Source organism: Lysinibacillus sp. KU-BSD001 (assembly GCF_042920265.1).
Classification (GTDB): Bacteria; Bacillota; Bacilli; order Bacillales_A; family Planococcaceae; genus Lysinibacillus_B.
Genome location: NZ_JBDQZI010000013.1, coordinates 1 through 115343, shown reverse-complemented (window position 1 = coordinate 115343; position 115343 = coordinate 1). Strand labels below are relative to the sequence as shown.

120 protein-coding genes, 1 pseudogene, 1 riboswitch and 2 other annotated features (1 of these 124 running past the window's edge) are annotated in these 115343 nt (G+C 39.4%); of the genes and pseudogenes, 104 read left to right on the top strand and 17 right to left on the bottom strand.

All coding sequences use genetic code 11. From position 1 onward, the window contains the following. The 8 genes from walK to AAGS61_RS16860 form a co-directional block, all read left to right on the top strand. Positions 1 to 460: the final stretch of a cell wall metabolism sensor histidine kinase WalK gene (gene walK / locus AAGS61_RS16895; RefSeq protein WP_391374512.1), read on the top strand. 1379 nt of this gene lie to the left of the window's left edge; the window shows 460 of its 1839 coding nt (coding positions 1380-1839); the start codon falls outside the window, past its left edge; its stop codon occupies positions 458 to 460. Further along, a complete protein-coding gene (locus tag AAGS61_RS16890; RefSeq protein ID WP_391374509.1) occupies positions 457 to 1782 on the top strand; it encodes a YycH family regulatory protein in 1326 nt (441 codons plus the stop codon). The genes walK and AAGS61_RS16890 overlap by 4 nt, the downstream gene beginning before the upstream one ends. After that, positions 1769 to 2590: a two-component system regulatory protein YycI gene (locus AAGS61_RS16885; RefSeq protein ID WP_391374506.1), complete on the top strand. Its 822-nt coding sequence runs from the start codon at positions 1769 to 1771 to the stop codon at positions 2588 to 2590. The genes AAGS61_RS16890 and AAGS61_RS16885 overlap by 14 nt, the downstream gene beginning before the upstream one ends. A gap of 13 nt (positions 2591 to 2603) precedes the next feature. Continuing rightward, positions 2604 to 3392 carry an MBL fold metallo-hydrolase gene (locus AAGS61_RS16880; protein ID WP_391374503.1) on the top strand — a complete coding sequence of 263 codons (789 nt, stop codon included), beginning with the start codon at positions 2604 to 2606 and terminating at the stop codon, positions 3390 to 3392. A 124-nt stretch (positions 3393 to 3516) separates the two neighbouring features. After that, positions 3517 to 4806 (top strand): S1C family serine protease, encoded by a 1290-nt coding sequence (locus AAGS61_RS16875; protein WP_391374501.1) that lies wholly within the window; start codon positions 3517 to 3519, stop codon positions 4804 to 4806. Between the two features lie 153 nt (positions 4807 to 4959). Continuing rightward, positions 4960 to 5124 carry a CxxH/CxxC protein gene (locus tag AAGS61_RS16870; protein WP_391374498.1) on the top strand — a complete coding sequence of 55 codons (165 nt, stop codon included), beginning with the start codon at positions 4960 to 4962 and terminating at the stop codon, positions 5122 to 5124. A 90-nt stretch (positions 5125 to 5214) separates the two neighbouring features. After that, positions 5215 to 5694, top strand: coding sequence for a 23S rRNA (pseudouridine(1915)-N(3))-methyltransferase RlmH (gene rlmH, locus AAGS61_RS16865; protein ID WP_391374496.1), 480 nt, complete (start codon positions 5215 to 5217; stop codon positions 5692 to 5694). Between the two features lie 409 nt (positions 5695 to 6103). Next, positions 6104 to 6189: riboswitch (cyclic di-GMP riboswitch) on the top strand. A gap of 92 nt (positions 6190 to 6281) precedes the next feature. After that, entirely contained in the window at positions 6282 to 11957 is a 5676-nt protein-coding gene (locus tag AAGS61_RS16860) for an OmpL47-type beta-barrel domain-containing protein (RefSeq protein WP_391374493.1), read from the top strand. 335 nt (positions 11958 to 12292) lie between these two features. On the opposite strand, the gene AAGS61_RS16855 is transcribed toward AAGS61_RS16860, so the two are convergent. Continuing rightward, a complete protein-coding gene (locus AAGS61_RS16855) occupies positions 12293 to 13957 on the bottom strand; it encodes a methyl-accepting chemotaxis protein (protein ID WP_391374491.1) in 1665 nt (554 codons plus the stop codon). Between the two features lie 855 nt (positions 13958 to 14812). Between AAGS61_RS16855 and AAGS61_RS16850 the strand changes: the two genes are divergently transcribed. Then, on the top strand, positions 14813 to 16501 hold the full coding sequence (locus tag AAGS61_RS16850) for an N-acetylglucosaminidase (RefSeq protein WP_391374488.1): 1689 nt from the start codon (positions 14813 to 14815) through the stop codon (positions 16499 to 16501). Between the two features lie 149 nt (positions 16502 to 16650). Here AAGS61_RS16850 and AAGS61_RS16845 read toward each other — a convergent pair whose 3' ends face one another. Then, positions 16651 to 18762 (bottom strand): methyl-accepting chemotaxis protein, encoded by a 2112-nt coding sequence (locus AAGS61_RS16845; protein WP_391374486.1) that lies wholly within the window; start codon positions 18760 to 18762, stop codon positions 16651 to 16653. A 308-nt stretch (positions 18763 to 19070) separates the two neighbouring features. Here AAGS61_RS16845 and AAGS61_RS16840 point away from each other — a divergent pair, with 308 nt between their 5' ends. Beyond that, positions 19071 to 20249, top strand: coding sequence for an endonuclease Q family protein (locus AAGS61_RS16840; RefSeq protein WP_391374483.1), 1179 nt, complete (start codon positions 19071 to 19073; stop codon positions 20247 to 20249). Between the two features lie 40 nt (positions 20250 to 20289). On the opposite strand, the gene AAGS61_RS16835 is transcribed toward AAGS61_RS16840, so the two are convergent. From AAGS61_RS16835 to pgeF, 4 genes are all read right to left on the bottom strand, one after another. Beyond that, positions 20290 to 21480: a M14 family metallopeptidase gene (locus AAGS61_RS16835; protein ID WP_391374480.1), complete on the bottom strand. Its 1191-nt coding sequence runs from the start codon at positions 21478 to 21480 to the stop codon at positions 20290 to 20292. 372 nt (positions 21481 to 21852) lie between these two features. Beyond that, a complete protein-coding gene (locus AAGS61_RS16830; RefSeq protein WP_391374478.1) occupies positions 21853 to 22044 on the bottom strand; it encodes an H-type small acid-soluble spore protein in 192 nt (63 codons plus the stop codon). 11 nt (positions 22045 to 22055) lie between these two features. Continuing rightward, a complete protein-coding gene (locus AAGS61_RS16825) occupies positions 22056 to 22214 on the bottom strand; it encodes a YfhD family protein (protein WP_391374475.1) in 159 nt (52 codons plus the stop codon). A 125-nt stretch (positions 22215 to 22339) separates the two neighbouring features. Beyond that, positions 22340 to 23092 (bottom strand): peptidoglycan editing factor PgeF, encoded by a 753-nt coding sequence (pgeF, locus tag AAGS61_RS16820; protein ID WP_391374472.1) that lies wholly within the window; start codon positions 23090 to 23092, stop codon positions 22340 to 22342. Between the two features lie 158 nt (positions 23093 to 23250). On the opposite strand from pgeF, the gene AAGS61_RS16815 reads away from it, so the two are divergent. Beyond that, complete coding sequence (locus AAGS61_RS16815) at positions 23251 to 24186, top strand: sensor domain-containing diguanylate cyclase (RefSeq protein ID WP_391374470.1); 936 nt, start codon at positions 23251 to 23253, stop codon at positions 24184 to 24186. Between the two features lie 199 nt (positions 24187 to 24385). Then, complete coding sequence (gene safA, locus AAGS61_RS16810; protein ID WP_391374467.1) at positions 24386 to 24988, top strand: SafA/ExsA family spore coat assembly protein; 603 nt, start codon at positions 24386 to 24388, stop codon at positions 24986 to 24988. A gap of 56 nt (positions 24989 to 25044) precedes the next feature. Here the strand turns inward: safA and AAGS61_RS16805 are convergent, their stop codons facing one another. Beyond that, entirely contained in the window at positions 25045 to 26235 is a 1191-nt protein-coding gene (locus tag AAGS61_RS16805; RefSeq protein ID WP_391374464.1) for a coenzyme F420-0:L-glutamate ligase, read from the bottom strand. A 123-nt stretch (positions 26236 to 26358) separates the two neighbouring features. Between AAGS61_RS16805 and AAGS61_RS16800 the strand changes: the two genes are divergently transcribed. From AAGS61_RS16800 to AAGS61_RS16770, 7 genes are all read left to right on the top strand, one after another. After that, the gene (locus tag AAGS61_RS16800; protein WP_391374461.1) at positions 26359 to 27243 is read left to right on the top strand and encodes a LysR family transcriptional regulator; all 885 of its coding nucleotides are present in this window, start codon (positions 26359 to 26361) and stop codon (positions 27241 to 27243) included. A 53-nt stretch (positions 27244 to 27296) separates the two neighbouring features. After that, positions 27297 to 27899 carry a class I SAM-dependent methyltransferase gene (locus AAGS61_RS16795; RefSeq protein WP_391374458.1) on the top strand — a complete coding sequence of 201 codons (603 nt, stop codon included), beginning with the start codon at positions 27297 to 27299 and terminating at the stop codon, positions 27897 to 27899. A gap of 643 nt (positions 27900 to 28542) precedes the next feature. Further along, positions 28543 to 29760 carry an ABC transporter substrate-binding protein gene (locus tag AAGS61_RS16790; RefSeq protein WP_391374456.1) on the top strand — a complete coding sequence of 406 codons (1218 nt, stop codon included), beginning with the start codon at positions 28543 to 28545 and terminating at the stop codon, positions 29758 to 29760. Positions 29761 to 29980: 220 nt separating this feature from the next. Next, the gene (locus tag AAGS61_RS16785; protein WP_391374453.1) at positions 29981 to 30856 is read left to right on the top strand and encodes a branched-chain amino acid ABC transporter permease; all 876 of its coding nucleotides are present in this window, start codon (positions 29981 to 29983) and stop codon (positions 30854 to 30856) included. 11 nt (positions 30857 to 30867) lie between these two features. Beyond that, positions 30868 to 31806: a branched-chain amino acid ABC transporter permease gene (locus AAGS61_RS16780; RefSeq protein WP_391374450.1), complete on the top strand. Its 939-nt coding sequence runs from the start codon at positions 30868 to 30870 to the stop codon at positions 31804 to 31806. Continuing rightward, complete coding sequence (locus tag AAGS61_RS16775) at positions 31803 to 32579, top strand: ABC transporter ATP-binding protein (RefSeq protein WP_391374448.1); 777 nt, start codon at positions 31803 to 31805, stop codon at positions 32577 to 32579. The genes AAGS61_RS16780 and AAGS61_RS16775 overlap by 4 nt, the downstream gene beginning before the upstream one ends. Next, positions 32579 to 33286: an ABC transporter ATP-binding protein gene (locus AAGS61_RS16770; RefSeq protein WP_391374445.1), complete on the top strand. Its 708-nt coding sequence runs from the start codon at positions 32579 to 32581 to the stop codon at positions 33284 to 33286. Before AAGS61_RS16775 ends, AAGS61_RS16770 begins: the two co-directional genes overlap by 1 nt. A 161-nt stretch (positions 33287 to 33447) precedes the next feature. Here AAGS61_RS16770 and AAGS61_RS16765 read toward each other — a convergent pair whose 3' ends face one another. Next, the gene (locus AAGS61_RS16765) at positions 33448 to 33678 is read right to left on the bottom strand and encodes a hypothetical protein (protein WP_391374443.1); all 231 of its coding nucleotides are present in this window, start codon (positions 33676 to 33678) and stop codon (positions 33448 to 33450) included. A 144-nt stretch (positions 33679 to 33822) separates the two neighbouring features. On the opposite strand from AAGS61_RS16765, the gene AAGS61_RS16760 reads away from it, so the two are divergent. Beyond that, complete coding sequence (locus tag AAGS61_RS16760) at positions 33823 to 34314, top strand: cupin domain-containing protein (protein ID WP_391374440.1); 492 nt, start codon at positions 33823 to 33825, stop codon at positions 34312 to 34314. A gap of 78 nt (positions 34315 to 34392) precedes the next feature. Here the strand turns inward: AAGS61_RS16760 and AAGS61_RS16755 are convergent, their stop codons facing one another. Together AAGS61_RS16755 and rluF are read right to left on the bottom strand one after the other, a co-directional pair. Further along, entirely contained in the window at positions 34393 to 35112 is a 720-nt protein-coding gene (locus AAGS61_RS16755; protein ID WP_391374437.1) for a DUF6904 family protein, read from the bottom strand. 41 nt (positions 35113 to 35153) lie between these two features. Beyond that, a complete protein-coding gene (rluF, locus tag AAGS61_RS16750) occupies positions 35154 to 35852 on the bottom strand; it encodes a 23S rRNA pseudouridine(2604) synthase RluF (protein WP_391374435.1) in 699 nt (232 codons plus the stop codon). 256 nt (positions 35853 to 36108) lie between these two features. Here rluF and adh point away from each other — a divergent pair, with 256 nt between their 5' ends. The 5 genes from adh to AAGS61_RS16725 all read left to right on the top strand — a co-directional run bounded on the left by adh (position 36109) and on the right by AAGS61_RS16725 (position 41134). Continuing rightward, positions 36109 to 37629 (top strand): aldehyde dehydrogenase, encoded by a 1521-nt coding sequence (gene adh, locus AAGS61_RS16745; RefSeq protein ID WP_391374432.1) that lies wholly within the window; start codon positions 36109 to 36111, stop codon positions 37627 to 37629. Positions 37630 to 37647: 18 nt separating this feature from the next. Next, complete coding sequence (locus tag AAGS61_RS16740) at positions 37648 to 38007, top strand: DUF779 domain-containing protein (RefSeq protein ID WP_391374429.1); 360 nt, start codon at positions 37648 to 37650, stop codon at positions 38005 to 38007. Between the two features lie 127 nt (positions 38008 to 38134). Further along, on the top strand, positions 38135 to 39112 hold the full coding sequence (locus AAGS61_RS16735) for a DUF4003 family protein (RefSeq protein ID WP_391374427.1): 978 nt from the start codon (positions 38135 to 38137) through the stop codon (positions 39110 to 39112). Positions 39113 to 39126: 14 nt separating this feature from the next. After that, on the top strand, positions 39127 to 40554 hold the full coding sequence (locus tag AAGS61_RS16730; protein ID WP_391374424.1) for an aldehyde dehydrogenase family protein: 1428 nt from the start codon (positions 39127 to 39129) through the stop codon (positions 40552 to 40554). 100 nt (positions 40555 to 40654) lie between these two features. Beyond that, positions 40655 to 41134 (top strand): acyl-CoA thioesterase, encoded by a 480-nt coding sequence (locus AAGS61_RS16725; RefSeq protein ID WP_391374421.1) that lies wholly within the window; start codon positions 40655 to 40657, stop codon positions 41132 to 41134. 63 nt (positions 41135 to 41197) lie between these two features. Here the strand turns inward: AAGS61_RS16725 and AAGS61_RS16720 are convergent, their stop codons facing one another. Further along, the gene (locus tag AAGS61_RS16720; RefSeq protein WP_391374419.1) at positions 41198 to 42514 is read right to left on the bottom strand and encodes a globin-coupled sensor protein; all 1317 of its coding nucleotides are present in this window, start codon (positions 42512 to 42514) and stop codon (positions 41198 to 41200) included. A gap of 218 nt (positions 42515 to 42732) precedes the next feature. On the opposite strand from AAGS61_RS16720, the gene AAGS61_RS16715 reads away from it, so the two are divergent. From AAGS61_RS16715 to radA, 7 genes are all read left to right on the top strand, one after another. Beyond that, complete coding sequence (locus tag AAGS61_RS16715) at positions 42733 to 42948, top strand: acyltransferase (RefSeq protein ID WP_391374416.1); 216 nt, start codon at positions 42733 to 42735, stop codon at positions 42946 to 42948. 113 nt (positions 42949 to 43061) lie between these two features. Then, positions 43062 to 43367, top strand: coding sequence for a DUF4870 domain-containing protein (locus AAGS61_RS16710; RefSeq protein WP_391374413.1), 306 nt, complete (start codon positions 43062 to 43064; stop codon positions 43365 to 43367). 445 nt (positions 43368 to 43812) lie between these two features. Continuing rightward, positions 43813 to 44289 carry a CtsR family transcriptional regulator gene (locus AAGS61_RS16705; RefSeq protein ID WP_391374410.1) on the top strand — a complete coding sequence of 159 codons (477 nt, stop codon included), beginning with the start codon at positions 43813 to 43815 and terminating at the stop codon, positions 44287 to 44289. After that, positions 44286 to 44831, top strand: coding sequence for a UvrB/UvrC motif-containing protein (locus tag AAGS61_RS16700; RefSeq protein ID WP_391374408.1), 546 nt, complete (start codon positions 44286 to 44288; stop codon positions 44829 to 44831). The genes AAGS61_RS16705 and AAGS61_RS16700 overlap by 4 nt, the downstream gene beginning before the upstream one ends. Then, entirely contained in the window at positions 44828 to 45934 is a 1107-nt protein-coding gene (locus AAGS61_RS16695; protein ID WP_391374405.1) for a protein arginine kinase, read from the top strand. Before AAGS61_RS16700 ends, AAGS61_RS16695 begins: the two co-directional genes overlap by 4 nt. After that, positions 45924 to 48368, top strand: a complete 2445-nt coding sequence (locus AAGS61_RS16690) for an ATP-dependent Clp protease ATP-binding subunit (protein ID WP_391374402.1) — start codon at positions 45924 to 45926, stop codon at positions 48366 to 48368. The genes AAGS61_RS16695 and AAGS61_RS16690 overlap by 11 nt, the downstream gene beginning before the upstream one ends. 132 nt (positions 48369 to 48500) lie before the next feature. Beyond that, positions 48501 to 49877 carry a DNA repair protein RadA gene (gene radA, locus AAGS61_RS16685; RefSeq protein ID WP_391374399.1) on the top strand — a complete coding sequence of 459 codons (1377 nt, stop codon included), beginning with the start codon at positions 48501 to 48503 and terminating at the stop codon, positions 49875 to 49877. Positions 49878 to 50007: 130 nt separating this feature from the next. Here the strand turns inward: radA and AAGS61_RS20920 are convergent. Further along, positions 50008 to 50139 (bottom strand): annotated as a pseudogene (locus AAGS61_RS20920) (acetate uptake transporter); the annotation flags it as partial. A 373-nt stretch (positions 50140 to 50512) separates the two neighbouring features. Between AAGS61_RS20920 and AAGS61_RS16675 the strand changes: the two are divergent. The 26 genes from AAGS61_RS16675 to AAGS61_RS16550 all read left to right on the top strand — a co-directional run bounded on the left by AAGS61_RS16675 (position 50513) and on the right by AAGS61_RS16550 (position 78918). Continuing rightward, positions 50513 to 51583 (top strand): PIN/TRAM domain-containing protein, encoded by a 1071-nt coding sequence (locus AAGS61_RS16675; protein WP_391374396.1) that lies wholly within the window; start codon positions 50513 to 50515, stop codon positions 51581 to 51583. A gap of 16 nt (positions 51584 to 51599) precedes the next feature. Next, positions 51600 to 52286, top strand: coding sequence for a 2-C-methyl-D-erythritol 4-phosphate cytidylyltransferase (gene ispD / locus AAGS61_RS16670; RefSeq protein WP_391374393.1), 687 nt, complete (start codon positions 51600 to 51602; stop codon positions 52284 to 52286). A gap of 14 nt (positions 52287 to 52300) precedes the next feature. Continuing rightward, entirely contained in the window at positions 52301 to 52777 is a 477-nt protein-coding gene (gene ispF, locus AAGS61_RS16665) for a 2-C-methyl-D-erythritol 2,4-cyclodiphosphate synthase (RefSeq protein ID WP_391374391.1), read from the top strand. Between the two features lie 144 nt (positions 52778 to 52921). Beyond that, entirely contained in the window at positions 52922 to 54382 is a 1461-nt protein-coding gene (gltX, locus tag AAGS61_RS16660) for a glutamate--tRNA ligase (protein ID WP_391374388.1), read from the top strand. A gap of 86 nt (positions 54383 to 54468) precedes the next feature. Next, positions 54469 to 54684 (top strand) — a binding site (T-box leader). 169 nt (positions 54685 to 54853) lie between these two features. Further along, positions 54854 to 55507 carry a serine O-acetyltransferase gene (gene cysE, locus AAGS61_RS16655; RefSeq protein ID WP_391374385.1) on the top strand — a complete coding sequence of 218 codons (654 nt, stop codon included), beginning with the start codon at positions 54854 to 54856 and terminating at the stop codon, positions 55505 to 55507. After that, complete coding sequence (gene cysS / locus AAGS61_RS16650) at positions 55504 to 56904, top strand: cysteine--tRNA ligase (RefSeq protein ID WP_391374382.1); 1401 nt, start codon at positions 55504 to 55506, stop codon at positions 56902 to 56904. The genes cysE and cysS overlap by 4 nt, the downstream gene beginning before the upstream one ends. A 4-nt stretch (positions 56905 to 56908) precedes the next feature. Next, positions 56909 to 57322, top strand: a complete 414-nt coding sequence (locus AAGS61_RS16645; protein WP_391374379.1) for a Mini-ribonuclease 3 — start codon at positions 56909 to 56911, stop codon at positions 57320 to 57322. 3 nt (positions 57323 to 57325) lie between these two features. Continuing rightward, on the top strand, positions 57326 to 58078 hold the full coding sequence (gene rlmB / locus AAGS61_RS16640; RefSeq protein ID WP_391374376.1) for a 23S rRNA (guanosine(2251)-2'-O)-methyltransferase RlmB: 753 nt from the start codon (positions 57326 to 57328) through the stop codon (positions 58076 to 58078). A 5-nt stretch (positions 58079 to 58083) separates the two neighbouring features. Continuing rightward, positions 58084 to 58596 carry an NYN domain-containing protein gene (locus AAGS61_RS16635; RefSeq protein WP_391374550.1) on the top strand — a complete coding sequence of 171 codons (513 nt, stop codon included), beginning with the start codon at positions 58084 to 58086 and terminating at the stop codon, positions 58594 to 58596. 69 nt (positions 58597 to 58665) lie between these two features. Continuing rightward, positions 58666 to 59313: an RNA polymerase sporulation sigma factor SigH gene (sigH, locus tag AAGS61_RS16630; protein WP_391374373.1), complete on the top strand. Its 648-nt coding sequence runs from the start codon at positions 58666 to 58668 to the stop codon at positions 59311 to 59313. A gap of 80 nt (positions 59314 to 59393) precedes the next feature. Further along, positions 59394 to 59543, top strand: a complete 150-nt coding sequence (gene rpmG / locus AAGS61_RS16625; protein ID WP_391374370.1) for a 50S ribosomal protein L33 — start codon at positions 59394 to 59396, stop codon at positions 59541 to 59543. 49 nt (positions 59544 to 59592) lie between these two features. Beyond that, positions 59593 to 59778: a preprotein translocase subunit SecE gene (secE, locus tag AAGS61_RS16620; protein WP_391374367.1), complete on the top strand. Its 186-nt coding sequence runs from the start codon at positions 59593 to 59595 to the stop codon at positions 59776 to 59778. A 122-nt stretch (positions 59779 to 59900) separates the two neighbouring features. Continuing rightward, positions 59901 to 60440 carry a transcription termination/antitermination protein NusG gene (gene nusG / locus AAGS61_RS16615; protein WP_391374364.1) on the top strand — a complete coding sequence of 180 codons (540 nt, stop codon included), beginning with the start codon at positions 59901 to 59903 and terminating at the stop codon, positions 60438 to 60440. A 181-nt stretch (positions 60441 to 60621) separates the two neighbouring features. Beyond that, on the top strand, positions 60622 to 61047 hold the full coding sequence (gene rplK, locus AAGS61_RS16610) for a 50S ribosomal protein L11 (RefSeq protein ID WP_042478596.1): 426 nt from the start codon (positions 60622 to 60624) through the stop codon (positions 61045 to 61047). Between the two features lie 123 nt (positions 61048 to 61170). Next, positions 61171 to 61869: a 50S ribosomal protein L1 gene (rplA, locus tag AAGS61_RS16605; RefSeq protein WP_391374361.1), complete on the top strand. Its 699-nt coding sequence runs from the start codon at positions 61171 to 61173 to the stop codon at positions 61867 to 61869. Between the two features lie 55 nt (positions 61870 to 61924). Further along, positions 61925 to 62067 (top strand) — a sequence feature (ribosomal protein L10 leader region). Positions 62068 to 62100: 33 nt separating this feature from the next. After that, positions 62101 to 62601 carry a 50S ribosomal protein L10 gene (rplJ, locus tag AAGS61_RS16600; protein WP_391374358.1) on the top strand — a complete coding sequence of 167 codons (501 nt, stop codon included), beginning with the start codon at positions 62101 to 62103 and terminating at the stop codon, positions 62599 to 62601. Positions 62602 to 62677: 76 nt separating this feature from the next. Further along, the gene (rplL, locus tag AAGS61_RS16595; RefSeq protein WP_391374355.1) at positions 62678 to 63037 is read left to right on the top strand and encodes a 50S ribosomal protein L7/L12; all 360 of its coding nucleotides are present in this window, start codon (positions 62678 to 62680) and stop codon (positions 63035 to 63037) included. 172 nt (positions 63038 to 63209) lie between these two features. Beyond that, entirely contained in the window at positions 63210 to 63809 is a 600-nt protein-coding gene (locus tag AAGS61_RS16590; protein WP_391374352.1) for a class I SAM-dependent methyltransferase, read from the top strand. Positions 63810 to 64052: 243 nt separating this feature from the next. Continuing rightward, positions 64053 to 67613, top strand: coding sequence for a DNA-directed RNA polymerase subunit beta (gene rpoB, locus AAGS61_RS16585; RefSeq protein ID WP_391374350.1), 3561 nt, complete (start codon positions 64053 to 64055; stop codon positions 67611 to 67613). A 187-nt stretch (positions 67614 to 67800) separates the two neighbouring features. Beyond that, positions 67801 to 71490, top strand: coding sequence for a DNA-directed RNA polymerase subunit beta' (gene rpoC, locus AAGS61_RS16580; protein WP_391374348.1), 3690 nt, complete (start codon positions 67801 to 67803; stop codon positions 71488 to 71490). A 126-nt stretch (positions 71491 to 71616) separates the two neighbouring features. Beyond that, positions 71617 to 71868 (top strand): ribosomal L7Ae/L30e/S12e/Gadd45 family protein, encoded by a 252-nt coding sequence (locus tag AAGS61_RS16575; protein WP_391374346.1) that lies wholly within the window; start codon positions 71617 to 71619, stop codon positions 71866 to 71868. Between the two features lie 97 nt (positions 71869 to 71965). Next, entirely contained in the window at positions 71966 to 72385 is a 420-nt protein-coding gene (gene rpsL / locus AAGS61_RS16570) for a 30S ribosomal protein S12 (protein ID WP_391374344.1), read from the top strand. 50 nt (positions 72386 to 72435) lie between these two features. Then, positions 72436 to 72906, top strand: a complete 471-nt coding sequence (rpsG, locus tag AAGS61_RS16565; RefSeq protein ID WP_332649144.1) for a 30S ribosomal protein S7 — start codon at positions 72436 to 72438, stop codon at positions 72904 to 72906. Positions 72907 to 72984: 78 nt separating this feature from the next. Further along, positions 72985 to 75063, top strand: coding sequence for an elongation factor G (fusA, locus tag AAGS61_RS16560; protein ID WP_391374341.1), 2079 nt, complete (start codon positions 72985 to 72987; stop codon positions 75061 to 75063). 129 nt (positions 75064 to 75192) lie between these two features. Next, positions 75193 to 76380: an elongation factor Tu gene (gene tuf, locus AAGS61_RS16555; protein WP_391374339.1), complete on the top strand. Its 1188-nt coding sequence runs from the start codon at positions 75193 to 75195 to the stop codon at positions 76378 to 76380. Between the two features lie 354 nt (positions 76381 to 76734). Next, entirely contained in the window at positions 76735 to 78918 is a 2184-nt protein-coding gene (locus tag AAGS61_RS16550; protein WP_391374336.1) for a malate synthase G, read from the top strand. 52 nt (positions 78919 to 78970) lie between these two features. On the opposite strand, the gene AAGS61_RS16545 is transcribed toward AAGS61_RS16550, so the two are convergent. Then, entirely contained in the window at positions 78971 to 79858 is an 888-nt protein-coding gene (locus AAGS61_RS16545; RefSeq protein ID WP_391374333.1) for a LysR family transcriptional regulator, read from the bottom strand. A 246-nt stretch (positions 79859 to 80104) separates the two neighbouring features. Between AAGS61_RS16545 and AAGS61_RS16540 the strand changes: the two genes are divergently transcribed. From AAGS61_RS16540 to AAGS61_RS16525, 4 genes are all read left to right on the top strand, one after another. Then, positions 80105 to 80782, top strand: coding sequence for a winged helix-turn-helix domain-containing protein (locus AAGS61_RS16540; RefSeq protein WP_391374330.1), 678 nt, complete (start codon positions 80105 to 80107; stop codon positions 80780 to 80782). Continuing rightward, positions 80779 to 81771 carry a sensor histidine kinase gene (locus AAGS61_RS16535; protein ID WP_391374327.1) on the top strand — a complete coding sequence of 331 codons (993 nt, stop codon included), beginning with the start codon at positions 80779 to 80781 and terminating at the stop codon, positions 81769 to 81771. Before AAGS61_RS16540 ends, AAGS61_RS16535 begins: the two co-directional genes overlap by 4 nt. 103 nt (positions 81772 to 81874) lie before the next feature. Further along, entirely contained in the window at positions 81875 to 82636 is a 762-nt protein-coding gene (locus tag AAGS61_RS16530) for an ABC transporter ATP-binding protein (RefSeq protein WP_391374325.1), read from the top strand. After that, a complete protein-coding gene (locus AAGS61_RS16525; RefSeq protein ID WP_391374322.1) occupies positions 82626 to 84605 on the top strand; it encodes an FtsX-like permease family protein in 1980 nt (659 codons plus the stop codon). Before AAGS61_RS16530 ends, AAGS61_RS16525 begins: the two co-directional genes overlap by 11 nt. Before the next feature lie 138 nt (positions 84606 to 84743). Here the strand turns inward: AAGS61_RS16525 and AAGS61_RS16520 are convergent, their stop codons facing one another. Beyond that, on the bottom strand, positions 84744 to 85373 hold the full coding sequence (locus tag AAGS61_RS16520; protein ID WP_391374319.1) for a nitroreductase family protein: 630 nt from the start codon (positions 85371 to 85373) through the stop codon (positions 84744 to 84746). A 132-nt stretch (positions 85374 to 85505) separates the two neighbouring features. Between AAGS61_RS16520 and AAGS61_RS16515 the strand changes: the two genes are divergently transcribed. The 36 genes from AAGS61_RS16515 to rpsI all read left to right on the top strand — a co-directional run bounded on the left by AAGS61_RS16515 (position 85506) and on the right by rpsI (position 105365). Then, the gene (locus AAGS61_RS16515; protein ID WP_391374316.1) at positions 85506 to 85847 is read left to right on the top strand and encodes a winged helix-turn-helix transcriptional regulator; all 342 of its coding nucleotides are present in this window, start codon (positions 85506 to 85508) and stop codon (positions 85845 to 85847) included. 509 nt (positions 85848 to 86356) lie between these two features. Continuing rightward, positions 86357 to 86665 carry a 30S ribosomal protein S10 gene (rpsJ, locus tag AAGS61_RS16510; RefSeq protein WP_004233624.1) on the top strand — a complete coding sequence of 103 codons (309 nt, stop codon included), beginning with the start codon at positions 86357 to 86359 and terminating at the stop codon, positions 86663 to 86665. Between the two features lie 47 nt (positions 86666 to 86712). Then, the gene (gene rplC, locus AAGS61_RS16505) at positions 86713 to 87342 is read left to right on the top strand and encodes a 50S ribosomal protein L3 (protein ID WP_391374313.1); all 630 of its coding nucleotides are present in this window, start codon (positions 86713 to 86715) and stop codon (positions 87340 to 87342) included. Positions 87343 to 87368: 26 nt separating this feature from the next. Beyond that, entirely contained in the window at positions 87369 to 87992 is a 624-nt protein-coding gene (gene rplD / locus AAGS61_RS16500) for a 50S ribosomal protein L4 (protein ID WP_391374310.1), read from the top strand. Beyond that, the gene (gene rplW / locus AAGS61_RS16495; protein ID WP_391374307.1) at positions 87992 to 88276 is read left to right on the top strand and encodes a 50S ribosomal protein L23; all 285 of its coding nucleotides are present in this window, start codon (positions 87992 to 87994) and stop codon (positions 88274 to 88276) included. The genes rplD and rplW overlap by 1 nt, the downstream gene beginning before the upstream one ends. Before the next feature lie 44 nt (positions 88277 to 88320). After that, on the top strand, positions 88321 to 89151 hold the full coding sequence (gene rplB, locus AAGS61_RS16490) for a 50S ribosomal protein L2 (protein ID WP_391374304.1): 831 nt from the start codon (positions 88321 to 88323) through the stop codon (positions 89149 to 89151). Positions 89152 to 89211: 60 nt separating this feature from the next. Beyond that, positions 89212 to 89490 (top strand): 30S ribosomal protein S19, encoded by a 279-nt coding sequence (gene rpsS / locus AAGS61_RS16485; RefSeq protein WP_391374302.1) that lies wholly within the window; start codon positions 89212 to 89214, stop codon positions 89488 to 89490. A gap of 22 nt (positions 89491 to 89512) precedes the next feature. Further along, a complete protein-coding gene (gene rplV / locus AAGS61_RS16480; RefSeq protein WP_391374299.1) occupies positions 89513 to 89857 on the top strand; it encodes a 50S ribosomal protein L22 in 345 nt (114 codons plus the stop codon). Positions 89858 to 89860: 3 nt separating this feature from the next. Then, entirely contained in the window at positions 89861 to 90517 is a 657-nt protein-coding gene (gene rpsC, locus AAGS61_RS16475; RefSeq protein WP_391374298.1) for a 30S ribosomal protein S3, read from the top strand. Positions 90518 to 90519: 2 nt separating this feature from the next. Beyond that, entirely contained in the window at positions 90520 to 90954 is a 435-nt protein-coding gene (rplP, locus tag AAGS61_RS16470; RefSeq protein ID WP_391374294.1) for a 50S ribosomal protein L16, read from the top strand. Beyond that, positions 90944 to 91141 (top strand): 50S ribosomal protein L29, encoded by a 198-nt coding sequence (gene rpmC / locus AAGS61_RS16465; RefSeq protein WP_042478642.1) that lies wholly within the window; start codon positions 90944 to 90946, stop codon positions 91139 to 91141. Before rplP ends, rpmC begins: the two co-directional genes overlap by 11 nt. 24 nt (positions 91142 to 91165) lie before the next feature. Further along, complete coding sequence (gene rpsQ, locus AAGS61_RS16460) at positions 91166 to 91429, top strand: 30S ribosomal protein S17 (protein WP_391374291.1); 264 nt, start codon at positions 91166 to 91168, stop codon at positions 91427 to 91429. Positions 91430 to 91474: 45 nt separating this feature from the next. Continuing rightward, complete coding sequence (gene rplN / locus AAGS61_RS16455) at positions 91475 to 91843, top strand: 50S ribosomal protein L14 (protein WP_042478646.1); 369 nt, start codon at positions 91475 to 91477, stop codon at positions 91841 to 91843. Positions 91844 to 91880: 37 nt separating this feature from the next. Next, entirely contained in the window at positions 91881 to 92189 is a 309-nt protein-coding gene (gene rplX, locus AAGS61_RS16450) for a 50S ribosomal protein L24 (RefSeq protein ID WP_391374287.1), read from the top strand. A gap of 29 nt (positions 92190 to 92218) precedes the next feature. After that, positions 92219 to 92758: a 50S ribosomal protein L5 gene (rplE, locus tag AAGS61_RS16445; RefSeq protein ID WP_391374284.1), complete on the top strand. Its 540-nt coding sequence runs from the start codon at positions 92219 to 92221 to the stop codon at positions 92756 to 92758. A gap of 22 nt (positions 92759 to 92780) precedes the next feature. Then, positions 92781 to 92966, top strand: a complete 186-nt coding sequence (locus AAGS61_RS16440; protein WP_004233656.1) for a type Z 30S ribosomal protein S14 — start codon at positions 92781 to 92783, stop codon at positions 92964 to 92966. 30 nt (positions 92967 to 92996) lie between these two features. Further along, a complete protein-coding gene (rpsH, locus tag AAGS61_RS16435) occupies positions 92997 to 93395 on the top strand; it encodes a 30S ribosomal protein S8 (RefSeq protein WP_391374281.1) in 399 nt (132 codons plus the stop codon). Between the two features lie 31 nt (positions 93396 to 93426). Further along, positions 93427 to 93966 (top strand): 50S ribosomal protein L6, encoded by a 540-nt coding sequence (gene rplF / locus AAGS61_RS16430; RefSeq protein ID WP_391374278.1) that lies wholly within the window; start codon positions 93427 to 93429, stop codon positions 93964 to 93966. A 32-nt stretch (positions 93967 to 93998) separates the two neighbouring features. Continuing rightward, positions 93999 to 94358, top strand: coding sequence for a 50S ribosomal protein L18 (gene rplR / locus AAGS61_RS16425; RefSeq protein WP_391374276.1), 360 nt, complete (start codon positions 93999 to 94001; stop codon positions 94356 to 94358). A 21-nt stretch (positions 94359 to 94379) separates the two neighbouring features. Further along, positions 94380 to 94880 (top strand): 30S ribosomal protein S5, encoded by a 501-nt coding sequence (gene rpsE, locus AAGS61_RS16420; RefSeq protein WP_391374273.1) that lies wholly within the window; start codon positions 94380 to 94382, stop codon positions 94878 to 94880. Positions 94881 to 94890: 10 nt separating this feature from the next. After that, a complete protein-coding gene (rpmD, locus tag AAGS61_RS16415; protein WP_425325067.1) occupies positions 94891 to 95073 on the top strand; it encodes a 50S ribosomal protein L30 in 183 nt (60 codons plus the stop codon). 35 nt (positions 95074 to 95108) lie between these two features. Then, entirely contained in the window at positions 95109 to 95549 is a 441-nt protein-coding gene (rplO, locus tag AAGS61_RS16410) for a 50S ribosomal protein L15 (protein ID WP_036151926.1), read from the top strand. Next, entirely contained in the window at positions 95549 to 96844 is a 1296-nt protein-coding gene (gene secY, locus AAGS61_RS16405) for a preprotein translocase subunit SecY (protein ID WP_391374266.1), read from the top strand. Before rplO ends, secY begins: the two co-directional genes overlap by 1 nt. Before the next feature lie 80 nt (positions 96845 to 96924). Further along, a complete protein-coding gene (locus tag AAGS61_RS16400; protein ID WP_391374264.1) occupies positions 96925 to 97578 on the top strand; it encodes an adenylate kinase in 654 nt (217 codons plus the stop codon). Between the two features lie 424 nt (positions 97579 to 98002). Beyond that, the gene (gene infA, locus AAGS61_RS16395) at positions 98003 to 98221 is read left to right on the top strand and encodes a translation initiation factor IF-1 (RefSeq protein WP_016839390.1); all 219 of its coding nucleotides are present in this window, start codon (positions 98003 to 98005) and stop codon (positions 98219 to 98221) included. A 37-nt stretch (positions 98222 to 98258) separates the two neighbouring features. Then, a complete protein-coding gene (rpmJ, locus tag AAGS61_RS16390) occupies positions 98259 to 98372 on the top strand; it encodes a 50S ribosomal protein L36 (RefSeq protein ID WP_000868344.1) in 114 nt (37 codons plus the stop codon). A gap of 24 nt (positions 98373 to 98396) precedes the next feature. Then, on the top strand, positions 98397 to 98762 hold the full coding sequence (gene rpsM / locus AAGS61_RS16385) for a 30S ribosomal protein S13 (RefSeq protein ID WP_391374258.1): 366 nt from the start codon (positions 98397 to 98399) through the stop codon (positions 98760 to 98762). A 26-nt stretch (positions 98763 to 98788) separates the two neighbouring features. Further along, complete coding sequence (gene rpsK, locus AAGS61_RS16380; protein WP_053997247.1) at positions 98789 to 99178, top strand: 30S ribosomal protein S11; 390 nt, start codon at positions 98789 to 98791, stop codon at positions 99176 to 99178. Between the two features lie 140 nt (positions 99179 to 99318). Next, complete coding sequence (locus tag AAGS61_RS16375; protein WP_391374254.1) at positions 99319 to 100257, top strand: DNA-directed RNA polymerase subunit alpha; 939 nt, start codon at positions 99319 to 99321, stop codon at positions 100255 to 100257. 57 nt (positions 100258 to 100314) lie between these two features. Further along, a complete protein-coding gene (gene rplQ, locus AAGS61_RS16370) occupies positions 100315 to 100695 on the top strand; it encodes a 50S ribosomal protein L17 (protein WP_036151908.1) in 381 nt (126 codons plus the stop codon). 409 nt (positions 100696 to 101104) lie between these two features. Continuing rightward, positions 101105 to 101950 carry an energy-coupling factor ABC transporter ATP-binding protein gene (locus AAGS61_RS16365; RefSeq protein ID WP_391374252.1) on the top strand — a complete coding sequence of 282 codons (846 nt, stop codon included), beginning with the start codon at positions 101105 to 101107 and terminating at the stop codon, positions 101948 to 101950. Continuing rightward, the gene (locus AAGS61_RS16360) at positions 101926 to 102795 is read left to right on the top strand and encodes an energy-coupling factor ABC transporter ATP-binding protein (RefSeq protein WP_391374249.1); all 870 of its coding nucleotides are present in this window, start codon (positions 101926 to 101928) and stop codon (positions 102793 to 102795) included. Before AAGS61_RS16365 ends, AAGS61_RS16360 begins: the two co-directional genes overlap by 25 nt. Further along, positions 102792 to 103589: an energy-coupling factor transporter transmembrane component T family protein gene (locus AAGS61_RS16355; RefSeq protein WP_391374246.1), complete on the top strand. Its 798-nt coding sequence runs from the start codon at positions 102792 to 102794 to the stop codon at positions 103587 to 103589. The genes AAGS61_RS16360 and AAGS61_RS16355 overlap by 4 nt, the downstream gene beginning before the upstream one ends. A 9-nt stretch (positions 103590 to 103598) precedes the next feature. After that, complete coding sequence (gene truA / locus AAGS61_RS16350) at positions 103599 to 104345, top strand: tRNA pseudouridine(38-40) synthase TruA (protein WP_391374243.1); 747 nt, start codon at positions 103599 to 103601, stop codon at positions 104343 to 104345. A gap of 163 nt (positions 104346 to 104508) precedes the next feature. Then, positions 104509 to 104946 carry a 50S ribosomal protein L13 gene (gene rplM, locus AAGS61_RS16345; RefSeq protein ID WP_391374240.1) on the top strand — a complete coding sequence of 146 codons (438 nt, stop codon included), beginning with the start codon at positions 104509 to 104511 and terminating at the stop codon, positions 104944 to 104946. 26 nt (positions 104947 to 104972) lie between these two features. Further along, positions 104973 to 105365, top strand: coding sequence for a 30S ribosomal protein S9 (gene rpsI, locus AAGS61_RS16340; protein ID WP_391374238.1), 393 nt, complete (start codon positions 104973 to 104975; stop codon positions 105363 to 105365). 464 nt (positions 105366 to 105829) lie between these two features. Here rpsI and AAGS61_RS16335 read toward each other — a convergent pair whose 3' ends face one another. Further along, complete coding sequence (locus AAGS61_RS16335; RefSeq protein ID WP_391374235.1) at positions 105830 to 106651, bottom strand: methyl-accepting chemotaxis protein; 822 nt, start codon at positions 106649 to 106651, stop codon at positions 105830 to 105832. A 190-nt stretch (positions 106652 to 106841) separates the two neighbouring features. On the opposite strand from AAGS61_RS16335, the gene AAGS61_RS16330 reads away from it, so the two are divergent. The 5 genes from AAGS61_RS16330 to AAGS61_RS16310 all read left to right on the top strand — a co-directional run bounded on the left by AAGS61_RS16330 (position 106842) and on the right by AAGS61_RS16310 (position 112682). Then, positions 106842 to 107126, top strand: a complete 285-nt coding sequence (locus AAGS61_RS16330; RefSeq protein WP_391374232.1) for a 2-keto-3-deoxygluconate kinase — start codon at positions 106842 to 106844, stop codon at positions 107124 to 107126. A gap of 115 nt (positions 107127 to 107241) precedes the next feature. After that, positions 107242 to 108981, top strand: a complete 1740-nt coding sequence (locus tag AAGS61_RS16325; protein WP_391374230.1) for an ABC transporter ATP-binding protein — start codon at positions 107242 to 107244, stop codon at positions 108979 to 108981. 25 nt (positions 108982 to 109006) lie between these two features. After that, complete coding sequence (locus AAGS61_RS16320) at positions 109007 to 110782, top strand: ABC transporter ATP-binding protein (RefSeq protein WP_391374547.1); 1776 nt, start codon at positions 109007 to 109009, stop codon at positions 110780 to 110782. A gap of 52 nt (positions 110783 to 110834) precedes the next feature. Beyond that, complete coding sequence (locus tag AAGS61_RS16315; RefSeq protein ID WP_391374227.1) at positions 110835 to 111548, top strand: N-acetylmuramoyl-L-alanine amidase; 714 nt, start codon at positions 110835 to 110837, stop codon at positions 111546 to 111548. A gap of 75 nt (positions 111549 to 111623) precedes the next feature. Next, the gene (locus AAGS61_RS16310) at positions 111624 to 112682 is read left to right on the top strand and encodes an Mrp/NBP35 family ATP-binding protein (RefSeq protein WP_391374544.1); all 1059 of its coding nucleotides are present in this window, start codon (positions 111624 to 111626) and stop codon (positions 112680 to 112682) included. A 165-nt stretch (positions 112683 to 112847) separates the two neighbouring features. Here the strand turns inward: AAGS61_RS16310 and gerD are convergent, their stop codons facing one another. Then, entirely contained in the window at positions 112848 to 113444 is a 597-nt protein-coding gene (gerD, locus tag AAGS61_RS16305; protein WP_391374225.1) for a spore germination lipoprotein GerD, read from the bottom strand. Positions 113445 to 113592: 148 nt separating this feature from the next. Here gerD and AAGS61_RS16300 point away from each other — a divergent pair, with 148 nt between their 5' ends. Continuing rightward, positions 113593 to 114267, top strand: a complete 675-nt coding sequence (locus AAGS61_RS16300) for a KinB-signaling pathway activation protein (protein WP_391374222.1) — start codon at positions 113593 to 113595, stop codon at positions 114265 to 114267. Positions 114268 to 114307: 40 nt separating this feature from the next. Here AAGS61_RS16300 and AAGS61_RS16295 read toward each other — a convergent pair whose 3' ends face one another. Next, positions 114308 to 114940 carry a hypothetical protein gene (locus tag AAGS61_RS16295; RefSeq protein WP_391374220.1) on the bottom strand — a complete coding sequence of 211 codons (633 nt, stop codon included), beginning with the start codon at positions 114938 to 114940 and terminating at the stop codon, positions 114308 to 114310. Positions 114941 to 115343 lie beyond the last annotated feature (403 nt).

The window sequence follows — 115343 nt, the reverse complement described above, 5'->3', positions numbered from 1 at the left end:
TAAATTCTTTGAACGCATTATTGAACGGTTTGAAATGTCAAAATCACAAAATGTAGAGTTTATTCGTTTATTGCCAGAGACGAGCTATTTCGTGGAAGTAGATACAGATAAATTAACACAAGTCATCGATAATATTATTTCAAATGCACTAAAATATTCGCCGGACGGTGGGAATATTCGCTTCGGATTTACAGTGCATGACAATATGTTAAAAGTGATGATTTCCGATGATGGTATGGGGATTCCCAAAGAAAATGTTGGCCGTATTTTTGATCGCTTTTACCGAGTAGACCGTGCGCGTGCCCGTTCGATGGGTGGGACAGGTTTAGGTTTAGCGATTGCGCGTGAAATGATTGAAGCGCACGGCGGAAAAATATGGGCAGAAAGTGAAGAGGGTATAGGAACAACGGTTTTCTTCACATTACCGTATGAACTAGACGAAGCGGGGGATTGGGAATGAAATATATAGAACCGATTAAATCGTTTATATTATTCTTTCTTGTTCTCATGAGTCTGATGCTGACATTTATGACGTGGAGCTATAAACCTGAATATCCGTATACGGAAGTCCCGCAGACGGATTATACTTTAATGGGCGATAAAAAGAGCCTATCAGATGTGATGAAGCCATATCGTATGCTTTTCTCAACAGAGGAAGGCTTTTATGGCACAAGTTCAACAGTTGCAATTGATACGATTATGGACCATTTCAACGGGTTGCAAGCTAAAAACTTTACGCTACTGAATGCCAATTTATCGAATGAAAAAACAAATGAAATGATACGTATCCAAAATCGTATGACAATGTTTTTCCAGATTGATATACCAATACAAGCATTTCAAGAAATCATTCCGATAGAGGATACGGAGTTTCACGATGCGACATTTAATCGACTCATGATTGACTGGAATACAGTTGAGGAGAATCGGCAAGTACAAATATTCTTTGTAAGCACAAGCAATGAAACGGTTTATCGTGTAGATATAACGATCACGAATACAGAGGAATTTAAAAAGTTATTCGTTGGGCAACCTAAAAATTACTTACCATACAGAGAATTGACTCGTGAACATCAACTGTCTCTCTATACAGTAGTAGATCCATTAGAAGTGATACAGTATACGTACTTTGTTAATAATTTTTCTTCCGATTTATTAAAAGAAGTATTATTTGAAGACACAAGCATCGTACTAAAAACAGTAGAGGGTTCGCAGGAAAAGTACACAGATATTATGTCCCTGTTAACGCTCGATACAGATACAAAAGTAATGAACTATGTAGACCCGGCAGCAGAAAGCATTGCAGCCATTGAACCTTACGATTTAGTACAAGATACATTTGGTTTTGTCAATGAGCATGGTGGTTTTACTGGGGACTATCGTTTAGCAGCGATGAATTTGCAAAAGCATGTCATAGAATATCAGCTATTTTTACAAGGTTATCCTGTATTTAGTGGGAATGTCTTAACGCGTGTTTCTACCACATGGGGAGAGCAACGGATTTACCGTTACCGTCGTCCATCTTATTCACTGGATATAGACATTACAGCAGTCAAAGCGATTAAGGAACTCGCTTCTGGTCATGATATTGTGGCTCATATTAATCGACATACGGAGCTGGATCTAGCGAAAGTAGATGATTTGGTCATTGGCTATTATTTAAGGCAAGGCGAAAATTCGGATTTATATATTTTAGAACCAAGCTGGTTTGCCATAACAGGTAGTAGTTGGACACGCCTTACGACAGAATGGGCTGGAGGTGATGAATATGGATTGGAATAAAACAAAATCTATATTCATTGGTGTCTTTCTAATTTTAAATATATTTTTGTATTCACAATATTTAAAGGCGTATAGTGAAGCGCAAAAAGTACAACCATTAGGACAAAATGATATTGAAGAACGATTAAAGGAAGAGGGGATTACATATGCAGGGCTACCGAATAATATCGAGAAAGCACAGTATATATCCGCTAAAGTCAAAACCTATTCGTTAGATGAACTTCCTAAGAACAATAATCAACAATATCAACTTAGTAGTGACAGTGAATTAGTCGTCACATTTAAAGAACCCATTAAATTAATTAGTACAAAGCAGCCGACTACGTTAAAGGATTTTGTAAGACAGTATGTATACGAAGGGACTTCATTTGAACTATGGGAGATTAATGAAGAATTACGCACGGCCACATTTTCTCAACGTTTTAATGAATACATCTTATACCACAATAAATACAGTAAAAACGGTTATGTTAAAATTCATTGGAATGCAAATGGCGAAGTGTTTATGTATGAGCAATCGTTGTTTGAGAAAGTAGAAGTAATTGAGCAACAAAAAGGAATTTTATCGCCGCTACAAATACTGCGCGTGTTGTATACAAAAAATTTATTGAAAACCGATTCACATATTGCCTCGATGAGATTAGGCTATTCCACGTTAATGCAGTTAACCCAAACACAAGTATTTACCCCTACATGGGAAGTACGTGTACGAACAGCTGAAGGGGAAGAGGAACAATATTTTGTGAATGCAATTCAAGGGAAAGTAATTGAATTTAAACCAGATATAGAAGAGGTAGTAGAAGAATAAAGGAGTTTCAATGATGCGATTTAGTGTTTTAGCTAGTGGCAGTACAGGTAATGCTGTATATGTAGAAAATGATGAGCATGCCTTTTTAGTGGATGTCGGCTTAAGCGGTAAAAAGATGGAGGAGCTCTTTTCAAAAATTGACCGTGATATGAAAAAGCTAACAGGCTTACTTGTGACGCATGAACATAGCGATCATATAAAAGGACTTGGCGTTGTGGCACGAAAGTATAATATTCCAGTGTTTGCGAATGCTAAAACATGGGAAGCGATGGACGGGCTCATTGGGAACATTCCAACCGATTTACGCTTCCAATTTGATATGGAAACGACAAAATCATTTGGCTCGTTGTCCATTCAATCATTTGCTGTTTCACATGATGCAGCAGATCCTATGTTTTATGTTTTTCATGAAAATGACCGCAAGCTGGCCGTGATGACAGACACAGGCTATGTGAGTGATCGCATGAAAGGCCATATACGTGGTGCAGATGCCTTCGTATTTGAAAGCAATCATGATGTAGGGATGCTACAAATGGGGCGCTATCCGTGGAGCATTAAACGACGTATTTTGTCCGATGTGGGACATGTATCCAATGAGGATGCAGCAGTGGCAATGAGTGAAGTGGTGTTTGAAAAGCCAACGCAAATATATTTATCCCATTTAAGTAAAGATAACAATATGAAAGAGTTGGCACGTATGAGCGTAACCCAAACATTGCAGTCATGCGGTATTATTGAAGGGGAGTTTTTACATCTCCATGATACAGATGCAGACGAGCCGACGAAGCTTGTGACAGTATAAATCCAATGCCTTACGCAATTTTCGCGTAAGGCATTTTTAATGGAGTTTTAAAAAATTTTCATGTGATTTTAATGTTTTTTGTGTAATTTATAAGTACACAATATAAAAAAGGGGGACAACAAGGATGAATGATCATCACGAACAATCTGATACACAATTGACACCTCTACAAGAACGATTAAAGCGGGAAGAAGAGGAACGAAATAAACGGGCAATGAAAAGAAAGAATGGCAGTAAAGCAGGCTATTTTATGAGCGGCTTATCAGGGATTGTCATCGGTGCTTTACTCATGTGGTTACTACTGCCATCGCTGGCAAATCAATTACCAGGAACAACGACTGAAACGAAGGAACAAATAGGAACAGAGCAAACGGCTACTGTTGTCACAACGGATATTACAACGGCCGTTGAGAAAGTATCCGAAGCGGTTGTCGGTATTTCGAACTATCAAATTGTCCAAAATAATGTAGGTGGCTTTTGGTTTGGCCAAGGCGGTATACAACAAAATCAACAAGAAGAAGGCGAACTTCAAGAAGCAGGCACAGGTTCTGGTGTGATTTATAAAATCGAAAATGGTGAAGCCTTTATCGTGACAAACCACCATGTGATTGAAAAGGCAGAAAAGCTAGAAATTACATTAGCAGATGGCTCGAAAAAAGAGGCAACGTTAGTTGGAGGCGACATTTGGACCGATTTAGCGGTCATTAAAGTGAAAGCAGATGGTATTAAAACCGTCGCAAAATTTGGTGATTCCGATGTATTAAAACAAGGGGAAACGGTGATCGCTATCGGGAATCCGCTTGGTTTAGATTTTTATGGTTCGGTAACTGTTGGGGTTATTTCGGGTACAGACCGCGCAGTACCAGTGGACTTAAATGGCGATGGTACAGAAGACTGGCAATCTGAAGTACTGCAGACAGATGCAGCCATTAACGGGGGTAACTCAGGTGGTGCCTTAGTGAATATTAACGGTGATTTAATCGGTATTAACTCCATGAAAATTGCAGCAGAATCGGTTGAAGGTTTAGGATTTGCTATTCCAATTAATACCGTTATCCCAGTCATTCAGCAGCTTGAAACGAACGGTCAGGTAAAACGTCCAGCAATGGGTATTTCATTAATGGATTTAACCGATGTGCCAGCATTTTATCAAGCGCAAACATTACAATTACCTGAAGGGATTACAACAGGTGTAGTTGTCGCTGAAGTGGTAGAAGGCTCTGCAGCCGATCAAGCGGGGATGAAACAATATGATGTCATTTTTGAAATGGACGGTCAACCAATTGAGAACAGCATCGATCTTCGCCAGCACTTATATACAAAAACAAACATTGGCGATACATTAAGTGTCAAAGTATATCGCGCAGGAAAAGTAGTTGAATTAAACTTAGTATTAAAAGAAAGTACGACATAACTGTGGATAACTGAATAAAACTTTTCACAGCAAGTAGTGAAAGAAAGGCTTTTCTTTCCTACTTGTTTTTTGTTTGTTACAATGGTTGTGGATAATTCCGAGAAAATTGTGAATAAGTTTGTGGAAATTTCAAACTATTGGAGGAAGAAAATAATGAAAAAATATAGCTGTGAAACCCATATAGATCATGCGTTAGACATGTTCGTAGCAGAGACCGAAGACTTTCCAATTATGGAAAAAATATTAGATGCGGAAAAGTTATCCACAAAATGTGCTTACTGTGAAGAGCATGCAACATATATTGTATCAAGTAAATAACTTTACACAATATATAGAAAATGTCTGTGGATATGTGGATAACTTTTGTGGATAACGTGTTTGTAAATGAAATGTAAAGGTGGATAAGTTGTGAATATTACCATCATATCAGTTGGAAAATTAAAAGAGAAGTATTTAAAAATGGGAATTGATGAATATGCGAAACGTCTTTCTAGCTATGCGAAACTCGATTTTGTAGAAGTGCCAGACGAGAAGGCACCCGAGCAATTATCAGATGCAGAGATGGAGCAGGTAAAGAAAAAGGAAGGCGAGCGTATTCTAGCAAAAGTCAATGACGGTACATATGTCATCGCACTTGCGTTAGATGGCAAAATGAAAACGAGCGAACAAATGGCAGCCGATCTCGATGCACTTATGACATACGGCAAAAGCAAAGTCGCCTTCATCATCGGTGGCTCACTCGGTCTACATGACGATGTATTAAAACGCGCTGACGAAAAACTATGCTTTGGCAAAATGACCCTCCCCCACCAACTAATGAAGCTTGTGTTGGTCGAACAGATTTATCGGAGTTTTAGGATTATTAAGGGGGAACCTTACCATAAGTAAATGAAGTTTTTACAATATATGAACTGTACCTCGTTATAATTTAAGTGATTATAACAAGGTACAGTTTTTTATTTTAATTAGGTGCTTTATTTGCTAATTGGAGTTGAATTGTTTGAGGATCTTCGGGAATTTTTCCATTTTTCCCTATGAAATTAAATAATTTTTTAGAGTAACTTAAATTACATTATAAAGTTCCGTATTTAAATCATAAAGCGTATCTAAATACTCATTGCAGCTTCAACCAATTGTTGTATTAGGAATTTATCAATATTTATGTATGACCATTAAACTATATTAGAGTAAATTAAAGATAGATAGAGATAGGGAAAAATAGATATAGATAGGTATAAAGGTAGTTTCGTGTATGTGGATTTGGTATTATGATAGCCTTGTAACATATAAAATAACCAAGTGAAAAAGGCAAACCACGAGAAATCGTGAGACGCAAAGCCAAGGGCCTGGACCACGCTATGTGGATGGCAGCCGGTTACCGCAAGGATTCAGAGTCCTTTTATTTGAGCCTTGTTAAGAGGCTTATTTTTATGCGCGTTTTTCCTAATTCACTACTGAAAGGTAGGGTAAAGAACATGGGTAAAAGTGTATCAAGTAAAATTTCGGTATTAATAGCATTTGTGTTAATTTTGCAAATATTCTTGTTTCCAATGAAAAATGTTTTGGGAGCAACAGATAATAGCATTCTGCCGCCAAGTAACCTTGCTTACCAACATATCACAGCAGATGATGTGAAGCTTACTTGGAGTTCGGTAGTCAGTGCCACTGGCTATAAAATATATGAAATTACAGAAGGTCAATTAATATCACATGGTACAGTTACTACGAACAATTACACGATTAATGACCTTCCAGAAGGATCTTACACATATGTTGTTTCAACATTAAGTGCTAATGGAGAGTCTGGTCCTGGTGAACCTATCACAGTGAATGTCGTTTATCCAACGATGGCAGCACCAACACTTACGTACACTTTACAAAACGTAAATGACATTAACTTGAGCTGGACGACTTCTCAGTATGCGGAAGAGTATAAAGTGTACCAAATTGGACTAAATGGTGAGAACACTTTAGTTACTACAGTAAAAGGTAAAACGTATACGATTTCAAATGCTCCAGAAGGAGACTTCACGTACGCGGTTTCGTCATTTAACTCTAAATATGGAGAGTCGCCAATTTCTAATACTGTAAGCGCAACAAGTGTTCATCCAGAAATGGTAGCACCAACGAATTTGACGTATACAATTGCAAATGTCAATGACATAACGTTAAAATGGTCTGCTTCTACAAATGCAACAGGTTATAACGTATATCAAATTGTTGATGGTCAAAAAATATTAAAGAGTACAGTAACAGGATTGAGTGTTACCTATACGAACACTCCAAGTGGGGAATCCGTATATGAAGTTCATTCTGTAAGTAGCCGTTTTGGAGAATCGGCAGAAGGAAGTCAAATAACGGTGACTATAGGATCACTAACAATGCTTCCTCCATCAAACGTAACGCATACAATTGCAAATCTTAATGATGTTACGTTAAAATGGAACGCTGCTGCAAATGCGACAAGCTATAAAGTATATCAAATTATTGATGGTCAAAAAATATTAAAGAGTACAGTAACAGGGACGAGTGTAACTTATATGAATATCCCTGGTGGGGAATCCGTATATGAAGTTTATTCTGTAAGTAGCCGCTTTGGGGAATCAGCAGAAGGAAGTCAAATAACGGTAACTGTAGAATCGGTAACGATGCTTCCCCCATCAAACGTAACATATACAATTGCAAATCTTAATGATGTTACGTTAAAATGGAACGTTGCTGCAAATGCGACAAGCTATAAAGTATATCAAATTATCGATGGTCAAAAAATATTAAAGAGTACAGTAACAGGGACGAGTGTAACTTATACGAATATCCCTGGTGGGGAATCCGTATATGAAGTTTATTCTGTAAGTAGCCGCTTTGGGGAATCAGCAGAAGGAAGTCAAATAACGGTAACTGTAGAATCGGTAACGATGCTTCCCCCATCAAACGTAACATATACAATTGCAAATCTTAATGATGTTACGTTAAAATGGAACGCTGCTGCAAATGCGACAAGCTATAAAGTATATCAAATTATCGATGGTCAAAAAATATTAAAGAGTACAGTAACAGGGACGAGTGCAACTTATACGAATATTCCTAGTGGGGAGTCCGTATATGAAGTTCATTCTGTAAGTAGTCGTTTCGGTGAGTCGATAGAAGGTAGCCGAGTAAATGTAATTATCGAAGAAGTTGTGATGACACCGCCAAGCAATGTTACGTATACAATTGCGAACGGAAATGACATTGTTTTAAAATGGGACGCTGCTACAAATGCGACAAGCTATAAAGTGTATCAAATTATTAATGGACAAAAAGTATTAAAGAGTACAGTAACGACAACAAGTGTTACATATGCAAACTCTTCATCGGGGGACTATGCGTACGAAATTTATTCTGTAAGTAGTCGTTTTGGTGAGTCGGCAGAAGGGATTTCAATTTCTGTAACGCTAGAGCCTGTTGTAATGGCAGCACCAACGAATCCGACATATACAGCAGCTAACATTAATGATATTACATTAAAATGGGATACTGTTACAAATGCAACAAGCTATAAAGTATATCAAATTATTAATGGACAAAAAGTATTAAAAAGTACAGTAACTAATACAAGTGCAACGTACACGTATTTGCCAGCAGGTGATTACAACTATGAAATTTACGCTTTTTCTAGCCGTTTTGGAGAGTCAGCGGAAAGTGCGAAAATTTCTTTCAAAATTGAATTTCCTCAAATGAGTCCGCCGGCAAACTTAACGTATATTATTAAAAATACTTCGGACTTCACTTTAAATTGGGATGCTGTAGAAAACGCGACAAGCTATAAAGTGTATCAAATAATTGATGGAAAAAAGGTTTTGAAAAATACTGTTACTGGAACGACTATTAACTATACAAAGATGGCACCAGGTGAATATACCTATGAAATACATTCTGTAAGTAACCGTTTTGGAGAATCAGTAGAAGGTAGTAAAGCTTCTTTAACATTAAATGAAGTAGATTTACCTGCACCAACAAATTTAGCGTATACAATTCTTAATGGAAATGACATTAAGTTGACGTGGACAGCTGTTACAGGTGCATCGAACTATAAAGTTTACGAAATTGTCGATGGTCAAAGAATTTTAAAGAGCACGTTAACAGGAACGACTGTAACTTATACGAACCAATCAGAAGGGGCTCACAACTATGTTGTAACATCTTTCACGTCACTATTTGGAGAGTCATCAAATACAGCTGAAATTACAGTTCCTTTACAGTTTCCAAATATGGCTGCACCAAGTTCTTTAATATTCAAAATTCAGAATGGAAATGACGTTGTTTTAACTTGGGGAGCAGTGCAATATGCAACAAGTTATAAGGTGTATGAACTTATTGATGGACAAAAAGTATTGAAAAATACAGTAACTACTTTATCAACTACATTGGCTAATGTATCATTCGGGGAGCATGTGTATATTGTTCATTCTGTAAGCCCTCGCTTTGGTGAGTCAACAGAAGGTAATGAAATATCTGTTAATATGAGTGAAGTACAAATGGCTGCACCAGGTAATGCAACGTACAGTTTTGTAAATGGAAATGACATCAAGTTAACTTGGGAGACAGTTTCTTTCGGGACAAACTATAAAGTATATCAAATTATTGATGGACAAAAAGTATTAAAAAGTACATTAACTACTACAAGCGTAACGTATGCTAATCAGCCAGAGGGCGAGTATGTGTTTGAAATTCATTCGTACAATTCTCGTTACGGTGAATCGGCAGAAGGAAGCAAAGTAAAATTTACTTTAACTTTCCCAGAAGTGCAAGCGCCAAGCAATTTAACGAAAACAGCTACAAATGTGAATGACATTGTTTTAAAATGGAACGCTGTAACGTATGCAACGAGCTATAAAGTGTATCAAATCATTGATGGACAAAAAGTATTAAAGAATACAGTAGCAACTACTTCAGCATCATTCCCTAAAATGGAAGAAGGACAATATGAATTTGTAGTTCATGCTGTTAGTCCACGTTTCGGTGAATCAGCAGAAGGAAGTAACATTGAATTCGAAATGATTTGGCCAGAAGTACAAGCGCCTAGCAATTTAACGAAAACGGCAACGAATGTAAATGACATTGTTTTAAAATGGAACGCTGTAACGTATGCAACGAGCTATAAAGTGTATCAAATTGTTAATGGACAAAAGGTATTAAAGAATACAGTAACAACTACTTCAGCGTCATTCCCTAAAATGGAAGAAGGACAATATGAATTTGTAGTTCATGCTGTTAGTCCACGTTTCGGTGAATCAGCAGAAGGAAGTAACATTAACTTTGAAATGATTTGGCCGGAAGTACAAGCCCCAGTCATGGCGAGCACAATTTTTAACGGTAACAACATTACGTTATCATGGCAAGCTGTTAATTGGGCAAATGAATACCTTGTATATAAAGTAACGGGATCAGATCGTCAACTAGTATACAAAGGAACAGCTTTAACTACAAAACTTTTTAATCTTTCAGAGGCAACCCATTATTATGAAATTGTTGCGTTTAGTACTCGTTTCGGTGAATCAGCTCCTTCTAGCCAATTGGCAGTGAATATTATATTTCCAGAAATGGAGCCTCCAGTAGCAAGCATTAAATTACTAAGTGAGACGAGTGCTCGAATTATATGGAACTTTGTAACGTATGCAAATGGTTATAATGTATATGAACTTGTGAATGGGGAACCAGTGCTAATTGCAGAAAAGATTAATAACCTGTCTTACACAATTTCAGATTTAACATATGCAGATCACGAATATTATGTAACATCATATAGTAACTCATTTGGTGAATCAACACCGTCAAATGTGGTGTTAGCGAAATTGATTGTTGATGCAACGGCCCCTATTACGACAGCGAATGTACCAGCTGAGTGGACAAATGTAAGTCCTGTCGAAGTTACATTATCTGCAACAGATGACGAAACAGGTGTAGCCAATACGTATTATTCATTAAACGATGATGCGTTTGTATCTGGAACATCGCTTACGGTGTCAGAGCAGGGAATTCATAAAATTACTTTCTATTCTGTAGATAAAGTAGGTAATAAAGAAACAGAGAAAACTGAACTTGTGAAAATTGATACGGAAGCGCCAACTACAAAAACTAGTGATATTCCAAAGTGGTTTACTGCCAATACAGTTATTAACTTATTTGCAACAGACGCATTAAGTGGAGTATTTAAAACGTATTACTCAATTGATGGAGCAGCATATGTGGAAGGTACAACAATTAAAGTAGATGGAAGTAAACCTTCTTATAAAGTTAGCTTTTATTCAGTAGATGTTGCTGGAAACAAAGAGGAAGTTCAAACGATTGAATTAAAAGCAGATGTAATTGCACCTACTACAACTGCGATAGCTCCAAAAGAATGGACAAACGAAGATGTAGTTGTAAAATTACAAGCACAAGATGCTGAAAGTGGCATTGCAAAAACGTTTTATTCACTTAATGGATCTGCTTTTATAGAAGGAAATACTTTCACAGTCCGAAAAGAAGGAATTCATACAATTCAATTTTATTCTGTTGATTTAGTAGGTAATGTGGAGGATTCAAATACTATTGAAGTGAAAATCGATAAAACAGCACCAAACGTTTCAATGGATGTAAACAAAGAGTACAGTTTGGGTGATTCAGTACAATTAGTATATTCAGCAAATGACAGTCTTTCAGGTGTTGTTTCAGAAGAAATGGTTATTACTTCGCCAAGTTTAAAAACAACAGTTGTAGCAAATGGAGAATCTATAAAATTTGATGAGCATGGCGTGTATAACGTAACTGTTACAGTAACAGACGCTGCTGGAAATAGCATGACTATTACAAAACAATTTACTGTTTATATTCCAGCTACGGTGGAGGTAACGCCAGAAGTTATTAAAGGAAATAAAGGGATATTCACAGTACGTGTTATTCTACCAGAAGGGTTCAGTACAAAAGGCTTCGACTTGAATACTGCAACTGTTAATGGTGTAAAAGCTTTAAATAGCAATAATGGATACTATAATCAAGCAGGACTTGGACAGTTTAAGTTCGAACGTTCTCATTTTACGTGGAATCAATCGCAAGTAACACTTGAGTTTAGAGGTTACGTAAATGGAGTACTAGTTGTTGGACAAAAAACTGTTAAAGTAATTCAATAAAAGCTTATATTTATCAAATTTATGCCCCCCCTCAGTTACTGAGAACCCTATCATAAGTAAATGCATTTTTTTAATCAAAATGAACGGAATACATTAGGCATTTATTTTGATGTTTAAGAAGTGAATTCTATTATGGTGGTAAGAAAGCTATAATGCCAAATTTTTGAATGTATAAACAATAATTAATTATTGTTATAAATTATATTTAACAATAAGAAACTGCCCCACCCATTGATAGATGTATCTAACAATGGTGGGGCAGTTCATTTGTTTTTCGGTGTTAATCATAAAAAATGATTTTATGCATACCTGTTTATTGCTATTTTAGTATGCATTTAAAGTTTAAATTGATGAACTAATCCATTTAGTTTTTCAGCTAATTTTGCAAGTTCGTCTGAATTATTAGCTACTTCTTCCATGGAACTGTTTATTTGCTGAGATGAGGCGGAAGTTTGTTCGACTCCTGCAGCGGATTCTTCCGAAATAGCTGCGATTTCTGAGATAGAACCATTCATGATTTTACTATCTGATGCTATGCTAGCTAAGTTTTCAGCTACTATTTTGATGCTGTTCGTCATATCTGTTACAGATGCGCTTATTCGAGTAAAAGTTTCTTGAGTCGTTTGAATTTGACTTGTTCCTTGTTGAACTTCCGTATAGCCATTTTGTAAGGATGTTGTTACTACACTGGATTCATTTTGTATGCCGGCGATAATGTCAGTAATGTCTACAATAGATGTAGAAACTTGCTCAGCAAGCTTTTTAACTTCATCTGCAACAATGGCAAAACCTCGACCATGTTCACCAGCTCTTGCAGCTTCAATTGCTGCATTTAATGCGAGGAGATTCGTTTGGTCAGCAATGTCCTGAATAACAGAAACCAATTTTGATATTTCTTGAGACTTGCTATCTAACTCCTGCACTTTTTGAACTGCATTATGTACAATTTCATCGATCTTAACCATCTGCTTGTTAGAGGAGTCCATTAAACGGGTACCTTCACTAGTCATTTGTAACACTTCAATGGCGGCTTTTTGAATTTGCTCCCCATTTGTATGAGCATCTTGAACGGTAGTTGAAAATGATCCCATAATGGAGGCCAGTTCGCTTGCATTTTTGGCTTCTGCTTCTGTACCAGCGGCCAATTCGTGCATAGTAGTAGCAATTTGTTGAGAACCAGCGTTCACTTCATTGGCTGATTGGGCTAACTCTTCACTTTGACTTGTGATGGATCCAGAGACGGTATTTATTTCACTTAGTAATGCACGAATATTACTACTCATTTCGTTTGTTGCCATGACAAGCTGACCTACCTCGTCTTGTGATTTTGTTGCTAATGGTTCTTTGCTGATATCCCCACTCGCCATTAACTTCATGCGTTCCATCACTTTTATAATGGGTGTTGCAATGATCGTAGAAGTAATTAGTGCGGCAGCTAAACTAACCACTATCACTGAAATAGTTACGATGGTGGTTATAAGTAGTGTTTTTTGTCCATCTGCTATAATTTGGCGCTCTGCCTCATTAATCGAATCGCGACTTTTACGTGCCAACTCTTCATATCTGGTCATGATTTTACGTGCATCTGCATCTTTTTCTGCTAGGTTTTGTCGGGCTAACTCTTTATTTCCTTTGTCATACTCTTTGAATACTTCTTTTGTTACAAACGTTCGCCACTCAATAGTCTGTTTAATCAGATGGTTAAATTCCTCAGAAGCCCCAATCTCTCTAACAATTGCTTCATTATGTTTACCTTCTTCTGTGTAATCGTTAAATCGCTCTTTATAGTCGCCACCATATAACACATAACCACGGGCTGTTGCTATCCGATTGGCCATTGTTCTAGCGAGTTGCTCGTTAGCAATTAATAATGGCAGCTCTTGCTCTACAATATTTTTAGCTGTTTCATTATTCTTTTGGATTGCAGAATAATTGTACACTCCAAATAAAATGATAATTAAAATAATGAATGAAAACCCAAATAATATTTTCGTTTTCATACTTTTGAAATTAAATTGTTGCTTCAATTCGCACACTCATTTCTTATAATTTATATTTGGTGGTTGTTCAAAATTGTTAATTAACAGTTTGTTGATTTGTTTCTTCTTATAAGTATTAATTAAGAATAGGTTCCTTTTTTGTTATTAAAAATGGTTACAATTATTTACTACAAGTACAACAAATTTTTTATTGTGTGCGTTTGATTATATAGTTCTGCATCCTTAGCTTTGATTATATTTACTTCATTTTGTAACTATAATCATAGGTATTGTAACAAAATTAGTAAAAATATCAATGTGTTATACAAATATTTACAATTTTAACAAACTGACTTTCTTATATATTATTTACTTGAGTTATCAATGCTGTTTTAGTATCTTGAAATTTTTTTGTAACGAAATACAAGTTCAATAGTTATATAAGGGAAGGGGGCAAAGATATGGACTTTGAGGAAATCTATCAAGCGTATTTTCATGATGTGTATTTATATATGAAATCATTAGCAGCAGATGAAAATATTGCGGAGGAAATAACGTAAGAAACGTTTTTCAAAGAGCCATCTGTACAAGTTAAGTATAGTACGTATGTTCTTTTTTCGTGAAAGTTTTGGCTATCGTCAACCGACATTTATCTCCTACTTACTCATTGGGCTCCCCCCTTCTCATTCCTTGAAGTGGAAGTATTCCGTCGGGTAACAATAAATTAAATTATTTTACATTATTTGTATCAACAACGAAGACATGGTAACCTATTATACAGTCATAGAAAGATAAGAGAATCTATTTGGAAATGGGGTTACTAGGATGAATAGTTTGCAAATATGTTTCAAACGATCGATACAAGTAGTGATAGGGATGTTATTTTTTATTTTCGCACCGCTCATGATTGCTCATGCTGCTGATTTCAGCCATGTAGATACGAAGGTGTCGAGTGATAAAACATGGACGATTACATTTAATGAGTCAGTGCTAGAATCTAGTATTTCAAAGGATTCTATTTATGTACTAGATAAAAATAATAGAAAACAAGATACGTCTCTTTCCGTGAAAGGAAATGTTGTACTTGTACAAGCACCTGCACAAGGCTATGTACCTGGGGAAAGCTATACGTTACATATTACGGATTCAGTGAAAAGCCAAAAGTCCAATAAACGGTTAAACAAATCGGTTATCAAACCGTTTACAATTGCTGAAGGCTATGCAGTGGTTGATATTCAAGCAGATGGAACGTATTCACCGATTGCCACTTATGCATCTTTTGAAGAAGCAAATGGTCACTTACAAAAACAGCAAGCCATTGTTTACAATAATAAATACGTCAAAATACCAGCTGGATTTGTTGCGACAAGTCCTAAAAAAGTAACACTGATTTATAAGCAAGCTACATTTACAGCGGGTTTTCAATACGCAGGTGTTGCTGCTGATACGGAGTTACTGTATGTTGATGCTACAGCAGACTATGTGAAAGTCCATGTAGCTGGTCAAGATATGTATGTGAAGCATGAAGATGTCACGCTCATTCCTACAGCTGCAGCAAAAGGACAGTCTTATTATAGTGCAGATGATAAAGGCTTATGGCACCGTATTTATCATCATCATGCTGGTACGTATGATAGCAGTTACTTAATAGGAGACAAGCCTGCATTTTTACAGCGTAATGTAAAGTATTACAGTACAGACGGCGCGAATTTTGTGGATGCGAATGGACAAGTGGTCGGTGAAAGCTATGCTTATTTTCAATATATATCACCACGTGTCCCAACAAGCTATAGCGCAGAGCAATTGAATGCTTTTATTGCTAAAGAATTACAAGCTAGAGAACAGTCAGGGAATAAGCTTTACGCTAATGCGACAACGAAAAGTCCGTTGCAAAACATGGGTGCTTTGTTGAAGGAGATGGAAAAACAGTATCGTATTAATGCGTTACTTATTCTGTCAACTGCTATACATGAGAGTAATTATGGTATGAGCTGTCATGCGCAAAACTATAATAATCTGTTTGGCTTAAAAGTAACTGATACTAATAGTGCTTGCTCAACGAACGTGGATAAGACGTCATCGAAGTATTTTCCATCGATTGAAAAAAATGTTCAGGCACTAGTGGAAAGTTTAAATCAGTACTATTTAGACCCACTTAATATGGGTGACTGGCGTTACAATGGAGTTGCACTTGGCAATAAGATGATTGGCATGAATGTTCGTTATGCCTCAGATCCATATTGGGGATCTAAAATAGCAGGTCATATGTATCGTGCAGATCAAGCACTTGGCGGTAAGGATTACAAGAAATATCGACTTGGCTTTACATCGACAGCGAATGTGAGCGTTCGGACAGCACCGCTTGTTACAACAGGCGCTCAGGACAATCGTGCCTATCAGTATAAGCTGGATTGGACGATCAAACGTTTAGATCATATGCCGATTACTCTTTCAAATACTTCATCCGAAAAAGTGGATTGGTTACGTGTCATTTCAGAACGGGCTACAGATATAACGGATTTATATACAGTGAGTGAGAATGTCCGCCATGTGACCGTCTATTAATAGAGTACAGAGTGAGGAATAAATAAAAAAGCTATGAGGGGGGTGTCCAGAAAGTAAAAACTTTCTGGACACCCCCCTTTACTGTCGTCATTACAACATTAAAAATGCTGAGTATTTAAGAGAATCGTAAAACTGTTAGTGAATAATCCTTACTCTGTTTTGAAATTGCCCATTGTTTCTTTTAATTGGAGTGCTTTATCACTGAGTACTTGAGCCGAAGCAGTTACTTCCTCCATTGAGGCAAGTTGCTGTTCTGTCGCGGCTACAATCATTTGAATATTGTCCTCTGATACAGATGCTTGGTCAGCTTCTAAATGAATCGAATCATCTAATAGCTTCATTTCATTTGCTACCGTTTCAACCGATTGGATAACGGAATGAACTTCATTTGATACGCCTTTTGTTTGTTCAAAAATGCGTGTTAAAGAATCTTTTGTTGTATGAATTAAATTTGTGCCAGCTACTGTTTCATTTGATACATTTTGCATAGCGGTTACAGAATGCATTGTATCTTGCTGAATGCCGTGAACAATGCGACGAATTTGCTCTGTAAAACGAGAAGATTCATCTGCTAATTTGCGCACCTCATCCGCTACAACGGCAAAACCTTTTCCATGTTCACCAGCGCGTGCAGCTTCAATAGCCGCATTTAAGCTTAATAAGTTTGTTTGCTCTGCGATGGCTACGATGGCATCTAGAATGGTACCAATTTCTTTTGAACGCTCGTTTAGTTGGTCGATAACTTCTGAAGTAGCAGTGACGGATTGTGTAATAATATTCATCTGCTTTGTTAAGTTATCGAAGTTTTGATTGCCATCCTCTACTTCGCGTAATGTAGCATCTGAAGCATCTAACACATGAATATGTGCTTTTGCAATCATGTCTAACTGCTGAGCTGCATCATCCATTAATTTTACATTTCTTTTCGCTTGTGTCAGCTGCTCTTCAATAATTTCTGATACTTTTTCCACTGATTGAGAAATATGATTCGTCGCCTTTGTTGTTTCCTCTGTAACGGCAAACAAATCTTTACTTGAAGAATCAACAGAATCAGCGGTTATTTTACTATTTGTAATAACCTCTTTAATGGCTTCAATCATTTCATTTAATGATGTTGAAATCGATGCAAATTCATCTTTCGACGTGATTGTGATACGCTCAGTTAAATTACCAGTAGCTAGTTGTTTAGCAACATGCTGAATAGATTTCACTTGTGTTTGAATACTGAAATAGAATGAAAGCAAAGCGTACAATAAAATGAATACAATGACGATAATCACAACTAATGTGATAGCACGCTTAGATTCATAGGAAGCTAAGTCATTTTCTAAACGGTCTTGTAACTCATTCTTTTGGAAATCGATTAACTCGAAAATCGAATCAATCGCAGCAGTCGTTGCATTGAAATAATCGGCAGGTACGATTGTAATCGTTTGTGCATTCAATAACTCTGTATTAATAACTGCTAAAATATCTTCTGTGCTTTTTAATGATTGTTTTGCTTGTATTTCTAAACGGTTTTTTAAAGATGGATCTGTTTTAAAAATCTTTTCATAATTATTGAAGGATGCGTCTACATAGCTTTGCATCGTTTGCATTAAAAATAATAACTGGTAACGGTTATCGTCTGATAATTCTTTTTTAGTGGCAACACCGACACCTGTTGCACGTGCTTTCCCCATATTTTCCGTAATCGGAGGTAATGTTTCCGTTAATAAACGGTTTAGGTGATGTTTTGTTGGATCTGATTCTAGTGAAAGCTTCGTATCTTCTGCGATTAACTGGATTAAATCTAATATTTCGATAATTAAATTACTATGTAATGAAATGGCCTCTGCTACAGTTCCATTAGCTGAAACAGATTGGACCTGCTTCCAATTGTCATTGATAGTGTTAATGTTTGCTTGAATTTCCGAATAAGACGGATATTGTTTTGCATTTTCTACGAGTGTATCAAATGAGTCGTTGACATTTTTACCTGCAGCTTCTCTTCTAGATGCGGCCGTTGCATCACCACTAATTAAGTTTACAGTCAGGCCGCGGTGTTGTTGTGTGAATTTTAAAACGGGATAAACATCTTCAATTAAATCGACCCCTGATAACTCTTTTTCGATTGTGTCAATTTGCTTATTCGTTTGTTGGACAAGATCTAATAATAAGTAACTAAGCGTTAATACGACTACGGCAAATAGTAGCATAAATTTTTTACTGAAAGATAGTTTGTCTAAGACAAAAATCCCTGGTTTGAAAAGCTTCTTCATTGGCATCCCCCTGTAATTTATTGAATTATAAGCTTTAGTGTAATGTACGTTAAGTCAATCAACAATGTTTTAATTATGTCAGGAAATAGAAAAATACAAGTTTTATCAATATCTGTACGAAATATTTCAATTTTTATGAAGAGATTGTTGGAGAGTCGTATATAATTCAGAATGACTAATGAGAAATGCGTGATATAGAGATAAAAGTAATGTTTGTTTATAGGTTTCTAGTAAGAAAGAGCTTCGTAAAAACACAAGATGTATAAAATAAGCAACAAATCCAATGCTAATGGCAAGGAGTGGTCGGGATGAAGGCTATTTATGCAGATTTACATATTCATATTGGGCGTACGGCAAGCGGAAAACCTGTGAAAATCACGGGTAGCAAAACGCTCACATTACAAAACATTTTAGAAATCGCAAGTAATCGAAAAGGGCTTGATATGATCGGGATTATTGACTGTCATTCTCCAGAAGTGTTGTTGGAAATAGAAGCATTCATACAACGAGGAGACATGATTGAATTAGCTGATGGAGGGCTACGTTTTCAGAACACGACATTAATTATGGGTTCGGAAATGGAAGTATATGATCAATATTGTCATGGACCCATTCATGTCTTAGCATATTTTCCAACAGTGGAGAAGATGAAATCTTTTTCACAGTGGATGGACAAGCATGTCAAAAATAGCACATTAAGCTCCCAGCGTATATATGTAGAAGGGAGAGCACTGCAAAAGCAAGTGTATGAACATGAAGGGTTGTTTGTCCCTGCACATGTATTTACCCCATTTAAAAGTCTTTACGGCAAAGGGGTTCAGCGCAGTTTAACGGAAGTATTCGATCCAACTTACATCGATGCTATTGAGCTTGGACTGAGCTCGGACACATATATGGTAAGCAAAATAAAGGAGCTACAAGCGTATCCGTTTTTAACAAATTCTGATGCACACTCACTTGAGAAAATGGCACGGGAATATCAAAAACTACAGCTTAAAGAAGCAAACTTCGAAGAACTAAAAAAGGCATTGCGACAGGAAGAGGGACGAGCCATTGGTGCGAATTATGGTTTAAATCCGCTACTCGGTAAATATTATCAAACCGTCTGTGCGAAATGTGGTGAGCAGCTAGCAGGGATAGACAAATGCCCTCAATGTGGTAATGAAACAATGATTACGGGTGTCTCCACTCGCATCGAACAGTTGTCTGATCCGTATGTAGATGCCATTTCAAGACCACCCTATATTCATCAAGTGCCGTTAGATTTTATCCCTGGTTTAGGGCCGAAAACATTGGATCGCTTATTGCAGGCTTTCAGTACGGAAATGGCCATTTTACACGATATCACCAAGGCACAATTAGAAGAGGTTGTACCCGAAAAGTTAGCTAGTCTTATTGAGCGAGCGCGAAAAGGGGAGTTATCGATTGTACATGGTGGCGGTGGGAAATATGGGAAAATTATAGACGGGCATACTACGCATAGCTAAAAGCACATCAACATCGTTAGGCTGATGTGCTATTTGGCATTTATAAATAGAGTGCTGCTAGAAAAATACCTAGTGCTTCTTCATAAATCTCATCGAATTGTGCGAGTGGCAGTGGATTGATCCCTCTACCAAGCTCAACTGTAAAGCCAGATCTTCGCCAGTCTTGGATAAACCAATCTTTATACCCTGCATAGCTATCGACTGTCTTAACAGGCGTATACCCGCTTACTCTACCAAATGCATTGGCTAGCACTTTATTTTCTGGTGGTTCGAGGTTTTGGAATCCCCAATAAATCACCTCACCTTGTGTATGGAAAGCGAGTACTCTTGCAAAGTCTCGCTTTTTTGTTAAGTCAGCCATCGCAATCGATTCTGGCTGGGACAAAGGACTTTCTCCGCCATAATCGCGAGGACCTGGTGTTTTCGGATTGCGGTCTCGCTCTTTTTCCCATTCTGCCGGAAACTGATCATTTAAATCGACGCCATTTATATTGGCTTTCCACCCTGAAAAGTCTAGGCTATTATTGTTCCAGTCGAGGACATTACTTCTGTAAGGCTCTTCTTCGGGTGGTCCATTCAGAACGAGATTGACGCCATCTGGATTGACCATCGGAACAATGGATAAGGTCGTTTGCTCATATAAAGAAGAAGTAATGATGCCCCGAATGGTCATTTGATTCGTCAGGGAAAGTACATAATCATTTAGAAAAGTCATGATAGTAGGTGTTGTAATCCATTCGTTTGCATGAAATGAGCCGTTATAATGAACGCGTTTATTCCCAGTACCGATTAAAACTTCAGGTAACTCTCGATCTAACACAGAATTGCCAATGGAATCCACCTGTAGAAATGGGTAAACGGATTGGAGCCGTCTTATATCATTCATCATAGTTTCATAAGTATAATTTTGCTTTCCATTGACCAGTCGCCATGTAATGCGAAGTGGCACTTTAATTGTTTGCCCAATTTGCAGTTGGTTTGGATTAATCGTAGGGTTGACAAGAAAAAGGGTATCAAGAGGAAGATTTCGGCTCATCGCAATAGACCATAAGCTGTCTCCACGCCGTATTTGATAGCTTTGGGCGACATATCCAGGAATTTGAATACGTTGACCGACTGACAGTGATTGAGGGTTAATGTTTCGGTTGGAATCAATAATGAGTTGTAGAGGAATTCGGAATAATTGGGTGTAATGCCAAAGGGAATCCCCAGGTCTTACATATACATCCATGTTGAGCCTCCTCTGTTATTAAAACTTTCATAGTATATGAGGGAATTTTGTATTTTATGAACTTAGGTAATAGGATTAGCCACTGTATGCTTTAAAGAAACTATGCTAACCATGTTGGAAAATGCAAATAAGGTAAAAAAACAGGGAAGGAAAGAAGCAACTTCTGAAGCTAGTAAATGTATGAATACAAAAATGCCACGGATACTAATCCAGTGAGGATATGTAATGATTTAAGGAATGATGAAATTTTTCATAGTGGATAAAAAATAGTGGGAAAGAGCTTTTATGTTTAGGCGAAAGCGCTATCCCCTCGCGACGCTTCAATTCTCTAGCGCGTTTCGGGGATTAGTAGGCGCTTTCATACTTTTGTACTTAATGCACTAAATACTCTTCTTTTAATTCAGCGATAGACACTTCTGAGCGTTCTTCTAATGAACGTCTTAAATGCACAGTAGCTGTTTTTTCGTCGTCATGCAATTGATCAATCCAGACGGAAACGCCGTTATAGCTTACTTCATATTCGGATGGTGACTCAACAATTTTTTTTGCACGTTGGTAGTCCATATGGAACCTCCTTATTTATGCTGTTTGTTCCGTTCAGCAGCTTGTTCAATTTCAGCGATTTCTCGGGAAAATTCTTCCCTAATTTTGTTTGGCGCTATTTTTTGATTTTTAGGTGTTTGAGGAAGCGTTTGTTTTTGATGGCTTCGTCCCTTTTTATCATCTCTTCCCATTGGGCATGCTCCTTTCTGTTTTGTTCTTTCTTAATATGGCATCGAACAAAATTTTTATCACAGAAAAAAATATACAGTGTAGAAAAAGGAAAACACCGCCGTGTTATTTGGCAGTGTCTCGTACGTTATTTCTTCATAATAAAGCTCATATGGCGGCCGGATTTTTTATCTTGGCGATAAGAGAAGCCCTTTTCATGTAAAAAGGTGCATGTATCATCAATAGCAATTTGATTTGCAGGGATGCCCGCAAGTTCGCATTGTTTTTTGACGGTTTGTTGATTGTCGATATGATATTTATTTGTTTTCGCATGATAGTATATAAATTCATCCGCATAACCGAGTGCTTTAAACTGTTCATATACATCACGATCTACTTCAAACTTTTGTTGGCTCAGCGCTGTACCGATATATACCCAAAATCCTTCGGCGGGGTTTTGTTCTATTTCGATTAACTGATGCAATAATTGTGGTGTTACTTCTTTGACAGTTCCTTGCCATCCTGAGTGTATCGCAGCGATCACACCACTTTTTTCGTTGTATAAGAGTACGGGTACACAATCAGCAGAAAAGGATGTCAGTAATATACCGCGTTCATACGTATACAGTGCGTCTGTATTAGCAATCGCATTATCCATTGTAAAGGCACCTTTTCCTCGGTCGTTGCTTGTTACTTTATAGAAGTTTTTACTATGTGTTTGCTCGGCACAAACAAAGTCTTGTACCTCACAACCAATCATTTTTGCGAGTTGCTCGCGATTGTTTATAACTGCTGCGGTATTTTCACAAATATGTAATGCCATGTTATTTTGTTCTGGCACTTCAATGTTTTTCATTGTCGTACCCGCAATCACCTTTTCGTTATTCATATATATATTCATCGTTTCCTCCACTTTGTTACTATATTCCTATGAGAAATAAATAAAAAAAGACCAATAATAAGCAACTTACGACTTATTCTGATAAAATAGTGACTAGTAATATTTACAACAGTTAACAACTGAGAACTAATTCAATTTTCTTACTAGGAAGTGTAAATATGCTTTATGTTATTATTATTACTTTATTTATAATAGGTTATTTATATAGAAGATATTATTTGCTCAAAAAACAATTGGATTCGCTACAAACGGTAGTGCAGGCAGTAGGACATTCCAAAGACATCTTCTATTATTGCGATTTAAAGCCTCAAATGCAATATCGCTATTTAAGCTCAGCCATTAATCAAATGTTAGGTGAGCATGAATGGCAAGCACATATGCAAAACCCTCAGAAGTATTATGATATTCTGCATCCCGATGATATAGACGTAGTGACACAGAAATTAAACGGCGCGTGGGACTATGATGAGCCGTTATTAGTGCGTCTTCAAAATACAGAAGGACAGTATATTTGGTTTGAAGAGTATGCAACGCCAGTATACAAGAATGGTGAAATGGTTGCTATTCATGGTGTGTATCGAAACGTAGGCAATAAGGTGGCTATGCAACAAGAATTGGAGTATAAAGCGATGCATGACCATTTAACAGGAACGAAAAACAGAGCATGCTTTGATGCCCAAATGGCGCTTTATAATAATAAGGAAAGTGTGCCCATTGGGATGATTGTTTGTGATTTGGATAATTTGAAGTGTATCAATGATCAACAAGGACATAAAATGGGCGATGCTTATATTAGGCAGAGTGCGAATATTATCCGAGAAGCAGTGGGGAGTAAAGGCATTGTCGCACGTATTGGTGGCGATGAGTTTTCAATTATGATGCCGCATGTGACGAGTGAAATTGTAGATGATGTGATGGAACAGATTCGATATAAAGTCCATCAATTTAATCATGTAACGGAGCAATTTTCTATTCAAATATCGATGGGTAGTAGTTATAGTCCTTATTCATTTGGACAAATGGAGGAACTTTTTGAAGAGGCAGATCGCTTAATGTATAAAGAAAAGCAAAAAAAGAAGGCGATTTGTCACTAAAAACCGTGTAATATTTTCCTATTTTCAGTGATGTGACAGAAATATTTCAGCATGAATGCTATTATAAGAGCAAATTACTCGGATATTATTACAAATGTAATAGTCTCGTAAAGATCCTTCCATAATTTCAGTAATGAACTATCTAAAAAAAGCAATTATGATAGGTTCATACGAAAGCAGAAAGGATGAACAACATAACATGCTGAAAAAAATCATTATGACAGCAGCACTCTCAATGTCGATCGTATTACCGATGTCCGCATCAGCGGCCACTTCAACATATACAGTAGTAAAAGGCGATACTCTTTGGAAAATCGCGGCTAAAAATCAAGTAGGTCTTTCAGAGTTAATCTCATTAAATCATAATTTAGCAAATCCAGATTTAATTTACCCAGGTCAAAAAATTATTATTGCTGAAAACGAACAAGCAAGTGTAGAAGAAGAAGTCGTACGCCTTGTGAACGTAGAACGTGCGAAAGAAGGGTTAGCGCCACTGTCGATTGATTGGGAATTATCACGTGTCGCGAAATACAAATCACAAGATATGCATGATAAAAATTACTTCAGTCATACAAGCCCAACATACGGCTCACCATTTGATATGATGAAGCAATTTGGTATTTCATACAAATCAGCAGGTGAAAACATTGCAAAAGGACAAACATCCGCAGCGCAAGTCGTGAATGATTGGATGAATAGTCCAGGTCACCGTGCAAATATTATGAACACAAGCTATACGCATATCGGTATTGGCTATGTAGCAGATGGGCACTACTGGACACAAATGTTTATTAAAAAATAATCATACAGAAATAAAAAAGCAGGCAAAGTGGAATTCCGCTTTGCCTGCTTTTGTGCTTATTTTGTGTAGTTATCGAAGTAACCTTGGATATAAATCATTGGTGTACCTTTGTCACCAGAACCAGATGTTAAGTCAGATAAAGAACCGATTAAATCTGTTAATTGGCGAGGTGTTGTGCCTTGTGCTTCCATTGCACCAACAAGGTCCTCGTTTTTGTTTTTGATATGTTCTGAAATAGCCGCTTTTAATTCTTCACCACGTAAGTGTGAGAAGTTATTATCAGCTAAATATTTTAATTTTACTTCGTTTGGTGTACCAGCAAGACCAGCTGTGAATGCAGGTGATACAACTGGGTCAGCAAGTTCCCAAATTTTACCTACAGGATCTTTGAATGCCCCATCACCATATACCATGACTTCTACTTGTTTACCAGTTGCTGCTTTTAATTTTTCTGCGATTCCATCAACAAGCGGTTGGCAAGTATGTGGGAATAATTTCACAGAATCTTCCGTTGCTTTGTTTGAACCAAGCAGACCGTATTGTTCATTGTAACCAGACCCATCAATCGATGAAGATAAAATATTATCTAAGCTGTAAACTGTTGTAGCGCCAGCTGCTGTTACTAAACGTTTTGTACGGAAGCGTGAGTGAATGTCACAAGCAAGGACAGATGTTGTATAGTCTACGATGACTTTTGGATTGTTAGAGAAGATGACTTCTACTTCTGCCCCTTCATTCGTAATAAGCTCTTTGTAGTACTCGATATAGTCCACACCAGTGAATGTATGTTTTTGATAGCCGAAATGTTCACGGAACTGTTTTTCAGTTAATGTATCTGTCCATGGGTTAACGCCTTTTACGTCTAATTCATCGATATCTACTAAGTGGTTGCCAACTTCATCAGATGGGTAACTTAACATAAGTACGATTTTTTTTGCGCCACGAGCGATACCACGTAAGCAGTTCGCAAAACGGTTACGTGAAAGAATAGGGAAAATCACACCGATTGTATCTTCACCGAATTTTGCTTTTACATCTGTTGCGATATGGTCAATTGTTACATAGTTTCCTTGTGCACGTGCCACAATGGACTCAGTAATTGTGATGATATCTTTATCTTGGATTTCATAGCCTTCTACTTTTGCCGCATTTAACACTGTGTCTACGACGATTTGCTCGATATTGTCCCCTTCATTAATGATAGGGCCACGAAGACCACGAACTACTGTACCTACTACACGTTCCATGAGAATCTCTCCTAATCTATAGTAAAAAATTATTTGATTTAGTTAACACAAGTTGTAATATACCTCGCTTACATGGTATAAGTAAAATTAATATTTTTAATATGCCCTATAAGGAGTACTTATATGATAGGTAAATTAGATTTATATCGTATTTTTCATGCGGTTTGTAAAAGTAAAAGCTTTTCACATGCGGCTAAATCACTCTATATGACACAACCCGCCATTAGTCAAGCGATGGCACAATTGGAAAAGGAACTAGGTACCCATTTGTTCTACCGTACGCCTAAAGGGGTTACGCTTACGAATGAAGGAAAATTATTACACGACTATGTAAATTCTGCACTAGGCATGCTTGAGGTAGGAGAGGAAAAAGTACTAGAATTGCAGAATCTCACAACTGGAGAGCTGCGAATTGGTGTTGGCGATACGATTTCTAGATACTACTTGCTTCCTTACCTTGAAACTTTTTATAAAAAATATCCGAGTATTAAATTGAAAGTATTAAATGGGACGACAAGTCAAATTGTGACATATATTAAAGCTGGCGAAGCGGATGTAGGGATTTGCAATTTACCTATTTATGATGAGCAGCTTGAAGTGACACCATGTAAAGATATCCATGATATTTTCGTATGTGGCGATAAATATATGAATATGACGAAGCAACCGACGAGTCTCGATTATTTAGTGAAAATGCCCCTTATTTTTTTAGAGAATAATGCAAATTCCAGACAATATGTTGAAGATTATTTAAAAGGGTGCGGTTTTTCCATTTTACCCGAATTTGAGCTTGGCTCGCACGATTTATTGTTAGAGTTTGCGAAGATTAACTTAGGCATCGCTTGTGTGACGAAAGAGTTTTCAACAGATTATTTAGAACGGGGAATCGTGCACGAAATTGAATTACAGCAGCCGATTCCAAAGCGAAGCATCGGCATTTGCCACTTGAAAACCGTGCCATTATCACGGCCAACGAAGAAATTTATCCAAATCATTCATGAGCAGTAGTTCAAGTGCATCTAACGCTTGATGGATTAATGAGTAGAGAAAGGAATACGTGAATGCGAGAAAAAGATTATGAGCAACTATTAAATATTTCAACAACGGGGTTTCAATATGGTGTACCCAAATTAATCCATTACCATAGCTATGAACCAACACCGTATGAAGCATTAGAACAACTATTCGCAGCATATGAATTACCATCAAATGCCCATGTTGTTGATTTTGGATCAGGAAAAGGGAGGGTACCGATTTTCCTCCATCATAAGTTGCGCATTCCTACGGTAGGCGTTGAAATGGATGGTATTTTCTTTAAAGAAGCACAGCAAAATAAAAATAGATATTTACAAAAGGCAGGGAAAAAGCTTGTGCCGATTACCTTTTTAAATATGCTAGCTGAACAATATGATATACAGAGACAGGATAATGTATTTTTCTTCTTTAACCCATTTTCGGTGCAAATTTTCCGCAAAGTTGTCATGAATATTTACCGATCTGTTGAACAATATCCTCGAGAAATTCACATATTGTTATATTATCCATCACCAGAATACTTGTACTATTTACAGTTTGAAACGAATTTGGATTTACTAAAAGAAGTAAAGCTACAAGGTTTTAAAAATCCAAATGAAAGAATTTGTGTATTTACATTTAATGTATAAAAATGATTCATTAATGTAGTTGCAATGAAAGTGAGACGCTCATTTCTCGTAAGGTTAAAAGAGATAGAGAGACATAAACTCGATTCATTTTGTTCGAGTTTATGTCTTTTTTATAATCCTTCTCATAAAGAGTAAATTCAGAAACATATATTACCACTTGGGAAACCATTGCTTTCCGCTCCGGCACTCGCTTTCCACGGGCGAGATCAAGCCTCCTCGTCGCTCATCCTTCGCTGCTCCTGTCGCAAATAAATTTCCTGTGTAGGCTGTGGCAAAGGGAGGAGACTATGATACATACCTTTTACTATTTAGCTGTTATTTTTAGAATGCATTTTTGCTCATTGCGAGTTCTCCGTTTAAATTCATGTTTAATCAAAAAATGAATAGTCAAGGCGCATTGTTTTTATAGTATATTTTTAGCTAGTAGTAGGTATAGTATCCTTCCTTTTTTAAAAAACTGAAAAGTCACACTAGACTAAATAGAAAGAATGTTTTAAAATACAAAAGGCTAATTAATAGAAATATTAGTATTTACTATAATTTCAGAATATTATTATAACTCATTGTCTGAGAGTAGGTATTCGTGTATAATTATCAGAAATATCTAATATTTGAAAATAGTTATTTGGGGGGAGTTTTGAATATGAAGCAGTCAAAAATGAAGAAGTTTGGATCAATCTTTTTAGCTTCAACACTAGTTGCGGGTGTACTAGCAGGATGTGGGGCAAAGGATGATAGTTCATCTTCATCTTCAAGTTCAAGCGGTGGAGATAGCGGTTCATCAGAAACAATTAAAATTGGTGGTAACCTAGAGCTTTCAGGTGCAGTAGCATCTTACGGTTCATCTATTAACGATGGTGCTAAATTAGCAATCGACGAGATTAATGCAGCGGGCGGTATTAACGGTAAACAAATCGATTATATTCCGGTAGACAATAAATCTGAAAACGCAGAAGCGGTAACAGCAGCGATTCGTTTAGCAGAGCAAGAGAAAGTTGTTGCGATGATTGCACCCGCAACATCAGGTAATACGGTAGCGACAGTGCAAACAGCTAATCAATTTAAAGTGCCAGTCGTAACAGCTTCTGGTACAGCGGAAACAGTAACGGTAAACGAAGATGGTTCTATTAATGATTATGCATTCCGTACATGCTTTATCGATCCATTCCAAGGCATTGTAGCAGCAAACTTTGCATCCAATGACCTTAGTTCGAAAAATGTAGCGATTTATATGGACTCTACATCTGACTATGCAAAAGGCTTAGCCGCATCATTTAAAGAACAAATTGAAAAAAATGGTGGGAAAGTGGTAGCAGAAGAAGCGTATGTAACGGATGACGTAGACTTCAAATCAACATTAACACGTATTAAGTCAGCGAATCCTGATTTCGTATTTATTCCAGGGTATTACGAGGAAGTTGGGTTAATTGTTAAGCAAGCACGTGAATTAGGTATTGATGTGCCATTAATGGGTGCTGATGGCTGGGATTCGCCAACATTAGTCGAGCTTGCGGGTGCAGATGCACTAAATAATACATTTATTACAAATCACTATTCTTCTGGTGATCCAGATCAAACAATTCAAGACTTCGTAAAAGCATTCGAAGCGGAATATAGCAAACAGCCAAATGCCTTCCATGCACTTGGATATGACACAGTGTACTTCTTAAAAGATGCAATTGAACGTGTTGAAGGTGACATTACAGGCGAAGCTATTCAAAAAGCGTTGGCAGAAACAAAAGATTTAAGCTTAATTACAGGTACATTCACAGTAGATGAAAAACACAACCCAGTTAAATCAGCAACAGTTTTAGAGTTTGTAGACGGCAATCAAGAATTCAAATCAAAAGTAAATCCTTAAGTAAAAATTTAAGGGGATAGGAGACTGCTTTATACGAGAGCGGCTCGATATCTTACTGAATGGAACGCTACTTCGTCAGTATTGTTCCGATGGTTACTCGTCGCAAAGGAGTCGTCCGAAAAAAATTTTTTCGGATAGCTCCTTTTTCAACGTTTAGAAGTAAAACTTTGTTGCGCTAGTAAAATAAAGTGACATATGAAAAGTAAAGGAGTGAATCGTTATGGAATGGATACAACAGCTCGTGAATGGGATTTCACTCGGTAGTATCTACGCGCTAATCGCCCTTGGTTATACGATGGTATACGGGATTATTAAGCTGATTAACTTTGCGCATGGTGATGTTTTCATGTTAGGCGCATTTATCGGTTTTTATGCGATTGCACGCTGGGATATGCACTTTATTCCAGCCTTGATTTTAGCGATGGCTTTATGCGCTGTTATCGGGGTAATTATTGAACGTGTTGCGTATAAACGGTTACGTAATGCAACACGTATTGCCGCTTTAATTACAGCGATTGGGGTATCTTTATTAATTGAATATACGGTTATTTTCTTCCGTGGTCCATCACCGGAAGCTTATCCGAAAGTGATTGAAAATAAAACAATTGAGATTTTAGGGGCACAAATTGGGGTGCAGTCGATTTTAATTTTAGTCATTTCATTTGTACTGATGATGTTACTACAATTTATCGTACATCAAACGAAAATTGGGAAGGCGATGCGTGCCGTATCCCATGATGCAGATGCAGCGCGTTTAATGGGGATTAACGTAGATAATACCATCTCAGCAACATTTGCGATTGGTTCAGCATTAGCAGGGGCGGCAGGCGTTATTTTCGGTATTTATTACACACGGATTGACCCGTTAATGGGTGTATTACCAGGCTTAAAAGCATTCGTCGCAGCCGTACTCGGTGGGATTGGGATTATTCCTGGGGCCATGGTTGGTGGTCTCGTACTTGGTGTAGTAGAGACGATTGTAAGTGCACTTGGCTATTCTTTATGGCGCGATGCAGCGGCATTCGTTATTTTAATTCTTATTTTAATTATACGACCATCGGGTATTTTTGGTAAAAATACTCGAGAGAAAGTGTAGGTGGACAGCGTATGAAAAAATCAAAAATTTTCTGGGGCTACATCGCTCTAGCGCTAGTAGTCTATGCAGTCGTACAAGTGTTGATCAACACAGAAGCTATTAGCTATACACACCAAAATATGTTAATTACGATGTGTATCAATATTATGCTGGCAGTTAGTTTGCATATTATTATCGGTATTACAGGTCAATTCTCCATTGGCCATGCTGGTTTTATGGCAGTTGGTGCCTATGTATCAGCGATTTGTACAATGAAGCTCGGTCTGCCGTTTGTGACAGGTATTTTACTTGGTGCCCTTGTAGCGGCCATTGCAGGTCTACTTGTTGGAATTCCAACACTCCGCTTAAAAGGTGACTATTTAGCCATTGCAACACTTGGGTTTGCAGAAATTATCCGGATCGTATTTTTAAATATTGACTATGTAGGTGGAGCAGCTGGGATGCAAGTCACACACCAATCCACTTGGACATACGCATTCTTCGCTGTCGTTATTACGATTTTAATCATTTCCAACTTTACACGTTCTCGTCATGGACGTGCATGTATTTCCATTCGTGAGGACGAAATTGCTGCCGATGCAATGGGAATTAATACGACGTACTATAAAGTTGTGGCGTTTGCGATTGGGTCGTTTTTTGCTGGGGTTGCAGGCGCGATTTATGCACATAATTTTTATATCATTCAGCCAACGACATTTGGTTTCTTAAAGTCATTTGATATTTTAATTTTTGTCGTATTAGGTGGTTTAGGTAGTTTATCGGGCTCTGTGTTAGCCGCTATTTTCTTAACAGCGGTGACAACGTACTTACAAGGTTTCCCTGAAACACGTATGATTATTTATTCGCTTGTATTAATCTTAGTCATGCTGTACCGTCCAACCGGTTTACTTGGTACAAAAGAGATTACGGACTTATTCAAGTTTGGTAAAAAGGGAGGGTCTAAAGCATGAGCGAAACTCTTCTAAAAGTTGATAATTTAGGAATTACATTTGGTGGATTAAAAGCGGTTCAAAAAGTGGATATGTATATGAACCGAGGAGAATTAATTGGTTTAATCGGCCCAAATGGTGCCGGGAAAACGACAACATTTAATATGTTAACAGGTGTATATGCACCGACAGAAGGCACGATTACCTTTGCTGATAAATCCATTGCTGGTTTAGATCCGTATAAAGTCACACGTCAAGGCATTAGCCGCACATTCCAAAATATTCGTTTATTTAAAGAGTTATCGGTTTTAGATAATGTAAAGGTAGCGAATCATGGTTTAGCGAAACATACGTTATTATCAAGTATTTTCCGTCTACCGACTCACTTTAAAGGAGAGGCCAAGATGGAAGCGGAATCGCTTGCCTTCTTAAAAATTTTTGGACTCGATGTGTACAAGGATGAACTAGCGAAAAACTTGCCATATGGGATGCAACGTCGCCTTGAAATTGCTCGTGCATTAGCGGCAGGTCCTAAACTATTGCTATTAGATGAACCGGCAGCAGGGATGAACCCCCAAGAAACACATGAATTAATGGAGTTAATTGCGTTCATTCGAAAAGAATTTAACTTAACAATCTTATTAATCGAACACGATATGCACCTTGTCATGGGAATTTGTGAACGTATTTATGTACTGGATCACGGGCAATTAATTGCAGACGGAACACCAGCAGAAATTCGTTCAAATCCAAAAGTAATTGAGGCATATTTAGGTGAGGAGGTAACGGAATAATGCTGAAAATTAATAATATCGATGTATTTTACGGTAATATTCAAGCATTACGGGATATCTCCATTGAGGTAAATGAAGGTGAAATTGTCACGTTAATTGGTGCCAATGGTGCAGGAAAAAGCACACTGTTAAAAACCATTTCAGGTTTACTAAAACCGAAAAAAGGGTCCATTGAATATTTAGACGCGGCCATTGACGGCAAAGCAGCGCAGTCCATTGTAAAAGCAGGGATTTCACACGTACCAGAAGGACGTCGTGTATTTGCAAATATGACGGTTGAGGAAAACTTAGAGCTCGGTGCCTATTTACGCACAGACAAAGAGGGCATCAAAAAAGATATGGACCATGTATATGAGCTATTCCCACGCTTACATGAACGTAGAAAACAACTGTCAGGGACGCTCTCTGGTGGTGAGCAGCAAATGCTTGCGATGGGCCGTGCGCTAATGTCTAAGCCGAAATTGATTATTTTAGACGAACCATCGATGGGGCTTGCACCACTGATGGTCAAAAATATTTTTAACATCATTGAAATGGTGAATAAAGAAGGCGTAACCGTACTGCTTGTGGAGCAAAATGCAAATATGGCATTATCCATTGCTAACCGTGCCTATGTACTAGAAACAGGGCGCATTGTACTAGCCGGTACGGCAAAAGAATTACAAGAAAGTGAAGAAGTCAAAGCGGCTTATCTTGGCGGTCTATAAATATGTATAAAGCTGTCTTACAAGTGAACTTGTAGGGCAGTTTTTTTATGAGAGAGAAGTATAATTGATGAATCTGTGTAACAAAATTTGTGTATGTTCAAAAAATATATTGATTGTAGCTCGTGCTTTTTCGTTTGTTTTTGAGCAGTAAAAAATCTATTTTACCATTTTAATTTTGGATATATTTCAGCAATTGTTATGCCGTCTATTGTTGCTTTTTCAAAGAGCTCTTCATATCCATTAAATTCTTGGGTATATGAATCTTTAGTTCTTGATAAATAAGATTTACCAGGGTTATGGCTTATCCAATATTCATCATTTTTATAATAAAAATTCAGTTCATCGCCCATTGCAACGATGCTTTTGAATTCTAAGTATTCTTTCTCTGTCACGTGTAGCACTCCTTTTAGATGAGTCTTTCGGTTTCCATGATTTTATTTTAACATCATTACAAAGACGAGGGTGAAGATACGTATATCCACTCTAATTGTTATGAACGTGTCTTTTTGTTATGGTAAAGGAGAGGAGTGATACACATGAAAGCAGCACAATACTTCATTGAAAAATTAGGATTACAGCAACATGCGGAAGGTGGCTTTTATAGCTCTACTTTTGCTGGTAAGGAGCTTGTCAACACAGCAACGGGTGAGCGACCAGTTTATACAAGCATCTACTTTTTACTACGTTCGAGCGATATTTCACACTTACATCGATTGCAGTCAGATGAACTATGGTATTACCATGCAGGTAGTTCGCTAACGGTGCATATGATTTACCCAGATGGTACGTATGAGGCAAAAAAACTAGGATTAAATATTGAGGCAGGCGAACAGCCCCAAATCCTTGTACCAAAATATACGATTTTTGGCTCCTCTGTCGATGAACCGCAGACATTTAGTTTAGTTGGATGCATGGTAGCGCCAGGCTTTGACTATGCAGACTTTGAATTATTTACACAGGAAGAACTGCTGCAAGCGTATCCTCAACATGCAGCGGTAATCCGTAAAATGGCGTATGAACAGCTGTAACAAATAGCGAAAAAGAAAACCGCGTTCATGAAGTGATGAACGCGGTTATTTATATGTAGAATATATTATTTTAACTAACTACCAATCTATCGTTTCAGGATACTTGAGTGTAAGATTTAATTCATGAATGACGTGTTTCGTTACACTGGCGGTTGCTAGTAGTTGTTCTTTTAATGCGGTATACTCTTCGTCTTCCATTAAGAGGCGAAGCGCGTACGCAGCTATTCGCTCCTCCCGTTCTTGACGAGAAAGTTTTAAGTACTCTACATTTAAGAGGTCCACATACTGTGTTGCGTAACGGAAGTAAAAGGTTTGCTTTGCATGGAGCATTTGCAGAAATACAAGATAATGCTCGTCTTCTATTAGTTGTTCTAGTGCTGTCGCGACGGCACCTTGAAATTGACGAATCGTTACAATCGACATATTCCACATCGTTGGGTCGACCATTTCTTGATATAAACGGATAAAATCATTTAACGCAATTGTGGTAAACAGTAGCTCTGGTATTAAAATGTCTACAGCAAAATAAATATTTTTAGTAGGCGCAAGGATGGCCTTTTCTTTTTCTAACCCTTTATGTATACCGTTAGCGATAAATTCTATATGATGCTCCCCTTTTATCGCATTCCGTAGCTCTAAACAAACACCTAAAATACGATTCCGTGCCCCTTGAAAATCAAGATAGCGGTTTTCTTCCCCGGTGACATCGTAAATAGCACGGAGCAATGCATCGATATCCCAGTAGTCCCCACTAATGCGAAAACCGGTGAGTAGTTCTGTTGGTTGAATTGTTAACATAACGCCCATTTCCCCCTTGCTAGTAGCTTGAACGTAGACAGCTACTGCTTATAATTTAATAGTTTAAACAGCTCTGTCCGCTCTTTCTCTGTTAAATCACGCCATTGCCCTACTTTTAGATTACCTAAATGGATGTTCATAATACGAATACGTTGTAGTCGTTTGACCGAATACCCGAGCGCTGAACACATGCGGCGGATCTGTCTGTTTAACCCTTGCTCTAAAATAATTTTGAACACATGACTGGATACTTTTTCGACGCGACATGGCAGTGTGACCGTATCTAAAATTTCTACACCAGCAGCCATTTGTGTTAAGAATTGTGCTGTAATCGGTTGATCGACTTGCACCACATATTCTTTTTCATGATGATTTTCTGCACGTAAAATCTCATTGACAATATCACCGTCATTAGTGAGGAGGAGCAAGCCTTCTGAATCTTTATCAAGACGTCCAATATGGAAAATACGCAATGGATGATTCACAAAGTCCACTACATTGCCTTTAATATGTTTTTCCGTAGTACTCGTAATGCCTACGGGTTTATTGAGTACGATATATACAAGCTGTTCTTCTTTTTGGACGGGCTTGCCATCTACACACACGAGATCGCCTTCTTCTACTTTACTACCGACTGTTGCTAGTTCGCCGTTAATTGTAACGCGATTTTCTTCAATCCATTTATCAGCACCTCGGCGAGAGATGATGCCTGTTTCTGCTAAAAATTTATTGATACGCATATTTTTTCCCCTACTCGTTAGAATAGTTTCAGTATACAATATCAGCGTTATTTTATGTATAACAGCGCGCTGTCTGTTTATTAACAATATATCACAATAATATTATCAGTAAATTTAGAAAATTGAAACTTAACCGTTGAAATTATTTCCCTTTTCTGACAATATAGTAATTGGAAATACCTTTCATAGTTATATAGGGATGGCAGCACTGAGCAGGTATTTAACGAATACATTTAAGCAAAGGGGCGATTTTTCAATGGTTTATGCATTTCCAAACACAGAAGGGGCGTTAGTCAATTTCAAGGAGCGTTACGACAATTATATTGGTGGTAAATGGACGCCACCTGTAAAAGGGCAATACTTCGAGAATGTAACGCCTGTTACAGGGAAAGTGTTCACACAAGCAGCACGTTCAACAGCAGAAGATATTGAATTAGCGCTAGATGCAGCACATGAAGCAAAAGAGGCATGGGGCAAAACATCCGCTACAGAGCGTAGCAATATTTTACTGAAAATCGCTGATCGTATTGAACAAAATCTTGAAACGCTAGCAATTGCTGAGTCATGGGATAACGGGAAAGCCGTACGTGAAACGTTAAATGCGGATTTACCGCTTGCGATTGATCATTTCCGTTATTTTGCGGGTGCCGTTCGTGCACAAGAAGGCGCACTGAGCCAAATTGATGACAATACAGTTGCGTATCATTTCCATGAACCAATTGGTGTAGTTGGACAAATTATTCCTTGGAACTTCCCATTGCTAATGGCTGTTTGGAAGCTTGCACCAGCCCTAGCAGCAGGAAATTGTGTTGTGTTAAAGCCAGCTGAGCAAACGCCTGTTTCGATTCTAGTATTAATGGAACTCATTGAAGATTTGTTACCGCCTGGTGTATTAAATATTGTCAATGGCTTCGGCTTAGAAGCAGGTAAACCATTAGCCCAAAGTCCACGTATCGGTAAAGTAGCATTTACAGGAGAAACGACGACAGGACGCTTAATTATGCAATATGCGTCTCAAAACTTAATCCCTGTAACACTAGAATTAGGTGGTAAATCACCGAATATTTTCTTTGAAGATGTCATGGCATATGACGATGAATTTTTAGATAAAGCGGTAGAAGGCTTTGTATTATTTGCGTTAAACCAAGGCGAAGTGTGTACATGTCCTTCACGTGCACTCATTCAAGAGTCGATTTACGATAAATTTATGGAGCGCGTACTTCAACGTGTGGAAGCCATTCAAACAGGAAACCCACTTGATCCAAATACGATGATGGGTGCGCAAGCGTCTAGCGAGCAAATGGAGAAAATTTTATCGTATTTAGATATTGGTAAGCAAGAAGGGGCAGAATGTCTCATTGGCGGGGAGAAAAACAACCTAGGCAGTGAATTGTCAGATGGTTACTATATTAAACCGACCATTTTCAAAGGACATAATAAGATGCGTATTTTCCAAGAGGAAATCTTTGGTCCAGTTGTATCGGTGACGACATTTAAAACACCAGAAGAAGCTCTTGAGATTGCTAATGATACATTGTACGGATTAGGTGCAGGTGTTTGGACACGTGATATGAATACAGCTTATCGCTTCGGTCGTAGTATTCAAGCAGGGCGTGTATGGACAAACTGTTATCACCAATATCCAGCACATGCTGCATTTGGTGGTTACAAGATGTCAGGTGTTGGTCGTGAAAACCACAAAATGATGTTAAGTCACTATCAACAAACGAAAAATTTACTCGTGAGCTACAATCCAAATAAATTAGGCTTCTTCTAAGCGAGGGGAGGTGCGAGCATGACGGAGCGCGTGATAGCAACGGATGCGGCACTCGAACTAATTGAATTATTGAAACAACGCCACGGTCCTATTATGTTTCATCAGTCAGGAGGGTGTTGTGACGGGTCTGCCCCGATGTGCTATGAGCAAGGGGACTTGCTATTAGGAGATCAGGATGTACGGCTCGGTGAAATTGGCGACAGTCCATTTTACATGCATAAAAACCAATTTGAGTATTGGAAGCATACACAGCTCATTATTGATGTGGTAGATGGGAGAGGCGGCATGTTTTCGCTAGAAGGCGTAGAGGGGAAGCGTTTTTTAACGCGGTCCCGTGCTTTTACAACAGAAGAACTAGAAAAGCTTTCACGTGAATAAATGAGTGTAGGTAAAGTCTATTTGGGCTTTACCTGCACTTATTTTTATAGGAAATGATTTAAAGTATATTTTCTAAAACAAAGTAGCTTGAAAAGGCGTACAATAAAGTAAAGGAGTGGTAGTCCATATGTATACACACTTTATTCAGAAACTAGAAACGAATTATGACAAGGTATTTAACTACACAGGTGGACAGCCAGACTTGCAGATTGTGATCTCTTTAGCTGCTCAATATACGTATGCAGGTCGTACTTATAGTGGGTTAGAGCATCAAGCGATCATTGATCAGTTGGCATGTAATGAGTCTATTAATGTGTTTAGTACATATGGTAGTGACATTCGTTTGCAATATAAGATAGCTGCAGATTTAGTATTGAAAGGGAATGTAAAGGAGCATCTAGCACAATTAAATAAGAACGATCGCCTATTAGCCGAATGTGGTTTTAGTCGCTCTTTATACCGAATGGTGAGTGCCTTTTTTGTAAAGGATGTAGCACATGGCATGCGCGCGAAGAAGCTGTATGACGAGATGAATAAATACCATCCTATGTTAACAAGAAAAAGCGATTTTCCGTTTGCCATTCTGCTAACAGCAAATAATACCGAAAGTGCATCAGCACACGCCCAGACGATGAATCATTATTTTAAGAGTCTACGTGAACGAGGATTTAAACTAAGTGATGCACTGCAATCATTAACACAAATTTTAATGTTTTTTGATGTGCACGAGCATAAAGAGCTTGTCGATTATGTCGCTCAATTAAAAATAGAATTTGAGCATCGCGGTGTACAAGTGAAAAAAATACATTATCCATTTATCGGGCTACTCGCTTTAACAGCTACGGATTTACAGCTAGTAGAGGAAATTGTAAAACTGGAGCAACAGTTAAGGAGCTCTAGAGTCACAAACGGTGTCAAAGAGCTAGGATTAATTATTGCAATTCAAAAGCTTGTTTTTGATTATGCAGAGGTACAGCAGGCCATTCATACGACTCAAATGACAAGTTGGGCCGATTTGCTTCAATTTAGTGATGGTTTACTTTATTTTTCATTTCATTTTATAGATGGATTAACCGATTTACTGGATATCAACTTGAACTTTTAATGGAGGTGTCTTTTATGCAAGAGACAAAATTATGGATTAATGGACAATGGGAACAAGCACAAAGCACATATGAGTTAACATCACCTTATTCTGGTGAAATGATCGCAAAAGTAGCTAAGGCAAACAGTCAAGATGTGGAACGTGCTATTGAAGGGGCACATGAAGCATTTCAAGTATTTAAGAAAACAACAGCGTATGAACGGGCGGAAATATTATATAAAGTGGTAGACATTATGCGTAAGCGTAAACAGGAGCTAGCAGAAATTTTAGCAAAAGAAGCAGCAAAACCGATTTCAGCAGGGGTAGCTGAGATAGACCGGACAATTGCGACGTATCAGTTTTCAGCAGAGGCCGCTAAGCAATCAACAGGTGAAACAGTACCGATGGATGCTGCACCCGGTATTACAGATCGTATTGGCTATACAAAACGCATTCCGCTTGGTGTCGTCAGTGCGATTACACCGTTTAATTTTCCATTCAATTTAGTTGCCCATAAATTAGGCCCTGCTTTTGCGGTCGGGAATACGGTTGTATTAAAACCAGCAACACAAACACCTCTTAGTGCAATCATCATGGCCGACATTTTTAAAGAAGCAGGTTTACCAGACGGCTGCTTGCAAATTGTGACAGGTTCAGGTGGGGAGCTGAGCGATACGCTTGTTGCGCATCCACATGTCAAAAAAGTGACGTTTACAGGTAGTGGAGTAGTCGGATTAAAGCTAAAAGAAAAAGTAGGTTTACGTAAAATCACACTAGAGCTAGGATCAAATGCCGCTGTGATTGTGGAGCCATCTGCGCCAATTGAGAAGATTGTTTCACGTGCAGTCAGTGGGGCTTTTGGATTTGCAGGACAAGTATGTATATCGTTGCAGCGTATTTACGTGCATACGTCCATTTACGATGAGTTTGTGCGTCAATTTGTTATGGAAACGAAAAAGCTACGTGTAGGGGATCCGCTAGATGCAAATACCGATGTTAGTGCAATGATTCATCCAAACGAGGTAGAGCGGATAAAGGCTTGGATAGAAGAGGCAAAAATACAAGGAGCCGTTATCGCAACAGGAGCAGAATTTACGGAGCGTACGTTATCCCCTACCGTCGTGACGAATGTAACAGCACAAATGAAAATCGTATGTGAAGAAACATTTGCCCCAATTGTTTCGATTGTTTCATATGAAACATTGACCAAAGCAATTGCACTTGTAAATGAATCGGAACTAGGCTTAAATGCAGGGATTTATACAAATGTATTAACAGATGCCATGTATGCGGCAGACGAGTTAGAGGCTGGTGCAGTGATGATTAATGATATTCCGACATTCCGTGTAGACCATATGCCGTATGGTGGTGTAAAAATGAGTGGATACGGTAAAGAAGGGGTAAAATATGCTATAGACGAAATGACGAATTTGAAGTTTATCACAATTAAAACAACTTTTTAACGTAATTTAATACAGGGGTTTGTTATTTTGGAAAAGTATTTGAACGCGGTGTTTTTAAAGTGTTACAGTTAAATTATCATCTTTTAGGGAGTGCAGAATTATGGGAAACACTGTGCCAATGAGCTATTCACGCACACATCAAACACGTTTAATTATGCCGTCCGACACCAACCATCATCAATCTATTTTTGGTGGCCAAGTATTGCGATATATTGATGAAATTGCTGCTCTCGCTGCAATGAAGCATTCAAAAGGAGAGGTCGTCACCGCATCCATTGACTCAGTAGACTTCGTATCGTCTGCTTATGCAGGGGATGTATTAGAGTTGGAGTCTGTTGTAACGTGTACAGGGCGGTCATCAATGGAAGTATACGTACGTGTGATTTGCCGAGATTTAAAATCAGGTGCAGAACGTTTGACAACGGAATCATTCGTGACAATGGTGGCGATTGATGAACAAGGTAAACCACGTGAAGTGCCAGAAATTTACCCAGAAACCGAAACCGAACGTAGACTTTTCGAAACAGGCCCGATGCGTCGCGAACATCGTAAAATGAAGCGTGAAGTGAAACACCGCTAATAAAAGAGGGCACACAGAAAATAAAGCTTTCTGTGTGCCCTCTTAGCTAGGTGGTATACATACTCATTCTGCCGAAAGTTCGGTAACAACGGCAATTAATTGGTCAGAGGATGATGAAACATGATTTGCGCCTTGTGATAATTCAGTAATATAGTTCGAAATGTTTTGAATATCTTCTGACGTACTCATATATTGTGTGCGAATTCCTGATACAGCTTCAGCAATTGCACTGAAGGATTCGGTTAACTCATGCTGTGTTTCGACACTCACTTTTACTTGAGAGTCTACACTGTTCACGGCATCCGCCATGCTCACAATATTATTCTCCGTTTCTTTAATTAGTATCGATACGTTTTGGACGGCGGTTTTTGTTTCTTCCGCCAGCTTTCTCACTTCATTTGCTACGACTGCAAATCCTTTCCCTTGTTCACCTGCGCGGGCTGCTTCAATGGAAGCATTTAATGCGAGCAAGTTTGTTTGATCGGCAATACCTGTTACGAGCCCTACAATATCTGAGATTTTTTGCGATGATATGCGTAGTTCATCCATTGAAGATTCTAATATATCGACACGCTCTAAAATCGTATCCATTAAGTCTGTTTGTGTAGCTAAATGCTTTTTGCCAAGATTTGATTTACTTTCGGTTTCTTCTACGAAATCTAAGCCTTGATGTGTAGCGGCAGCAATTTCATCTGTTTGCACTGCGATTGCTTCCAGAGAAGACGTTGTGTCAACACTAATCACATTTAATTCCTGTGCTGTACGTTGAATGGTATTAATTAAATGTAATTTTACTTCTTCTGCTTGTGTACGGATGCGTTCCTCTTCCTGTTCATAAGCTTCGATAACAAGTTGCTGTTCAAAGTTAATAATTTTTGAAAATGCATTAATAGCTAGGGCTGTTTCATGCGTAGATAAGTTTAATGTTTCGATAAACTCGATGAAAGTCGTCATCAGTGATTGAAATGATGCTAAGTACCATTTAGATTTTAGCCCAATACGAACATGGGCATGTGCAATCACTTTTCGTTCTTCAATGTATGCGCTATCAATTTTTCCATTAAAAATATCGGATAAATGTTTGTGAAGCGTTATTTTTAATTTGTCGATACGTGTTGACCGATTAATAATGGCCAGAAGTGCTTCGCTTTGGCTAATGGCATGATAAAACTGATTGACCATTAAAGGAATGAAATCTTGGGCATAAGGTTGTAGTTGCTTTAAAATCGCTAAGTCCTTTTTCGTTAAATTCAGTAATTGTAACTGTTTCATTAATTCTGGATAAGCAGAAAGACTTAATTCTACCTGTTGGGTATATTTCTCTACTTGGAAAAATGTTGCTTTTGCTTTTTCGCGTGACTTGTTAAAAAAGTTAATCATCGCCATTCCCCATTCTCTATATATTCATAAGATTATATCGTCACTCTTTATTATGTAATTTTACTATTAAATTGAACTTTTTGTCTGCATTATGTATAAAATTTCTATAGTTCTTCTGAAAATTTTGTTACAGATAATAGAAATAAGCAAGTGTTTGTACTTCAGAATTAAACAAGTTAAAATGATAGATAGTAAAAAAAATGTAAAGGAAGTTTACAATGAAATTTCATAAAAAGCGTTTAAAATTTGTTATACCGATAACAGTAATCGTCGCAGTTGCTTCTACATTTATGCTATTCAATCGTTATGAAGAGGTTGCATCGAAGGACAAGTTTTTAATATTGCTAAGCGCAACCATCTTTACAGCTATTATCTCATATTTGCTATTTCCGCAGGACGGAGATAACCCAGATGATGTCGGACCATATAAATAAATGTTTATAGCCATCTTAAAATAATAAGGTGGTTGTTTTATTTTTTGAAACTAATTTGCGCTTCATGCGTATATGTACTATAAGGAAATGTTCGACAAGGGAGGTTATATCGAATGGAAGAAAAGTGGTCGAAAGTATTGATTCATGCTAGTGCATTCTTTGCGCCGGTGCTTGTACCGATTCTATTCTTTTTAATTAGTTCAGACGATCAGATCAAGCGCTTATCTATTCAGGCGCTATTATTCCAAGGTGTGATGTGGGTATTAACAACGGTTTCAATTATCTTCTCTTTTATCTTAATTGGTCTTCCGTTTTTAATTGTTTTCGGGTTAATGTTACTCGTTGTTCCAATTATCGGTATTGTAAAAGCGTTAAACGATTCACATTGGGATTATCCAATTGTTGGTCGTTGGGTATAATTCATAGGCAAAACGGCAAAGTCTTTAATAACAAAGATTTTGCCGTTTTTTTATTTTCTCAAAAGGGTTCAATATCAAAATATGTTCTTGATTAAAAAATGTAGGATTCTAAAAGCACATGGAGTGAAGGGCGGCGAGTGTAGCTGACGGCATACGCCTTTCGCTACAGAGCAAAGCTTCCAGCGGGAAAAGCGAGATAGTCGAGACCCCGCAGGAAATTTATTTGCGACGAAAGCGTAGCGACAGGAGTAGCGAAGAATGAGCGACGAGGAGGCTTGACCTCGCCCGCGGAAAGCGCCCGCCGTAACGGAATGTGCAGTCAAGTACACGTTTTGGTGAAGAGCCTTCAAAAGGGTAGACTTTTTATTTGCAAAACAATTTTGTGATTTTTATAATAAAGTCAAAGATAGTCAAAGTCAGTAAATGAACTGGGGTGAGCATAAACATGAGGAATATCTCAGACATTATTGAAGGTTATTTAAAGCAAATTATCGAATTAGAAGGACAGGGACATATTGAAGTAAAACGTAGTGAGTTGGCAGATAAGTTTCAATGTGTGCCGTCGCAAATAAATTACGTTATTAATACAAGATTTACAGCAGAGCGCGGTTATTTGGTCGAGAGTAAGCGCGGTGGTGGCGGATATATTCGTATTTTACGTGTTGAATCGCATTCAAAGCAGGCATTATTTGATGAGATGCTAAGACAAATTGATGCGAATGCACCCCAAGTGGCAGCAGAGCATATCGTGTATCGTTTAATTGATGAAGAGATACTATCCAAAAGAGAGGCAAAGCTAATGCTTGCAGCGATGGATCGTAACACTTTACAAATGCCGTTACCGATGCGAGATGAGATTCGCGCACGTATTTTAAAGGCAATGTTAATAACGTTGAAATTTGAAAGGGGTGACAGAACATGATTTGTGAGCATTGTAAGCAGCGACATGCTACTGTGACCATAACACAAATAAAAAATGGTACTAAATTGGAGCGCCATTATTGTGAAATATGTGCAGGGAAATTTCATCCGTTTCAAGTTGAAATACAAGAGGAGCCTGTATCGATTCATCAGCTCATGTCAGATTGGTTTAGCTTACCGAAATGGAAAAGCAAAGTGCAGGAAGAAACGCAACCAAAGAAGCAACAAGGTACTTGCCCATCCTGTGGCTTTACGTACAGGCAATTCTTGAAAGTCGGTAAATTTGGCTGTGCACAGTGTTACCACACATTTCGTGATCAATTACCACAAGTTCTCAAACGTTTGCAAGCGGATGTAAAGCATATCGGTAAAAAGCAAACGGAAGAATATCAATTTATCAACTATCAAAAACAAATTGAACTCATTCGCCAACAAATGCAACAAGCGATTGCAGAGGAGCGCTTTGAAGATGCAGCTAGGCTGCGTGATGAGGTGCGTGCAATCGAACAGAAGCTACATGTTGGAGGTGGGGAGACATCATGAATATAGAGCATTTTTTAAAACGTACGTTACCACCTTGGATTGAAGCAACGGATGAACATGCAGATATTGTGATTAGTACGAGAATACGCCTTGCTCGAAATTTAAGGGATACCCGTTTTCCTGCTAGTTTTTCAGAAGAGGATGCAAAACAAATAGACGACACCGTGTTACAAGCCCTTCTGTCTATTCGCAATGAGGGGAGAAGGTTTTCATATTTTCCGATGAAAGAAATGCCAACCTTACAACGACAAGTGCTTGTTGAGAAGCATTTAATTAGTCCGTACCTAGCTAATTGTGAAAAAACAGCGTCCGTTTTTTTAACAGAAGATGAATCAATGAGTGTTATGGTGAATGAAGAGGACCATATTCGTATACAATGCTTAGCAGCGGGGTTGCAACTACATGAAACATATACCCAGGCAAATGAGCTCGATCAATACTTAGAAGGGCAGCTCATGTATGCATACGATGGGCAACTAGGTTTTCTCACAAGCTGTCCAACAAACGTTGGTACGGGTCTACGTGCCTCTGTGATGATGCATTTACCAGCATTAACGATGACAAAACGTATGAATGTGTTAATTCAAACAATGGCAAGGTTAGGAATGGTCGTACGGGGGATATATGGCGAAGGTAGTGAAAATCTAGGTAACATTTATCAGATTTCTAATCAAATTACACTTGGAAAATCAGAGCGTGATATTTTAGATGATTTACAAAATGTAGTGGAACAAATTATTCAAAAAGAACATGAGGCAAGAAAACAACTATTTGCTCGCGCGCCTATTGCATTGGAGGATCGACTGTATCGTTCGCTCGGTACATTAATGTATGCGCGTATATTATCGAGTGAGGAAGCGGCATCTTGTTTATCCAATGTCCGCTTAGCAGTCGGCTTACAACTAATTTCAGATATTTCACTTAATCAATTGAATGAATGCATGTTACTCATTCAACCTGGTTTTATACAGCAATATGCTGGTACAACATTGCAAACGACCGAGCGTGATATTTTCCGCTCGAAATTACTGCAAGAAAAATTAGCAACACATCGTCGAAATGAGCCTACAAATGGAAAGGGAGAGGATTTGTATGATGTTTAATCGTTTTACGCAGCGTGCACAAAAAGTTTTACAATTAGCGCAGGAAGAAGCGATTCGTTGGAAACACGAGTCGATTGGAACAGAGCATATTTTACTTGGTCTTATCCGTGAAGGTGGTGGCATTGCGGCCAAAGCATTAGAAGCGATTGATATTAGCCCTCAAATGATTGAATCAGGTATTGAGGAACTCGTTGGGAAAGGGAAAGAAAATGTCGGTCCGATTGTGCATTACACACCACGTGCGAAAAAAGTCATTGAACTTTCAGTCGATGAATCACGTAAATTAGGCCACTCTTATATCGGAACAGAACATATTTTATTAGCCTTAATTCGTGAAGGAGAAGGGGTAGCGGCACGCGTATTAGCGAATACAGGCGTTAGTTTAAACAAAGCGCGCCAACAAGTATTATTATTACTTGGCAATAACGATACAAATGCCTCAGGTAATCAAGCGCAAAGCCAAGCAGCTAATACACCAACGCTGGACGGTCTAGCGCGCGATTTAACAGCGATTGCGCGTGAAGGGGCACTGGATCCAGTAATTGGTCGTTCAAAAGAAATTACACGTGTCGTAGAAGTATTATCTCGTCGTACGAAGAACAACCCGGTGTTAATCGGGGAGCCGGGTGTGGGTAAAACAGCGATTGCAGAAGGCTTAGCACAACAAATCGTGAACAATGAAGTGCCCGAAACATTACGTGATAAGCGTGTTATGACACTCGATATGGGAACGGTTGTCGCGGGTACAAAATACCGTGGTGAGTTTGAGGACCGTTTGAAAAAGGTCATGGATGAAATTCGTCAAGCAGGGAATATCATTCTATTTATCGATGAGCTACACACATTAATTGGTGCAGGTGGAGCGGAAGGTGCGATTGACGCATCGAACATTTTAAAACCATCGCTTGCACGTGGGGAATTACAATGTATTGGTGCAACGACACTGGATGAGTACCGTAAATATATCGAAAAGGATGCCGCTTTAGAACGTCGCTTCCAACCGATTCAAGTAGATGAGCCAACAATTGATGAAACGATTCAAATTATGAAAGGGTTACGTGATCGCTACGAAGCACATCATCGTGTCAAAATTACAGATGAAGCATTAGAGGCTGCCGCTAAACTATCAGACCGCTACATTTCAGATCGCTTCTTGCCAGATAAGGCGATTGATTTAATGGATGAAGCCGGTTCGAAAGTGCGCTTACGTTCATTCACAGTGCCACCAAATTTAAAAGAGCTTGAAAATAAACTGGAAAATGTACGCTCTGAGAAAAATGCCGCGGTACAAAGCCAAGAGTTTGAAAAAGCTGCCGCATTACGTGATACAGAGCAAAAGATAAAAGAAGAGCTTGAACAAACGAAAAAAGCGTGGAAAGAGAAGCAAGGAAAAGAAGAATCAGAAGTCACAGTAGATGATATTGCCATGGTAGTGGCGATGTGGACTGGAATTCCAGTATCCAAGATTGCACAAGAAGAGTCTGCGAAGCTTTTAAACCTTGAGGAAGAATTGCATAAGCGTGTTGTTGGTCAAGGAGAGGCAGTTGAAGCGATTTCACGTGCCATTCGTCGTGCCCGTGCTGGACTAAAAGATCCGAAGCGTCCAATCGGTTCATTCATCTTCTTAGGGCCAACGGGTGTAGGGAAAACAGAACTTGCCCGTGCGCTTGCTGAAGTCATGTTTGGGGATGAAGATGCGATGATTCGCATTGATATGTCCGAGTACATGGAGAAGCATTCGACATCTCGATTAGTTGGTGCCCCTCCAGGTTATGTAGGATTCGATGAAGGCGGACAATTAACAGAAAAAGTACGTCGCAAACCGTACTCCGTTGTCTTACTAGATGAGATTGAAAAAGCACATCCGGACGTATTCAACATCCTGCTACAAGTATTAGATGATGGTCGCTTAACAGACTCTAAAGGACGTGTAGTCGATTTCCGTAATACAGTCGTGATTATGACATCGAACGTCGGCGCAGATGCCCTAAAATACCAAAAAAACCTAGGCTTCAGCGTGGGCGATACAGACTCAAAATATAAAGATATGAAAGCGACAATGCTGGAAGAATTGAAAAAGGCCTTCCGCCCAGAATTCTTAAACCGTATTGATGAAATGATTGTGTTCCATTCATTAGAGAAGGATCACTTAAAAGAAATTGTGTCCTTCATGGCAAATGCATTAACAAAACGTCTAAAAGAGCAACATATTGAACTGGAGCTAACAGATGCGGCACTTAAGAAAATTGCCGAAGAAGGATACGATCCACAATACGGTGCCCGCCCAATTCGTCGTGCATTACAAAAACATGTAGAAGACCGCTTATCAGAGGAACTATTAAAAGGGAACGTACTTACAGGTCAAGTTGTTGTATTTGACTACGTAGAAGGTGACTTTAAAGTTCGAGGAAAAGAAAAGGCTGTAGAGGCTTAATACCTTAAAATGCCCAGCACTCGCTCTAGCAAGCGAGTGCTTTTTTAGCATAAATCTAATTAGTACTCAGAATAGAACATCCCTCCTCTTTTTTGTACAATAGATATAAGAACAAATACTTGGGAGAATGATATGGCAAAAAAGAAAACGAAATTTATGTGTAACGATTGCGGCTATGAGTCGGCGAAGTGGATGGGGCGTTGTCCAGGTTGTGGCAACTGGAATACGATGGTGGAGGAAGTGGAAATCGTATCAAAAGGTCCGCGCGGTGCATTCCAGCATTCGGTTTCGACGACCCAAAAGGCAACCCCTCTTATTAACGTAGAAACAATGGAAGAAACGCGAATTGTCACCGAGATGGGGGAGTTAAACCGCGTGCTTGGTGGGGGGATTGTGGCAGGCTCCCTCGTATTAATCGGCGGAGATCCAGGTATCGGAAAGTCAACGCTATTGCTACAAGTGTCTGCGTTATTATCGAATCGGGGGCACCGTGTGTTATATATTTCCGGTGAGGAATCCGTTCGCCAAACGAAATTACGGGCAGAGCGATTAGGAGTTAAATCACCGGAGCTGTATATTTACTCTGAAACGAATATGGAATTTCTTCATCAAACAATTGAAGAGGTGCAGCCGAAGTTTGTCATCGTCGATTCTATCCAAACGGTGCATCATCCGGAAGTAACGAGTGCACCAGGAAGCGTTTCGCAAGTACGTGAATGTACAGCAGAGCTTATGCGCATCGCCAAGACAAAAAATATTGCGATTTTCCTTGTCGGACACGTGACGAAGGAAGGTCAAATTGCAGGGCCGCGTATTTTGGAGCATATGGTCGATACCGTGCTCTATTTTGAAGGGGAACGTCATCATAACCATCGTATTTTACGTAGCCAAAAAAACCGTTTTGGTTCAACGAATGAAATTGCGATTTTTGAGATGTTACATGGCGGTTTAAAGGAAGTATTAAATCCGTCTGAGATGTTTTTACAGGAGCGTTCGCAAGGGGCACCAGGTTCAACGATTGTGGCATCTATGGAAGGAACACGCCCGATTTTAGTAGAAGTGCAGTCACTTGTCACACCGACAAGTTTTAATTATCCAAAGCGTATGGCCACAGGGGTTGACCAAAATCGTGTGCAACTATTGATGGCTGTGTTAGAAAAGCGAATGGGGATGCTACTGCAAGCACAGGATGCTTATATTAAAGTGGCAGGTGGTGTCAAGCTAGATGAGCCAGCCATTGATCTAGCCGTCCTGACATCGATCGTGTCTAGCTTTAAAGACCAAGCCGTTCGTGCAACAGATTGTTTTATCGGCGAAGTGGGTTTGACGGGTGAGGTGCGTCGTGTGAGTCGCATTGAGCAACGTGTGCAAGAGGCAGCCAAGCTCGGATTTAAACGTGCCTTTATTCCGACTTCTAACTTAGGCGGTTGGGATTTCCCAGAAGGCATTCAAGTTATCGGCGTCGAGACGATTGCTGATAGCTTACGTGCCTGTTTTAATGATTTATAAAAATGAAAATGCTCGCCTCATAAAAAGGGGAGCATTTTAACTTTATATGTATGGATTAGCTTGTACGCAATACAGCTTGTTTTTTGCTTTGGGCTTTTTAATAAGGCCAAATGAGTGGAATAAAAGGCCTGATAAATAAGCAATCACTAAATACGAACATAAAGAATAATACTTTATTTGTTTCAAGGGTTCCGATTGTCATAAATAATGTGAAGATGAGATATCCTAAATACACGACACTTAATTGATGTGTATCAATTGCTAAACGAAAAAGTCCAACTGTAGAAAGATCAGCTGTTAGCACCTTGATTTCGTTTGTCTTTTCCAATATATTTTCTCATCTTTTATGATGTTGCTTATCTCGAATAGGTAGAGTGTAATGCAAAAAGATTTTTGTAACTATATGCCATTAGGGTTTTGCTAGAACATGTGAATACTATAAAGCTTATAAAGTGATTTCGATAATATTTTGTGTAACATATAGGGCGAATTTTTAGTAAATAAGGATTTAAAAGAGTGTATTTTGTTATAAGGTACAAGAAAAAATTTTTGGCTGTTATAGCCCAAGAAACTGAGGTTTTTGCGTCGCTATGAAACGGGCAACTATGTATAATGAAAGAACGGAGGTGAAAAATGTGTTAAAGAAGGTCATTCAAGTTGCGTTTTTGTTTATCGGAGGGGCGTTAGGTCTAGTTTTTTTACCGCCATTATACGAACTTATTCATTTATCATCTAATCCTTGGATTAACAACCCTTATATTTCGGTAGCGTTAGGCGCAACTTTATTATTTGTGTTATCGTTCGGTTTATCCGATTACTTTGTTCGGCTGATTACATGGATGGAGGAAGTATTGTCTAAGGTACCAGTCGGGGATTTGTTATTTGGAACAGTCGGACTCATTATGGGGTTAAGTGTTTCCGCGTTATTTGGCTTTGCGATTAATAGTATTCAGCTACCGGTGATTACGGAAGTAACGCCAATTATTTTATCCATTATTTTAGGGTACTTAGGTTTCCGTGTCGGTTTTAATAAACGAGAAGAGTTTGTGCAATTGTTTACAAAATCCGGTCCATCGGCTAAAAAGAAGCAAGGAGAGCAAGAGGCGAAACTGTCACATAAGCTGTTGGATACGAGTGTCATTATCGACGGGCGTATTGCAGATATTTCAGAAACAGGCTTTATTGAGGGGACGCTTGTCGTACCGCAATTTGTCTTAACGGAGCTTCAACATATTGCGGATTCGTCCGATACGTTAAAGCGTACGCGCGGTCGTCGAGGGTTAGATATTTTAAAGCGCCTGCAAGATGAGCGGCAATCCAAGGTGTTAATTGTTGAGGAAGATTTTGAAGATGTGGCAGAAGTCGATTTAAAACTAGTCCGTCTAGCGAAAAAAATGGGCGCACAAATTTTAACTAATGATTTTAATTTAAATAAAGTATGTGAATTGCATCAAGTAAAAGTGTTAAATATTAATGATCTGGCAAATGCTGTCAAACCAGTCGTTATTCCTGGTGAGGATATGCAAGTTGTGGTCATTAAAGACGGTAAAGAGCAAAATCAAGGTGTGGCGTATTTAGATGATGGTACGATGATTGTTGTGGAAGGTGGTCGTAGCTATATCGGTCAAGCTATTACAGTAACGGTCACAAGTGTACTACAAACATCGGCCGGACGCATGATTTTTGCTAAGCCAAAAGATGATTAGAGTAGGAAGTGAAGATGTGCAATATGAAGTTGTACTGCCAGCTGCCGGTAGCGGAAAGCGTATGGGGGCAGGGCAAAACAAATTATTTTTACAACTAGTAGATAAACCTATTCTCGTTCATACATTACTTGTGTTTGAACAGGACGAAAATTGTACGGGGATTTGGCTTGCCGTGAAGGATGAGGAGCGGGCATTTATCCAGTCATTGCTCTCGGAATATGGCATTTCCAAAATAAAAGGTTTACCCACAGGTGGGGCAGAACGTCAACATTCCGTGCATTCATGTATTAAGGAGATGCGGGATGTAGCCATTGTCCTTGTACATGATGCCGCGCGTCCGTTTATCACCATACCAACCATTACCGAGCTAGCCAAAACAGCCTATGAGAAAGGGGCGGCCATTGCTGGTGTACGGGCAAAGGATACAATGAAAATTGTACGAGATGGCATCATTAAAGAGACTGTTGACCGCGATTCGCTCTGGATGATTCAAACACCGCAAGCATTCCGCTTTGATTTACTAGCAGAGGCAGAAGATGTAGCAGAAAAGGTTGGTTTTCTTGGTACAGATGAGGCGATGCTTGTAGAACGACTAGGCCATGACGTACACATCGTCGAAAGTAGTTATGAAAATGTTAAAATGACAACACAGGAAGATTTAATTTTTGGTGCGGCCATTTTAAAATCCCGTGCTAATTTATAGGAGGATATTGACTTATGTTTCGAGTAGGACAAGGCTACGATGTTCATGCATTTGCAGAGGGACGTCCATTAATTTTAGGGGGCATTGAAATTCCACATGACCGCGGGTTGCTTGGTCATTCTGATGCCGATGTATTGTTACATACCATTACAGATGCAGCATTAGGGGCCATTGGTGAGGGGGATATCGGGCGTCATTTCCCTGATACAGACCCTGAGTGGAAGGATGCAGATTCAGCAAAGCTTTTACAGTATATTTGGAAAATCGTTGAGGACAAAGGCTATGTGTTAGGGAATGTAGACGCAACAATTATTGCACAACGCCCGAAAATGGCGCCTTACATTGAACCGATGAAAAATCGTATTGCGGCGTTATTAAATGCTGATCCATCGCAAGTGAATGTGAAAGCGACAACGACAGAAAAGCTTGGCTTCACAGGACGTGAGGAAGGCATCGCGGCGCTAGCGACGATTTTACTTATTAAAAAATAAGGGCATTCCCAACGATATGCATCAATGAGCGCACGTCGAACGAAATTCGGCGTGCGTCACTTTTATTTGCGAATTGACAGTGGTAAAATGAACAGGATAAAAATTCGGTCGTTTTCAAAACGAAAAATGAGGAGGCAATTACACATGACGAAAGAAGTTCGTGTACGTTATGCACCATCTCCGACAGGTTTCTTACATATCGGTGGCGCGCGTACAGCACTATTTAACTATTTATATGCAAAACATCACAACGGTAAATTTATTGTCCGCATTGAAGATACAGATATCGAGCGTAATGTAGAGGGCGGCGAAGCTTCTCAACTTGATAACTTACGTTGGTTAGGTATTATCCCAGATGAATCCATTGATATTGGTGGTCCGTATGCGCCTTATCGCCAAATGGAGCGCTTAGACATTTATAAAAAGCATGCAGAAGAGTTATTAGAGCGCGGTATCGCATATAAATGTTTCTGTACGTCAGAAGAGCTTGAAGCATCACGTGAAGCGCAAAAAGCAAATGGTGTAGCAGCCCCGACGTATGATGGGAAATGCCGTCATTTAACAGCAGATGAAGTGGCAGCAAAAGAGGCAGCGGGTATTCCTTACACAATTCGCATGCGTGTACCAGCAGATGTCACATATAAATTTACAGATTTAGTGCGCGGTGAAGTTACATTCGAATCAAAAGACATCGGGGATTGGGTAGTAGTAAAAGCAAACGGTATTCCAACATACAACTATGCCGTCGTACTAGATGACCATTTTATGGACATTACACATGTATTCCGCGGGGAAGAGCATTTATCCAATACACCAAAGCAAATGATGATTTTTGATGCATTTGGCTGGGCATATCCAGCATACGGTCATATGACATTAATCGTAAATGAAGAGCGCAAAAAATTATCGAAACGTGATGAAACGATTATCCAGTTCGTTGCCCAATATAAAGACCTTGGTTATTTACCAGAAGCGATGTTTAATTTCTTTGCATTACTTGGCTGGTCACCAGAAGGAGAAGAGGAAATCTTCTCACATGATGAGTTTGTGACAATGTTCGATGAGAAGCGTTTATCGAAATCACCATCGATGTTTGATAAAACAAAGCTTACGTGGATGAATAACCAATACATCAAAAAATTATCACGTGAAGACGTGGTAGCACTAGCATTACCACACTTACAAAAAGCAGGCGTATTGCCAATGGAGCTAACAGCGGAACAACAAGCATGGGCTGCAGAGTTAATCGGCCTTTATCATGAGCAAATGAGCTATGGTGCTGAAATTGTGGAGTTATCAAGCCTATTCTTTACAGAAGAGATTGCATACAATGATGAAGCAAAAGAAGTATTAGCAGGTGAAACAGTACCAGCTGTCATGGCAGCGTTTAAGGCGCAGCTTGAAGCGCTTGATGCATTCGATGCAGAATCCATCAAGGCGGCCATTAAAGCAGTGCAAAAAGAAACAGGCGCTAAAGGGAAAAACTTGTTTATGCCAATCCGTGTCGTGACAACGGGTCAAACGCACGGTCCAGAGCTACCGAATGCCATTGCTTTAATCGGAAAAGAAAAAGCGATTGCACGCGTAGAAAAGTTCGCTAACTAAGCAGAACTATTGATTTTTGACAAAATTTATGTACAATGGATGTACATTGTAACGAATTGAATAAACTAAAGTGTAAAGCTTTAGTAAAAAAAGCGTGGAGAAGGAGAAGTACACAATAGTTAGAGCTTGTTAGAGAGGACTATCATCGGCTGAAAGTAGTCTAAGCCCGCTATGTGGAAATGCACCTTTGAGTACTGAGCTGAAAAAAGTAGGCGAAGTCGAGTTGTTCTCGTTACTGAACATCAAAGGGGAAGGCATGTCCTTCAATTCAGAGTGGAACCGCGCAAATAAGCGTCTCTGTCATCAAGTGATGACAGGGGCGTTTTTTCTTTGCAGATAGGAAAGGTGAATATTTGCAAAGAAATGTTTTTCTTAAGTAAAAAGCGGATCGTTGTGAAGAGCTAGAAGCTACTAGTGTCAAATAACGGAGCCTTATGCGAAATAGTAAAATGAAAGGGAGGATTACGGGCAATGTTTAAATGGATAAAAGAGGATATCGATACGATTTTTGAAAATGATCCAGCAGCGCGAAGTGTGATAGAAGTAGTGTTAACGTATTCGGGTTTACATGCTACGTGGGCACATCGCATCGCCCATTGGTTTTATAAGCGGAAATTTTATTTTATTGCGCGGGCCATTTCACAAATTAGCCGTTTCTTTACCGGTATTGAAATCCACCCTGGTGCCAAAATTGGACGCCGATTTTTCATTGACCATGGCATGGGGGTTGTAATAGGGGAAACGTGTGAAATTGGCGATAATGTGACACTCTATCAAGGTGTGACACTAGGTGGTACAGGAAAAGAAAAAGGAAAACGTCACCCAACATTGCATGATAACGTCCTAGTAGCAACAGGCGCAAAAGTATTAGGTTCGATTACAATTGGGGAAAATAGTAAAGTAGGTGCAGGGTCTGTTGTCTTAAAGGATGTACCACCGAATGCAACGGTTGTAGGGATTCCTGGGAAAATCGTCATTAAAGATGGCGTTCGTTATGCAGAAGAGAAAAAATTAGATCATCATAATATTCCTGACCCAGTCGGTGATCGTTGTGATACGTTGGAGAAGACACTCGAACTTTTACAACAGGAAATCACATTGTTAAAAAAGGAGCAAAAACAATGAGCATTCAAATTTTTAATTCTTTAACAAGACAAAAAGAAGCGTTTATCCCGCTTGAAGAAGGCAAAGTAAAAATGTATGTATGCGGACCTACCGTATATAACTATATTCATATTGGCAATTCACGCCCGGTCATTGTGTACGATACAGTGCGTCGCTATTTACAATATGCTGGCTATGATGTGAAATTTGTTTCGAATTTTACAGATGTGGATGACAAAATTATTAAAGCAGCAAATGAGCTTGGTGAGGAAGTATTTGAGTTAACAGAGCGCTTTATCGCTGCGTACTTTGATGATATTACAGCGTTAGGTTGTCAAAAGGCAGATGTACACCCGCGTGTAACGGATCATATGGAAGCCATTATTGAGTTTATTCAAGTTCTAATTGACAAAGGTTACGCATATGAATCCGCAGGCGATGTATATTATCGGACACGTAAATTCCACGGCTACGGTAAATTAAGTCATCAATCGATTGACGATTTAAAAGTGGGCGCGCGTATTGAAGCGGGTGAGAAAAAAGAAGATCCACTTGATTTCGCCCTGTGGAAAGCGGCCAAACTAGGTGAGATTAAGTGGGAAAGCCCGTGGGGAGAAGGGCGTCCTGGCTGGCACATTGAGTGTTCTGTTATGGCGCGGGAGCACTTAGGTGATACAATTGATATTCATGCAGGTGGTCAGGATTTAACATTCCCGCACCATGAAAATGAAATTGCACAATCAGAAGCGCATACAGGAAAAACATTTGCCCGTTACTGGATGCATAATGGCTATATTAATATCGATAACGAGAAAATGTCGAAGTCACTAGGTAATTTCGTACTCGTGAACGATATTCGGAAGCAAATTGATCCGCAAGTGCTCCGATTTTTCATGTTAAGTGTTCATTACCGTCATCCAATTAACTTCGCACAAGATTTAGTAGAAGCAGCACATGCGGGATTAGAACGTTTACGTACAGCTTATGCCAATGTCCAACATCGCCTGTCGGCTACAACAGGCCTTGGCCAAGCGAGCGATGAATGGTTAGCAAAAGTGACGGCTGTTAGGGCACAATTTGAAGAAGCGATGAATGATGACTTTAATACGGCCAATGCGATTTCAGCGTTATTTGAGTTAGCCCGTATTGCGAATACGTACTTAAACGAGAGCAATACAGAAGAAGTTGTATTACAAGCATTTATCGAGACATTCGATACATTGGGGCATGTGTTAGGAATTCACTTTGCACAAGAAGTAGAACTGCTTGATGAGGAAATTGAAGCACTAATCGAAGAGCGCAATCAAGCCCGTAAAAATCGTGATTTTGCCCGTTCAGATGAAATCCGCGATCAACTATTAAACATGAATATTATACTAGAGGATACTCGTCAAGGAACGCGTTGGAAACGAGGATAACGATATGACGAAACTTCGATTAGAAGATGTAAAGCAATTAAATGCGTTAGCGCTTGCTTATATGGGAGATGCCGTACTCGAACAAAGCGTACGGCAGCATCTCTTGTTAGCGGGACGTGTCAAACCGAATACATTGCATAAAGAAGCGACAAAATATGTGTCAGCGAAGGCACAATCAGCGATTGTCCATCGCATGATAGATGAAAGTTTTTTAACAGAAGAGGAATTGGCAGTTTTCCGTCGAGGACGTAATGCGAAATCTGGTACCGTACCAAAAAACACAGACGTTCAAACATATCGGAATAGTTCGGGTTTTGAGGCAGTGCTAGGCTATTTATATTTAATGCAACAAACAGAACGTGTATATGAAATCATCGATTATGCAATAGACATCATCGAACAGCGAAAAGGAGTGTAATAGATGGCGGAACAAAATAGCGAAATGATCGCAGGAAAAAATCCGGTATTAGAAGCGCTTCGTTCAGGTCGTGAAATCAATAAATTATGGATTGCAGAAGGCGTTAAAAAAACAGGAATTAACGAGCTTTTAGATTTAGCCCGTGAGCGTGGTGTACTTGTCCAGTTCGTACCAAAGAAAAAGGTAGAACAATTAACAGATGCCAATCATCAAGGGATTGTCGCATCTGTTGCTGCGTATCGATATGCAGAATTAGAAGATTTATTTGCTGCGGCAGCGAAAAAACAAGAAGATCCGTTTTTCTTAATTTTAGATGAGTTAGAGGACCCACATAATTTAGGTTCCATTATGCGTACAGCAGACGCAATCGGTGTACATGGTATTATCATTCCGAAGCGTCGTGCAGTTGGTTTAACTGCTGTTGTCGCAAAGGCTTCCACTGGCGCCATCGAGCATGTGCCTGTTGTACGTGTCACGAATTTAGCGCAGACGGTGGACGAGCTAAAAGAACGCGGCATTTGGATTGCAGGGACAGACGCAAAAGGGTCTGCGGACTATCGTAAAATGGATGCTACGCTACCATTAGCCATCATTATCGGAAGTGAAGGGAAAGGGATGAGTACTTTACTTAAGAAAAAGTGTGACTTCCTTTATCATTTACCAATGGTTGGTCATGTGACGTCGTTAAATGCTTCTGTTGCAGCGGCACTTCTGATGTATGAAGTGTACCGTAAACGCCAAGAACAGAACGGCTAGCAGTGATGCAAAATATTTTGCTAGTAGACGGCTACAATATGATTGGTGCGTGGAAAGCTTTACGTTCACTACGAGATGAAAATTTTGAAGATGCGCGCGACCGACTTGTGGAGCTGATGGCGGAATATAAAGCGGTAAAAGGTTGGCGCGTCATCGTTGTATTTGATGCGCACCTTGTACCTGGTACGGAACAGTTATATGTAAAGCATGATATAGAAGTGATTTATACACGTAAAAATGAAACTGCTGATGAACGTATTGAAAAGCTATCCCATGATTTAAAGGGACGTAAAATTCAAATTCATGTAGCCACATCGGATATGACAGAACAGAATGTTGTATTTGGATATGGGGCATTACGCAAGTCTGCGCGTGAACTTGAAATTGAGATGGGGATTATTCAATCGGATATATCCCAAAAGGTGAAAACAACACAAAGTGAAAAGCCGTCTAGACGTATTCACCTATCGGACGATGTCGCGTTAACGCTTGAAAAATGGCGTAGGGGATTAAAATAACTTATTGACCGTTATTTTCCAATTCTATTATACTGTTTCTAATGATTCTGGCGTACTGGGGTGAGAATATTGCTTAAAAGCGAAAAATTGCAAGTAATAGAGCGATTTGAAGATATTTCAGATGAAGATATTGTAGAACAAGTTCATTTAGGCAATACAGAAGCGTTAGATTATTTAATTACAAAATATCGTGTATTTGTGAAAGCGAAAGCGCGTTCTTATTTTTTGATTGGTGCAGATAAAGAGGATATTATCCAAGAAGGAATGATTGGGCTGTATAAAGCGATTCGCGATTTTAAAGGGGACAAGTTGGCATCGTTCCGTGCGTTTGCAGAGCTATGCATTACGCGGCAGATTATTACCGCGATTAAAACAGCGACCCGGCAAAAACATATTCCACTCAATTCCTATGTGTCACTCGATAAACCAATTTACGATGAAGAATCGGAACGTACACTGATGGATGTTATTACAAGTCCTCTATCAGAAAATCCAGAATATTTAATGATTAATAGAGAAGATTATAGTAGATTAGAAGGACAAATGAGTCGTGTATTAAGTGAACTCGAACAGCAAGTACTCGTTTTATATTTAGAAGGACGTTCTTATAATGAAATCTCAAGGTTGCTCAAGCGTTCAACGAAGTCCATTGACAATGCGTTGCAACGAATTAAGCGTAAGTTAGAACGTCATTTAGAGTTTAGTGAATTGTTTTAGAGACACGGTTCGTTTGTTGACAGCATGCCTATTAGGTGTTAGTCTTGATTAGACAAAATGCCGAAATAGGTGAGGTTTGAATGGCCAAAAAAGTCATTTTAAGCTGTGGAAAATGCGGCTCTAGAAACTATTCAATACCAGCGAAATCTGAGAAAGAGGCAACACGCCTTGAGTTAAAAAAGTTTTGTTCGCATTGTAATGAACATACGATGCACAAACAAACGTTATAAATTGATGGATCAGCTAAAGAAGCGATTGGTGCGGAGGTTAAGCTAGAAAATGAGCAAGATTACAAATTTTTTAAGTGAAGTCGGCTCAGAAATGCGTAAAACAAGCTGGCCTAAAAGTAAAGAGTTAACAAAATATACAGTTGTTGTTATTGCCACTGTTATTTTCTTTGCTTTATACTTTACGGTAGTGGATTTAGGTGTTTCAGAGGCATTGCGTTGGTTCTTGGAACTGTAAAAAATAGTATATTGATGAAATAGCCCGTATCCTTTAGAAACAACGGGTTTTTTCATTTGGCTAAAAATTTGTGTCGCGTACAATAATGCATCACAAGTACTAGAAGGAGGGCTCCGTAAATTATGGAGAAAAATTGGTATGTAGTGCATACTTATTCAGGTTATGAAAACCGTGTAAAAGCAAATCTTGAAAAACGTGTTGAAACAATGGGCATGCAAGATAAAATCTTCCGTGTAATCGTTCCTGAACATGAAGAAATCGACATTAAGGAAGATGGTAAAAAGCGTACGGTCATGCGTAAAGTATTCCCTGGTTATGTATTAGTAGAGTTAATCATGACGGATGATTCGTGGTATGTTGTACGTAATACACCAGGTGTAACAGGTTTTATCGGCTCATCAGGTGGAGGGGCAAAACCAACACCATTATTGCCGGAAGAAGCAGAGCGCTTACTTGCGCAAATGGGTATGAATGAAACAGCAATTGGTGAAGTGGCTGTGACAGTGGGCGAAGTAGTTGAAGTATTAGAAGGGCCATTCGCGCACTTCCAAGGTAAAGTGGAAGAAATTGATGTAGAAAAAGGTAAGATAAAAGTAACGGTTGATATGTTCGGCCGTGAGACGAAGATGGAACTGGACTTTACACAAATTCGCAAAATATAGAATTATTTCTACTTGCGTTAACAAAATAAAAGTGTTATCATTTCATAGGTCAGACTGTCAATTTATTTCAGTGTGATAAATCATTTCATTTTTAATGTTATCGGATTTTAAGCCGACAGACAGATATTGAGTGGGAGGGGCAACCCAATTACCACATCACGGACTTAAGGAGGTGTGTCTCGTGGCTAAAAAAGTAATTAAAGTTGTAAAACTTCAAATTCCTGCTGGTAAAGCTAACCCAGCTCCACCGGTTGGTCCTGCATTAGGTCAAGCAGGTGTTAACATCATGGGATTCTGTAAGGAGTTCAACGCTCGTACTGCTGATCAAGCTGGTCTAATCATTCCGGTTGAAATTTCAGTATTCGAAGACCGTTCGTTCACTTTCATTACAAAAACTCCACCAGCTGCAGTATTACTTAAAGTAGCTGCTGGTATCCAATCTGGATCTGGTGAACCAAACCGTAAGAAAGTTGCAACGGTTAAACGTGATAAAGTTCGCGAAATCGCTGAACAAAAAATGCCAGACCTAAACGCTGCATCTGTAGAAGCTGCAATGTTAATGGTTGAAGGTACTGCACGAAGCATGGGTATTGTTATCGAAGACTAATCCCATCTTCAAAGACTTGATGATGCATTTGTTTTTGGAAGGTTGCTGCACTCTGTTGAGGGCGCAACCTTTATTCGTGGGAGGTTCATTCCGCTACAACCACAATCAAGGAGGAAATTAACAATGGCTAAAAAAGGTAAAAAGTTACAAGATGCGGCTAAATTAGTAGACCGTTCTAAATTATATGAAGCAGCAGAAGCAATCGCTTTAGCTCAAAAAACAAGCACAGTAAACTTCGATGCTACTGTAGAAGTTGCTTTCAAATTAGGAATCGATACTCGTAAAAACGACCAACAAATCCGTGGTGCAGTAGTGCTTCCAAACGGTACTGGTAAAACACAACGCGTATTAGTATTCGCTAAAGGTGAAAAACTTAAAGAAGCAGAAGCTGCTGGCGCTGACTACGTAGGCGATGCAGAGTACATCACAAAAATCCAACAAGGTTGGTTTGATTTTGATGTAATCGTTGCAACTCCAGATATGATGGGTGAAGTTGGTAAACTTGGTCGTGTATTAGGTCCTAAAGGTTTAATGCCAAACCCGAAAACTGGTACAGTTACATTTGACGTAACAAAAGCAATCGAAGAAATCAAAGCTGGTAAAGTAGAATACCGCGCTGACAAAGCTGGTATTATCCACGCTCCTATCGGTAAAGTTTCTTTCGAAACAGAAAAATTAGTAGAAAACTTCTTAACAGTATTCGATGTAGTACAAAAAGCTAAACCAGCTGCAGCTAAAGGTACTTACATGAAGTCTGTAAACGTAACAACTACAATGGGTCCAGCTGTTAAAGTGGATGCTCAAGCAGTAGTGATTAAATAATTTTATTTAAATTTGGTTGACAATGCTTCGCTTACTTGGTAAGATTGTTGCTGTTGTGAATCATCCATTTGTACCGTAGACAGTAGGAGTGACTTGTCACTTAATGATCCTACCGAGGACATCGGAGTTCGGATTCTTTTAAGATGATGACTTTCCGCCCTTATGTCTACTTTGGCATAAGGGCTTTCTTTTGTCGGTATAAATGACTCATTCTAATAGGAGGTGTCATAAATGAGCAAAGCAGTTGAAACTAAAAAGGTTCAAGTACAAGAAATCGCTGATAAATTCTCTGCTGCTGCATCTGTAGTAGTAGTTGATTACCGCGGTTTAACCGTTGCTCAAGTTACAGAATTACGTAAACAACTTCGTGAAGCTGGCGTAGAGTTCAAAGTATACAAAAACACTTTAACTCGTCGTGCTGCAGAAGTTGCTGGTGTAGAAGCTATCAACGAATTCTTAACTGGTCCAAACGCTGTTGCGTTCTCTAACGAAGACGTAGTAGCTCCAGCAAAAATTATCAACGAGTTCGCTAAGAAAAACGAAGCGTTAGAAATTAAAGCTGGTATTATCGAAGGTGCGGTTGCATCTGAAGCTGATGTTAAAGCTCTTGCAGAACTTCCATCACGCGAAGGTCTACTTTCTATGCTTTTATCTGTACTTCAAGCGCCAATCCGCAATCTTGCACTTGCAACAAAAGCAGTTGCAGAACAAAAAGAAGAACAAGGTGCTTAATTCACCCGAAACTTCTAATCTCGGCTTAACGGCCTAAACTTATAAATCATAAAACATTCCATAGGAGGAAATTAAAATGACAAAAGAGCAAATCTTAGAAGCTGTTAAAGCTATGACAGTTCTTGAATTAAACGATTTAGTAAAAGCTATCGAAGAAGAATTCGGTGTAACAGCAGCAGCTCCTGTAGCTGTAGTTGCAGGCGGTGCTGCAGCTGTTGAAGAAAAAACTGAATTTGATGTAGTATTAGCTAGCGCTGGTGCTGAAAAAATCAAAGTTATCAAAGTAGTACGCGAAATCACTGGTCTTGGCTTAAAAGAAGCTAAAGAAGTAGTAGATAACGCTCCTAAAGCTCTTAAAGAAGGCGCTTCTAAAGAAGAGGCTGAAGAAATCAAAGCTAAACTTGAAGAAGTTGGCGCAACTGTAGAAGTTAAGTAATTTTAACTCTAGTTGTATGAAAAGCTCGTCAATGTGACGGGCTTTTCTTTTTAGAGATAGAAAAGCATAAAACTTTGTAGACATCCGCATAAAAAAGAGAGTATTTTAATCCAAGTAAATAGAGATTTATTTTTGACTAATCAATTATAAATGAACGGAGGCGTGTTGTATTATGTCTGAACATTATTATTCCAACAAACCTCAAACGGAAAGCAAGCCACGCCAATGGAAGTTTACTTTACTAGGGTCTGTGTTTACATTTGAAACAGATGCGGGCGTATTTAGTAAAAGCGAAGTAGATTTTGGTTCCCGTGTATTAATCGATGCTTTTGAAATACCAGAAGCGACAGGTGATATATTGGATGTAGGTTGTGGCTATGGTCCGATTGGGTTGTCGATTGCAAAGGCGCATCCTGAGCGTTTCGTCCATATGATGGACATTAATACACGTGCCATTGCACTGGCTCAAAAGAATGCGCAATTGAACGGGATTCAAAATGTACGGATTTTTGAAAGTGATGGACTTGCTACAGTTGGCGATGTAAAAGCGGCAGCGATTCTAACAAATCCGCCTATTCGTGCGGGGAAAGAGACGATTTTTAGATTTTACAATGAATCGTATGAAAAGTTAGTTGAAGCGGGTGAGCTTTGGGTTGTCATTCAAAAAAAGCAAGGCGCACCATCGACGGTAAGTTATTTAGAAGAAATGTTTTCAGAAGTAGATGTTGTTGAGAAGAAAAAAGGTTATTGGATTATTCGTGCGAAAAAATAGCAAACATAACTGTAAATATTGACTTGACAAATTGAATGTGATAACATAATAAAATGCAAAATTATTATTTTGAAGAAGTATGCCCTTTTGTATTAAAATGTAGATTTTTAGGGCAGACTGCTCAAAAATAAGTTTAGTTTAACCGAAAATGAGATTCAACTTGTGTCTCGTTTTCTTTTTGTCTTTCGAAATCATACACCATTTGGTGGATTTTGCAAAGACCTATTATCGCTTTATTGAGGGGTGAATGAGTTGACAGGTCAACTAGTTCAGTACGGACAACACCGCCAGCGTAGAAGCTTTGCGCGTATTAATGAGGTGCTGGAGCTTCCGAACTTAATCGAAATTCAAACAGCATCTTATGAGTGGTTCCTTGAAGAAGGGTTGCGCGAGATGTTCCACGACATTTCTCCAATCGAAGATTTTACAGGTAATCTTTCACTTGAATTTGTCGACTATACATTAGGTGAGCCGAAGTATGAGGTTGATGAATGTAAAGAACGTGATGTAACTTTTGCTGCGCCATTACGCGTAAAAGTACGTTTGCACAACAAAGAAACAGATGAAGTAAAAGAGCAAGATGTGTTTATGGGTGATTTCCCATTAATGACAGAAACAGGCACGTTTATTATTAACGGTGCTGAGCGTGTTATCGTTTCGCAGTTAGTTCGTTCTCCGAGTGTTTACTTCCATGATAAAACGGACAAAAACGGTAAAAAAGGCTTCGGTGCTACGGTCATTCCGAACCGTGGAGCATGGCTTGAATACGAAACGGATGCAAAGGATGTTGTATACGTTCGTATCGATCGTACACGTAAACTGCCAGTCACGGTATTGTTACGTGCGTTAGGTTTTGGCTCGGATCAAGAAATTATCGATATTATCGGTGATAACGAGTACTTACGTAACACGCTTGAAAAGGATAATACAGAAAGCACTGAAAAAGCGCTTCTTGAAATTTACGAGCGTCTACGTCCAGGTGAGCCACCAACAGTTGAAAGTGCGAAAAGCTTACTTTACTCGCGTTTCTTCGATGCAAAACGTTATGATTTAGCGAATGTTGGTCGCTATAAAATGAATAAAAAGCTGCACATTAAAAATCGTTTATTCAATCAAACGATTGCAGAAACATTAGCTGATCCAGAAACTGGTGAGGTTTTAGTTGAAAAGGGTACATTAATCGATCGTCGTACATTGGATAAATTAATTCCTTATTTAGAAAAAGGTGTTGGTTTCCGTACGCTATCACAAGTAGGTGGCGTATTAGAGGATGATATTACGGTACAGTCGATTAAAATTTATGCCCCAAATGATGAATCACAAAAAGAAATTAATGTAATTTCTAATGCATATATCGATGAAGAAGTGAAAAATCTTACACCAGCCGATATTTTAGCGTCGGTTTCATACTTCTTTGACTTATTATATGGTGTAGGTAATACGGATGATATCGACCATTTAGGTAACCGTCGTTTACGTTCTGTTGGTGAGCTACTACAAAACCAATTCCGTATAGGTTTATCTCGTATGGAGCGTGTCGTACGTGAGCGTATGTCCATCAATGACACAGCGGCTATCGTACCACAACAGCTAATCAACATCCGTCCAGTGATTGCGTCGATTAAAGAGTTCTTTGGTAGCTCACAATTATCGCAATTCATGGATCAAACAAACCCATTAGCAGAGTTAACGCACAAACGTCGTTTATCTGCATTAGGACCTGGTGGTTTAACACGTGAACGTGCTGGTATGGAAGTACGTGACGTTCACTACTCTCACTATGGTCGTATGTGTCCGATTGAAACGCCTGAGGGACCAAACATCGGTCTGATTAACTCGCTTTCATCGTTCGCAAAAGTAAACAAATTCGGCTTCATCGAAACGCCTTACCGTCGTGTAGATCCTGAAACTGGTCAAGTAACAGAGCAAATCGACTACTTAACGGCCGATGAAGAAGATAACTATGTAGTAGCACAAGCGAACTCCATATTAAACCCAGATAAAACGTTTGCTAACGAAGAAGTAGTAGGACGTTTCCGTGGTGATAACACGGTGTTCAAGCGTGACGCTATTGACTACATGGATGTATCACCAAAGCAAGTCGTATCTGCTGCCACAGCTTGTATTCCGTTCTTAGAGAACGATGACTCAAACCGTGCGCTGATGGGTGCGAACATGCAACGTCAAGCGGTTCCGTTATTAAATCCAGAGGCACCATTTGTTGGTACTGGTATGGAGCACGTTGACGCGCGTGACTCTGGTGCTGCTGTTGTCGCTAAATACCATGGGATTGTGGAGCATGTAGAAGCTCGTTCAATCCACGTTCGTACAATTGAAACAGTTGACGGCAAAGAGGTAAAAGGCGATTTAGTAAAATACAAATTACAAAAATTCATTCGTTCAAACCAAGGTACATCGTATAACCAACGTCCAATCGTAAAAGTGGGTGACCGTGTAAAACCACGTGATATTTTAGCTGACGGTCCATCAATGGAAAGTGGCGAATTAGCACTTGGTCGTAACGTACTTGTTGCGTTCATGACATGGGATGGCTTTAACTACGAGGATGCGGTTATTATGAGTGAGCGCCTTGTAAAAGACGATGTATATACATCTGTTCATATTGAAGAATATGAATCAGAGTCTCGTGATACAAAGCTAGGACCTGAAGAAATCACACGTGATATTCCAAACGTTGGGGAAGATGCACTGCGTAACTTAGACGAACGCGGAATCATCCGTATTGGTGCGGAAGTTCGCGATGGCGATATCTTAGTAGGGAAAGTAACACCTAAAGGGGTTACGGAGCTAACAGCTGAAGAACGACTACTTCATGCAATCTTCGGTGAGAAAGCACGTGAAGTACGTGATACGTCATTAAAAGTACCTCACGGAGCTGGCGGTATCGTTCTAGATGTAAAAGTATTCAATCGTGAAGATGGCGATGAATTACCACCGGGTGTAAACCAATTAGTTCGTGTATATATTGTTCAAAAACGTAAAATCCGCGTTGGGGACAAAATGGCCGGACGTCACGGTAACAAAGGGGTTATCTCTCGCATCTTACCGGAAGAAGATATGCCGTTTATGCCAGATGGCACACCAGTTGACATTATGTTAAACCCACTTGGGGTACCTTCTCGTATGAACATCGGACAAGTATTAGAGCTACACTTAGGAATGGCTGCACGCTACTTAGGTGAATACATGGCTACGCCTGTATTTGACGGCGCTAACGAGGAAGATGTTTGGGATACGATGGAAGAAGCTGGTATGAACCGTGATGGTAAAACGATTCTTTATGATGGACGTTCAGGTGAGCCATTTGACAACCGTGTATCTGTTGGTGTCATGTATATGATCAAACTAGCGCACATGGTTGACGATAAACTACATGCACGTTCAACAGGTCCATACTCATTAGTAACGCAACAACCGCTTGGTGGTAAAGCTCAATTCGGTGGTCAGCGCTTTGGTGAGATGGAGGTATGGGCACTTGAAGCTTACGGTGCTGCTTACACATTACAAGAGATTTTAACTGTAAAATCAGATGATGTTGTAGGTCGTGTGAAAACATACGAAGCAATCGTAAAAGGTGAGAGTGTACCAGAACCAGGTGTACCAGAATCATTTAAAGTATTAATCAAAGAGCTTCAATCTTTAGGTATGGATGTTAAGATGTTAACAATCAATGATGAAGAGGTAGAGCTTCGTGATTTAGATGAGGAAGACGATCTTCAACCAGCAGATGCATTAAATATTGCGCCAGTTGCGGAAGAAGAGCCAGTAGAATCATTTGAATAATAAAATGTACTAAATGTTTTAGCAAAGTCATACATTTCATGGGCAGGTATTGCCTGCCCACATGTATTACTTATGTAATTTTCCTGTGCAAAAAGTTTAATCCGATAGCGTTTAAACTTTTTTTGCCATTATATGTCGAGCTACGGAAAAGTCATTAAAGGACTTATACTAAAGGGAGGTAGGCTCCTTGATAGACGTTAATGAATTTGAATATATGAAAATTGGTTTAGCTTCTCCAGACAAGATTCGTTCTTGGTCTTATGGTGAAGTGAAAAAGCCGGAAACAATCAACTACCGTACATTAAAACCAGAAAAAGATGGTCTTTTCTGTGAACGAATCTTTGGACCAACAAAAGATTGGGAATGTCACTGTGGTAAATACAAACGTGTTCGTTATAAAGGTGTAGTTTGTGACCGTTGTGGTGTGGAAGTAACACGTGCAAAGGTTCGTCGTGAGCGCATGGGGCATATTGAATTAGCTGCTCCTGTCTCGCATATTTGGTACTTCAAAGGTATCCCAAGTCGTATGGGGCTGATTTTAGATATGTCACCACGTGCACTTGAGGAAGTCATTTACTTTGCATCTTATGTAGTAATTGATGCTGCAGGTACAAATTTAGAACATAAACAACTACTTTCTGAAAAAGAATACCGTGCATACCGTGAAAAATTCGGTAATACATTCGAAGCGGCGATGGGTGCAGAAGCGATTAAAAAGCTTCTTGAACAAATCGACTTAGAAGAAGAAACGGTCAGGTTAAAAGAAGAGTTAAAAACTGCTCAAGGACAACGCCGTACACGTGCGATTAAACGCCTTGAAGTAGTAGAATCATTCCGTAACTCGGGCAACAAGCCATCTTGGATGATTCTTGATGTACTGCCTGTTATTCCACCTGAGCTTCGTCCAATGGTGCAATTAGATGGTGGTCGTTTCGCAACTTCTGACTTAAACGATTTATACCGTCGTGTTATTAACCGTAACAACCGTTTAAAACGTTTACTGGATCTTGGTGCACCAAGCATCATCGTACAAAACGAAAAACGTATGTTACAAGAAGCAGTCGATGCTTTAATTGACAACGGTCGTCGTGGTCGTCCGGTAACAGGTCCTGGTAACCGTCCGTTAAAATCGCTTTCACATATGCTGAAAGGGAAACAAGGTCGTTTCCGTCAAAATTTACTTGGTAAACGTGTAGACTACTCTGGTCGTTCCGTTATCGTAGTAGGTCCAAACTTAAAAATGTACCAATGTGGTCTACCAAAAGAAATGGCGATTGAGTTATTCAAGCCATTTGTTATGAAAGAACTGGTAGAACGTGGTCTTGCACATAATATTAAGAGTGCAAAGCGTAAAATCGAGCGTATGCACAATGAAGTATGGGACGTTTTAGAAGACGTTATTCGTGAGCACCCAGTATTACTGAACCGTGCCCCGACGCTTCACCGTCTTGGTATTCAAGCATTCGAGCCGACATTAGTAGAAGGTCGTGCGATTCGTCTTCACCCATTAGTATGTACAGCTTACAACGCTGACTTCGATGGTGACCAAATGGCGGTGCACGTACCATTATCAGCAGAAGCACAAGCAGAAGCTCGCCTACTGATGTTAGCAGCTCAAAACATCCTGAACCCGAAAGATGGTAAACCAGTTGTAACACCGTCTCAAGATATGGTACTAGGTAACTACTACTTAACGCTTGAGCGTGAAGGTGCACGTGGTGAAGGCGCTATCTTCTACGGTCCAGATGAAGTGTTAATTGCATATCAAACAGGTCATGTGCATTTACACACACGTATTGCGATTAAAGCTTCTTCATTAAACAACCCGACGTTTACAGAAGAGCAAAATAGCATGTTCTTATTAACGACTGTTGGTAAGGTAATCTTCAATGAAATTTTACCTGCATCGTTCCCTTATATTAATGAACCAACAGATACAAACTTAGAAGATAAAACACCTGAGAAGTATTTTGTAAAATTAACAATTGATGCAGAAGCACTTGCAGAGGTGGAAGCAACGGAAGGATATGCTTCATTATCAGAAGATGAACAAATCCAAGCGCAACGTCAAGCTGTGTTACGTAAGCATTTTGCTTCGATTCCAGCGGTGCCACCATTCCGTAAGAAATTCTTAGGAAACGTTATCGCACAAGTATTTAAGCAGTTTAAAATTACGGAAACGTCTAAAATGCTTGACCGCATGAAAGACTTAGGTTTCAAATACTCAACTCGTGCTGGTATTACAGTAGGTGTATCGGATATCGAGGTATTACCTGATAAAGGTAAAATCCTTGAGGAAGCACAAGGAAAAGTAGACAAAGTGATGAAGCAATTCCGTCGAGGTTTAATCACAGAGGAAGAGCGTTATGATCGCGTAATTGAGATCTGGTCAAAAGCGAAGGATGTTATCCAAGGCAAGCTGATGGACTCTTTACAAAAAACAAACCCAATCTTCATGATGTCTGACTCTGGTGCCCGTGGTAACGCATCGAACTTTACACAGCTTGCTGGTATGCGTGGTCTGATGGCCAACCCAGCTGGTCGTATTATCGAGTTACCAATTAAATCTTCGTTCCGTGAAGGTTTAACGGTATTAGAATACTTCATCTCGACTCACGGTGCGCGTAAAGGTCTTGCCGATACAGCGTTAAAAACGGCCGACTCAGGTTACTTAACGCGTCGTCTAGTAGACGTTGCACAAGACGTAATCGTTCGTGAAGATGATTGTGGTACGGACCGCGGTTTAACAATCGGTGCGTTAATGGAAGGTAACGAGGTTATCGAAGCACTAGATGAGCGTATCGTAGGTCGTTATACGAAGAAAACAATCCTACACCCTGAAACAGGGGCCGTTATTTTAGAGCGTGATGGATTAATTACACAAGATATCGCAAAAGTTATTGAAGAGGCTGGTATCGAGCAAGTAACAATCCGTTCTGCATTCACATGTAATACAAAGCATGGTGTATGTAAAAAATGTTACGGTATGAACTTAGCTACTGGCGACGAAGTAGAGGTTGGGGAAGCAGTTGGTATTATCGCTGCTCAATCGATTGGTGAGCCAGGTACGCAATTAACGATGCGTACATTCCATACAGGTGGGGTAGCCGGAAACGATATTACACAAGGTCTTCCGCGTATCCAAGAGATTTTTGAGGCACGTAATCCGAAAGGGCAGGCGGTTATTTCTGAAATCTCAGGTTCGGTGACAGATATCGAAGAAATTCGCGAAGGCTTAAAAGAAATTACAATTACAGGTGAAGTAGAAACGCGTAAATATCAGGCGCCATACAATGCACGTCTAAAAGTGGTGCTAGGTGATGAAGTGAAGCCTGGTCAAATTCTGACAGAAGGTTCTATCGATCCAAAACAATTATTAAAAGTAAAAGATGTAGCAACAGTGCAAGAGTATCTGTTGAAAGAAGTACAAAAAGTATACCGTATGCAAGGGGTAGAAATTGGTGATAAACATATCGAGGTAATGGTACGCCAAATGCTGCGTAAAGTACGTGTCATTGAAGCGGGCGATACAGAGCTATTACCAGGTTCATTACTAGATGTGCATCAATTTGCTGAGGCAAACGTAGACGCTGTTTTAAGTGGGAAAAACCCTGCAACATGTCGCCCAGTAATCCTTGGTATTACAAAAGCGTCTCTTGAAACAGAATCGTTCTTATCTGCTGCATCATTCCAAGAAACAACACGTGTGTTAACGGATGCAGCGATTAAAGGTAAGCGTGATGAGCTCCTTGGTCTGAAGGAAAACGTAATTATCGGTAAACTTGTTCCTGCAGGTACTGGTATGCAACGTTACCGTCAAATCCGCATTGCAGATGATATCGATGCAACGGAAGAAGAATTAACTGCATTTGAATAAATGATGTATTCCGGGTAGGCGTGTTCCTACCCGGGATTTTTAAAGATATTAGTTGACACTCAGTATTAGGGATGATAATATATTCAAGGTTGATAGTTAACTGTCTGTACTTCGGAGGATATGAAAATGTCTTATGATAAAGTAACACAGGCTAGTCAAACAATCATAGGTACAAAGCAGGCAGTGAAAGCGATGCGTGCTGGACAAGTGACCGAAGTTTTTATTGCACTTGATGCAGACAGTTGGGTAACCGATCCGGCCATTCTTCTCGCGAAAGAAATCGGGATACCAGTTCATCTCGTTGAGTCGAAAAAAGAACTTGGGAAAGCTTGCGGCATTCAAGTTGGAGCTGCAGTTGTTGCGGTTACTGCGATGTAGTTTTTGTGTATAGTACACAAAGACTTTGTTTTTACCCAAAAAATGAACCACCTGGATGTGTGGTATTACAAGGATCCAATGAAGGGAGGAAAAATCGATGCCTACAATTAACCAATTGGTACGTAAGCCTCGTAAATCTAAAATCACGAAATCAGACTCACCAGCGTTAAACAAAGGATATAACTCATTTAAAAAATCTTTAACTGATGTTAAATCTCCACAAAAACGTGGTGTTTGTACTCGTGTAGGTACTATGACGCCTAAAAAACCTAACTCAGCGTTACGTAAATACGCTCGTGTACGTTTAACTAACCAAATCGAGGTTACAGCTTACATTCCTGGTGAAGGCCACAACTTACAAGAGCACAGTGTTGTTCTTATCCGTGGCGGTCGTGTAAAAGACTTACCAGGGGTACGTTATCACATCGTTCGTGGTGCACTTGACACTGCTGGTGTTAACGGCCGTATGCAATCTCGTTCTCTATATGGTACAAAACGTCCAAAAGAGAAAAAATAATTTAAACTACAAATTCTAAAATAGATATTCATCTGAAAGGAGGAAAACACATGCCTCGTAAAGGTCCTGTTTCCAAACGTGACGTGTTACCAGATCCAATTTATAATTCAAAACTAGTAACTCGTTTAGTTAATAAAATGATGATTGACGGTAAAAAAGGTACTTCTCAAAAGATTTTATACGGTGCGTTCGAACTTGTTAAAGAACGTTCAGGTCAAGATCCTCTAGAAGTATTCGAAGCGGCATTAAACAATGTAATGCCAGTTCTTGAAGTACGCGCTCGTCGTGTTGGTGGTTCTAACTACCAAGTACCGGTTGAAGTTCGTCCAGAACGCCGTACAACTTTAGGTCTTCGTTACTTAGTAAACTACTCTCGTCTTCGTGGTGAAAAAACGATGGAAGAGCGTTTAGCTAACGAAATCTTAGATGCATCAAACAACACTGGTGCTTCAGTTAAGAAGCGTGAAGATATGCACAAAATGGCAGAAGCGAACAAAGCATTCGCTCACTACCGCTGGTAATATAACCTATGTACTGACTCGTTTGGTCAGTACAAGGTTTTATATAGTCTAAACCCAATATGGAAGGAGCAATTTCCGATGAAACGCGAATTCTCTCTAGAGAATACACGTAATATTGGGATCATGGCTCACATTGATGCTGGTAAAACAACAACAACTGAGCGTATCCTTTATTACACTGGTAAGATTCACAAAATTGGTGAAACTCACGATGGTGGAGCTCAAATGGACTGGATGGAGCAAGAGCAAGAACGTGGTATTACAATCACTTCTGCTGCAACAACAGCTCAATGGGCAGGTCACCGTATTAACATCATCGATACTCCAGGTCACGTAGACTTCACAGTAGAAGTAGAACGTTCACTACGTGTACTTGATGGTGCGGTAACAGTACTTGATGCTCAATCTGGTGTTGAGCCTCAAACTGAAACAGTATGGCGTCAAGCTACAACTTACGGCGTACCACGTATCGTATTCATCAACAAAATGGATAAAATGGGTGCAGACTTCTTATACTCTGTAGGTACTTTACATGAGCGCTTACAAGCAAACGCTCACCCAATCCAATTACCAATCGGTGCTGAAGATGAATTCAAAGGCATCATTGACTTAGTAGAAATGAACGCAACATTCTATGGAAACGACGAAGGTACAGCGCTTACTGTAGGCGAAATTCCAGCAGAATTCCAAGACCAAGCTGAAGAGTACCGTGAGAAATTAATCGATGCTGTAGCAAGCGTTGATGAAGATCTTATGGAGAAATACTTAGAAGGTGAAGAAATCACTGTAGCTGACCTGAAAGCAGCTATCCGTAAAGCAACAATCGCGGTAGAGTTCTACCCAGTACTTTGCGGTACAGCATTCAAACACAAAGGTGTTCGTAAAATGCTAGATGCAGCAGTTGATTACCTTCCAGCGCCAACTGACGTACCAGCAATCAAAGGTACTTCTGTTGATGGTGACGAAGAAATCGTACGTCATTCTTCAGACGACCAGCCGTTCTCAGCGCTTGCGTTTAAAGTTATGACTGACCCATTCGTAGGTAAATTAACATTCTTCCGTGTGTACTCAGGTACTTTAGATTCTGGTTCATACGTACAAAACTCTACAAAAGGTAAACGTGAACGTGTAGGTCGTATCCTACAAATGCACGCAAACAGCCGTGAAGAAATTTCTAAAGTATTCGCTGGTGACATCGCTGCTGCTGTAGGTCTTAAAGATACGACTACTGGTGACACTCTATGTGACGAGAAAAACCTTGTTATCCTAGAGTCTATGGAATTCCCAGAGCCAGTTATCTCTTTATCTGTAGAGCCTAAATCAAAAGCTGACCAAGATAAAATGGGTCAAGCTTTACAAAAATTACAAGAAGAAGATCCAACATTCCGTGCTCACACTGACCAAGAGACTGGTCAAACAATCATCTCAGGTATGGGTGAGTTACACTTAGACATCCTTGTTGACCGTATGAAACGTGAATTCAAAGTTGAATGTAACGTTGGTGCGCCAATGGTATCTTACCGTGAAACATTCCGTGGTTCTGCACAAGTTCAAGGTAAATTTACTCGTCAATCAGGTGGTCGTGGTCAATACGGTGACGTATGGATCGAGTTCTCTCCAAACGAAGAGGGCGCAGGCTTCGAATTTGAAAATGCTATCGTTGGTGGTGTAGTACCACGTGAATACATTCCAGCAGTTGAAGCAGGTCTTCGTGACTCGCTTGACCGCGGTGTAGTTGCTGGTTACCCATTAATCGACATCAAAGCGAAATTATTCGATGGTTCTTACCATGATGTTGACTCAAACGAAATGGCGTTCAAAATCGCTGCTTCTATGGCACTAAAAGCTGCTGCATCTAAATGTAGCCCAGTTATTTTAGAGCCAATGATGAAAGTTGAAGTTGTAATGCCAGAAGAGTACCTTGGTGATATCATGGGTAACATTACTGCTCGTCGCGGACGCGTTGAGGGTATGGAAGCTCGCGGTAACTCTCAAGTAGTACGTGCAATGGTTCCACTATCTGAAATGTTCGGATATGCTACAACTTTACGTTCAGCAACACAAGGTCGCGGTACATTCTCAATGGTATTCGATCATTATGAAGAAGTACCAAAATCAATTGCTGAAGATATCATCAAAAAAAATAAAGGTGAATAATTGAATTTTCATCTTGTATCAAGTATAAATAACTTGTAAGCTATGATTGACATGGCAAGGAAGGGCCCTTACTTGCCATGCAGTTATAACATAAAAAAACTAAAACATATATTTAGGAGGCTTTCTCTAATGGCTAAAGAAAAATTTGACCGTTCGAAAACGCATGCTAACATTGGTACAATCGGACACGTTGACCATGGTAAAACAACTTTAACTGCTGCTATCGCAACAGTATTATCTAAAAAAATGGGTGGCGAAGCTAAATCTTACGCTGACATCGATAACGCTCCAGAAGAAAAAGAGCGTGGTATTACAATCAATACTTCTCACGTAGAATATGAAACTGAAACTCGTCACTATGCACACGTTGACTGCCCAGGACACGCTGACTATGTTAAAAACATGATCACTGGTGCTGCTCAAATGGACGGCGGTATCTTAGTAGTATCTGCTGCTGACGGCCCAATGCCACAAACTCGTGAGCACATCCTTTTATCTCGTCAAGTAGGTGTTCCTTACTTAGTAGTATTCATGAACAAATGTGATATGGTTGACGACGAAGAATTATTAGAATTAGTAGAAATGGAAATCCGTGACCTACTTTCTGAATATGACTTCCCAGGCGATGATATTCCTGTAATCAAAGGTTCTGCTCTTAAAGCTCTTGAAGGCGAAGCTCAATGGGAAGAAAAAATCGTTGAATTAATGGATGCTGTAGATTCTTACATCCCAACTCCAGAGCGTCAAACTGACAAACCATTCATGATGCCAGTAGAGGACGTATTCTCTATCACTGGTCGTGGTACAGTAGCAACTGGTCGTGTTGAACGTGGTCAAGTTAAAGTTGGTGACGTAGTTGAGATCGTTGGTCTTCAAGAAGAAGCAAAATCTACAACTGTTACTGGTGTAGAAATGTTCCGTAAATTATTAGACTACGCTGAAGCTGGAGACAACATCGGTGCTTTACTTCGTGGTGTAGCTCGTGAAGATATCCAACGTGGTCAAGTATTAGCTAAACCAGGTTCAATTACTCCACACACAAACTTCAAAGCTGAAGTTTACGTTTTATCAAAAGAAGAGGGTGGCCGTCATACTCCATTCTTCTCTAACTACCGTCCTCAGTTCTACTTCCGTACAACTGACGTAACAGGTATCTGTAACTTACCAGAAGGCGTTGAAATGGTAATGCCTGGCGATAACATCGAAATGACAGTAGAACTTATCGCTCCAATCGCTCTTGAAGAAGGTACTAAATTCTCTATCCGTGAGGGTGGCCGTACTGTAGGCGCTGGCGTAGTTGCTTCTATCCAAAAATAATTTTAGCTAACGCTAATTTTCTAAAAACCTTGAGGGGACGCTCTCAAGGTTTTTTTTGTGTGTAGGAAATTATAAAATGTCGCATTGTGGATAACGATTGTTGGAAAAGTGATCTGAAAGCACACATGCTGTAGCACTATGTCGTGTGGGATACGTCTTTTAAATTAGTCTGTATGATTAGTATTCTTCAGTTATATAACAATTTTAAATATTTATAATTGTTATATAACTAAATCGAATAATGACTATTCAAAATATGTATTTCATTTCTAAAGGGGAATCGATTTATAATGGAGGTACGCAAGGGGAGAGAGTTTTCTCTTATTAGTGAGTAGTCACAAGGGGGATTTATTTATGACAAAGTATATTCAAGTAGGAAATCTTCAAGTAGCTTCTGAGCTTTATGATTTTGTAAATACAAAAGCGCTTCCAGAAAGCGGTGTAGAGCAAGCGCAATTTTGGGCTGGATTGGATACATTAATTCACGATTTAGCACCAGAAAATAAGGCACTTTTAGCACGTCGTGATGAGCTACAAGAACTAATTAATAACTGGCATAAGGAAAACAAGGAGAGCTTTGATTTTAATGCATACAAATCATTCCTACAAGAAATTGGGTACCTTGAGCCAAAAGTGGAACCATTCAAAGTCTCAACTGAAAATGTAGATGATGCGATTGCTGTGCAAGCGGGCCCGCAATTAGTAGTACCAGTAAACAACGCTCGTTATGCTATCAATGCAGCGAATGCTCGTTGGGGAAGTCTATACGATGCGTTATATGGTACAGATGCAATTAGTGAAGAAGACGGTGCTGAAAAAGGCAAAGGCTACAACCCAGTTCGTGGGGAAAAAGTAATTGCTTATTCTAAAAATGTATTAGATCAAGCTGTGGCGCTGAAAGGTGCTTCACATACAGATGTAGTGAAATATGCAATTGTAGAGGGCGAGTTAGTCGCTACATTACAAAGCGGTGACACAACAGGTCTTGAAGATGCTTCAAAATTAGTAGGCTACCAAGGGATGCTTGAAGAGCCAACAGTTGTGTTAGTAAAAAATAATGATTTACACATCGAAATTCAAATCGACCGTGAGCATCCAATCGGCAAGACAGATGCAGCAGGCGTAAAAGATATCGTATTAGAATCAGCTGTTACAACAATTATGGACTGTGAAGACTCTGTTGCAGCAGTGGATGCAGAAGATAAAGTATTAGTATACAGCAACTGGTTAGGTTTAATGAAGGGTGATCTAGTCGCTACGTTCCAAAAAGGTCCAAAAACAGTAGAACGTACATTAAATCCTGACCGCACATACACAGGGGTAAACGGTGAAACAATTACATTATCAGGTCGTTCATTAATGTTCGTGCGTAACGTGGGGCACTTAATGACAAACAGCGCTATTTTAGATAAAGATGGTAATGAAGTGCCAGAAGGAATTTTAGATGGCGTTATGACAAGCTTAATCTCAAAACACGAGCTATTAGGGAATGGTCAACATAAAAACTCTCAAAAAGGCTCTATTTATATTGTAAAACCAAAAATGCATGGTCCACAAGAAGTGGCATTTGCTAACAAACTATTTGGTCGCGTAGAAGATTTACTTGGCTTAGAGCGATTCACACTAAAAATTGGTGTAATGGATGAAGAACGTCGTACATCACTAAACTTAAAAGCATGTATTAAAGAAGTAAAAGACCGTGTTGTATTCATTAACACAGGCTTCCTAGATCGTACAGGTGATGAAATCCATACATCAATGGAAGTTGGCCCAATGATTCGCAAAAATGAAATCAAATCTTCTACGTGGTTACAAGCATATGAAAAATCAAACGTAGTAGTAGGGCTTGATGCGGGCTTACAAGGTCGCGCGCAAATCGGTAAAGGCATGTGGGCAATGCCAGATTTAATGGCGGAAATGTTAAAGCAAAAAATTGGCCATCCACAAGCAGGGGCAAACACAGCTTGGGTACCATCACCAACAGCTGCGACATTACACGCAACACACTATCATCAAGTAAACGTAAAAGACGTACAAAAAGGTTTATCGAGCTCAGAGGACTTCACAGATTCGATTTTACAAATTCCAGTTTCACCAACAACAGACTGGAGCCCAGAGGAAATTCAACAAGAATTAGATAATAATGCACAAGGTATTTTAGGCTATGTTGTACGTTGGGTAGAACAAGGGGTAGGTTGTTCGAAAGTACCTGATATCAACGACATCGGCCTGATGGAAGACCGTGCAACGCTTCGTATTTCTAGTCAGCACGTGGCAAACTGGTTACATCACGGGATTTGTACAGAAGAACAAGTTGTTGAAACAATGGAGCGTATGGCGAAAGTCGTAGATGAGCAAAATGCGGGCGATGCAACATACCGTCCAATGGCGCCAAACTACGAAGAATCCGTAGCATACCAAGCAGCTTGTGAGTTAGTATTCAAAGGCTATGATCAACCAAACGGCTATACAGAGCCAATCCTACACAAAAAACGTTTAGAAGCAAAAGCGAAGTACGGTAGTACAGTCAACGCTTAAGCAATACACTACATTAAAAAAGACACAATCTCTTAGAGATGTGTCTTTTTGTTTAGTCAGAAATAAAATCGTGCGTCAGTGCAATAAACTCCCGTACAGCATAGGATAAATATTTATTTTTTTTCCACGCCATCCCTAGTTCTAAGAAGATATGTTCTTCATCAAATGGGATAGCTACAATCGTATCATCCTTTATTTTCTCACAAATTTTTTTAGGGAGTAAAGCAATCCCTAGCTTAGCTGCGACCATTTCAATAATTAAATCCTTCTGTGATGTTTCGCAAGCAATGTTAGGAACAAAACCGTTTTTAGCGCATTCTTCCACGATACGGTCATATAAAGTGAAGTCTTTCCGATACATGACAAATGTTTCTTTTTTCAGCTCAGATAATTTGATAAAAGGACGAGTGGCTAGTGGATGATCCAAATGAACAATTAACATTAGTGGGTCCTTTAGTATACTGATCGTTTCTAATTGATTAGTCGCGATACATAAATTGCAAATGAGGCCAATATCTAATTCCCCTGCTTCCACCCCTTCGCGAATCTTTTTCGTCCCCACCTCGGATAAAATAATTTCGATATAAGGGTATTGCTCCTTATACTGACTTACTAATTTTGTGAAAAACTCTGCACCGACAATCGGTGGAATACCGATACGGATTTGTCCTTTTTTTAAATCCATTAAGTCGGTTAACTCCGAGCGTAAATTTTTAAATGCTTCTAATACTTGCTTCGCATTCACTAACACTGCCTGCCCTGCATCTGTTAGCTCTAACTGTTTAGAAGAGCGATAGAATAATGGTACACCTAACTCGGCTTCTAAATTTTGAATAGCTTTACTAATAGAAGGCTGTGATACATGTAAAGTAGAAGCAGCTTTTGTAAAACTTAGATGTTTCGCAACCTCTGCAAAATATTCAATTTGACGAATGTCCAAAATAAGCCCTCCTTTTATACAATGAAATGGATTAATCGTTATACCAATATAAAGAATGATTCATATAAAAGTATTTGTATGAATGTAAAACACAATTACTAATCATTATACAATTAATCTGAAATATTAGAAATCAACAACAAAAACGATATACTTTGTTATTTTGTTACATACTTGTCTATATTGATATTTTACAAAAAGTGTATAATAAAAGTAGATGAGCGCTGGTTGAGAGGAGTGAGAGATGTGAAAGTGTATTTAATAGAAGATGATGAATCGATTTTCGCAATCATTAAGGAACGCTTCGCACAATGGTCGATTGACGTAATCGGACCAGCCAACTTTCAGCACATATTGGACGAGTTTTTAGCGGAGCAGCCACAGATGGTCATTATTGATATTCAGTTACCAGCTTTTGATGGCTTTCATTGGTGCCGAGAAATACGAGCGATTTCCAAAGTACCGATTTTATTTTTATCCTCACGAGATCACCCGATGGATATGGTAATGGCGATGCAAATGGGAGCAGATGATTTTGTACAAAAGCCTTTTCATATGGATGTGCTATTAGCGAAGGTGCAGGCATTACTTCGACGTACATATGACTATCAAGAGCAACCAACTGAAATGCTTCGATGGAACGATGCCATCATTGATTATGATCGTGCAACGGTTGAATATGATGGGAAGCACATTGAATTAACGAAAAATGAACTATTTATTTTGAAGGTGTTGCTGAAATCAAGTGGACAAATTGTCTCGCGGGATGAATTGATGCGACAGCTTTGGGATGATGAACGCTTCGTCAACGACAATACTTTAACGGTCAATGTCAATCGACTACGTCAACGACTTGAAGAAATTGGGTTAGAAGATGTGATTGTGACGAAAAAGGGGCTTGGCTATATGGCGGTGTCACAATGATGTGGCTATTTTTAAAAGAACGGCTTGCATGGATTGGCTTTTTTGTGTGTCTGCAATTATGGATGAATATTTTATTTTTTTTAGATGATGGATTTTCAGATGTGTCCATACGGTACATCAACCTGATAAATGTACTGCTTTTCCTCATTTTCTTTAGCTGGCGTTATGTAAAAGAATCGAAGCAATTGCGCACGTTTTGTAGTGGGGGTGCAATGGAGGATGAGGTCTCGCCATTTCAGCGACAAATGTTACAGCACGTCAATAAAACAATACATGAACTAGAGCAACAAATGAACAAGCAAAAGCTAGATGCATTAGAGCGACATGATGAAATTCTTGCTTGGGTACATGAAATGAAGTCCCCAATGACCGCGCTGAAGCTAATGATGGATCAAATAGAGCAAGGGACATTAAAAGAGCGGGTCGAATATGAATGGCTCCGCATTTATTTATTACTGGATCAGCAGCTACATGCGACACGGCTATCTACGATTGAAAAGGATAATCGCTTAGAGAAAGTAGTATTGCAATCGGTTATTTATAAAGAAATACGTGAATTACGTTCATGGTGCTTAGAAAAAGGAATTGGGATCGAAATCGGTGAGTTAGAGGAAGTAGTCACGACGGATGCCAAATGGCTTGCTTTTATTTTTAGACAAATTTTTTCAAATGCGGTGAAGTACAGTAAACCGAATACGGAAATTCATATTTATACAGAACAAGATACACAAGGGCATATGTGTTTGCACGTGCAAGATGCTGGTTGTGGGATTGCAACGGAAGATTTACCACGTGTCTTTCAAAAATCGTATACGGGCACGATTGGCCGAGAAACGATGGCTGCAACAGGAATGGGCCTCTATTTAGCGAAGCAATCTGCCGAGAAATTAGGGATTCGGCTACAAATGACGTCACAAGTAAATGTAGGAACAACGGTGACCATACAGTTTCCGATGGACAATGAATATCATAAATCGTACGGTATGTGACGAAAATGTCATGTACCGTTTTTATTTGTCATGTAAAACGAACGAAACGCATGCATGAACAAGATAAAATAAAAGCAACAAGTTGAAGTAAAGGATGAGAGAGATGCCGATTTTAATCGCAAGGAAAATTCGCAAAACGTATGGTAAACGTGCATTACAACAGGAAGTATTAAAGGGAATTGATTTAGAAGTGAATAAAGGGGAATTCGTTGGCATTATGGGACCTTCAGGGTCAGGAAAAACGACGTTATTAAATGTGCTATGTTCGATTGATGCTGTTTCAGAAGGACTAGTGGAAATCAACAGACAAAAATTACAAGGGATGAAGGAAAAAGTACTCGCAAACTTCCGACGCGAGCAACTAGGCTTTATATTTCAGGATTATAATTTACTCGATACATTAACAGTGAAGGAAAATATTTTGCTTCCACTATCGATCAGTAAAATTCCAAAGGCAGCAGCAGAAGCTAGATTTAAAGAGCTTGTAAAGATTTTGGCAATAGAAGATATTATCGATAAATACCCAAATGAAATTTCAGGAGGACAAAAGCAACGAACGTCTGCAGCACGTGCCCTCATTTCAAATCCTTCTATTATCTTTGCAGACGAACCGACTGGCGCACTTGATTCTAAATCGGCTACGGCGCTACTTGCAAATTTAGAGAAGATCAATAAAGAAAAGCAGGCAACGATTATGATGGTGACACATGATGCTGTTGCCGCAAGCTTTTGCAGTCGCGTGCTATTTTTAAAGGACGGACAAATTTATACAGAGCTTTATAAAGGCGAGAAATCGCGTAATGAATTTTTCCAACAAATTTTAAATACGCAAAGTGTGCTAGGTGGTGATGGCTATGACGCTTAGCCAACTTGTTCTACGTAGTATGCAAAAAAATATTAAGCATTACTATTTGTACTTTTTTGCGCTTATTTTTAGTGTAACGCTCTATTTTTCGTTTATTACGTTGCAATTTAATAACTCGGTGTTAAAAGCTACAGAAAAGAGTGGTACAGCTACAGCTGGATTTGAAGCAGCATCGTACTTACTGTATTTTATCGTGACGTTTTTCGTGTTATATGCCAATCATTTATTTATGAAGCGTCGCAGTAAAGAAATTGGGCTTTATCAGTTAATTGGGATGACGAAAGGGTTAATTGTTCGATTAATTGCATTAGAAAATATGCTTTTATTTGTCGGAGCAGTTGTCATTGGAATGAGCATCGGTTTTTTAAGCTCACGTATTTTTGCGATGATTTTACTAAAGGTGCTGGATTATGACGCAGTCGTCAGCATGACTTTCAGTACGGAAGCTATTGTTCGGACCGCCCTTATTTTTGGGGTTTTATTAATCGTCATTTTAATTCAAATGGCATTTATTATTCGTCGTGTGTCGTTACTATCATTATTCACAGCGTCTAAACAGGCTGATGAGCGAGTGAAGCGCTTTAGTTTAGTACAAATGGTTGTTGGAGCGATTGGAATTGGTTTAATCGTGTATGGCTATTATGCTTCGACAAAACTATTTGATTTAGAAAGTGCGAACAATTTATTTTTAAATATGATCATCATTTTAGTAACGACCATTGGCGGTACGTTCTTAGTATTCCGTTTTTCTGTTTCGTTTGTTATAAACTTAATACGTTTAAAGAAAAATGGGCATTTAAAGTCGACTGATGTACTGGCTTTGACGCCAATTATGCATCGGATGAAGGGGAATGCAAAGTCATTAACACTCATTACAGTGCTTACAGCGGTGTCTCTAGCGATTACAACACTTTCGTATATCACTTATTATTCGGCAGCTAGTCAGGCTAGAGTTACTTCCCCTACCGATTTTACTGTATTTGATGAGGAGGGCGATAAGTTTTTAGCGGGGCTTGAAATGAATAATATTCCTTATGAAACAACAACTTATCGCTTAAAGCAGGTAAAGGTCAATGTGAGCGAAATAGTGGATGTCAATTTAAAAAATAGCCCGCTTATAAATTTAGATGCTGAAACAACTGTCATACCACTTTCTGATTTTCAGCAAATCGTACCAGAGTATACTCTTTTAGAGGGAGACGTGTTAGTGACCAATCATGTAGGTATGTTGGCACAAATGCTTCCTATCAAAGTAGAGAGTGTACCAACTGTACAGGCAGATGAGCAGCTTTTTGAAATGCGTATTACAGAAGTACGGGAAGATTTGTTGGCTGGATTAGCTATTGGTGGTGGAGCTCCAGTCTTTATCGTAACAGATACACAATTTGAGGAAATTCCAACAGTAGCAACGATGCCTTTTGCAAAGCAAATTTCTGTTGAGGTAACAGAAGAATATGAAGAACGTGCAGAATCACTTTACAAGGCAATGAATCTGAACAAGCTTTCTAGGGAAGTTCTTGATGAAAGTGGTGAAATAGTTGTTGAAACCATTTCCCAACCTTCATTTGAACAAGCTCGTAGTGCAACGATTAAATCGATGGGGGTCATCATTTTCACTACTGCCTTCCTCGGCTTAGCCTTCTTACTCGCAACAGGGAGCATTTTATACTTTAAGCAAATGTCAGAGGCGGATGAGGAGCTACCATCGTATACAATTTTACGTAAAATCGGCTTCTCCCAGCAGGACATTATGCGCGGCATTTATGCGAAACAGGCATTTAACTTCGGTGTGCCGCTACTAATCGGATTATTGCATAGTTATTTTGCTGTGAAGTCAGGTTGGTTTTTATTCGGCTCAGAATTAGTTGCTCCATTAATGATTACGATGAGCTTGTATATTGCAATGTATATTCTATTTGCTGTACTATCTATCAGTTATTACAAAAAGGTGATCAAGCAATCTTTATAAATAACTCAACGAAAGCCTAGAGATAGCTAATTGTATTCCCTTTAAGACATATATTTGATTTTTATTGAAAAAATCATTTACGTATAATAAAGTGAAAAACTCAGCAGACGCCATTTGGACGTCGGCTGAGTTTTTATTTTAGATAAAACGGGCAATGTCTCCTAAAGGTAAACGGGAAGAACCATATGCTGGTGCAGCCGCTTTACCGATGGCGATGAGTACGATAGGGAATTGATTTTCAGGTAATTCAAAACGCTCAGCAAATTTTACTTTATCAAAACCGCCCATTGTTACTGTATCAAGGCCTTTTTCTTTAGCAAGCAGCATGAGTTGCATTGAAATTAATCCTGCATCAAAAGTTGCAATATTCTTTCTGATTTCGAATGGCGCAGAAGGGTACATGCGGAGTGAATTCGTAATCATCATATTTTTCTGTTCTTCTCCCATATGACCTTCAGCTACATTTTGTGTGTAAATCTTTTCAACATTTTTATACATTTCAGCATCACCTAAAACGGCAATGACTGCTGCAGATGTTTCAATTTGTTCTTGATTGTTAGCAATTTCGCGAAGTTCTTTTTTGATAGCCTCATCTTGGATCACAAGAAATCTCCATGGTTGAAGATTACTTGAAGACGGTGCGCTAGTTGCTTTCGTAATGATTTCTGCCAGTTCTGCTTGTGTCATTTTAAAAGTAGGATCGTATTTACGAACAGATTTTCTTTCTTCCATGATTGTATATAGATTTGATACTGTTGTTGTTAACATAATAATTCCTCCTAAAACTTACTTAAGGTAAGTTGTTGAATAGAATATTACCATTAGTAAGTTAGTGCGTCAAACAAAAAAGTTTCTATGTTATAATAAGAGAAATTGCAATCACAGACGGGAGGTTATTAGATGACTCAACCGAATTGTACACATAAATGTAGTAGCTATCATCAAGCAATAGAATTTATAGGGAAACGATGGATGGGCATGATTGTATATACCTTATTATCAGGACCTAAAAGGTACCACGAAATTCACGCCATGATCCCAGGGATTTCAGACCGTTTATTAACAGAACGTTTAAATGAGCTTGTAGATACAGGCTTAGTCAATAAAAAATTGATAGACTCTTCTATTAAAAAAGTGGAATATGAGCTCACACCCAACGGCTTAGCGTTCAATGGAGTGATTCAGGCGATTTTGCAATGGATTGATTTATGTGACTTTGACAAAACAACGAAGCAATCATAATAAAAAACTGGTTAGATGGGATAACCGGTTTTTTTGTTTTTAGATAAGTAAACGATTTCCTACTAGGCAAAGAAAAGCCGTCAATTTTTAAATTGGCGGTTTTTCTAGTGGGGAGGAAATTATCCGGTTGAATACATCCATACAATCTTCCTATTTAATATAAACGTCTCTGTTTAAAGTGAAGATAATTTGTATACGCTTAGTATTCTGAATATTTTATCTACAGCACTTTGCTTTCTTTTGGGTTGCTTTCGCTTTCATACTCTTATATACTAGGTAACGGCTCAAAAAGAGCGAATGCATATAAAGATATAATGTTATAGATGATAAAAAAAGAATTTTGCTAAAACACTTGCGAACTTCTTTTTTATTGTATATAATGTTGAATGTTGGTCTTTGACTGCGATGAAGCGAGAGGTTGCCGACACACCCGGCCGCTTTGCCATGGCGAGTGTGTGGGAAATTTTCGTGGAGAATGTCTAGAAAATAGGCGAGAAGGAGGGAAAATTATGGCAAAACAAAAGATTCGTATTCGTTTAAAAGCGTATGATCACCGTATCCTTGATCAATCTGCTGAAAAAATCGTAGAAACAGCTAAACGTTCAGGTGCTAGCGTGTCAGGTCCGATTCCGTTACCAACTGAAAAGTCTGTGTACACAATCCTACGTGCTGTTCACAAGTACAAAGATTCTCGTGAGCAATTCGAAATGCGTACGCATAAACGTCTAATCGATATCGTTAACCCAACACCACAAACTGTTGATGCGTTAATGAAACTTGACTTACCATCTGGCGTTGATATCGAAATCAAACTTTAATGGTAAAAACAAATATAACTTTTCAAAATTTATAGGAGGTGTGACGAATGGCTAAAGGAATCTTAGGTAGAAAAATTGGCATGACTCAAGTTTTCGCTGAAAACGGCGATTTAATCCCAGTAACAGTAATCGAAGCTTCTGCAAACGTAGTTCTTCAAAAGAAAACTGTTGAAACTGACGGTTACGAAGCAATTCAAGTTGGTTTCGAAGACAAACGCGAAAAGCTTGCTAACAAACCAGCAAAAGGTCATGTAGCTAAAGCAAATACTGCTCCTAAGCGCTTCATTCGTGAGTTCCGCAACGTTAACGTGGCAGAATACGAAGTTGGTCAAGAAGTCAAAGTAGAAATTTTCGCAGAAGGCGATGTAGTTGATGTAACAGGTGTGACTAAAGGTAAAGGTTTCCAAGGTGCAATCAAGCGTCACGGACAATCTCGTGGTCCTATGTCTCACGGTTCTCGTTACCACCGTCGTGTTGGTTCAATGGGTCCTGTTGCTCCGAACCGCGTATTCAAACAAAAGAAATTACCTGGTCAAATGGGTGGTAATGTTGTAACAATCCAAAACCTTGAAATCGTTAAGGTTGATGCTGAACGCAACTTATTACTAGTTAAAGGTAATGTTCCTGGTTCTAAAAAAGCTCTTGTTGCAGTAAAAACTGCAGTAAAATCTAAATAATTCTCTGAAGAAAGGAGGACACAGGAATGACAAAGGTATCTGTACTTAGTCAAACAGGTGCTTCAGTTGGCGAAATCGAATTAAACGATGCGATCTTCGGAATCGAGCCAAACGAAGCAGTATTATTCGACGCAGTAATCGCTCAACGCGCTTCTCTACGTCAAGGTAATCACAAAGTTAAAAACCGTTCTGAAGTTGCTGGTGGTGGTCGTAAGCCATGGCGTCAAAAAGGAACTGGTCGTGCTCGTCAAGGTTCGATCCGCTCTCCACAATGGCGCGGTGGTGGTATCGTATTCGGTCCAACTCCACGTAGCTACTCTTACAAATTACCGAAGAAAGTTCGTCGCTTAGCTCTTAAATCAGCTTTATCAGCTAAAGTGTTAGAGCAAAACTTCGTAGTTCTTGATGTATTAAACTTAGATGCACCAAAAACAAAAGATTTCGCTGCTATTTTAAAAGCATTAGAAATCAACAAAAAAGCGCTTTTCGTAACAGCTGAGCTTAACGAAAACGTAGCGTTATCTGCACGTAACATCCCTGGTGTTACTGTTTTAACTGCAGCTGGAATCAACGTTCTTGATCTTTTAGGTCACGAAAAAGTTGTATTCACTAAAGATGCAGTAACTAAAGTTGAGGAGGTGCTTGGATAATGGAAGCACGTGATATCATCAAACGTCCGGTCATTACTGAGCGTTCTTCTGAAATTATGGCAGAGAAAAAGTATACTTTCGAAGTAGACACTCGCGCTAACAAAACTCAAGTTAAAGATGCAATTGAAGAAATCTTCGGCGTTCAAGTTGAGAAAGTAAACATCATGAACTACAAAGGTAAATTCAAACGCGTTGGTAAATTTGGTGGTTACACTAACAAACGTCGTAAAGCGATTGTTAAATTAACTGCTGAGTCAAAAGAAATCGAATTATTCGAAATCTAATCCAGTTCGGGTTACATTGCACAATATAAAAGGAGGGAAAACACATGGCGATTAAAAAGTATAAACCAACATCAAATGGTCGTCGTAATATGACGTCATCTGACTTTGCTGAAATTACAACTAATAAGCCTGAAAAGTCTTTATTAGCACCAATCAAACGCAAAGCTGGTCGTAACAACCAAGGTAAAATTACTGTTCGTCATCATGGTGGTGGTCATAAGAAGCAATACCGCGTAATTGACTTCAAACGTCTTAAAGACGGCATTCCAGGACGCGTTGCTACTATCGAATATGATCCAAACCGCTCTGCGAATATCGCATTAATTAACTACGCTGACGGTGAAAAACGTTACATCTTAGCTCCGAAAGGTCTTGAAGTAGGTCAAACGATTTACTCTGGTCCAGAGGCTGACATTAAAGTAGGTAACGCATTACCATTAGCAAACATTCCAATGGGTACAACAGTACACAACATCGAGTTAAAACCTGGTAAAGGTGGACAATTAGTACGTTCTGCTGGTACTTCTGCACAAGTACTTGGTCGTGAAGGTAAATACGTAATCGTTCGTCTTCAATCTGGTGAAGTTCGCTTAGTATTAGCTACTTGCCGTGCTACAATCGGTCAAGTTGGTAACGAGCAACACGAACTTATTAACATCGGTAAAGCAGGTCGCTCTCGTTGGTTAGGTAAACGCCCAACTGTACGTGGTTCTGTAATGAACCCTAACGATCACCCACACGGTGGTGGTGAAGGACGTTCTCCAATCGGACGTAAATCTCCAATGACACCATGGGGTAAACCAGCTCTTGGTTATAAAACACGCAAAAAGAAAAATAAAACTTCTAAGTTTATTATTCGTAGTCGTAAAAAATAATGTGGTTAAACTACGGTTCGCACGGAGAGCCGTGGTGGAATCACGGAGGGAGGTTCCTAAATGGGTCGCAGCTTAAAGAAAGGACCTTTTGTCGATGACCACCTAATGAAAAAGGTGGAAGCACAAGAGGCTTCTGAGAAAAAACAAGTGATTAAAACTTGGTCTCGCCGTTCTACTATCTTCCCGAACTTCATCGGTTTAACGATCGCTGTATACGACGGACGTAAACACGTACCTGTATACATCACTGAAGATATGGTAGGTCACAAACTTGGTGAGTTCGCACCGACACGTGCTTATAAAGGTCACGGTGCAGATGACAAGAAAACAAGACGCTAATTTTGAGAGGAGGTAAATCCTAATGACACAAGCTAAAGCTATCGCTCGTACAGTTCGTATCGCTCCTCGTAAAGTACGTCTAGTTGTAGACTTAATCCGAGGTAAGCAAGTTGGTGAAGCAGTTGCAATTTTACGTCATACTCCAAAAGCGGCGTCTCCAGTCGTTGAGAAAGTATTAAAATCTGCAGTTGCTAACGCCGAACACAACTATGAGTTAGATATTAACAACCTAGTTGTTTCTGAAGTTTTTGTTGACGAAGGTCCAACATTAAAACGTTTCCGTCCACGTGCTCAAGGACGTGCAAGCGCAATTAACAAACGCACAAGCCACATTACTGTAGTGGTATCTGAGAAGAAGGAGGTTTAATCCGTGGGTCAAAAAGTACATCCAATAGGACTACGCGTTGGTGTTATTCGTGACTGGGAGTCAAAATGGTACGCTGAAAAAGACTATGCTGATCTTTTACACGAAGACATCAAAGTTCGTAAATATATCGAGACTTCACTGAAAGATGCATCTGTATCTAAAGTTGAAATCGAACGCGCTGCAAACCGCGTAAACATCACAATTCACACTGCGAAACCAGGTATGGTAATCGGTAAAGGCGGTACGGAAGTTGAAAACTTACGTAAATACTTATCTGATTTAACTGGCAAGCGTGTACACATCAACATCGTTGAAATCAAAAAAGCGGATTTAGATGCTCGTTTAGTAGCTGAAAATATCGCTCGTCAACTTGAGAACCGCGTATCATTCCGTCGTGCTCAAAAGCAAGCAATCCAACGCTCAATGCGCGCTGGTGCAAAAGGTATCAAAACTCAAGTATCTGGTCGTTTAGGTGGCGCTGATATCGCGCGTGCTGAACACTATTCTGAAGGAACTGTTCCACTTCATACTTTACGTGCTGACATCGACTATGCACACGCTGAAGCTGATACTACTTATGGTAAGTTAGGTGTTAAAGTATGGATCTACCGTGGTGAAGTCCTTCCGACTAAGAAGAACTCTGAGGAAGGAGGCAAATAATTATGTTATTACCTAAACGCGTTAAATATCGTCGTGAACACCGTGGTAACATGCGTGGTGAAGCGAAAGGCGGTAAAGAAGTAGTTTTCGGTGAGTGGGGCTTACAAGCTACTACAGCATCTTGGATTACAAACCGTCAAATCGAATCTGCCCGTATTGCTATGACACGTTACATGAAACGTGGCGGTAAAGTTTGGATTAAAATCTTCCCGCATAAGCCTTACACTAAAAAGCCTCTAGAAGTCCGCATGGGTTCTGGTAAAGGTTCTCCTGAAGGCTGGGTAGCAGTAGTAAAACCAGGAAAAGTAATGTTCGAAATCGCTGGCGTATCTGAAGAAATCGCACGTGAAGCACTTCGTTTAGCATCACACAAACTTCCTGTTAAATGTAAGATCGTAAAACGTCAAGAAACTGGTGGTGAATCTAATGAAAGCTAATGAAATCCGTGACCTTGCCACTTCTGAAATTGAATTAAAAGTGAAATCACTGAAAGAAGAGCTTTTCAACCTTCGCTTCCAATTGGCGACTGGTCAATTAGAAAACACAGCTCGCATTCGTGAAGTTCGTAAAGCGATTGCGCGTATGAAAACTGTGATTCGTGAAAGAGAAATCAGTGCACAATAAAACTGATAAAGGAGGTTTTCAGGCATGACTGAGCGTAATCAACGCAAAGTTTACACTGGCCGTGTTGTTTCTGACAAAATGGACAAAACAGTTACTGTTCTTGTTGAAACATATAAGAAGCACAAATTATACGGTAAGCGTGTAAAGTACTCTAAAAAGTTTAAAGCTCATGATGAGTTAAACACAGCGAAAATCGGTGATATCGTACGTATCATGGAAACTCGCCCGCTATCAGCTACTAAACGTTTCCGCGTAGTGGAAGTTGTAGAAAAAGCGGTTATTATCTAATAACTATTTCGGAAGTAAAACAAATTCCGGAGGGAGGTAACCTAAGTGATCCAACAAGAAAGTCGTATGAAAGTTGCTGACAACTCAGGTGCACGTGAAGTATTAACAATTAAAGTACTTGGTGGTTCTGGACGTAAGACTGCTAACATCGGCGATATCGTCGTATGTACAGTTAAGAAAGCAACACCAGGTGGCGTTGTCAAGAAAGGTGACGTTGTTAAGGCTGTTATCGTTCGCACAAAATCGGGTGTACGTCGTAAAGACGGTACTTATATCAAATTTGACGAGAACGCTTGCGTAATCATCAAAGATGATAAGTCTCCACGCGGAACTCGTATTTTCGGACCTGTTGCACGTGAATTACGTGATAGCAACTTCATGAAGATCGTTTCTCTAGCTCCAGAAGTTCTTTAATTTCATGACAGTACCAATCAAGGAGGTGCGACACATAATGCATGTTAAAAAGGGCGACAAAGTAAAAGTAATTACTGGTAAAGATAAAGGTAAAGAGGGCGTTATCTTAGCTGCTTATCCTAAACAAGAACGCGTTCTTGTTGAAGGTGTAAACATCGTTAAGAAACACGTTAAACCTAACCAACTTAACCCACAAGGTGGTATTGTATCTCAAGAAGCTGCAATCCACGTTTCGAACGTAATGCTAATCGATCCAAAATCTGGCGAGCCGACTCGTGTAGGTTACAAAATCGAAAACGGCAAAAAAGTTCGTGTTGCAAAAAAATCCGGTGTAGTAATCGACTAATAGTAAACCATGAAGGGAGGTAAAACTACATGAGCCGCCTTAAAGAAAAATATTTAAATGAAGTTTCTCCAGCTCTTATGAGCAAATTCGGTTATAAATCAGTTATGCAATTGCCAAAAGTTGAGAAAATCGTAATCAACATGGGTGTTGGTGACGCAGTTCAAAACTCTAAAGCTCTAGATGCAGCTGTTGAAGAATTAACAATTATCACTGGTCAAAAACCAGTAGTAACTAAAGCGAAAAAATCGATCGCAGGTTTCCGTCTACGTGAAGGTATGCCTATCGGTGCTAAAGTTACATTACGCGGTGAGCGTATGTATGAATTCTTGGATAAATTAATCGCTATCGCACTTCCACGTGTACGTGACTTCCGTGGTGTTTCTAAAAAAGCATTCGATGGTCGCGGTAACTACACTTTAGGTGTGAAAGAGCAACTAATTTTCCCTGAAATCGATTACGATAAAGTTTCGAAAGTACGCGGTATGGACATCGTGATCGTAACGACTGCGAATTCTGATGAAGAAGCTCGCGAGTTATTGACACAATTCGGTATGCCGTTCCAGAAGTAATTAAAACAAGGAGGGCGAAAACGTGGCTAAAAAATCAATGATCGTTAAACAACAACGTAAGCAAAAGTTTAAAGTTCAAGAATATACACGCTGTGAACGCTGTGGTCGTCCACATTCTGTATACCGCAAATTTAAACTTTGCCGTATTTGTTTCCGTGAACTTGCATATAAGGGACAAATTCCTGGCGTTAAAAAAGCCAGCTGGTAATCCCCTAATTTGGGAAGGAGGTAAATTTTCATGACAATGACTGATCCGATTGCAGATATGCTTACTCGCATCCGTAATGCGAACATGGTTCGTCACGAGAAGTTAGAGGTTCCGGCTTCTAACCTTAAAAAACAAATCGCTGAAATCTTAAAGCGTGAAGGTTTCATCCGTGACGTAGAGTACGTAGAAGACAACAAGCAAGGTATCATCCGTATCTTCTTAAAATACGGTAAAGATAACGAGCGCGTTATCACTGGCTTAAAACGTATTTCTAAACCAGGTTTACGTGTATACGCTAAAACTGATGAAGTGCCAAAAGTATTAAACGGTCTTGGTATCGCTTTAGTATCAACTTCACAAGGTTTATTAACTGACAAAGAAGCTCGCGCTAAAAAAGTTGGCGGAGAAATCTTAGCATACGTTTGGTAATTAGCAACAAAAAGAATGGAGGTGCAACTAAATGTCTCGCGTAGGTAAAAAACTTATCGAGGTACCTGCAGGTGTAACTATTGCGGTCGCTGCTGATAACACAGTTACAGTGAAAGGTCCTAAAGGCGAATTAACTCGTCAATTCCATCAAGATATGAAAATCGAGCAAGAAGGCAACATCGTTACTGTTGTTCGTCCTTCTGAGTCTAAAGAACACCGTACAAACCACGGTACAACTCGTGCGTTACTAGCTAACATGGTAACTGGTGTTTCTGAAGGTTTCACACGCTCTCTAGAACTTATCGGTGTTGGTTACCGTGCTCAATTACAAGGTAAAAAGCTTGTACTGAACGTAGGTTACTCTCATCCAGTAGAGTTCACACCAGAAGAAGGTTTAGAGATCGAAGTTCCTTCAAACACGAAAATTATCGTAAAAGGTATTTCTAAAGAACGCGTTGGTGCATTAGCATCTAACATTCGTGACGTTCGTCCACCAGAGCCATACAAAGGTAAAGGTATCCGTTACGAAGGCGAATTCGTTCGTCGTAAAGAAGGTAAAACAGGTAAATAATGCTGCATAAGCATTAGAAAGGAGTGACCTCTATGATTACGAAACAAGATAAAAATCAAGTTCGTAAGAAACGTCATGGGCGTGTTCGTGCTAAAATCTCTGGTACTGCTGTACGTCCTCGTTTAAACGTATTCCGTTCAAACAAGAACATTTATGCACAACTTATCGATGACGTAGCTGGCGTAACTTTAGTTTCTGCTAACACTCAAGAAAAAGACTTCGAGGGTGCTGGTTCAAACGTAGAAGCAGCTGCGAAAATCGGTGAAATCATCGCAAAACGCGCTGTTGAAAAAAATATTACTACTGTGGTATTTGACCGTGGTGGTTACTTATATCATGGACGTGTAAAAGCTTTAGCTGAAGCTGCACGTGAAAACGGCTTAGAATTTTAATAAGAAGGAGGGACATACTTCATGAGTCGCATTGACGCAAACAAATTAGAACTTGAAGAACGCGTAGTTACAATTAACCGTGTTGCTAAAGTTGTTAAAGGTGGTCGTCGCTTCCGCTTCACTGCATTAGTTGTAGTTGGAGATAAAAACGGTCATGTAGGTTTCGGTACTGGTAAAGCACAAGAGGTACCAGACGCAATCCGCAAAGCTGTTGAAGACGCGAAGAAAAACTTAATCGAAGTACCACGCGTAGGTGGAACTACTCCACACTTAGTGCAAGGTCGCTTCGGTGCAGGTTCAATCTTAATTAAACCTGCAGCTCCTGGTACAGGAGTTATCGCTGGTGGTCCAGTACGTGCTGTACTAGAACTTGCTGGTATTACTGATATTCTTTCAAAATCTCTAGGTTCAAACACACCAATCAATATGGTGCGTGCAACTGTAGCAGGTTTAGCTGAATTAAAACGCGCAGAGGACGTTGCAAAGCTACGCGGTAAATCAGTGGAAGAATTATTAGGATAAGGGGGGAATTATAATGGCTAAATTACAAATCACCCTTACTAAATCTGTTATCGGTTCTAAACCGGCACAGCGTAAAACGATTGAAGCTTTAGGCTTACGTAAAACAAACCAAACTGTTGAACAAGCTGACAATGCAGCTATTCGCGGTATGTTAACAAAAGTAGCTCACTTAGTTACTGTAAAAGAAATTTAATTTCAACAACATTGAACAAGGAGGTGCCACCTATAATGAAACTTCATGAGTTAAAACCAGCAGAAGGATCTCGTAAAGAGCGTAACCGTGTTGGTCGTGGTATCGGTTCTGGTAACGGTAAAACTGCAGGTAAAGGTCATAAAGGTCAAAACGCTCGTTCAGGCGGCGGCGTTCGCCCAGGATTTGAGGGGGGTCAAAACCCACTTTTCCGTCGTTTACCGAAACGCGGCTTTACGAACATCAACCGTAAAGAGTATGCTATCGTTAACCTTGATGCATTAAACCGTTTCGAAGATGGTGCAGAAGTAACACCTGCATTATTATTAGAAACTGGTGTAGTGAGCAACGAGAAAGCAGGCATTAAAGTTTTAGGTAACGGAACTTTAAATGTGAAGCTTACTGTAAAAGCTCACAAGTTCTCAGCTTCTGCTAAAGAAGCAATCGAGAATGCTGGCGGAACAACTGAGGTGATTTAATGTTTCAGACGATCTCTAACTTTATGCGCGTTCGAGATATACGAAATAAAATCATCTTCACACTTTTAATGTTAATCGTTTTTCGTATCGGGACGTTTATCCCGGTACCAAACGTTGACGCAAATGTATTAAAGGCGACTGACGAGTTTAATCTTGTTGGCTTCCTCAATACATTTGGCGGTGGTGCACTGTCTAACTTCTCTATCTTTGCGATGGGGATTATGCCGTACATCACAGCCTCAATCATTGTTCAGTTATTGCAAATGGACGTTGTACCAAAGTTTGCAGAGTGGGCAAAGCAAGGTGAAGTAGGGCGACGTAAACTCGCGCAATTCACTCGTTACTTTACGATCGTGCTTGGCTTTATTCAATCATTTGCGATGTCGTTTGGTTTCAACCAATTCTACGGTGGATCATTGATTACAGACACAAGCATTGGATCTTATTTAACAATTGCCATTGTACTGACAGCAGGGACAGCATTCCTTCTGTGGTTAGCTGAACAAATTACTGCGCATGGTGTTGGTAATGGTATTTCCATTATTATCTTCGCTGGTATTGCCGCCGCGATTCCAAACGCAGTGAACCAAGTATATGCACAACAAATTGAAGGTGCTGGTGAACAGTTATTCATTAACATTGCCATTTTAGCTCTTTTAGTTTTAGTGCTATTAGCTATTGTTGTAGGGGTCATTTACGTACAACAAGCTTTACGTAAAATCCCGATTCAATATGCAAAACGAGTTGCCGGTCGTGGTCAGGCAGTTGGTGGACAACAAACGCACTTACCGTTAAAAGTAAATGCTGCAGGGGTTATTCCGGTAATCTTCGCAGTAGCGTTCCTTGTAACACCTCAAACGCTTGCGACATTCTTTGGTCAAAATAGTGTAACGACTTGGATTACAAATAATCTGCAGTATACACATCCTGTTGGTTTTATAGTCTATGTTACGCTGATCATTGCATTCACATACTTCTATGCATTCATTCAAGTGAATCCTGAAAATGTGGCTGACAACTTGAAAAAACAAGGCGCATACATTCCAGGCATTCGCCCAGGGAATGATACGCAAACTTATTTAACAAAAGTTCTTTACCGTTTAACTTTCGTAGGGGCAATTTTCCTTGTTGTCATCTCAGCTATCCCGATTCTATTTATTAACTTTATGAACCTTCCTGCTTCCGTGCAGATTGGTGGTACGAGTTTGATTATCGTAGTCGGTGTAGCGCTAGAGACAATGAAGCAACTAGAATCGCAACTAGTGAAACGTCATTATAAAGGCTTTATGAAATAATGCAGGTTTAGGGAAACGTTTTTGTTTCCTTAACCAGCTATCACAGTAGATAAGTTTTGTTACAGGGGGAGAAATTACGTATGAATATCGTTTTAATGGGTCTACCTGGTGCAGGTAAAGGTACTCAGGCAGAGAAAATTGTTGAGAAGTACGCAATCCCTCATATTTCTACAGGCGATATGTTTCGTGCTGCAATTAAAGAAGGCACAGAACTAGGCTTACAAGCTAAATCGTTTATGGATCAAGGACAATTAGTTCCAGATGAAGTAACGATTGGTATCGTTCGTGAACGACTTTCACAAGCGGATTGTGAAAAAGGATTCTTATTAGATGGATTCCCACGTACAGTTCCGCAAGCGGAAGCGCTAGATCACATTTTAGAAGAGCTTGGTCGTCCGGTTGAGCATACAATCAACATCCAAGTAGAAAAAGATGAACTAGTAGCACGCCTAAGTGGTCGTCGTATTTGTAAATCTTGTGGTGCATCTTATCACCTTGTTTTCAATCCTCCAAAAGAGGAAGGAAAATGTGATAAAGATGGCGGTGAGCTTTACACACGTGCGGATGATAATCCTGAAACGGTAACAAACCGTCTGGAAGTAAATATGAATCAAGCACAACCTTTACTTGATTTTTATCAAGCGAAAGGCGTTTTAACGAATATTGATGGACAGCAGGATATTGAAAAAGTATTCGCTGATCTTGACGCTCTATTACAGGGCATCCGCAGCTGATACCTGACCGGGCGCTAGATACGCTTCTGCGTAAGGTCAAAAGCGGAGGCAACAGGAAAACAATTTTTTGAGAGTTGCAAAAGCATATTGTGCCCGGTATATATCTTTATAGACGAAATTGAGCGCTACGGCGTGTGGACGCTTCGGAAAAAAGGTATAATGGGTTTCGTGGAAGCATCTGTGTAAATGGGTGGGGGTAGCCCATCCTAGACATTCCGGCTATCGTATGAACATAAGGAAGACAGTTCCTTAACCGGACCTGTTCTATTCCGTGGATTGTGTGAAGCGAAACCAGACGAGCGTCTTTCAAACATCTCTCATACAATCCGGACATATGTTAATGGGTTGCTTCTTACTAGAAGAAAACAGTTGCTTTGATTCTCAGGGGAATCAGAAATTGCATATAGAAGGGAGCTAAGGGTTGATGGCGAAAGACGATGTAATTGAAGTCGAAGGGACAGTTGTTGAGACTTTGCCAAACGCGATGTTTAAGGTAGAATTAGAAAATGGGCACACGGTGCTTGCACACGTTTCTGGAAAGATTCGTATGCACTTTATTCGTATCCTACCTGGAGATAAGGTTACTATTGAGTTATCTCCTTATGATTTAACTCGCGGTCGTATCACATACCGTTTTAAATAATCTTTTGCACTCCGGACTATTAAGGAGGTTAGGTTAGATGAAAGTGAGACCATCTGTGAAACCGATCTGCGAAAAATGTAAAGTAATTCGCCGACGCGGTAAAGTAATGGTAATCTGTGAAAATCCTAAACACAAACAAAAACAAGGGTAATATTTAAGGAGGTGCACAACGTACATGGCACGTATTGCTGGTGTTGACATTCCTCGCGACAAACGCGTGGTAATTTCATTAACTTACATTTACGGTATTGGTAAAACGACTTCTCAAAAAGTATTAGCGGCAGCTGGTATTGACGAAAATATCCGCGTACGCGATCTTTCAGAAGATCAGTTAAACCAAATCCGTGAACAATTAGACACATATAAAACTGAAGGTGATTTACGCCGTGAAATTTCATTAAACATCAAACGTTTAATGGAGATCGCTTCATTCCGTGGTATCCGTCACCGTCGTGGTTTACCAGTTCGTGGTCAAAATACGAAGAACAACGCGCGTACGCGTAAAGGTCCTCGTAAGACTGTAGCGAACAAGAAAAAATAATTAAGTAAAGGAGGTTCCTTCTTAACATGGCTCGTAAACAACAAACTCGTAAACGTCGTGTGAAAAAGAATATCGAAGCTGGTATCGCACACATTCGTTCTACATTCAACAATACAATCGTAACGATTACAGATATGCAAGGTAACGCTGTTTCTTGGTCTTCAGCTGGTGCACTTGGTTTCCGTGGTTCACGTAAATCAACTCCATTTGCTGCTCAAATGGCTGCAGAAACTGCTGCGAAAGCATCCCTTGAACATGGTCTGAAAACGTTGGAAGTAACTGTTAAAGGTCCTGGTGCTGGTCGTGAAGCTGCTATCCGTGCACTTCAAGCTGCTGGTTTAGAAGTAACTGCTATTAAAGACGTTACTCCAGTTCCACATAACGGTTGCCGTCCGCCAAAACGTCGTCGCGTGTAGTGGGTGCAACTTAAGGATATTCCTTAGGTAACATCATTTCTTGTGCAAAAGTCTTGTGCAATTTTCAAAGGTCAATATTTGACCGGATACTATGATGGTATAACCTATACATTCGATGTTTTGAAGGAGGGTAAATTGAAATGATCGAAATTGAAAAACCAAAGATTGAAACGATCAGCGATGATGCCAAGCATGGTAAATTTGTTGTAGAACCGCTAGAACGCGGATATGGAAACACTTTGGGTAATTCACTACGTCGTATCCTTCTATCTTCATTACCAGGGGCGGCTGTAACATCAGTGCAAATTGATGGCGTATTACACGAATTCTCTACTGTAGAAGGTGTAGTAGAAGATGTTGCTTCAATCATTTTAAACATCAAAAAGCTTGCTTTAAAAATCTACTCTGACGAAGAAAAAGTCATTGAGATTGATGTAAAAGGTGAAGGCGTAGTTACTGCTGCTGACATTACACATGACAGTGATGTAGAAATTTTAAATCCAGATCTATATATTGCAACAATTGCTAAAAACGGTCATCTACGTATGCGTATGTATGCGCAACGAGGTCGTGGTTACACTCCTGCTGATCAAAACAAACGTGAGGATCTTCCTATCGGCGTGATCCCGATCGACTCTATTTACACTCCAGTTTCACGCGTCAACTTCCAAGTGGAGAACACTCGCGTTGGACAGAACTCTGACTACGATAAGTTATCACTTGATGTGTGGACAGATGGTAGCATCGGTCCAAAAGAGGCGATTTCGCTTGGAGCGAAAATCTTAACAGAGCATTTAAACATTTTCGTAGGCATGACGAATGAAGCGCAAACTGCTGAAATCATGGTCGAAAAAGAAGAAGATCAAAAAGAAAAAGTTTTAGAGATGACTATCGAAGAACTAGATCTTTCTGTTCGTTCTTACAACTGTTTAAAGCGTGCTGGTATCAATACGGTACTAGAGCTTGCTAATAAATCAGAAGACGACATGATGAAAGTTCGCAACCTTGGTCGCAAGTCTTTAGAAGAAGTTAAAGCGAAGTTAGAAGAGCTTGGTTTAGGATTACGTAAAGAAGACTAAGCACATTTTACAATATATAAGCTAGATCAGAGATATTTATAAAGGAGGGAAACATCCATGGGTTACAGAAAACTTGGCCGTACAAGTTCTCAACGTAAAGCGATGTTACGTGACTTAGCTACTGACTTAATCATCAATGAGCGCATCGAAACGACTGAAGCTCGCGCGAAGGAAGTTCGTAAAGCTGTTGAAAAAATGATTACTTTAGGTAAACGCGGAGATTTACATGCTCGTCGTCAAGCGGCTGCATTCATCCGTCGTGAGTTAGTAACGAAAACTGATGAAGAAGGTAACGAAACAACTTCATTCGCACTTCAAAAGTTATTTGATGAGGTTGCTCCACGTTACGCTGAGCGTCAAGGTGGCTATACTCGCATCCTTAAAGTAGGTCCTCGTCGTGGAGACGGCGCACCTGTAGTTGTGATTGAATTAGTTTAATCGTAAACTTGGGTTAGGGGGTGCCTAGTTCACCTGTTGAACGGCACTCCCTTTTTTAAATAAATGATTTATACGACAATAAATAAGCTGAGCGTTACGATGAGCGGTGGATTTTCCAGGCGTCTCGTCTAGCTCTCGCACCTCATTCACAAAGAATAAGCGGAAATGAGCAGCCGTCTTGTTCGATTTAATGTAGTGATAAGCGCATTTCTCTGAATGAGGTGCGCGCTTTTTTATTCTTTAAAAAGTGCAGCTTAATACATATATAAAAATAAAGTACGTTTTAGACAAACGTGCTTTATTTTTATATATGAACCTTACCGGGATATAGTTTTCTGAAAAAAGGTAGCAAACATATATAAAAAAGTGTAATTTTATTAGTAGAGCAGAGAAGTAAGGAGCGGAGAACATGACAGAAATTTTATCGTTTAATAACGTAACGTTTTCATATACACCTGACGTTCCTGATGCACGCAAAGCAGTACAAGATGTCACATTTGCTGTGAATGAAGGCGAATGGATTGCCATTGTGGGGCATAATGGGTCAGGAAAATCAACGCTTGCTAAATTGATGAGTGGTCTGTTATTTCCTCAAGCAGGAGAAGTGCGCATTATGCGTGAAGTGTTAACGGAGGAAAACTTATGGGAGATACGTTCTCATATCGGGATGGTGTTTCAAAATCCAGATAACCAATTTGTAGGCGCTACGGTACAAGATGATGTAGCCTTTTCCCTTGAGAATAACGGCGTACCTTATCAGGAAATGGTAGAGCGTGTACACGGGTCATTAAAACAAGTGAAAATGGATAACTTCCTGAACCATGAGCCTCATCATTTATCCGGTGGGCAAAAGCAACGTGTAGCCATTGCAGGCGCACTTGCAATGCATCCCAAAATCTTAATTTTAGATGAAGCAACATCGATGTTAGATCCACAAGGGCGTGAAGAAGTATTACAAACGGTACAAGCACTTCGCGCAAAAATTGGCTTAACAGTACTATCGATTACACATGATTTAGAGGAAGCAATGCTTGCGGACCATGTGTTATTTATGAATGATGGGAAAAAATATGCCGAAGGAACACCGGCGGAAATTTTTGCGCTAGGTGATCAACTCGTCGAACTGGGGTTAGACTTACCATTTGCGATGAAAATGACGAAGCTACTACAAGCGCAAGGTGTACAGCTTGTAGGGCAACATATGACAGAAGAAGAGCTGGTGAATGACTTATGGACATCAAACTTCAACAAGTAGGCTATGCGTACTCTAAAGGTACACCATTTGAAAAGTACGCACTTTACGATGTCGATTTAGCGATTACTTCAGGCACATATCAAGCCCTTATCGGTCATACGGGCTCAGGTAAATCTACTATCCTACAGCACTTTAATGGACTATTAAAGCCTTCTACAGGAGCGGTGCATATTGGTGACCGTGTGATTGAAGCAGGGAAAAAAGCAAAGGAATTAAAGCCGATTCGTCAAAAGGTCGGGATTGTGTTCCAATTTCCAGAGCATCAATTATTCGAAGAAACCGTACTAAAAGACATTATGTTCGGTCCGATGAATTTTGGTGTATCTGAACAAGAAGCAGAGCGTCGTGCACGGGAGTTGATTCAGCTTGTAGGACTTCCGAAAATGGTACTTGAAAAATCGCCATTTGATTTATCCGGCGGGCAAATGCGCCGTGTAGCGATTGCAGGGGTACTGGCCATGGAACCGGAAGTCATTGTATTAGATGAACCAACTGCAGGTCTTGACCCACGCGGGCAAAAAGAGATTATGGACATGTTTTACGAGCTGCATAAAGAACGTGGTTTAACAACGATACTTGTGACGCACAGTATGGAGGATGCGGCACGCTACGCCGATCAGCTCGCTATTATGCATGAAGGGCGCTGTGTACTCACAGGAACGCCGCGAGAGCTATTTGCAGATGCGGAAACACTGAATGAGTACCGGTTAGAATTACCGCGTATTGTCAAGTTCCAGCAACGTGTCGAGAAAATGATGAATACGAAGCTAGCAAAAGTATGCTTAACAGAAGAGGAACTAGCACAACAGATTGCGCTTGTTGTAAAGGAGCGTGATCATTCATGATGGAAAAAATGATTTTTGGGCGTTATATTCCGGGCGATTCCTTTGTGCATCGTTTAGATCCACGTTCAAAATTGATGTTTGTATTTGCTTTTATTGTCATCGTATTTTTAGCCAATAACGTGATGACGTATGGGTTATTATTAGCCTTTACAGCTGCAGTGATCTTCATGAGCCGTATTCGCCTTTATTTCTTAATTAATGGGTTAAAGCCGGTCATTCTTTTAATGATTTTCACCTTCCTACTGCATATTTTATTTACGCGTGAAGGGAATATCATTGTCGATTTAGGGTTCCTTAAAATTTATGAGGAAGGCTTAAAGCAGGGGATTTTCATCTCGGTTCGTTTCTTAGTTCTTGTATTTGTGACGTCTATTTTAACGCTAACAACGTCGCCAATTTCGATTACGGACGGTATTGAGACATTATTAAATCCGCTTAAGAAGATCAAGCTGCCTGTACATGAGTTAGCATTGATGATGTCGATTTCACTTCGTTTCATCCCGACATTAATGGATGAAACAGATAAAATTATGAAAGCACAAATGGCACGTGGCTCTGATTTAAGTGCAGGGCCGTTAAAAGATCGCTTAAAGGCGATTGTTCCATTGCTTGTCCCACTATTTGTTAGTGCATTTAAGCGTGCAGAAGATTTAGCAACGGCAATGGAGGTGCGCGGTTATCGTGGGGGCGAAGGGCGTACACGTTACCGCCAGTTAAAATGGGATTCAGGTGATACACTCGCATTATTATCACTTGTAGTGATGGCCGTAGTACTTGTGTATTTCCGTAACTAGGAGTGTTTTATGAGAAGGTTAAAGGCGACAATTAGCTATGATGGGACAAACTTTGCAGGTTACCAAGTACAACCTGGAGAGCGTACCGTACAGTTAGAGCTGGAGAAAGTATTGTCGGTGATGCATAAAGGAGAGCAAGTGAAGGTTACAGCAAGTGGACGTACGGATGCGCGTGTCCATGCGACAGGACAAGTCATTCACTTTGATACACCCCTTGCGATTCCTTGTGATAAGTATAGGAAGGCGTTAAATGTGCAGCTGCCTCGGGATATACGTGTCCATGCAGTAGAAGAAGTAGCAAGCGAGTTCCATGCACGCTATAGTGTGAGTGGCAAGCGTTATCGCTATATTTGGAACTGTGAAGCGATTCCAAGTCCGTTTCGCCGTTTTTATGCAGTCGAAACAAACGGTGTCAAGCCGGATGTGGAAGCGATGAAAGAGGCAGCACAGGCGGTAATCGGTACGCATGATTTTTCCGCTTTTTGCGCGGCGAATACGAGTGTGATAGATAAAGTGCGTACGGTTTATCGTTTAGAGCTTACTTGGCACGGTGAGGAACTGCATATGACAATCGAAGGCAATGGCTTTTTATACAATATGGTGCGAATTATCGCTGGTACATTGTGGGAAGTAGGTATTGGTAAAAGAAATACAGAAAATGTTAAAGAGATGATTGCTAGTATGGATCGTGGGAAAGCAGGTAAAACCGCGCCAGCACAAGGTTTATACCTCGAAAAGGTATTCTACGAGAGCTAGTACAACTTCTCCAGGTGTTTAATTAAATCTCTTGACTTATCATGTAATCCATTATATGATGATGTATGGTATTTTCATTACCAACCACAAATAAGCCCCGAAAACTTATAGTGTAGACTAATGAAAAATAACGGTAATAACTATCGATTAGGAGGATATATTCATGCGTACAACATTCATGGCTAAAGGTCACGAAGTAGAGCGTAAATGGTTAGTAGTTGACGCAGAAGGCCAAACTCTTGGACGTTTAGCTTCTGAAGTAGCTGCAATTTTACGCGGTAAACATAAACCAACTTTCACACCAAACGTTGACACTGGTGATCACGTAATCATCATCAACGCTGACAAAATTGAGTTAACAGGTAACAAATTAGAAGGTAAAATTTACTACCGTCACACTCAATTCGCAGGCGGTTTAAAACAACGTACTGCTGGTGAAATGAAAGAAAAATACCCAACTCAAATGATTGAGTTAGCAGTTAAAGGTATGCTTCCTAAAAACTCTTTAGGTCGTAAAATGTTCGGTAAACTTAACGTTTACACTGGAGCAGAGCACCCACACGCTGCACAAAAACCGGAAAGCTATACGCTTCGCGGATAATATAATATAAAGAGGAGGATATACCCTTGGCACAAGTTCAATATATCGGCACAGGTCGTCGTAAAAGCTCAGTAGCTCGCGTACGTTTAGTACCAGGCGAAGGCAAAATTGTTATCAACAAACGCGATGTTGAAGATTACGTTCCATTCGCAACATTACGTGAAGTAATTAAACAACCATTAGTAGCAACTGAAACTTTAGGTAGCTATGATATCCACGTAAACGTAAACGGTGGTGGTTTCACTGGTCAAGCTGGTGCAATCCGTCATGGTATCGCACGTGCATTATTACAAGTTGACCCAGATTTCCGCCCAGCGTTAAAATCTGCTGGTTTACTTACTCGTGACGCTCGTATGAAAGAACGTAAAAAATACGGTCTTAAAGGCGCTCGTCGTGCACCTCAGTTCTCAAAACGTTAATTTTACGCATACAGAACTTCCAACCTCTCAAGGCTTTTGCCTTGGGAGGTTTTTTCTATTAGTTCAGATTAATTATATTGTTGGTTTTTAAGGTGAGAAAAATACAATATTTCCGTAATTGCATCACCTTGTAAGAGTGAGTAGTATGAGACAGTAAAAGCTGTACTGATAATATTTATTAGGAGATGTTTGTTTAGGATTCATTATTTTAAGAAGCTGTAGCACCATTATAACGATTATTATTTTACTACTCTTATGGAATAGCCCTTCTGCATGGGAAGGAAAGAAAGTACCAAAGAAGATTACAAATCTCGTATGGTGGTTAATTGGTCTTGGTGTCATCTTGTTTGTTTTAATGATGCTCGTTAAAGTGAGATAAAGCTTAAACGTTAAAAGGAGCTATCCAAGCCAGTGGAGGATGGCTCCTTTATTTTTGCTATAAGCTGTAGTGTGTTTATATTGTATTAATCCACCTCGCTCAAATCCATTAACTGAGTGCCAATCCGGTTCATATTTGTGTACGCCTCATTCATTTCATGCATACTTGCTGTATACTGCTGTGTAAACGCAACGATTTGTGTGGTCGATTCATTTACATAACTCATCGATTTTGTAATATTCTCGAGTTCCTTCGTAATGTTTTCGGCACTTGCTGTACTACTTTGCGCCATTTTTTGGATTTCCTCTGCCACGACAGCGAAGCCTTTGCCATGAACGCCTGAGCGTGCTGCCTCAATAGAAGCATTTAACCCTAAAATTTGTGATTTTCTTGAAATATCTTTCACAGTATTGACGATCGAGTTAATTTGCTGGATATCATGATTCATTGTATGGGCAAATGCCGATAAGTCTTCCATGCGCTTGGATACATGAGTACTAGCCTGTGTTAATTCCTCTGTTGTAGCAGACATTTGCTGTACAGCACTTGAAAGCTCTGTAGCTACAATCCGCATATGATGCACACGGTCATTCGAAATCACACCAGTAACGACCCCAACAACTTTGCCCTCGTCATAAATAGGGCATGCAGAGGCGATATAGGCAAATCCAAATAGTTCCGCCCCTCGTTCTTCTCGGAGAAATTGTCCGCTTTTCATTGCGCGGACACTTGTTGTGTTTTTGTGCATGTCAATGGTTTCCCCGACTCTAATATTTAAATCGACCATTTTCCCGCGTTTATACCCCACTACTTTTTCTGTATCGAAAATGAGTACACAAGCATCTTCTGGGTAGGTTGCTTGATAAATATCAATTGAATCCACAACGGCTTTTAATTTGCTATTCATGTGATCCCCCCTCATTTCTATATTCATCTAGTAAAAATATACAAAAAACCTACTAATTCTACTATATAATAAAAACCGCGCTTTAAATACGGCATATTGTAATTTTGTATATCGGGACACATTGAGAATAAAACAACTCATTGTATAATGGAATACATTTGTATACAATTGTATTCAAGAGGTGATGTACATGAGAAGAGAGCATGAAGAGGGATTTACTAGAGCAGAACGTAGACATGGTGAGCGAAAAAGAGGGCATCATGGGGCACAAACATTTCGGCGTGGTAGAGCGCTTGCCTTTTATCAGCAATTGGTTATTAGGCAAGATACATTAAAACAACAATTAGAATCTGTCGAATTACAGTCCATTCACCCAATTATTGCAGGTGAACTGAAGGCGACAGAAGCGATTATGAATGATTTTAAAGCGGCTTTTGCGTTAGATGAAATAATCGAAGAAACAGTAGAAGAGTAATATTGGTGATACAGGTAATATACGAAGTGAGTTACTTGTAACAATCCAGTCTCTCAAGCGAAAGTTTGAGGGTTTTTTCACGTGAAACATTTTGGAATGAACGGAGGTTAGGGCTTTGCAGGCTGTTTTGAAGTTAACAAAGTATTTAAAGCCGTATAGTGCATTTGCTATTATTGCGCCACTTATGATGCTTTTAGAAGTGGGGATGGATTTAGTGCAGCCAACTATTTTACAGTTGATTATTGATACCGGCATTGCACAAAATGATACGGCTTATATTGTAACGATGTTTAGCCTGATGATTGCAGCAGCGATTGTCGGTTTGGTTGGTGGTGTAGGTTGTTCCATTTATGCATCACGTGCAGCTATCAATTTTGCGGCGGATATACGACATGATTTATATGAAACGATTACATACTTTTCGAATAGTAGTAAGGATCAATTTACGCTCGGTAAACTCATTACAAATTTAACGAGCGATGTAGAAATGCTTCAGCGTGCACTCACAATGTTATTGAAGATTTTTGTGCGTGGTCCGATGTTATTTATTGGCGCTATTGTGATGGTGTATTTCACAGCGCGGGAGTTGTTTTCTATTTTACTCGTTGTCGTACCGATTTTGGCTATTTGTGTGTACTTCTTTACGATGGTTTCAGGGAAGCTATTTCACCGTGTACAAAAGGTTGTGGACCAAGTGAATACAAAAGTACAAGAGAATTTAGCAGGCATCCGAGTAATAAAAGCATACAACCGTAAAAATCATCAGATTGACCAGTTTGCTGAAGTGAATACGCAGCTGATGAAACGCAGTATTCATGCAGATCAAATCATTGGGATTTTAGCTCCGTTATCGATGTTCGTTATTAATATGGGGATCGTTGCAGCATTATGGCTGGGCGCCATTAAAGTAGAAAACAATACGATTCAAATTGGCGTTATTTTAGCATTTACTAACTACTTAATGATGGTGATGAATGGTTTAATGAGTTCCTCGATGGTACTTGTACAGCTTGCGCGTGCCGTACCTAGCGCAGAGCGTATCGTTGTAGTATTAGAAGAAACAACGGAAGTGACGAGTCCACAGCAACCAGTGAATCATTCGGTACGTGGCGATGTTGTTTTTGAAAATGTCAACTTTTCTTATAATAAAGACACAGAACCTGTACTAAAGGAGCTGTCCTTTTCCGTGAAGGCAGGAGAAACAGTCGGGATTATCGGTATGACCGGTAGTGGAAAGTCAACACTTGTCAAAATGATTCCGCGTTTATTTGATGCTAATCAAGGAACGATAAAAATTGACGGGATTCCCATTCAACACTACGATTTACAACAGCTCCGTGAATCGATTGGATTTGCACCGCAAAAGGCAACATTGTTTTCCAAGACGATTGCTGACAATATTCGCTACGGAGAGGAAGCCGCAACAAATGCTCAAATTACGGAAAGTTTGCTTGCTGCTTGTGCAAGCGAGTTTGTAGAGAAGTTACCAGCCGGTATAGAGCATAGATTAACGCAAGGGGCAACGAATTTATCGGGTGGACAAAAACAACGTCTCGCCATGGCGCGCGCGTTTATTCGTAAACCGGCCATCCTTATTTTAGATGATGTGACAAGTGCAGTTGATAGTATTTCTGAAAAGAAAATTCAACAAGCAATTCAAGCAGAGTTTGTGGATGCAACGAAATTTATCGTGTCATCTAAAGTTTCTTCCATTCGTCATGCAAATCAAATTTTTGTCATGGATGATGGGCGAATTACTGCCAGTGGAACACATGAGGCATTACTCGCAACAAGTGATTTATATCAACAAATTGTACGCACACAAATAGAAAAAGGGGGGACGGTAAGTGAATAAACGACCAGGCGGACCGCCACCACCAATGGGCCATCCAGGCGGACGATTTAATGGACCTGTCGTAAAGCCAAAAAATCAAAAACAGACACTCCTACGTATATGGAGCTATTTGCGCCAGCAAAAATTAGGGATGCTTTTAGCAACATTTTTAGTCATTATTGGTTCATTACTTGGCTTAATCGGTCCGTACTTAGTGGGTGTCATTACGGATGAATACATTTTAAAAGTAGATGTGAGCGGGGCGATTCGTATGTCCATCATGCTAGCGATTGTCTATACAGTGTATTCATTATTCACGTGGTTACAGTCTTATGTAATGATCCGTGTTTCACAGAAAACCATTCGCCAATTACGCCAACAGTTGTTTGCAAAGCTACAAAACTTACCTGTATCGTTTTTCGACAAGCGTAAGCAAGGCGACTTAATGAGTCGTATGACAAACGATATTGATAACTTAAATGCCGCATTATCGCAAAGTGTTATACAAATTATTTCTTCATTCCTAACAATTATTGGGACGGCTTTTGTGCTTTTCTATTTGAATTGGATGCTAGCGATTGTGACATTAACGGTTATTCCGTTCATCGTATGGATAACAAAGCAAATTATCAAGCGTAGTAGTGTTAATTTCGTAGCGCGGCAACGTGATTTAGGACAGTTAAATGGGTATATAGAAGAGACTATTTCCAATTCGGATATTACAACGCTGTTTGGGAAAGAAAAGCAAACCGTAGCAGAGTTTACAGAAGCGAATGAACGTCTACGTACATCTGCTATGCGTGCAGATATTATTTCTGGCTTTATGGGTCCGATTAATAACTTCATGAATAATTTTGGTACAGGATTAGTTATTGGTGTGGGCGCTATTTTAGCAGTGAAAGGTGATGTCACCATTGGGGTGATTGCTTCTGTTGTAGTCTATACGCGTCAATTTTTCCGTCCTATTCATCAGTTATCCAACTTGTTAAATACATTTCAGTCAGCTATTGCTGGTTCAGAGCGTGTCTTTGAAATTTTAGACGAAAAAGAAGAATTGGCAGACAAGTCAGATGCGAAAGAAAAGAATCGCTTTAACGGGGATGTTCAGTTTGAACAAGTAGCATTCGAATATGAAACAGGAAAGCCCATTTTACGTGGCATTGATTTCACAGCGAGCACGGGTGAGATGGTAGCCATTGTCGGTCCAACCGGCTCAGGTAAAACAACGATTATTCAGCTTCTTACTCGTTTTTATGATACGACAGGGGGGAGAATTTTGTTGGACGGTGAGCCGATTACACATTATAAAATGGCCAATGTCCGTGACCATGTCGGTGTTGTATTGCAAGATACGTACTTATTCTCTGGCACAGTCCGTGAAAACATTCGATTCAGTAAACTCGACGCAACAGATGAAGAAGTAGAACAAGCAGCGAAAATTGCTTATGCCCATAATTTCATTAAATATTTACCACAGCAATATGACACATTACTAACAAGCGGTGGTATGAATTTAAGTCAAGGGCAACGACAGCTCATTGCGATTGCGCGTGCCATTTTAGAAGACCCCGATATTTTAATTCTTGATGAGGCGACATCAAGTGTGGATACGATGACAGAATTACACATTCAAAAAGGCTTAAATAACTTAATGAAGGGGCGTACAAGCTTCGTGATTGCCCACCGATTAAAAACAATTGAAAATGCAGACACAATTCTGGTGATAAAAGATGGGCAGATTTTAGAATCAGGTAATCACGATGTATTAATGAAGCAACGTGGTTTCTACGCAACATTACAAAATCATCTCGCCATGGAATAATGCATAGACTCCATCTCTTTTACGTATAGTATGGAAAAAGGAGAGTGGACATGTGCGACGTTGGTTAGCAGTACTTGTATTACTATGTACTTGTATGCTCGTCGTTGTGTATGAAACAAGTGCATCGGACAGGCGCTTTTTCTTACCTGAGCCTCTAGGTGGGGTAACAATAGTGCTTGATGCTGGACATGGCGGAATAGATGGTGGAGCGTCAAATGGCGATCTCATTGAAAAAGACGTCACACTTGCAATTACACAAAAACTAGCGCGACAGTTAAAGCGTCTTGGAGCGGAAGTTGTGATGACACGTACAACAGAAGGGGATGTCATTAGCGAGCATAAACCAGGTGAAGAGTACCCAACATTGCGAGAACGCAAAAAACAAGATATTTTCCTAAGACAATCGATTGTTGCAAGCACACAACCGGATTTATTTATTACAGTCCATGCTAATGCTATTCCAGATAGTCAGTGGCGTGGTGCGCAAGTGTTTTATCATAAAACAGGACATGAGCAAAGCCAGTACTTAGCTAAAGCGATTCAATCATCGATTCGAGAAGACTTAGGAAACACAAACAGAGAAGCACTGGCGATTGAGCAAGTGTATTTACTGAAAAAAACGGAAGTACCTTCTGTGTTAGTAGAGACAGGCTTCTTAAGCAACCCAGAAGAAAGTGCGTTACTTGCGGATAAAAACTATCAAGAAAAAATGGCCATCGCCATCGCCGAAGGTATTGAAAGCTATTTTGATATGTCGTATGAGTGAAGCAACTCACAGTACTACTAGAAGTGCAGTGTGATATACTAACAATGGATATAAAATTTGGGGGAGTGTATGAATTTGATGAACGAACAACAAGTCAGAGAACTATTGGGACAATTAGAAGATCCTTTTTTACATAGAACGTTAGAGCAAACAGGCGGCATTTTAAGCGTAACAATTAAAGAAGACAAGCAATTTGTTAGCGTCAAAATTGCCATTGCAAAAACAAACACACCAGAACAAATGACACTTCAAATGAAAATTGTTGAGGTATTAAAAGCAAATGGTGCAGCTTCAGTAGGTATTCGCTTTGAAGAATTATCACCGGAAGTATTAGATTCATTCCGCGGCCAAGCGACAGAAGCAGAGGCGCAAGATATTTTATCGCCATTATCTAAAGTGCAATTTATTGCCATTGCCTCTGGTAAAGGTGGCGTTGGGAAATCAACAGTGTCAGTCAATATGGCAGTAGCGCTGTCTCGTCTAGGTAAAAAAGTAGGTTTAATCGATGCGGATATTTACGGATTTAGCGTACCAGATATGATGGGCATTACAGAAATGCCAGTTGTAAAAAATGACCGTATCTATCCTGTAGAGCGCATGGGTGTAAAAGTTATTTCGATGGGCTTCTTCGTAGAAAACAATGCACCAATCGTATGGCGTGGACCAATGCTAGGAAAAGTATTAGATCAGTTCTTCCGTGATGTAGAGTGGGGCGATTTGGATTACTTATTATTAGATTTACCACCAGGTACAGGGGATGTAGCGCTTGATTTACATCAAATGTTGCCAGCTTCAAAAGAAATCGTTGTCACAACACCTCATCCAACAGCAGCGTTTGTTGCAGCGCGTGCAGGTGCGATGGCATTACAAACAAACCATGAAATTCTTGGTGTAATTGAAAATATGGCATGGTTTGAGTCCAAACTAACAGGTGAACGTGAATACGTATTTGGTCAAGGTGGCGGTCCAAAACTAGCGGAAGAGTTACGCACCGATTTACTTGGTCAAATTCCTTTAGGTCAACCAGACTGGGCAGATGAGGATTTTGCACCGTCTGTTTATGCTGAAGACCATGCTACTGGTAAAATCTATTTAGAAATCGCTGGACGTATCGTTGACAAGCTAACAAAGTAATTGTATTTCAAGACTATCCATCCATAAAGGGTGGATAGTTTTTTACATATAAAAAGTAGCGATTCCATTCATTAGAATCGCTACCTATCTTTCGGTGAGGGGGAGTATTTTCTCGCTATAGATAACAGTAATCAGCTTACTGTATAAGTGTTGTATACAGCAGCTTTAACTACCGCCACCGTCTTTTCCTCCACCTTCCTCTTTACCGCCACCAGATTCGCCTTCTTTTCCTCCACCTTCCTCTCCACTTTTACGAATCAACTCTTGCCATTTGGATTGCATTAATGGATTTTCAATTGTTTCTTTTACAACGTCCTCCATCTGTTTTCGAAGTTCGGTTCCTTTTAAAATGGACTCGAATTGTTTTTGCATATCTGGTTGATCAAAAAATTGGATTAATGTTTTTTGATATTCGGCATCGTTCATTAAGGTTTTCATTAATTTTTCTTGCTGATCCTGCATGCTTTTTGCTAATGTTTCCTTAAACTTAGGGTCTTCAAATGTCTTTTTCCAAAAATCCTCCGCTTCTTTTGAGAGGAGTGTGTTTTTCATGGCTGTATCGACTTCCGTGTGTTCAAGCACAAGTAGTTCACGAAAACTTTGGTCTTGAAGTAATTGTCGTATCGCTTTTTTACCCTCTTCTGTTTGCAATGCGTCTACCATAATTTTCTTTACTTCTTCATATGATAACGTCGACGTATTTTCGCCTGAACAACTAACTAACACTAAAGCTACCCAACATAAGATGAATAGTCGCCGCATAAGTTCCTTCCTTTCCGTGAAAGCGCTCTTTCAATTATTGTTCACATTTCGGGGAATAATATGTATGGAATCACATCATCATTAGCTTTTTTACAAAAGCATTGTTAAAATAAGATGAGGAAATTGAATAAACGGAGGACAATTTGTCGTGACGATACGAAATTGGTTTAAGTTTTTTGTAGTAGCTATGCTAATTGGCGGTGGTGTCACAGCAGTGGCAAGCCTTTTTATACGCTGGAATTTCTTTCAACCATATTTAGTGGCAGGTGAATTCGGTGAATTTATTGCTGCCTTTACATGGATGATTTTACTTGGTTTTACGATGAGTGTAATTGCCCAAGCTGGTTTTTTTGCTTATCTCACGCTGCATCAAATTGGTGTCGGTGTTTTTAAAACGTTAACACTTTGGAACTGGGTACAATTACTTTTAATTGTCATTGTCTTAGTGGATTTAGTGATTTTCCGCTTTGCACCTGATGCTAAATCTGTAGGGGATTGGCTATTCTACATAGGTTTATTAGTGTTTTTAGTAGGCGCAGCAGTGGCAACTGCTATGAAAAAAGTGAACATGACTGGCAAAAAGCACGTATTGATTTCAGCGATGTTCTTTATGATTGTCATTACATCGTTAGAATGGATTATTGCGTTAATGGGGCGTCAAGACAATATTAATATGTATGTTGCTCTATTATTATTCCCACTTGTCGCAGTAAATGCGTATCAGTTATTAATGTTACCGAAGTATAATGAAAAATCAGAGCAAGATCGTAAAAAATTAGAGGAGCGCCGCAAAGCACGAAAGCAAACAGCGCAACAATCTTAATAATGAAGAGAGACTGACCACAACTTCTGGTCAGTCTTTTTTAAGGATAACGTTTTGTTTTAAGTGAATAACCAAATAGACTTTCTTCTATAGAAAGAAAGTGTTGTTTAGCCACCCAATCCGAAAATTGAGTAAAATCTACATTTGTCTCCTTATATACAGGCAAAGATAATATCGTTCCTTTTTCCAGTTTTTTAGGTAACACATTGTTGCGAACAACAAGAGAAGGGGCAATCATATTAATTTGCTGTTCAAATAATGTGCGTTTTAATGTGTCTTCATACATATAACCTTTTAACATAAACCATAATGGCTTGTTATCGAATGCATTTTCATAAACAGCTATATCTTCCTCAACTGTTTCAAGCGTCTCCCCTAATAATCCAGTAGCACGTTGATAGGTAGTTAATAACTCCACAAGATGGTCCGCTCGTTCAATAAGATCAGCGTCTAACAAAAATAGTGTATTACGACTGTTTGGGGAAGCAATGAATTCTACTAGTCCATCATGTTCAAAATCTAATTCTATTATCAGAACCTGTCCATTATTTCCTTTTACAATTACATTGGGCTCCTCTGTCATTAAAAATACAGGAATACGAATGTCTTGAAGAGAATAATAAATAGCTAATGATAGCGTAAATAAACCTAATAATATCAATACTTTTCGCATGTTTGGCATGCTCCTTTTTTGCGCGGATTTTAAAAAGAAATGAGTTTCTCAAAAAAACTTATGAAATAGTGTTGACGAATATGAGTAGGTGGTGCTAATATAAGTAAGTCGCTAAGACATGAAGAAAGTTTTAAAGAAAATCATTGACTTTATAAAAAGTCGATGGTAAGATACTAAAAGTCACTATCGAAAGCAGATAATGATAAAAAACTTCCGAAAAAGTTGTTGACACAAACTTAGGTTAGTGTTAAGATATAAAAGTTGCTGTTGAAGCAGAACGAAAAATGAACTTTGAAAACTGAACAAGCAAAACGTTAACAATAAACGTTTCTGAATAAGAAACAAAATTTTGGACATCAAACATGATGCCAGCAAATTTGAGCTTACTCAAATTCTTTTATGG

Coding starts and splice junctions, on each gene's coding strand:
- AAGS61_RS16770 (WP_391374445.1), top strand. CDS start 32,579: ATGCTGAAAATTAATAATATCGATGTATTTTACGGTAATATTCAAGCA.
- rplJ (WP_391374358.1), top strand. CDS start 62,101: ATGAGCAAAGCAGTTGAAACTAAAAAGGTTCAAGTACAAGAAATCGCT.
- AAGS61_RS16535 (WP_391374327.1), top strand. CDS start 80,779: ATGATGTGGCTATTTTTAAAAGAACGGCTTGCATGGATTGGCTTTTTT.
- radA (WP_391374399.1), top strand. CDS start 48,501: ATGGCAAAAAAGAAAACGAAATTTATGTGTAACGATTGCGGCTATGAG.
- AAGS61_RS16885 (WP_391374506.1), top strand. CDS start 1,769: ATGGATTGGAATAAAACAAAATCTATATTCATTGGTGTCTTTCTAATT.
- AAGS61_RS16760 (WP_391374440.1), top strand. CDS start 33,823: ATGAAAGCAGCACAATACTTCATTGAAAAATTAGGATTACAGCAACAT.
- AAGS61_RS16695 (WP_391374405.1), top strand. CDS start 44,828: ATGAATATAGAGCATTTTTTAAAACGTACGTTACCACCTTGGATTGAA.
- AAGS61_RS16705 (WP_391374410.1), top strand. CDS start 43,813: ATGAGGAATATCTCAGACATTATTGAAGGTTATTTAAAGCAAATTATC.
- rplQ (WP_036151908.1), top strand. CDS start 100,315: ATGGGTTACAGAAAACTTGGCCGTACAAGTTCTCAACGTAAAGCGATG.
- AAGS61_RS16520 (WP_391374319.1), bottom strand. CDS start 85,373: ATGTTAACAACAACAGTATCAAATCTATATACAATCATGGAAGAAAGA.
- AAGS61_RS16355 (WP_391374246.1), top strand. CDS start 102,792: ATGATGGAAAAAATGATTTTTGGGCGTTATATTCCGGGCGATTCCTTT.
- safA (WP_391374467.1), top strand. CDS start 24,386: ATGCTGAAAAAAATCATTATGACAGCAGCACTCTCAATGTCGATCGTA.
- cysE (WP_391374385.1), top strand. CDS start 54,854: ATGTTTAAATGGATAAAAGAGGATATCGATACGATTTTTGAAAATGAT.
- AAGS61_RS16825 (WP_391374475.1), bottom strand. CDS start 22,214: ATGGGAAGAGATGATAAAAAGGGACGAAGCCATCAAAAACAAACGCTT.
- ispF (WP_391374391.1), top strand. CDS start 52,301: ATGTTTCGAGTAGGACAAGGCTACGATGTTCATGCATTTGCAGAGGGA.
- AAGS61_RS16525 (WP_391374322.1), top strand. CDS start 82,626: ATGACGCTTAGCCAACTTGTTCTACGTAGTATGCAAAAAAATATTAAG.
- rplO (WP_036151926.1), top strand. CDS start 95,109: ATGAAACTTCATGAGTTAAAACCAGCAGAAGGATCTCGTAAAGAGCGT.
- AAGS61_RS16795 (WP_391374458.1), top strand. CDS start 27,297: ATGCGAGAAAAAGATTATGAGCAACTATTAAATATTTCAACAACGGGG.
- rpmJ (WP_000868344.1), top strand. CDS start 98,259: ATGAAAGTGAGACCATCTGTGAAACCGATCTGCGAAAAATGTAAAGTA.
- pgeF (WP_391374472.1), bottom strand. CDS start 23,092: ATGAATATATATATGAATAACGAAAAGGTGATTGCGGGTACGACAATG.
- rpsS (WP_391374302.1), top strand. CDS start 89,212: ATGGGTCGCAGCTTAAAGAAAGGACCTTTTGTCGATGACCACCTAATG.
- AAGS61_RS16735 (WP_391374427.1), top strand. CDS start 38,135: ATGTATACACACTTTATTCAGAAACTAGAAACGAATTATGACAAGGTA.
- rplP (WP_391374294.1), top strand. CDS start 90,520: ATGTTATTACCTAAACGCGTTAAATATCGTCGTGAACACCGTGGTAAC.
- fusA (WP_391374341.1), top strand. CDS start 72,985: ATGAAACGCGAATTCTCTCTAGAGAATACACGTAATATTGGGATCATG.
- AAGS61_RS16725 (WP_391374421.1), top strand. CDS start 40,655: ATGGGAAACACTGTGCCAATGAGCTATTCACGCACACATCAAACACGT.
- rluF (WP_391374435.1), bottom strand. CDS start 35,852: ATGCGTATCAATAAATTTTTAGCAGAAACAGGCATCATCTCTCGCCGA.
- rplC (WP_391374313.1), top strand. CDS start 86,713: ATGGCTAAAGGAATCTTAGGTAGAAAAATTGGCATGACTCAAGTTTTC.
- secE (WP_391374367.1), top strand. CDS start 59,593: ATGAGCAAGATTACAAATTTTTTAAGTGAAGTCGGCTCAGAAATGCGT.
- rplX (WP_391374287.1), top strand. CDS start 91,881: ATGCATGTTAAAAAGGGCGACAAAGTAAAAGTAATTACTGGTAAAGAT.
- AAGS61_RS16730 (WP_391374424.1), top strand. CDS start 39,127: ATGCAAGAGACAAAATTATGGATTAATGGACAATGGGAACAAGCACAA.
- rplR (WP_391374276.1), top strand. CDS start 93,999: ATGATTACGAAACAAGATAAAAATCAAGTTCGTAAGAAACGTCATGGG.
- rplB (WP_391374304.1), top strand. CDS start 88,321: ATGGCGATTAAAAAGTATAAACCAACATCAAATGGTCGTCGTAATATG.
- AAGS61_RS16360 (WP_391374249.1), top strand. CDS start 101,926: ATGGACATCAAACTTCAACAAGTAGGCTATGCGTACTCTAAAGGTACA.
- cysS (WP_391374382.1), top strand. CDS start 55,504: ATGAGCATTCAAATTTTTAATTCTTTAACAAGACAAAAAGAAGCGTTT.
- nusG (WP_391374364.1), top strand. CDS start 59,901: ATGGAGAAAAATTGGTATGTAGTGCATACTTATTCAGGTTATGAAAAC.
- rplM (WP_391374240.1), top strand. CDS start 104,509: ATGCGTACAACATTCATGGCTAAAGGTCACGAAGTAGAGCGTAAATGG.
- truA (WP_391374243.1), top strand. CDS start 103,599: ATGAGAAGGTTAAAGGCGACAATTAGCTATGATGGGACAAACTTTGCA.
- AAGS61_RS16700 (WP_391374408.1), top strand. CDS start 44,286: ATGATTTGTGAGCATTGTAAGCAGCGACATGCTACTGTGACCATAACA.
- rplD (WP_391374310.1), top strand. CDS start 87,369: ATGACAAAGGTATCTGTACTTAGTCAAACAGGTGCTTCAGTTGGCGAA.
- rpsM (WP_391374258.1), top strand. CDS start 98,397: ATGGCACGTATTGCTGGTGTTGACATTCCTCGCGACAAACGCGTGGTA.
- AAGS61_RS16845 (WP_391374486.1), bottom strand. CDS start 18,762: ATGAAGAAGCTTTTCAAACCAGGGATTTTTGTCTTAGACAAACTATCT.
- secY (WP_391374266.1), top strand. CDS start 95,549: ATGTTTCAGACGATCTCTAACTTTATGCGCGTTCGAGATATACGAAAT.
- AAGS61_RS16840 (WP_391374483.1), top strand. CDS start 19,071: ATGAAGGCTATTTATGCAGATTTACATATTCATATTGGGCGTACGGCA.
- AAGS61_RS16780 (WP_391374450.1), top strand. CDS start 30,868: ATGAAAAAATCAAAAATTTTCTGGGGCTACATCGCTCTAGCGCTAGTA.
- AAGS61_RS16335 (WP_391374235.1), bottom strand. CDS start 106,651: ATGAATAGCAAATTAAAAGCCGTTGTGGATTCAATTGATATTTATCAA.
- rpsL (WP_391374344.1), top strand. CDS start 71,966: ATGCCTACAATTAACCAATTGGTACGTAAGCCTCGTAAATCTAAAATC.
- AAGS61_RS16645 (WP_391374379.1), top strand. CDS start 56,909: ATGACGAAACTTCGATTAGAAGATGTAAAGCAATTAAATGCGTTAGCG.
- rplE (WP_391374284.1), top strand. CDS start 92,219: ATGAGCCGCCTTAAAGAAAAATATTTAAATGAAGTTTCTCCAGCTCTT.
- rlmB (WP_391374376.1), top strand. CDS start 57,326: ATGGCGGAACAAAATAGCGAAATGATCGCAGGAAAAAATCCGGTATTA.
- AAGS61_RS16755 (WP_391374437.1), bottom strand. CDS start 35,112: ATGTTAACAATTCAACCAACAGAACTACTCACCGGTTTTCGCATTAGT.
- AAGS61_RS16530 (WP_391374325.1), top strand. CDS start 81,875: ATGCCGATTTTAATCGCAAGGAAAATTCGCAAAACGTATGGTAAACGT.
- AAGS61_RS16790 (WP_391374456.1), top strand. CDS start 28,543: ATGAAGCAGTCAAAAATGAAGAAGTTTGGATCAATCTTTTTAGCTTCA.
- adh (WP_391374432.1), top strand. CDS start 36,109: ATGGTTTATGCATTTCCAAACACAGAAGGGGCGTTAGTCAATTTCAAG.
- rplL (WP_391374355.1), top strand. CDS start 62,678: ATGACAAAAGAGCAAATCTTAGAAGCTGTTAAAGCTATGACAGTTCTT.
- rplV (WP_391374299.1), top strand. CDS start 89,513: ATGACACAAGCTAAAGCTATCGCTCGTACAGTTCGTATCGCTCCTCGT.
- rpmC (WP_042478642.1), top strand. CDS start 90,944: ATGAAAGCTAATGAAATCCGTGACCTTGCCACTTCTGAAATTGAATTA.
- AAGS61_RS16635 (WP_391374550.1), top strand. CDS start 58,084: ATGCAAAATATTTTGCTAGTAGACGGCTACAATATGATTGGTGCGTGG.
- AAGS61_RS16320 (WP_391374547.1), top strand. CDS start 109,007: ATGGGCCATCCAGGCGGACGATTTAATGGACCTGTCGTAAAGCCAAAA.
- AAGS61_RS16575 (WP_391374346.1), top strand. CDS start 71,617: ATGTCTTATGATAAAGTAACACAGGCTAGTCAAACAATCATAGGTACA.
- AAGS61_RS16365 (WP_391374252.1), top strand. CDS start 101,105: ATGACAGAAATTTTATCGTTTAATAACGTAACGTTTTCATATACACCT.
- AAGS61_RS16860 (WP_391374493.1), top strand. CDS start 6,282: ATGGGTAAAAGTGTATCAAGTAAAATTTCGGTATTAATAGCATTTGTG.
- AAGS61_RS16375 (WP_391374254.1), top strand. CDS start 99,319: ATGATCGAAATTGAAAAACCAAAGATTGAAACGATCAGCGATGATGCC.
- gltX (WP_391374388.1), top strand. CDS start 52,922: ATGACGAAAGAAGTTCGTGTACGTTATGCACCATCTCCGACAGGTTTC.
- AAGS61_RS16800 (WP_391374461.1), top strand. CDS start 26,359: ATGATAGGTAAATTAGATTTATATCGTATTTTTCATGCGGTTTGTAAA.
- rpsJ (WP_004233624.1), top strand. CDS start 86,357: ATGGCAAAACAAAAGATTCGTATTCGTTTAAAAGCGTATGATCACCGT.
- AAGS61_RS16715 (WP_391374416.1), top strand. CDS start 42,733: ATGAAATTTCATAAAAAGCGTTTAAAATTTGTTATACCGATAACAGTA.
- AAGS61_RS16515 (WP_391374316.1), top strand. CDS start 85,506: ATGACTCAACCGAATTGTACACATAAATGTAGTAGCTATCATCAAGCA.
- AAGS61_RS16330 (WP_391374232.1), top strand. CDS start 106,842: ATGAGAAGAGAGCATGAAGAGGGATTTACTAGAGCAGAACGTAGACAT.
- AAGS61_RS16590 (WP_391374352.1), top strand. CDS start 63,210: ATGTCTGAACATTATTATTCCAACAAACCTCAAACGGAAAGCAAGCCA.
- rpmG (WP_391374370.1), top strand. CDS start 59,394: ATGGCCAAAAAAGTCATTTTAAGCTGTGGAAAATGCGGCTCTAGAAAC.
- rplF (WP_391374278.1), top strand. CDS start 93,427: ATGTCTCGCGTAGGTAAAAAACTTATCGAGGTACCTGCAGGTGTAACT.
- tuf (WP_391374339.1), top strand. CDS start 75,193: ATGGCTAAAGAAAAATTTGACCGTTCGAAAACGCATGCTAACATTGGT.
- rpsG (WP_332649144.1), top strand. CDS start 72,436: ATGCCTCGTAAAGGTCCTGTTTCCAAACGTGACGTGTTACCAGATCCA.
- AAGS61_RS16855 (WP_391374491.1), bottom strand. CDS start 13,957: ATGAAAACGAAAATATTATTTGGGTTTTCATTCATTATTTTAATTATC.
- AAGS61_RS16775 (WP_391374448.1), top strand. CDS start 31,803: ATGAGCGAAACTCTTCTAAAAGTTGATAATTTAGGAATTACATTTGGT.
- AAGS61_RS16720 (WP_391374419.1), bottom strand. CDS start 42,514: ATGATTAACTTTTTTAACAAGTCACGCGAAAAAGCAAAAGCAACATTT.
- AAGS61_RS16815 (WP_391374470.1), top strand. CDS start 23,251: ATGCTTTATGTTATTATTATTACTTTATTTATAATAGGTTATTTATAT.
- AAGS61_RS16690 (WP_391374402.1), top strand. CDS start 45,924: ATGATGTTTAATCGTTTTACGCAGCGTGCACAAAAAGTTTTACAATTA.
- AAGS61_RS16805 (WP_391374464.1), bottom strand. CDS start 26,235: ATGGAACGTGTAGTAGGTACAGTAGTTCGTGGTCTTCGTGGCCCTATC.
- AAGS61_RS16785 (WP_391374453.1), top strand. CDS start 29,981: ATGGAATGGATACAACAGCTCGTGAATGGGATTTCACTCGGTAGTATC.
- AAGS61_RS16550 (WP_391374336.1), top strand. CDS start 76,735: ATGACAAAGTATATTCAAGTAGGAAATCTTCAAGTAGCTTCTGAGCTT.
- rpsE (WP_391374273.1), top strand. CDS start 94,380: ATGAGTCGCATTGACGCAAACAAATTAGAACTTGAAGAACGCGTAGTT.
- AAGS61_RS16710 (WP_391374413.1), top strand. CDS start 43,062: ATGGAAGAAAAGTGGTCGAAAGTATTGATTCATGCTAGTGCATTCTTT.
- AAGS61_RS16835 (WP_391374480.1), bottom strand. CDS start 21,480: ATGGATGTATATGTAAGACCTGGGGATTCCCTTTGGCATTACACCCAA.
- rpsK (WP_053997247.1), top strand. CDS start 98,789: ATGGCTCGTAAACAACAAACTCGTAAACGTCGTGTGAAAAAGAATATC.
- gerD (WP_391374225.1), bottom strand. CDS start 113,444: ATGCGGCGACTATTCATCTTATGTTGGGTAGCTTTAGTGTTAGTTAGT.
- AAGS61_RS16850 (WP_391374488.1), top strand. CDS start 14,813: ATGTTATTTTTTATTTTCGCACCGCTCATGATTGCTCATGCTGCTGAT.
- AAGS61_RS16400 (WP_391374264.1), top strand. CDS start 96,925: ATGAATATCGTTTTAATGGGTCTACCTGGTGCAGGTAAAGGTACTCAG.
- AAGS61_RS16880 (WP_391374503.1), top strand. CDS start 2,604: ATGCGATTTAGTGTTTTAGCTAGTGGCAGTACAGGTAATGCTGTATAT.
- AAGS61_RS16890 (WP_391374509.1), top strand. CDS start 457: ATGAAATATATAGAACCGATTAAATCGTTTATATTATTCTTTCTTGTT.
- infA (WP_016839390.1), top strand. CDS start 98,003: ATGGCGAAAGACGATGTAATTGAAGTCGAAGGGACAGTTGTTGAGACT.
- AAGS61_RS16830 (WP_391374478.1), bottom strand. CDS start 22,044: ATGGACTACCAACGTGCAAAAAAAATTGTTGAGTCACCATCCGAATAT.
- AAGS61_RS16740 (WP_391374429.1), top strand. CDS start 37,648: ATGACGGAGCGCGTGATAGCAACGGATGCGGCACTCGAACTAATTGAA.
- AAGS61_RS16875 (WP_391374501.1), top strand. CDS start 3,517: ATGAATGATCATCACGAACAATCTGATACACAATTGACACCTCTACAA.
- AAGS61_RS16295 (WP_391374220.1), bottom strand. CDS start 114,940: ATGCGAAAAGTATTGATATTATTAGGTTTATTTACGCTATCATTAGCT.
- rpsQ (WP_391374291.1), top strand. CDS start 91,166: ATGACTGAGCGTAATCAACGCAAAGTTTACACTGGCCGTGTTGTTTCT.
- AAGS61_RS16870 (WP_391374498.1), top strand. CDS start 4,960: ATGAAAAAATATAGCTGTGAAACCCATATAGATCATGCGTTAGACATG.
- rpsH (WP_391374281.1), top strand. CDS start 92,997: ATGACAATGACTGATCCGATTGCAGATATGCTTACTCGCATCCGTAAT.
- rplW (WP_391374307.1), top strand. CDS start 87,992: ATGGAAGCACGTGATATCATCAAACGTCCGGTCATTACTGAGCGTTCT.
- rplA (WP_391374361.1), top strand. CDS start 61,171: ATGGCTAAAAAAGGTAAAAAGTTACAAGATGCGGCTAAATTAGTAGAC.